Below are 112,940 nucleotides of genomic sequence, written 5' to 3' on the forward strand. Positions count from 1 at the left end.
CTTCCGTGGCGAAGCGTTGTGCGTCCCATCTGTTGTGGGCTTCCAGGAGTTTGCGGCCGATGCGTTTGAGATCGGCGATGTCACGGTCGTTTAGGTGGTCGGAGAACGTGGCGGCCACGGTGTCCCGGTAGACGGCGGCGGTGGTGTTCTCGACCATTCGTCTGCCTTCCTCGGTCAGTACCGCGTGTACCAGCCTGCGGTTGCCCGGTGGCTGTTCGCGGGCCACCCAGCCGCGTTTGACCAGGCGTTCTACCAGGCGGGTCACGCCGCTGGGGCTGACCGCCAGCAGGTCGGACAGGTCGAGCATGCGGAGCCTGCCGCCGTTCATCTTCAGCCGGTAGAGGGCCGAGTGCTCCAGCAGCGAGCAGCCCGCCACGGCTTCCATGCGCTCGCTCATGGCCGCTTGGGACGCCTCGACGCCCTGGTGCGCGTACAGCCAGGCCAGCAGGGCGTCGGTCGGCTCGGTCATGGTGGGCATCCTAGCAATTCGCTTGACTCCGGAATGTTTTCACCGTCAATCTTTCCCCATGAAAACATTGGTCACGGGTGCCACCGGCGCTCAAGGCGGTGCCGTCACCCGCCTGCTCCTCTCCCGAGGTCACGCTGTTCGCGCGCTCACCCGGAACCCGGCGACCGCGACCCACCTGCGTGACGCCGGAGCCGAGGTGGTCGGCGGTGACTTCGACGATCCCGCGTCGCTCGTGTCCGCCCTGAACGGCGTCGACGCCGTGTTCGCGGTGACCACGCCGTTCGGCACCGATCCCGCAACCGAGGCGCGGCAGGGGATCGCGCTGGTGGACGCGGCTGCCGACGTCGGCCACGTCGTGTTCACGTCGGCCGCCAACGCCGATCGGGGCACCGGGGTCCCGCACTTCGACAGCAAGCAGCGGATCGAGGAGCACCTGGCGGGCAGCGGGGTGCCGTGGACCGTGCTCGGGCCTGCCGCGTTCGTGGACGACAAGTTCGGCGACTGGACGTTGAGCGGGTTGCGGAACGGGGTCCTCGGGCTGCCGATGCCGTCGGACGCGCCGCTGCACCTGGTCGCCGTGGCCGACATCGCGGCTGTCGCGGTGCTGGCGCTGGAGCAGCCGTCGCGCTTCGCCGGGGTGCGGCTCGACCTGGCAGGCGAGGTGACGACGCCCGTCGCGATGGCGGAGGCGTTGGAGAAGGCCATCGGGTCGCCGATTCGGCACCACCGGCCGCCGCTCGAGGTGATCGAGCGGCATTCGACGGACCTGGCGTTGATGTTCCGCTACTTCGCCGAGGTGGGGATGGACGTCGACGTGGCCGCCCTGCACGCGTCGCTGCCGGAGATCACCTGGACGCGGTACGCCGACGTCGTGGCGCTGCAACCGTGGAGCACGCTGCTCTGAGACCGGGTGCGGTGGTCGCGGCCACCGCACCCGGATCAGGCTAGGAGGCCTCGGCCCAGGAGGAGATCATCCGGTACGCGATGGACGCGCCGGGGGCCAGCAGGAGGTCTTCCACGCTGCCCGGTTCGGCCAAGGCCTGCCGGACCTGGGCACGGCTGACCCACTTGGCCTGGGCGATCTCGCCGTCCGCCGGTACCAGTTTCTCCGTGCGGTCCGCGGTGGCGGTGAAGCCGACCATCAAGGACCGGGGGAACGGCCACGGTTGGCTGCCGAGGTAGCGGATTGACGTGACGTTCACGCCTACCTCTTCTTCGATTTCCCTGGCTACGCATGCTTCCAGGGATTCGCCTGCTTCTACGAAGCCCGCCAGGACTGAGTAGCGGCCTTCCGGCCAGCCCGCTCCCCTGGCCAGCAGCACGTTCTCGCCGTTGACGCCGACGCCGTCGTGGACCAGGCAGATGACGGCGGCGTCGGTGCGTGGGTACTCCTCGTGCGAGCACTTCGTGCACACGCGGGCCCAGCCGGACTTGACGGAGTCTGTTGGGGAGCCGCAGCGGGCGCAGAATTTTGCGTTGCGGTGCCACGCGAAGGCCGCCACGGCGGAGGTCAGGAGGCCCGCGCCGGTGTCGTCCAGCAGTGCGCCCACGGCCCGCAGGTCGAGCCATTGCGGTTCCTCGGTCAACTCCGGGAACTGCCACGCGCGTGCGGCCGTGACCTGCACGTCCGTCTCGTCGTCCGCGAGCGGAACGCCCCAGTACGCCACGCCGTCCTGCTCACCCAGCAGGACGGCGGTGGCGGGCGGGGCGTCGCCGAAGTCCGGTGCGGGCTGGTCCACCAAGCGGGAGCCCTTGTCCACCACCAGGGTTCGGCCGCGCTTGTCGATCACCAGCACTCTGGACTTCGGCCACAGTGCGGCCAGGCGTTCGGTGTCCGCTCGCAGTGGTTCGCGTCGGTCGACGGTGAACCTGGAGAGTGCGGGCGGGCCGAGCAGTTCGAACGGGCCGGTCACGGCAGCGTCACACCGCCCAGCGCCTTGAGCTGCGGCGCGAGCTTGTCCGCGTCGCCGACCAGGACGCCGGTGAACGCGGTCGGGGCGAAGAACTCCAGTGCCGCTGCGGCGACTTCCTCGACGGTGACCTTGGCGAGTCGCTCCGGGTGGGCCACGAACCAGTCCAGGTCGAGGCCCAGGCCTGCGAGGCTCACCAGGAACGACGCCAGGCCGCCCTGCGACGAGGTGGCGGTCAGGAGGGAGCCGATGGCGTACCGGCGGGCCACGTCCACCTCGTCCGCTGTCGGCGGTACGAGACCGAGGCGGGCCAGTTCGTAGCGGGTCTCCAGCAGGGCGGCCGCCGTCACGTCGCTCGCGGTGTCCGCGTCGATCATCAGGCTGGCGCCGTGCGGGGTGAACTCCGGGTGCGAGCGGGCGCTGTAGGTGTAGCCCTTGTCCTCGCGGATGTTCTCCACCAGGCGGGAGGAGAAGAAGCCGCCGTAGACCAGGTTCGCGATCTGGAGCGCCGGGTACTTCGGGTCGGTCCGCTGGACCGCGCGGGCCGCCAGCCGGATCTGCGACTGCACCGCGCCGGGGCGGTGGATCAGCACGACGTCGCCGGCCGCGACCTGGGGCAGCGGGCTGATCGTGACGGCTGTGCCCTCGCCGGTCCAGCCGGACAGCACGGACTCGACCGTGCCGATGACCGAGTCCGGGTCGATGTCGCCGACCAGCACGAGCACGGAACCCCTGGGCAGCACGGCCTTCGCGTGCAGCGCGACGACGTCCTCGCGGGACACCCGCGCGACCTCCTCGGCCTCCGGCATCTCCTTGGCGAACGGGTGGTCGCCGTAGAGGTGCTTCTGGAGGGCTTCGCGGGCGATCACGTTCGGCTGCGAGCGGGCCAGCGCGATCCGCTCGACGAGGCGGTCGCGTTCGCGGTCCACCTCGTCGGCCGGGTAGGTCGCGCCGGTCAGCACGTCGCGGATCACGTCGAGCACGGTGTCCAGGCCGGTGGCCAGGACGCTGCCGGAGATGCTCAGGCGCTCGGGGTCGACGACCGCGTCCAGCTCCGAGCCGACCAGCGCCAGCTCGGTGTCGATCGCGATGCGGTCGCGGGTCGCGGTGCCGGTGAGGATCGTGTTCGCCAGCACCTCGCCCCCCGCCGCGTGCTGCGAGCCGACGCTGGTGGCCGCCGGGTCGGCGAACGGGATCCGCAGGCGCACCTCGACCATCGGCACGGACGCGCGGCGGACCGCGATCACCCGCAGGCCGTTGGCGATCGTCGTGTCCACGGTGGACAGGTCGGCGGGCGCGCGCTGCTCGCCCAGTTCCGGAAGCGGGCGGGGCCCCTGCTCCGTGCGGCCGATCTCCTCGGCGCTGCGGTGCGAAACGGGGACGCTCACTCGGTACCTCCGGCGGTGGCGGGGTTGACGATCAGGACGGCGCGCGAGTCGGGACGCAGGGCCTTCGCGGCGGCGGAGACCTCGTCCACGGTCACGGCGGCGATGCGGTCCGGCAGCTCGTGGATCAGTTCGGCCCGGCCGAACAGCAGCTCCGCGGACCCGAAGGCCAGCGTGCGGTTCGTGAGCCGGTCGTGCTCGCGGTGCATGGTGGACGCCCAGCGGGCCGTCACCTTGGCCAGCTCCTCGACCGTCGGCGGCTCCTCGGCGAGGAGCTGCAACTCCTCGTCCAGCGCGGCGATGACCCGGTCGACGGGCACGTCCGGCGCGTGGATCGCGGTGATCGTGAAGCTGTCCGGGTCACGGGCCTCGAGCGGTCCGAACAGGCCGCAGCCCGCGTTGATGTCCGTGACGATGGCGTCGCGGTGCACCAGGCGCTGCTGGAGGCGGGAGCCGTCGCCGTCGGTCAGCACGCCCGCCAGCACCAGGTAGGCGAGGTAGGCGTCCAGTTCGGTCACCGGGTCCGGGACGCGGTAGCCGATCGCGACGGCCGGGAACGGCGCGTGCGGGTCGGTCTGCTCGGCGCGGATCTCGCCCTTGGGGGCGTCCTCGGCGAACGACGGGCGCTCCGGCACGGTCCGCGCGGGGACGTCGCCGAAGTGCTTCTCGACCAGTTCGGTCGCGTTCTCGACGGTGAAGTCGCCCGCCACGGTCAGCACGGCGTTGCCCGGCGCGTAGTAGGTGTCGAAGAAGGCCGCGCAGTCCTCGACGGTCGCGTTCTCCAGGTCGGTGAAGTCGCCGTAGCCGTTGTGGGCGTTCGGGAACGTCTTGAACAGCACCGGGGGCAGCAGGATCCAGGGGAAGCCGCCGTACGGCCGGTTCAGCACGTTGAGGCGGATCTCCTCCTTCACCACGTCGATCTGGTTGTTGAGGTTCTCCTGGGTGATCTTCGGGGCGCGCATGCGGTCCGCTTCGAGGAACAGCGCGCGCTCCAGTGCCGCCGACGGCAGCACCTCGTAGTAGTCGGTGTAGTCGGGGTGCGTCGATCCGTTGAACGTGCCGCCAGAGGACTGCACGTGCCGGAAGTGCGCGAGCTTCTCCAGGCTCTCGCTGCCCTGGAACATCAGGTGTTCGAACAGGTGCGCGAAGCCGGTGCGCCCTTCGGGCTCGGACCGGAAGCCGACGTCGTAGTGCACGCTCACGCCGACCACCGGGGCACTCGTATCGGGGGCGAGCACCACCCGCAGTCCGTTGGGAAGCGTGAACCTGTGCAGTTCGGGTAGCGCCATACGAGCAGCCTACGGCTTCTGGCCCCTGAGTGATCGGAGGTGCCCCGCCTGGGCGAGCACACCGTCGAGCGCGCCGAGGAACGCCGGGAAGTGCCGGGCGAACCGGCCGAGATCCGGGCTGCTCTCGGACTCGCCGAACCAGTACAGGCCCGGCGTGCCGCCCGTGCCGGACGCCAGCGGGGCGAACGCGCCGAGCCAGCGGTCCGTCGCCCCGAGCACCACGGCGTAGGGCAGGGAGCGGGAGAAGACCATCTCGCGGTCGGCTTCGGGGATGTCGCCCGGCGAGACCGCGTGGAGGTAGCCGCGCAGGCCGCGGACGTGCTCCAGCAGGGCGCTGCCGCGCTTGGTGCGGGCGGGCATCGAGCGGGCGCCGACCGTGAGGGCCAGGCCCGCGACCACGACGACCAGCCCGAGCAGGGCCGCGCCGCCGCTGAACGCGAGGCCGACGGTGAGCCCGACCCCGGCCACCGCGAGCACCACCCCGTAGAGCGACCACCGGCCGCGGACGGCGTCCGGGCGGCGGGTGAACCAGTTCTTGTCGACGACGTCGGTGTAGAGGCGGTCGCGCACCTCGCCGAGGTCGATCTTGCGGCTGCGCAGCTCGGAGACCAGCACGGAGTCGGTGCCGTCCGGCAGCAACGCCGCGAAGACCGCGCGCTCGTAGCCGGACAGCGAGTCGTCGACCGGGTTGCGCCGGACCAGCGTCCAGTCGAGCACCCCGCCCGCCGACCCGACCTCGGAGATCCACAGGTAGTTGCGGACGGCGAGGTCGATGATCGTCGCGGTCACGTCCACCACGTCGACGTGCTCGTCGACGACCGTGCCGACCTGGCCGGGGAGCACCCCGTCCGGCGAGGCGAACGCGACGCCGCCGCCGGGTCCCGCGACCAGCACGTCGACCGGTCCGACGTCGGCGGCCAGCGCGCGGGCGTCGCGGCCGCGCAGGAACCAGATCAGGGCGAACCCGCCGACCAGCACGACCACCAGCACCAGCAGCGCGACGGCGCCCGCCGGGGTGAGGGCGAACGCGGCGGCCAGGCCACCGCTCTCCACGACCCTGGCGTTCGCGGGCGCGGCCCCGTCCTGGAGGCCGACCGCGATGTCGACCCGGTCGCCGGGCGCCAGGCCGACCTCCTTCGCCCGCACGCCACGGCCGTCACCGAGTTCGGCGGTCGTGCACGGCGACGACGAGCTCGGCGGACCGGCCAGGCACGTCACCGACCTGGGCGCGTCCGGCGCGATGACCGACAGCGAGACCGAGTCGAGGGGGGTGTCCCACCCACTGGCGGGCTGCCAGCGCAACTCCAAGGTGTCACCGATTTGAGCGACTGCGCCGATCAGCACGTAGTGAATAGTGGAGGTGCCGGAGTTCACCGAGACGGTGAACTCCTCGGCGTTCGCGGACGCCGAGCCAGAGCCCTCGACGGAGGCGTCATTGATCTCGAACACCCGGTCGCGGTTCTCGCCGACGGCGATCCGCAGCGGCACCGTGCGCCGCGCGGTCGTGCCCTCGGGCACCGTGACGACCTCGGTGACGGTGACCTTGCCGTCGCGTTCCAGCTTGAGCCGGACATCGGTCCCGAAGGCTCCGGGGAGCGGCTGGCCGCTGGTGGGTTGGGCGGACGCGGGCCCCGCGAGACCGCACAGCGCGACCGCGCCGATCAGCGCCACTCCCCAGTTTTTCAACACGGCCGCGGACAATAGCGGAGTCCGCCTATGCTCTTGTGCTGATTCGGGTAGAAGCGATAATGGGGGAACCTCAACCAATGACGCAACCACCGCCGCCGGGAGGCTGGCCGCCGCCCCGACCGGTAGGGCCGCCTCCGCTGCCCGCGCCATTGCACCCCCAGCAGCAGCCGGGTCAGGGGCCCCCGCAGCAGTCACAGTGGCCCGGCCTGCGCCCCCAGCCGCAGCAGGCCCTCCCGCCGCTGCCGCCGCCGCGCCCGGTCATGCCGCCACCGATGGCCGCGCCGCCGCCCGGCGCGTGGGGCCCGCCGCCGCCCCACCAGACCCAGTTCCAGCAGCGCCCGGTCCCGCCGGGTCCGCCAGGCCCGCCCGGCTGGGGTCCGCCGCCGCAGTACCCGCCCTACCAGCCTAAGAAGAGCAACGGCCCGGTCCTCGCGGGTGTGCTGTTCGCCGTCGCGATCCTCGGCATCGCGGTCATCGGCGTGGTCGCCGCCACCGGCACGGCCAGCCGCGCCAGCGACGCCGGGTACGCCGGGTACTCGACGTACAGCTACACGCCCCCGACGACGACCACGACCACCGCGGCGACGACGAGCGGCGGCCGCGCCAGCACCAGCCGCTCCGCGACCGCGTCGGCCACCTCGTCGAAGCCCGCGGGCCCGAAGGCGGTGATCAAGCTCGGCGACAACCCGATCCACAAGGCCGGGCTCGGCGCGTTCGACATCGACGGCTGCCCGCTGCCCGGCATGGACTACTCCCCCGCCGGTCAGGACAGCTTCCTGCGGGCCGCGCTGCCGTGCATCGAGAACATGTGGAAGCCGTCGTTCACCAAGGCCAACCTGCCGTACCAGCCCGTCGAGCTGGTCATCGTCACGTCCGCCATCACCAACCCGTGCGGCCAGATGGGTCCGGACCGGACCGCGATGTACTGCGACGGGACGATCTACTGGACGGCGAACTACTACGCGAGCGAGCAGGGCTCGAACAACCCGAACCACCCCGGCAAGTACCTGGGGCAGCTCGCGCACGAGTACGGTCACCACATCCAGTGGCTGTCCGGGATCCTGCGGGCCTCGGGCGAGGCGCAGTACGACAAGGGCGGCTGGGACACCCCGGCAGGCCTGGACCTGAACCGCCGCAAGGAGTTGCAGGCGACCTGCTTCGGCGGGATGACCCTCGCACCTCTCTCGCACGGTGCCATCCCGAGGGACGTGATCGACGTGGCGCTGCGCGACGCGAGCACCAGGGGCGACTACCCCGTGTACCCCACCCGCGACCACGGCGCGCCCGAGCGCAACGCCCAGTGGGTCATGGACGGGTTCACCAACAACGAGACGAGCGCCTGCAACACGTGGGTGTCGGACCCGCAGAGCGTTAGCTGACGGGTGGGCTACGGGGGCGTGACACCGCCGCGCGAGTCGGCCGGTGCGCGCGTCGTGGATGATGGTGGCCAGGTCAGCAGCGGTGGCGGGAGCTCATCGACTGGTGGCGCGGGTGGCGGTGGCGTGGTCGAGGGCTTGGTCGAGGGCGACGACGGGGTGGCTGTGCGGTCTGGTTCGGGAGCGGTCGGGGTGCCGGATGACTCGGCGGCGGTTTCGGCCGTCGAGGAGCAGGAGGCCGGGCGCACGCCGGTGGACGCGACCGCCGCGGTCGAGGAGCCCGCACCTGCGGAAGCCGTGACTCCGGTGGCTGTGACCCCGGTGGCCGTGACGCCGGCGGCGGCCGAGGACGATCTGCCCGCGAACGACGAGGCCGTCCCACCTGCGGCGGCCGATGAGCCCGCCGACGGGCTGGCCACGGTCCCGGCCGCAGAGGAGCCGACGCAGGCCCCCGGCGAGCCGGACACCTTCCTGACCGCCGAGGCGATGGAGTTCTTCGCGGTCGCGGGCGCCGGGCCCGATCCCACCGCCGCGTCCGCCCCGGCCGCCGAGACCCCGGTCGCCAAGACGTTCGGCGTGCCGGAGATCTTCCGCGCCTCCGAGCCCACCCAGTTCCTCATGCCCGTCCAGGTCGAGCCCGTCGAGCAGGGCGAGCTGTTCGAACTCCCCAAGGTCGTCCGCGACCCCGACGACGTCGACACCGTGGTGTTCACCGGCGTGCTCGACACCGACGACCTGGACGAACCGCGGCCCACCCCGGCCGAACCCCTGGCAGCCGAACCACTCGCGGCCGAGCCCCTGGCGGCCGAACGCCCGAAGAACAGCCCGGCCGTGCTGGTCAGCGTCTTCACCATGATCATCTGCTCCGTGCTCGGCCTGGGCCTGCTCAGCCGCCTCGACGCCCGCGAACCCGTCGCGGGCCGCCCCGTCGCGGCCCCGTACACGGCGGCCATGGCCCCGACCAGCACCGAGCCCGCACGCCCTCGCGCCGTGCAACGCCTGGAGGACCACCCGCTCCTGGTCAACCCGAAGTCGCTGCCGCAGATCACCTGCGACCTCCCGGTGTTCGGCACCTCGGACCAGCAGTTGGCCGCCTACTACAAGGCGGGCGTGACCTGCCTGGACAACGCGTGGGGCCCGGTGCTGAAGGAGGCGAACCTGCCCTTCGAACCGCCGTCGCTGGACGCCGCCCCGGAGCTGTCCAACGGCCCGTGCGGCGCCGCCCCCGCGTCGGAGGACGCCGTCGCCTACTACTGCGGCCGCAACCGGATGATCTACATGCCCACCGGCAGGCTGCGCGAGAACGGCGGCGGCGACCGCCCGGCGACCCACCTCGCGACGCTGGCGCACGAGTACGGCCACCACGTCCAGGCCATGACCGGCATGCTCCGCGCGGCGGACCTGAAGATCGTCGGCGCGGGCGAGAAGACCCCGGCGGGCCTGGAGATGTCCCGCCGCATCGAGCTACAGGCGAACTGCTTCGCGGGCATGTTCCTCGGCGCCGCGGCGGGCCGGGGCTCCATCAGCGCGGAACTGGCCAACCGCGCCGAGGAGGACTTCCAGTACGCGATGGAGGAAGCCCCCGACAAGAACGCCCACGGCAGCCCGGCCAACCAGGGCGACTGGGCGCTCAGCGGTTTCGAGGCCAACACCACGAACGCCTGCAACACCTACGCGGCTCCGGCGGCCGAGGTCGGCTGACCCCCGGCCCGATCACCCCGCCGAGATCAACCGGGGCACCGGCTTGCTGATCAGGTACACGTAGAACCCGCCCGCCAACCCGCTCAGGCACAGCATCAGCGTCTCCAGGCGCTGCGACAGCGGCGCGGCGTCCGACACCGCCCCCGCCGTCTGCACGGTGAAGTCGCCGGACGTGTCGGCGGGCAGCAGCACGTCCACCGACTCCCGCTCCCGGTGCCCGCACCCGTCGAGCGGGACCGTCCGGACCTTCCCGTCCACGGTCACCTCGACCTGGTCCAACTCCTTCTTCCCGCACGACGCGGGCTTCACCACGGTCGCCGTGACCCGGATCCTTTCGCCCGCGCCGGACAGCGGCCACCACACGGCGACCGCTGTGCCCAGTCCCACCAGTGCGACGACCAGGAGGACCAGCCCCCAGGTCACCGGGCTACGCCTCACCGCCACGCGGAGGATCGTCGCAGACCGCGCGTTCCCCGGTAACCCCGCCCGCGCAGTTGATGATCAACTGAGCGGTACCTGAAGCCGGGCCGCTCCCCGAGCGGGAGTGGGCCGACCGGCAGCAGAATGTGCTGGTGTCTACTGCCGCGCGGGTACTGGTCATCGAGGACGCCGAGGCGATCGGCGCCGCCGTGGGATCGGCGCTGCGCGACGCCGGGTACCAGGTGCAGTTGCGCCCGGACGGGCGGGAGCTGGAGAACGACCTGGCGCGGTTCCGGCCGGACCTGGTGGTGCTGGACGTGATGCTGCCGGGGCGGGACGGGTTCGCGCTGCTGGAGGTGGTGCGGCGGTCCAGCGGAGCGGGCGTGGTGATGCTGACGGCGCGCGACGGGGTGGCGGACCGGCTGCGCGGGCTGGACCGGGGCGCGGACGACTACCTGGTGAAGCCGTTCGTGCTGGCCGAACTCGTGGCCAGGGTGAGCGCCGTGCTGCGTAGGCTGGGTCGCACGCCGTCGACCGTGCAGGTCGGCGACCTGGTGGTGGACGCCGATTCCGGCGTGGTGCTGCGCGGGTCCGAGCCGGTGGAGCTGACGGCGACGGAGTTGCGGCTGCTGCGCTACCTGGCCGCGCAGCGCGGCCGCGTCGTCGGCAAGACCCAGATCCTCACGGCCGTGTGGGGCTACGAGGACTACGACCCGAACCTGGTCGAGGTGCACGTGAGCGCGTTGCGGCGCAAGCTGGAGGAGAACGGCCCCAGGCTGCTGCACACCGTCCGCGGCCTCGGGTACGTGCTGCGGGCCGACGAACCGTGAGCAGGCTGAAGACGGTCTCGCTGCGCCGACGGGTGACCCTGTCGGTGATGATCGTGCTGTTCGCGGTCATGGTCACGCTGGTGTTCACCGTGGACGCGCTGTTCGCGTCCCAGTCGAGCCGCGACGTCGAGACCGTCCTGCTGGACCGGGCGCGCACCGCGCAGCAGTTGGCGAAGACGCAGAAGTACACCGGCAACCAGTTGGTGCACAAGGTCGACGGCATGGGCGTGCAGGTGCTGCTGACGATGCCGAACGGCATGACCTACGGCACCGCGCCGGACAACGACGAGCGGTTCAAGACCGTGCAGCGCGACCTGCCGGACGGGTCGTCGATCACGCTGTACGGCGACACGACCGTGCTGTCCGCCGCGCAGATCAGGCTGCGGAACCTGCTGGCCGCCGTCGGTCTCGGCGCGCTGGCGGTCACGGCGGGCGCGCTGGTCTTCGTCGTGCGGCGGGCGTTGGCGCCGCTGGACACGATGACCACGCTCGCCCGCTCGATCACCGGCGGCCACCGCGGCAGGCGGCTGAACCCGTTGCGCACCAACAACGAGCTGGGTCGCACGGCGGCGGCGTTCGACGACATGCTGGACTCGCTGGAGGGCGCGGAGGCGACGGCGCGGGCGTCGGAGGAGCGGACCAAGCGGTTCGTCGCGGACGCGGCGCACGAGCTGCGCACGCCGATCACGGGCGTGCAGGCCGTGGCCGAGGCGCTGATGCAGACCGGGTTGGACGAGGCGGGCGCCGAGGAGCGCGACCGGATGAACCTGCTGCTGGTCCGGGAGTCCCGCCGGGCGGGCAGGCTGGTGGACGACCTGCTCGCGCTGGCCAGGATCGACGCGGGCCTGGAGTTGCAGTTCGAACGGGTGGACCTGCTCGCGCTGGCCGAGGCCGAGGTCTCCCGCAGCACGCTCCTGGCCCCGGACCTGGACATCGAGGCCGAGGGCGCCCCGGTGGTCGTCGACGGCGATCCGCAGCGGCTCGCGCAGGTGCTGGTCAACCTGTCCGACAACGCCCGGCAGGCCACCGGTCCGCAGGGCAAGGTCCGGTTGACCGTCGGCGTGTTCGCGGGCCGTGCGCTGGTGACCGTGAAGGACAACGGGCCGGGCGTCGCGTTCCGGGACAGGGAACGGATCTTCGACCGCCTGACCCGCCTCGACGAGGCCCGCGACCGCCGCCACGGCGGCTCCGGCCTCGGTCTGGCCATCGCCCGCGGCGTGGCCCGCGCGCACGGCGGCGACCTCACGTGCGCCGTCCCGGACCCCGGCGAGCCGGGCGCGGCGTTCGTCCTGTCGCTGCCGCTCGCGTCGCGTTGACGGGCCACCGCTCACCGGTGGCCCGCTCTCACGACTCGTCCGGCGGGGTCACCTTCTTGATGTACAGCAGCCGGTCCCCGGCCTCGATGGCGTCGGCCGCCGACGCGTCGACGCGGTACAGCTTCCCGTTCCGCACGACCCCCAGCACGATGTCCGGCAGGTGCCGGGGCGAGCCGCCGATCTCGGACGGCTCCACGTCGCGTTCGGCGATGGCCAGCCCGGCGTCGGGCGTGAGCAGGTCCTCGACCATGTCCACCACGGACGGCGTCGCCGTGGCCATGCCCAGCAGTCGGCCCGCGGTCTCGCTCGACACGACCACGGAGTCCGCGCCGGACTGGCGCAGCAGGTGCTCGTTCTCGCGTTCCCGCACCGACGCGACGATCTGGGCCTTGGGCGCCAGTTCCCGCGCGGTCAACGTCACCAGCACCGCCGTGTCGTCCCGGTTCGCGGCCACGACCACGGCCCGCGCGTTCGGCACGCCCGCGACCCGCAGCACGTCGTTGCGCGTGCCGGAGCCGTGCACGGTCACCAGGCCGATCGAGGACGCGGAGTCCAGCGACTCCTGGACGGTGTCCACGACCACGATGTGGCTGGGTGACACGCCGTCGCCGAGCAGGGCGCTGACCGCGGAGCGGCCCTTGGTCCCGTACCCGACCACGACCACGTGGTTGCGCACCTTGGTCCTCCACTTCTGAATGCGGAACGCCTGCCGAGATCGCTCGGTGAGGACTTCGAGGGTCGTGCCGACCAGGACGATCAGGAACAGCACCCGCAGCGGGGTGATGACCAGGACGTTGACCAGGCGCGCGGACGAACTGGCGGGGGCGATGTCGCCGTAGCCGGTGGTGGAGAGGGAGACCGTGGCGTAGTAGACGGCGTCCAGGAAGGACAGGCCGTCGCCGTTCACGTCGCGGTAGCCGTCGCGGTCGAGGTAGACGATGACCACGGCCATGAACAGGGCGGCGGTGGCGCCGACGACCCGTTTGATGATGGCGCGGGCCGGGCTTTCCGGTGCGTCGGGCATCCGGATGACGCCGACCAGCGAGTGGTCGGGCCGGTCGGTCAGCCGATCGGCAGGGTTGAGCCGCCGGATCATGACAGCCTCTCAGGGAGTGATCGCCACAACCGGGCGGCGGCTTCGGCGCCTCGTAGCAGCAGGGGCAGGACTACCCGCTCGTTCGGAGCGTGGATCCGATCATCCGGCAAGGTGGCGCCGAGGTAGACGACGGGCACGCCGAGCGTGGCGTGCAGGACCGCGGCGGGGCCGGAACCGCCGGTGCGGCTGTACCGGACCGGCTGCTCGAAAGCCCCTTCGACGGCGTCGCGCACGGCGACGGCGGCCGGGTGGTCCACGTCGATCGCGTACGGCGGCGTGCCCTCGCCCCGCAGCACCACGGCGGCCGTGACGCCGTGCGGGGTGTGGGCGGCGACGAACTCCCGCAGCGACTCCGCGATGGCCGCGGGTTCCTGGTCCGGCACGAGCCGGAACGACAGCTTCACCGACGCCTCGCGCGGCACGACCGTCTTCAGGCCGGGCCCGGTGTACCCGCCGCTGATGCCGTTGACCTCGGCCGTCGGCCGCACCCACACGCGTTCCAAGGTCGACCACCCCTTCTCCCCCGCCACAGCCTGCGCCCCACCCGCGTTCGCCGCGAGCCAGTCGGCCTCGTCGAACGGCAGGGCGGCGTGGTCGGCGCGCTCGGCGGCGGTCGGCTCGACCACGTCGGCGTAGAAACCGGGCAGCCTGACCCGGCCGTCGTCGTCGTGCAGGGCGGCGACCAGGCGGGCGAGGGCCGTGGCCGGGTTGGGCACACCGCCGCCGACCCGACCGGAGTGGACGTCGGACGTGCCGCCGGTGAACGTGACCTCGGCGCCGAGCACGCCGCGCTGGCCGGTGTTCACCGTGGGCGCGTCGCGCGCGTACAGCGGTGTGTCGGTGAACACCACGAGGTCGCACGCGAGGTCCGCGGTGTGCCGGTCGAGGAGGTCGGCCAGGTGCGGCGACCCGGACTCCTCCTCGCCCTCGACGAAGAACTTGAGCGTCACGGCCGGAGCGGGCGCCCCGGTCGCAGCGAGGTGGGCGCGGACGCCGAGCAACTGCATCGCGACCTGGCCCTTGTCGTCGCTGGAGCCGCGCCCGAACAGCTCCTCGCCGACCACGACCCCGGCGAACGGCGGGTGCTCCCACGCCTCCGGCGGGTCGACGGGCTGCACGTCGTGGTGCCCGTAGACCAGCACGGTCGGGGCGGCCGGGTCCTCGGCGGGCCAGCACGCGTACACGGCGGGCAGCGCGGGCCCGTGGTCCCAGACGGCCACCTCCGGCCACCCGTCGGCGCGCAGCGCGTCGGCGAGCCAGTGCGCCGACCTGGCCACGTCGCCGTGGTGCGCCGGGTCCGTGCTGATCGACGGGATGGTGATCCAGTCCCGCAGGGACGTCAGGAAGTCATCCGCGAGGGCGGCGACGGCCGCGCGCTCGGGCGGTTCGGGATTTACCCGATCAGCGGTCACGACGGGGAAGAGTAAACCGTGAGCCGGGCCGCCGAACGCGAGTCCGCTCCGTTCGGTCCACCGACCCGCGCCTGGGGGACGGTGGTCACACCGGCGTCGCCGACCAGTGGAACAGGTGTTCGACAACGGCGAATTCACACGTCCCCCGAACGGTTCACCGGCCCCGTCCGCGCGGCCGGGCGCGGCTCGTGGCAGTGTTGCGGCATGGAACCTGCCCGTGCCTCTTCGCGGTCGGCGCTCGCGCTGGCCGCACTGCTCGGCGCCGCCGGGGTGACGCACTTCGCCAAGCCCGCGCCGTACGACGCGATCGTGCCGCGCGCGCTGCCCGGCGAGCCCCGGACCTGGACTTACGCGTCCGGTGTCGCGGAGTTGGCGGTGGCCGCCGCGGTGGCCGCGCCGAAGACCCGCAAGCTCGGCGGCTTGGTCGCCGCGGGGTTGTTCGCGGCGGTGTTCCCGGCCAACGTGAAGATGGCGCTGGACTACCGGCACCGGGGCCCGCGGGCCAAGGCGATCGCGTGGGGCAGGCTGCCCCTCCAGGTCCCGCTGATCATTTGGGCGCTGCGGGTACGCCGTTCGGCGGCATGAGACCGCTGCCACTCGGCACCGCCGGAACCCCCGCGGGTGTGATCTGATCACACACGGCTGCCGGTAAGGCACCCAGCGCTGTTGACCACTGTCCTTGACCCGGCAACGACCCATAGGATGCCCGAGTGCAACCGCTCCTCCACCAAGCCGCGTCGGCACTTGGTTGGCGCGGCACCGTCGTACCCGACGTGGCCGTGCTCGGCCACCAGGTGTCGGCTGTCGTGCGGGTGCGCGACGACGTGCACGAGTGGCGCACCGCGAACGGGTGGCCTCCCCAGGCCGACCCGTCCTGGTTCCGCTCCTGGTTCGAGCCCACCGCGCACGACCAGCTCCCGGTCTCGGCCGTCGAACTGGTGGGCGTCCTGGTCGGCGAGTCCACGGTGGACCGCGCGCTCCAGTCGTGCGGGACGCTGATGACGCTCGCCCCGTGCGCGGTCGTCCTGCCCGGACCGCAGGGGCGCGAGTCGTGGCCGCTGATCGAGCTGGACTACTACGGCATCGGTGTCGTGGCCGCCGAGGAGACCGGTTCCGGGGAGTCCGGCTACACCGCCGAGCTGCTCGTGCCGCCGGAGGACCGGTCGACCGAGTTCGGCCCGTCGCTGTTCGGCCGCTGGCTGCTCGAGGTGCTCTACGACCGGGTGCTCAAAGAGGTCCCGGCCTCCTCCCGCGTCAGCTCCTAGACCCGTCCGGCACCGACCGGATCAGGGTCCGCAGGCCCTCCGCGTCGAGCAGGTCCGTCGGCCTCAACGTGTGGTCGTGCCGCACGTAGTGGAACGCCGCCCGCACGCTCTCCACCTCGGCCCCCGCCAGCGCGGCCCACGCGAGCCGGTACGCGGCGAGCTGCACCGACAGCGCGGGCAGCTTGTCGGCGTCCGGCACGGCGCCGGTCTTCCAGTCCACGACGGTCCAGCCGCCGTCCGGGTCCGCGAACACGGCGTCCATCCGGCCGCGCACGGACATCCCGTCGACCTCGGCTTCGAACGGCACCTCCACGTCGTGCGGCGTCCTGTCCGCCCAGTCGCTGGCCAGGAACGCCCGCTGGAGCCGATCCAGCTCGGTGTCCGGGGCCGCGCCGTCGTCCGCCGCGCCGGGCAGCTCGTCGATGTCCAGCAGCCTGCTCGCGCCGAACCGCTTCTCCAGCCACGTGTGGAACGCCGTGCCGCGCCGGGCCATCGGGTTCGGCGGGAACGGCAGCGGACGGCGCAGCCTGCGGGCGAGCTCGTCCGGGTCGGTGGCCAGTTCCACGAGCTGGCTCACCGACAGGTGCTCGGGCATGGTGACCCGCTCCCGCCGGTTCGCCGCAGCGGCCCGTTCGGCGAGCAGCACGTCCACGTCCCGCGACCAGCCCTCCGGGTCCAGTTCCTCCTCCTCGTCGAGGGGAGCGGGCTCGTCGAAGTCGTCCCCGACCGGCGCGCTGAAGACCGGCCCGACATCGACCGCGGCGGCGGCGACCGGCGACGGCTCACGCCCGACCGGCGGTTCTTCGTGGTCGGCTCCGACAGGCTCGTGGTCGGCTGGCGGCTCGTCGTGGTCGGGCTCGCCGTCCTGCGGTAGACCGTCGTCGTAGTCGGCGGGCGGCTCGTCGTAATCGGGTTCGTCCTCCGGCGGCGGGCCGTCGTCGTGGTCGGGCGGCGGCTCGTGGTCGTCCTCGTCCGGTGGCGGCTCGAACTCGGGCGGGGGCTCGGGCAGCGGGGCCTCGTCGTCGGCGGGCGGCACGTAGAGGTCGCGGCGGGCGGCGTCCCGGCGCTGGTCCAGGGCGGCCAGCACCATCGTGGCGCCGTCCGCGACGGCCGTGCGCCGCTTGCCGAGCGGGTCGGCGGGCCACAGCGCCGTCTTCTCCTCGCCGGTCAGCGGGTTCGGCTCGTTCTCGGCGGGCGGGTCGGCCCACGCGACGACGTCACCCGGCGGGTGCTCGGCCGTCTTGAGGACCTCGTGGATCTCCACCAGGAACGGCGACGGCCCCTTCACCTTCTCGCCCGTCTCGCCCCACCAGTGGCCGGACACCAGCAGGCTGTGCTCGGACCGGGTCAGCGCGACGTAGAGGAGGCGGCGCTCCTCCACCAGCCGCCGCTCCTCGAACTCGTCCGCGTGCAGGCTGAGGGCCTCCTCCACCTCCTTGCGGTTGGCGCCGCCGGGGACGCGCAGCTTCGGCAGGTCGGCGGCGTCACCGCGCAGGTCGGCGGGCAGCTCGGCGACGGCCTTGAGCCAGCACGACGTCTTGCGGCGGCCGGGGAAGACGTCCTTCACGACGTGGGGCACGGCGACGATGTGCCACTCCAGGCCCTTGGCGGAGTGCATGGTCAGGATCTGCACCCGGTTCTCGGCGACCTCCACCTCACCGGGTTCCAGGCCGTCCTCGGCGTGCTCGGCGGTGTACAGGTAGTCCAGCAGCGACGGCAGCGTCGCCGAAGGGCTGGCGGCGGCGAAGTCCGAGACCACGTCGGCGAACGCGTCCAGGTGCGCCCGACCGACGCCGCCGGGGCGCGCCATCGCCTCGATGTCCAGCAGCAGCGTGCGCTCCACGTCCGCCACCAGTTCGGACAGCGGCTGGTCGAGCCTGCGCCGCAGGGTCGCCAGCTCGCCGCCGAGCCTGCGGATCCGCCGGTAGCCCTCCGGTGAGTAGGCGGCCGGGTCGCCCGGATCGTCCAGCGCGTCGGCCAGCCCCGCCTGTTCCGCGTGCTCGCCGGGCAGCGCGTCCGCCAGCACCGACAGCGGATCGTCCACAACGGACTGGCGGCTGGGCGCACCGGCCAGCTCGCGCGCCCGCTGCCACAGCGCCGCGAGGTCGAAAGCCGCTACGCGCCACCGGGACCCGGTCAGCAGCCGGGCGGCGGCCGTGCCCGCGAGCGGGTTCACCAGCACCCGCAGCGCGCTCGTCAGGTCGCGCACCTCCGGCTCGTCCAGCAGCCCGCCGAGCCCGACCACCTCGACCGGCAGCCCGCGTTCCCGCAGCGCGGCGGCGATGGCGCCCATGTCCGCCCGCCGCCGCACCAGCACGGCGGCCGTGGGCGGGGTGTCCTCGGCGTCCAGGTACTCCCGCCACTGCGCCGCGACGGTGTCGGCCAGCCAGTCCAGCTCCTGCCGCACGTCCGGCAGGAGCGCCACCCGCACGTCACCCGGCCCGGCCCCGTCGCGAGCGCGCAGCTCGTCGACCTCCAGCCCCGCCGCGCGCAGCGGTTCGGACGCCGCGTTGGCCAGCGCCAGCACCTCGGGTGGGTTGCGGAAGCTGGTCAGTAGCCCGTACCGGGTGGCCGGTTTCCCTTGCGCCGCGGGGAAGTCCGTGGTGAAGCGGGGCAGGTTCGCCGCGCTGGCCCCGCGCCAGCCGTAGATCGCCTGCGCCGGGTCGCCCACCGACGTGACCGGCATCGGCTCGCCCTGCCCGAACAGCGACCGCAGCAGCACCCGCTGCGCGTGCCCGGTGTCCTGGTACTCGTCCAGCAGCACGGCCCCGTACCGCTCGCGCTCGCCCTGCGCGACCTCCGGGTGTTCGCTCGCGAGCCGGGCGGCGAGGCTCATCTGGTCGGCGAAGTCCATCGCCGCCTCCCGCCGCTTGCGCGCCTGGTAGGCCTCCAGCAGCGGCAGCAGGTTCACCCGCAGGCGTTGGGCGGCGATGATGTCCCGCAGCTTCTCCGGCAGCCCGTCCTTCTGCCGCGCGGTCTTCGGCGCGTTCTCGATCACGCCGATCAGCCACTCGGCGTGCGCCCGCAACGCGTCGGGCTCGACCAGGTGCTCCCCCAGCTCACCGGCCAGCGCCAGCAGGTACCCCGTCACGGTCGCCGGGATCTTGTCCGTGTCCAGGTCCTCGGTCCACGTCGACACGACGCGGTGCGCGAGCTGCCACGACGACGTCTCGGTCAGCAGCCGCACACCGGGTTCCACCGGCAGCCGCAGCCCGTGCTCGGTCACCAGCCTGCCCGCGTACGCGTGGTAGGTCAGCACGACCGGCTCGGCCGTCATCACCGCCGCCCGCCGCTCCCCGCTCGGGTCCAGGTCGTCCAGCAGCTCCGACCCGCCGAGCCGCCGCAGCCGCAGCCGGATCCGCTCGGCGAGCTGCCGGGCCGCCTTGCGGGTGAACGTCAGCCCCAGCACCTGGTCCGGCGTCACGATCCCGTTCGCCACCAGCCACACCACGCGGGCGGCCATCGTCTCGGTCTTGCCCGCCCCGGCGCCCGCCACGACCAGCGCGGGTTCGACGGGCGCGGCGACGACGGCCGCCTGCTCGGCGGTCGGTTTGGGCAGCCCGAGAGCGGCGGCGACCTCGAACGGACTGGCGAAGCTCATGCCCTGGTCCGGAGGTCGACGTCCACGGACGTCACTGTCCCACCTGTCTCCCCGACGAGTGCACCGGGCACGCCGTGCGGGCCGGGCAGCGGTCGCAGTCCGCGTTCTCCCTCGCGGTGTAGTCCGGGCCGGTGCTGGAGCCCGCCGCGTCCTGGACGGCTTCGAGCCAGACGCGCACGCCCTGCTCGTCCAGCGGGGCCTGGGAGCGTTCGACGGCGCCGGTCTTCTTGTCCTCCTTGGCCACGTACAGCAGGCGCGCGCCGCCGGGCTCGGTGCCGAGGCCGAGGTGGGTGAACCCGCCGAGCGAGGTGGCGAGCTGGTACACCGCGAGCTGCGGGTGGGCCTGGGCGTCGTCCCGCGACACGGGCTGCTTGCCGGTCTTCAGGTCGACCACGATCGGACGGCCGTCGGCGTCGGTCTCCAGCCGGTCCACCCGGCCGCGGACCTTGAGCCACGGCCCGCCGGGCTGCTTGGGGACGTCGACGAGCATCTCCTCCTCGACGGCGACCTGCGTGAGCTGGGTGCGGCTGCTCGCGAGCCAGTCGAGGAACGTGTCCAGCATCTTCTCGACCCGGATCCGCTCCCGCCGGGAGAACCAGGGTGCTCCCGCGTCCACGGCGGTCCACGCCTCGTCCAGCTTGAGCCGCAGCTCCTTCTCGTCCGCCCCGCTCGCGGCGGCCTGCGCCAGCGCGTGCACCAGGGTGCCGGTGATCGACGCCAGCTCGGCCGGGTCCTGGCCGCCGTGGCGTTCGACGACCCAGCGGACCGGGCACTTGGCGAGCACCTCCAACGTCGACGGGGACACGCTGACCGTGTGGTCCTCCGTCCACAGCGGATCGCCGGTCGACACCTCGGGCAGGCCGTACCAGGAGTCCGGGTGCGCGCCGGGAACCCCGGCCTCGGCAAGCCGGGCGAGCTGCACGGCCGCGCGCTGACGGCGGTCCGGCTCGCTCTCGTCGTCGCACAGCACGCGGCGCAGCTCACCGACCAGCTCGGCCAGCACGAGCCCGCGCTCGGGCGTGAACGTCGGCCGCTCCACGGCGTCCGTCGTCAGGTCGTCCAGCTCGTCCAGGAACCGCGACGGCTGCTCGTCCTCGCCCCGCACCGCGCTCACCATCAACGTCGTGCGCGCCCGGCTGGCGGCGACCAGCAGCAGCCTGCGCTCCTCGGCGAGCAGCGGGGCGACGGCGGAGACCTTGTCCGCCGGGTCCATCCCGTGCACGAGGTCGACCATCCGCTCGACGCCGAGCAGCGACCCGCGCAGCCGCAGGTCGGGCCAACTCCCCTCCTGCACACCGGGGATCGCCACGACCGTCCACTCGCGACCGGCGGCGGAGTGCGCCGTCAGCACCGCCACGGCCTCGCCGACGGGCGCGGACGCGGCCAGCGAGTCGCCCGCGATCCGTTGCGCGGCCAGGTAGTCCGCGAAACCCTCCACGGTGGAGCCGGGCAGCCGGTCCACGTACTTCGCCGCGGCCTCGAACAGGCCCACAATCGCGTCCAGGTCGCGGTCCGCCTGCATGCCCGCCGTCCCCCGCCGCGAGGACTGGTTGACCCAGCGCGACTCCAACCGGCAGTTCTGCCACAGGTTCCACAGCACGACCTCGACGCTGCGGTGCGCGGCGATGTCCTTGCGCGCCTCGGTGATCAGCGCCGCGATCCGCCGCGCGGGCACGGCCTCCGCGTCCTCCAGCGCGGCCAGCCGGTCGTTCGACTCGATCACCTCGACCAGCAGCTCACCACTGGCCCGGTCACCGCCCGCGGCCATCTCCAGCCGCCGCAGACCGCGGCGCAACCGCCGCAGCGCCAACGGGTCCGCACCACCGAGCGCCGACGACAGCAGCATCGCCGCCGTGTCCTCGTCCAACGTGCCCGGCACGGCCGCGCAGCGCAGCACGGCCAGCAGCGGCCGGACGGCGGGCTGCTGGGCCAGCGGCAACTCGTCACCGGGCACCGCCACCGGCACCCCGGCGGCGAGCAGCGCCCGTTGCAGCACCGGCAGCGACCTCGTCGCCGACCGCGCGATCACCGCCATCTCCGACCACGGCACCTCGTCGATCAGGTGCGCGCGACGCAACTGGTCCGCCACCCAGCTAGCCTCCTGGGCCGCGGACGCGAGCAACCGCACCTGCACCGTGCCCTCACCACCGGCGCCCACGACCTCACGGGCGGGCGACCGCCCCGGCAGCCGCGCCGCCAGCCCGTGCACGGCGGCGCGCACCTCCGGCGTCATCCGGTAGCCCTGGCTCAGCACGACCGTGGACCGCTCCTGCGGGTCGGCGGCGGAGAGCAACTCGGGATCGGCACCCCGGAACGAGAAGATCGCCTGGTCCGGATCGCCCGCGAGGAGGAACTCGTGCGCCGTCGAACCGATCTGCTTCACCAGCTCGTACTGCTGCGGGTCGAGGTGCTGCGCGTCGTCGACGAACACGTGCCGCACCCGCCGCCGTTCGGACTCCAACAGCTCGGGATCGGCGTGGAAAGCCAGCAGCGCGCTGTCGACCAACTCCGCGGCGTCCAACGCGGGCGCCAGCGACGGCGACGAATCACCACCCATCAGCAGCAACACCTCTTCGTACTGCTGCCCGAACCGCCCAGCGGCAACCCACTCCTCCCGCCCCTGCGCGTACCCCAACTCGACCAGGTCCTCCGGCCCCAGCCCACGCTCGGTGGCCCGCAACAACAGATCACGCAACTCGGCGGTGAACCCCGGCAACCCGATCGCGGGCCGCAACCGCTCCGGCCACTTCAACGCACCGTCCTCGACATCACCGGCCAACAACTCACGCACCAACGCGTCCTGCTCCGGCCCGGACAACAGCCGAGGCGGCGGCTCACCGGCCAACACCGCCTTCGCCCGCAACACCGCGAACGCGTACGAGTGCACCGTCCTCACCAACGGCTCACGAACCGTCCGCAACACCACTGAGTCAACCTCCGAGGAGGAGGTCAACAACCGGGTGATCCGAGCCCGCATCGCCACAGCGGCCTGCCGATTGGCAGTGAGCACCAGCACACTCTCAGGATCAGCCCCACCACTCAAAACCCGCTCAGCAGCCACCTCAGCCAACAACGTGGTCTTGCCAGTACCAGGCCCCCCCAGAACCCGCAGGAACCCCCCTCCGTGCGCGAACACCCGCCGACCAGCGGAATCCCACTGCGGACGAGGCCGATCCACCGGCGACCGACGCACCAGCAGAGGCGAGGAATTCACAACCACGGGAGTGATGGAACCACGTTGCACCGACAAGACGCCGACCACCCGCCGAGTGGCCCAGCGTGGCAACAAAATCACACCCAGTAGGAACCAGAACACAAACCCCAAAACACCACTTGACCTGCAATTTCACCCACAGCCACCACCACGCGGCCAACTTCCCCCACAGCCACCACCACCCACCCCCGACCACCACCCGGCCTGCGCTCACCCACAAACCGCGCCACAGCCACGGCCCCACCCACCCACCCACCCACCCACCACCCACAAGCTTCCGCCAGAGAACCCCACCACCCGCTCCCCGCACGCCCCCACCCAACCGTGGCCGATTTTACTTGGGGTTTTTGGCGCTAAACTCAGTCGGGCGGCAAGCTCTCCACCTGCCGTTTTGGCCCGACCAGCGCCAAAAAGAGGGGCCCCAAGTCAAATCGGCCACCCCCCGCTGGAACCCGGCCACCCCACCACCTACCCAACTGCCAGAATCACCCCCGTGGACGAAGAACTGCACGAACAAATCCGCGACGTCGTACGCAAGATCCCCTCAGGCCGAGTAGCGACCTACGGCGACGTAGCAGACCTCTCCCGCGCCCCCTCCCCAAGACTCGTAGGCCAAGTCCTCAACCACGACGGCCACGACGTCCCCTGGCACAGAGTCCTCCGCGCCAACGGCACCTGCGCCCCCCACATCGCCGAAGAACAACTCCAACGACTAGCAGCAGAAGGCGTCCTGTCCAACGACGGCAAAATCAACCTCCACACCTACCGCTGGGAAGACGCCGCCAAGGCAAAATCCGAAGACGACCCACCCTCCCTCTTCTAACCCTCTCCCTCCCCTAGTCTTCCCTCTCCCTCCCCCGCCCCCCAAACAGCCAAATGCCCCCTCCGAGAACTTCCCGAAGAGGGCACCCGCCCCACCCGCACCTAACCCCCCAACCGCTCCTAAACCCTCACCCTCACCCTCACCCCAACCCGAGCCTCAACCCGCTCCACCTCAGCCACAACCTCCGGATCCCGACTCAAAGCAGCCGCCAACCGAAGCTCCGGCAACACCTCCCCAGGCCTCCCCTGCCTGCTCAACGTCCTCCCCAACAACAACCGCGCATACCCATCACTAGGGTCAAGACCCACCAAAACCCGCAACACCCGCTCAGCGTTACCCAACGACGCGGACTGAAAATGCGCCAACGCCAACTCAGTCAGCACAGCCCGGTCAGCCGGAACAGCTTCGGCCGCTTCCGCCAGGAAGCGCGCCGCGTTGCTCGGGTCGCCCGCCGCGCGGAATTCGCGGCCGAGACGAACGAGCTCGAACACGTCGGTCATGTCAGGCTCCTCATCAGCCGTAGGGGTCACACCCCGCACAACCAGTTGACCCGTCAACCTATTCCTCAAGCAACCTGGAGGAAGCACCGAGCCTCGTAGTACCGCAGCAGCACCGCGTCCACCACCCGCAGGTGCGCGCCGATCGGCTCAGCCACCACATCAGCCCCGACGTCGGCCAACCGCTGGTGGAACAGTCCGGGCGCCAGCAGCCAGGACGCCACCGCGACCCGCCGCCCCCGCGCCTTCAACGCCGCCACGGCCTCCCCCACGGTCGGGGACGCGGTCGCGATGTACCCGACCTCGGCCCCCAGCACCCCGGCCACGCCGACGACGTCCGCCAACGCCCGCGGGTCCGACGACCCCGCCGCCGCCAGCACCACCGCGTCCCCCGGCCGCGACCCGGCTTCCCGCAACCGTTCCCGGACGACGGGCAGCAGCGCCGACCCGATCGGCTCGGTCACCACCACGTCACCGTGCCCGCTGGCCGCGATCTGCTCCGGCACGTCGACCCGCACGTGGTACCCGGCCGCGAGGAACGCGGGCACCACGACCACCGGCCCGTCCACCCCGCCGACCACCGTCGTCACGTCGGGCTGCCGCACGTCGGCGTAGGCGACCTCCACCCGCACACCGCCGAGCCGGTCCCGCACCAGCGCGGCGACCTCCTCGACCACCACGGCCCCGCGCGGGTCCCGAGTCCCGTGTGCCACCAGAACCAGCGTCACCGCCGTCCACCCCTCACTCAGACCGCCACGCCGGACGGCTCCATGGCCATCCGGTAGCCCCGCTTCACGACCGTGCACACCATCCGCGGTTCGCCCAGCGCCGTCCGCAGCCGTCCGATCGCCGTCTCCACCGCGTGCTCCTCACCACCGCCGGGCAGCGCGGCGAGCAGGTCCTTGCGCGACACCACCCGGCCCCGCGCCTCGACCAGCGCCCGCAGCACGGCCATCGGCGCGGGCGCGACGGGCCGCAACTCCCCGTCCACCACGACGGCCTGGCCGCGCATCTCGACCTCCCGCGACGCGATCCGCAGCCGCACGGCGCGTTCCGGCAGCGCCAGCGTCAGTTCCCGTGCCATGGCCCCGATCCGGGCCCGCGCGGGCTGCACGACGGGGATACCGAGGTCCACCAGCGGTCCCGCGGTGATCGACCCGACGCCGAGCACCAGCACGTCCTTGCGCAGCACGTCCACGAGTGCCGAGAACCGGTCAGTGTCCCGCGCCACCTGGAGCACGCTCGCGGCGGCCGGGGCGCTGGTGAACGTCAGCGCGTCCACCTGCCTGGCCAGCACGGCGTCCAGCAACCGGTGCAGCGGGCCGGGGTCCGCGGGCCCGGTCCACCGGTAGACCGGCACCTCCACGACCTCCGCACCCGCTTCGCGCAGCGTGCGGACGAAGTGCGGCAGCGGTTCCCCGTGCAACTGCACGGCGACTCGCCGACCGTCCACACCGGACCGCAGCAGGTGCTCCAGCAGTTCCGCGTTGCTCTCCGAGTCCGGCGACCACGCCTCGGTCAGCCCGGCGGCGCGCACCGCGCCCTTCGCCTTCGGCCCGCGGGCGAGCAGTTCACTGCTGGCCAAGCGATCCAGCAGCCGCGCCCCGAGACCCCACCCCTCAGCGGCCTCGATCCAGCCGCGGAAGCCGATCCCGGTCGTCGCGACCACGACGTCGACCGGCTCGGTGACCAGCCGCTTGGTCGCGGCCAACAGCTCGGTGTCGTCGGTCAGCGGCACGATCCGGATCGCGGGCCCCTGGATCACCGTGGCGCCCTTGCGCTCCAGCAGCGCGGCCAACTCGTCGGCCCGGCGGGCGGCGGTGACGCCGACCGTGTACCCGGCCAGCGGCGCGACGTCGAGGGAGATCATGGGGACCCCACCTGCACGATGCCGTCGAGCACCCGCACCGGGTGAACCGCGATCGACACGGTCGGGTCGTCCAGGCAGGCACCGGTCCGGAGGTCGAACGCCTGCTTGTAGATCGGCGACGCCACGACGGCCACCCCACCGCGATCACCGACGATCCCGCGCGACAGCACCGAGGCACCGCTGAACGGGTCCACGTTCGCGACGGCGTGCAGCGCCCCGTCGAACGTCCGGAACACCGCCACCTGCGAGGTGTCGGGCAAGAGCACCGCAACCCCGGCCTCCGGCTGGAGCGCGTCCCACGCGCAGACCGATGTCCACGTCAGTTCGACCACTGCGGTCATCGAAACTCCAATCGGTGGATGTCCCGGCCGTCAAGCCGAGGAGGAGCCGATCCGGGAACAATCGAGTCCAAAATAGACAGGTCGCTCCGGTCCCCATCGGTGGACCGGATAGTCTGGGGGACGTGTCGGGGGTGGTGAAGCGCGCGTACCGCTACCGCTTCCACCCCACCGACGAGCAAGCGGTGGAGCTGTCGCGGACCTTCGGCTGCGTCCGCCTGGTCTACAACCGGGCGTTGGAGGCCCGCACCACCGCGTGGCGCCAGGAGCAGCGCAGAGTCGGCTACGGCGACACCTCGGCGCTGCTCACTACGTGGAAGCGGACCGACGAACTCGCCTTCCTCAACGAGGTCTCCTCCGTGCCGTTGCAGCAGTGCCTGCGACACCAGCAGAAGGCGTTCACCAACTTCTTCGACAACCGTGCCGCCTACCCGAGGTTCAAGTCCCGCAAACGGTCGCGAGCATCGGCCGAGTACACCCGGTCCGGGTTCCGATGGCGCGACGACCATCTCACCCTGGCCAAGATGGACCAGCCGTTGGCGATCGTGTGGTCGCGTCCGCTGCCCGAGGGCGCCGAACCCTCCACGGTGACGGTGTCGCGGGACCCGGCCGGTCGATGGCACGTGTCGATCCTGGTCGAGACCACCATCAACCACCTCACACCGCTGACGACCGCGATCGGCATCGACGCCGGGCTCACGTCGTTGCTGACCCTGTCCACCGGGGAGAAGATCGCCAACCCGAGGCACGAGCACCGCGAGCGGGCGGCGCTGACCCGCGCGCAACGCAACCTGGCCCGCAAAACCAAAGGCTCCAACAACCGGGACAAAGCCCGCACCAAAGTCGCCCGCGTGCACGCCCGGATCACCGACCGACGACAGGACCTGCTGCACAAGCTGACCACTCGACTCGTTCGTGAGAACCAAACGATCGTGATCGAGAACCTGGCCGTCCACAACATGGTCCGCAACCACACCCTGGCCCGCGCCATCAGCGACGCCTCCTGGTCGAGGTTCCGCTCCATGCTGACCTACAAAGCCGCCTGGTACGGCCGCACGGTCATCACCGTCGACCGCTGGTACCCCTCCAGCAAAACCTGCTCGTCCTGCGGACACCTGCTCGACACACTCCCGCCGCACCTGCGGGAATGGACCTGCCCCGGCTGCGAGGACATCCACGATCGGGACGTCAACGCCGCACGGAACATCCTGGCCGCCGGACGGGCGGCCGCTGCCTGCGGAGACGGAATCAAACCAAACCGGCGCTAGTCGGCGAGGCATCTGTCGGAACCTCCCTTCCAAGGGGAGAAGAAACAGGAACTGTCCGCCGCGAGGCGAACGGAATCCCCAGTCCTCCGGGACGGGGATGAGGTCAACTGCTTGCCACCTCCGGTATACCCAGCGACACCGGTACCCGCTGCCCGCGCTCCTCACGGAAGGAGATCGTCGGGTCGGGGGTGCCCGGTGCGTTGACGAACGAGCTGAAGCGGGAGAGCTTCTCGGGGTCGTCGAGCACGCCTCGCCACTCGTCGGCGTAGCTCGCGACGTGCACCTCCATCGCGGCTTCGAGGTCCGCGCAGATGCCCAGGCTGTCGTCGACGATGACGGCGCGCAGGTGGTCGAGGCCGCCGTCCATCGCCTCGATCCAGGAAGCGGTGCGCTGCAAGCGGTCCGCGGTGCGGACGTAGAACATCAGGTACCTGTCGATCAGCTTGACCAGGGTCTCGGTGTCCACGTCGGTCGCGAGCAGGTCGGCGTGCCGCGGGGTGAAGCCGCCGTTGCCGCCGACGTAGAGGTTCCAGCCGTTCTCGGTGGCGATGACGCCGAAGTCCTTGCTGCGGGCCTCTGCGCACTCGCGCGCGCAGCCGGAGACCGCGGACTTGATCTTGTGCGGGGCGCGCAGGCCGCGGTAGCGCAGTTCCAGTTCGATGGCGAGTCCGACGGAGTCCTGCACGCCGAAGCGGCACCACGTCGTGCCGACGCACGACTTGATCGTCCGCAGCGCCTTGCCGTACGCGTGCCCGGACTCGAAACCCGCGTCCACCAAGCGCTTCCAGATCTCCGGGAGCTGGTCGACGGTCGCGCCGAACAGGTCGATCCGCTGCCCGCCGGTGATCTTCGTGTACAGGCCGTAGTCCCGCGCGACCTCGCCGATGACGATCAGCTTCTCGGCGGTGATCTCCCCGCCGGGGATGCGCGGGACGACCGAGTACGTGCCGTTGCGCTGGATGTTCGCCAGGAACTTGTCGTTGGTGTCCTGCAACGTCGCCTGCTCGCCGTCGAGCACGTGGCCGCGGTCGAGCGACGCCAGGATCGACGCGATGGCGGGCTTGCAGATGTCGCAGCCCCGGCCGCGGCCGTGCTTGGCGATGAGCGCGCTGAAAGTCGTGATGCCCGCGGCGCGGACGATCTCGAACAGGTCGGCGCGCGAGTGGTCGAAGTGCTCGCAGAGCGCACGGGACTGCTCGACGCCGCACTCCTCCAGGAGCTTCTTCAGCATAGGCACGCACGACCCGCAGCCCGTGCCCGCCTTGGTGCACGCCTTGAGCGCCGGGACGTCCTTGCACTCGCCGGAGTGGATGACGTCGGTGATGTCCTGCTTGGTGACCGCGTGGCACGAACACACCTGGGCATCAGCGGGCAGCGCCAGTTCGACGCCGCCGGACGACGGCGCGATCAGCGTCACCGGGTCGCCGGGGATGTCCCGCCCGACCAGCGGTCGCAGCAGCGGGTACGCGCCCGCGTCGCCGACGAGGACGCCGCCCAGCAGCGTCTTCGCGTCGTCCGAGACGACGACCTTCGCGTACGTGCCCGCGACGGCGTCGTTGACCACGACCTCCAGCGCGCCCTCGGTGGCCGCGTGCGCGTCGCCGAAGCTGGCCACGTCGACGCCCATGAGCTTGAGCTTGGTCGAGGTGTCCGCGCCGGGGAACACCGCGCTGCCACCGAGTAGCCGGTCGGCGACGACGTCGGCCATGGAGTTGCCGGGCGCGATCAGCCCGTAGACCACGCCGCCGATCGACGCGCACTCGCCGATGGCGTAGATGTTCTCGTCGGACGTGCGGCACGTGTCGTCCACCACGACGCCGCCGCGCGCGCCGACCTCCAGGCCGAACTCGCGGGCCAGGTCGTCGCGCGGCCGGATGCCCGCGGAGAACACGACCACGTCCAGGTCGAGTTCGAGTCCGTTGGACAGCTTGGCGAACAGCCGCTCGCCGTCGCGTTCGATGGACGACGCCGAGGTGCCGGTGTGCACGGTCAGGTCGAGCTTCTCGACCAGCCGCTTGAGCAGTCCGGCGCCGCCCTCGTCGACCTGGAGCGGCATCAGGCGCGGGCCGAGTTCCACGACGTGCGGCGACAAACCCATACCGCGCAACGCGTTCGCGGCTTCCAGGCCGAGCAGCCCGCCGCCGAGCACCATGCCCGCGCGGCGACCACCGCCGTGCGCCTTGGCGACGGTGGCGCGGATGTCGTCCAGGTCCTCGATGGTGCGGTAGACGTGGCAGCCGGGCAGGTCGCGGCCGGGGACGGGGGGCACGAAGGGGTACGAGCCCGTCGCGAGCACGAGCGTGTCGTAGGGCTGCACGAGCCCGCTCGCGGTGGTGACGGTCTTGGCCGCGCGGTCGACGTGCCGCACGGGGTCGCCGAGCCGGAGCTGGACCTCGTCGCCGTGCGGTGCCAGCGCCAGGTCACCCGCGTCCCACTTGTCCACGTAGGACGACAGCGCGACGCGGTCGTAGGCGGGGCGGTTCTCCTCGGCGAACACGACGATCCGCCACTGGTCGGTGGCGTCCCGGTCGCGCAGTGCCTGTACCAGGCGGTGTCCGACCATCCCGTGGCCGACCACGACTAGCGTTCGCGTCATGTGAACCAATCCTCCCTCCGCCCGGCCAATGCTCACCGGGAACCGTGTCGTGCCAGGTGCACACGTGTTTCGCGGGTGTTAACGCGAACTCACGCCGCACGTCGGAGCGTTGTGCGTCACACGCCGGCGTGCGCGAGGCTGGGCATCCGCACGAAGACCCGGCTGCGCAGGTAGAACCACCACGTCGTGGTCACGCACAGGCCGTAGAACACCAGGATCGCGATCAGGGCCGGGGTCAGCGTTCCGCTGCCCTCCAGCGAGAACTTGAAGACCAGATTCACCAGCACGCCGCCGAAGGCGCCGATCGCGCCCGCGATGCCGACGACCGCCGCGGCCTGCCGCTTGGCCGACTTCACGTCGTCGGCCTGGGTGGCGAAGATCGCCGGGATCATCCGGTAGGTCGACCCGTTCCCCATGCCCGCCAGCACGAACAGGGCCATGAAGGAGCAGAAGAACAGCGGGAAGCTCGCCGTGTCCACGCTCACCATCACGCCGATCGTGCCCAGTGCCAGGCCGACGAACGTGAAGAGCGTGATCCGGGCGCCGCCGAAGCGGTCCGCCATCCAGCCGCCGAACGGGCGGGCGACCGAGCCGATCAGCGCGCCGAGGAACGCCAGCGCCACGTAGGACTTGAAGTCCACGAAGCTGATCTTGATCAGCGACGGGAAGGCGAAGGAGAAGCCGATGAACGAGCCGAACGTGCCGATGTACAGGAAGGACATGACCCAGGTGTGCTTGTTGGACAGTGCCCGCTGGTAGGAGACGCCGTCCGGCTTGGCCTGCGTGAGGCTGTCCATGAAGAACCAGGCGCAGGCCGTGGCGAGCACGATGAACGGCATCCAGATCAGCGCCGAGTACGCCAGGTTGATGCCGGTGCCGATGGTGATGACCACCGGCACGATGAGCTGCGTGACGGCGACGCCGAGGTTGCCGCCCGCCGCGTTGAGGCCGAGCGCCAGGCCCTTCTTGCCCTCCGGGTAGAAGAACGAGATGTTCGCCATCGACGACGAGAAGTTGCCGCCGCCCAGGCCCATCGCCGCGGCGGTGAGCAGGAAGAACCAGAACGGCGTGCCGTCGTTGACGACGGCGAACGTCAGCATCGCGCACGGGATCAGCAGCAGGCCCGCGCTGATCGTCGTCCACATCCTGCCGCCGAACCTCGGCACCGCGAACGTGTACGGCACGCGCAGCGCGGCGCCGACCAGGTTGGGCACGATCAGCAGCCAGAACGTCTGGCCGACGCTGAACGCGTACCCGACGGACCCCAGGCTCACCACCACGATGCTCATCAGCACCCAGACGCTGAAACCCAGGTTCTCCGCCAGGATCGAGAACCCGAGGTTCTTGCGGGCGATCTTCTTGCCCGTCCGCTCCCAGAACTCCGGGTCCTCCGGCTCCCACCGGTCGATCCACCGCTTGCCGCGAGGCGCGGACGCGGGTTCGGCGACCTGGGTCTCCACGACTGTGCTCATGCGCTGACCTCCTGGAACGGCGTTGGGGAAGACCGTAGGAACGGTCCGTTACCCCGGTGTTCGGACAGGTGTCGACAACGGCAACTCCGCCGCACTCGTGGGATTTCAGGCTGTGAGGTCGCGTCGGTAGGTCGGTCGTCATTTCTCCGGTGTCGGCGACGAAGTCCCCGGCATCGGAGAAATCACGGCCGAACTGCCGACCTCAGGCGGCCGAACCGACGTCTCCGGAGGAGCGTCCATCAGCACGGTTGAGCCAGTCGACCAAGCCGCAGACCGCGTCCTTGCAGCCCCCGCACCCGGTGGTGGCCCTGGTGGCTTCCACCAAGGACGACACGGACGTCGCGCCACCGCGGTAGGCCGTGACCAACTGGCCCTTGCTGACCGTGTTGCACTTACACATCACGGCGGACGCGGGCAGGTCGGCGGGACTGCTGGCGACCTCGGGCGTCAAAGCCCGCCCCAGCAACAACGCCAGCCGGTCCGTCGGCGCGGCCAACCCCCGGTCGTACAACTGCGTGATCGCCGCGGCGGCGTCGGGCGCGCCGATCAGGATCGCGCCCATCACGAAGTCGTCGCGCAGCACCAGTTTCGCGTACCGGCCGCGCGCGGGGTCCTGGAAGCACAGGACCTCGTGGTCCGGGCAGTCCAGGTCCACGTGCACGTCGCCCAGCGCGGCCAGGTCGATGTCGCGGGCCTTCAGCCTGGTCACCACGGACGTGCCGCGGTACCGGGCGGCGGGCGCGACACCGGTCAGCCGGTCGGCGAGCACGGCGGCCTGCTCCCACGCGGGCTGCACGAGACCGGAGACCGTGCCGACGTGCTGGGCGCAGTCGCCGATGGCGTGCACGCGCGGGTCGTCGGTGCGCAGGGCGTCGTCCACCAGGACGCCCTTGTCCACGGCGATCCCGGCGTCGGAGGCGATCTCCGTCGCGGCCCGGACACCGGCCGACACGACGACCAGCTCGGCGGGCACCCGGCTGCCGTCGTCGAGCACGAGCCCGTCGCCCGCCACGTACTCCACCGCCAGCGCGCCCAGCCGGAACTCGATCCCCAGCTCCCCCAACGACCGCGCCAGCACCCGACCGGCCCCCGCGTCGAGCTGCCGCTCCATCAGGTGCCCGACCGGGTGCACGACGGTGACCAGGCACCCGCGCCCCGCGAGCCCCCGCGCCGCTTCCAGTCCGAGCAGCCCCCCGCCCAGCACGGCCACGGGCGTGCCGGGCAGCGCGGCGTCGATGATCTGCTCGCAGTCCTCCATCGACCGGAACGACACCACGCCGGGCGCGAGCGAACCGTCCGGCTTCCGCAGGCCGTCCGTGGGCGGGATCCACGACCGCGCGCCGGTCGCGAGCACCAGCGCGTCGTACGGGACCTCCTCCTCTCCGTCGATCAGCACGACCCGCCTGGCGCGGTCGATCCCGGTGACCGTCACGCCCAGCCGCAGGTCCACGCCGTGGTCGGCCGCCCAGTCCTTCCCGTGCAGCCGCACGGAGTCCGCCGTCATCGATCCGGCGACCACGCTCGACAGCAGCACCCGGTTGTAGGCCGGGTGCCGCTCCTCGCCGAGCACGGTCAGCGCCACCGACGGATCACGGCGCAGCACCTCGTCGGCGAACCTCGCCCCGGCCATGCCGTAGCCGACCACCACGACTCGTCTCACGCTGGCTCCAATCGGACGGCGCACACCTTGAACTCGGGCATCCGGCTGGTCGGGTCCAGCGCCGGGTTGGTCAGCAGGTTCGCCCGGCCGCTGCCCGCGAAGTGGAACGGCAGGAACAGCAGGTCGATCCGCATCGAGGCCACGCACCGGACGCGCGCCTCCATCCGGCCGCGGCGCGAGACGACGGCGGCGAGCGCGCCCTCGGCCAGTCCGGCGCGGGCAGCGGTGTCCGGGTGCACCTCGACGTACGCCTCGGGCACGGCGTCGTTCAGCTCCGGCACGTTCCGGGTCTGCGCGCCGGACTGGTAGTGCTGGAGCACGCGCCCGGTCGTGAGCTGCACCGGGTACTCGGCGTCCGGCGGTTCGGCCGGGCCTCGGTGGTCGACCGGGATGAACCGGGCCAGCCCGTCGGGGTGCGCGAACCGGTCGAGGAACATCCGGGGCGAGCTGCCGGGGCCGAGCACCGGCCAGTACAGGGCCTCGCCGCTCGCCAGCCGGTCGTAGGTGGCCCCGGAGTAGTCGGCCGCGCCTCCCGCCGACGCGCGGCGCAGCTCGGTGAACACGTCCTCCGGCTCGACCGGGAACCGCTCCTCGGGCTGCCCGAGCCGGATCGCCAGGCCCCGCAGCACGTCCAGGTCGCTCCGCACGCCCTCCGGCGGCTCGACGGCCCGCTGCCGCAGCAGGATCCGGCCTTCGAGGTTGGTCATGGTGCCGCTCTCCTCGGCCCACTGCGTGACCGGGAACACCACGTCGGCGAGCGCGGCCGTCTCGGACAGCACGAGGTCGGCCACCACCAGCAGGTCCAGGTCGGCCAGGCGGTCGGCCACGTGGTCGGAGCGCGGGGCGGACACCACGACGTTGCTGCCGAACACCAGCAGCGCCTTCGGGCCCGTCGGCGTGCCGAGCGCGTCGAGCAGCTCGTACGCGGATCGGCCGGGACCGGGCAGGTCGTCCGGGTCGACGCCCCACACGCCGCCGACGTGCGCGCGGGCCGCCGGGTCGTCGATCTTGCGGTAGCCGGGGAGCTGGTCGGCCTTCTGCCCGTGCTCCCGCCCGCCTTGGCCGTTGCCCTGGCCGGTCAGGCAGCCGTAGCCGGAGCCGCGCGTGCCGGGCAGGCCGAGCGAGAGGGCGAGGTTGATCCACGCGGACACGGCGTCCGAGCCGCTGGCGTGCTGCTCGGTGCCGCGCCCGGTGAGGACGTACGCGTTCTCGGCGTCGGCCAGCAGTTGGACGGCCACGCGCTGGTCGGCGACGGACACGCCGGTGACGCGCTCGACCCGTTCCGGCCACCACCCCGCGACGACCTGCCACGCCTCGTCGAACCCGGTCGTGCGCTCGGCCAGGTAGTCCTTGTCCAGGTGGCCGTCCGCGACCACGACGTGCAGCAGTCCCAGCGCCAGCGCCAGGTCGGTGCCGGGGGCGGGCTGGAGGTGCAGCGTCGCCAGCTCGGCGGTGGCCGTGCGGCGGGGGTCGACGACGACCAGGTTCGACCGGCGCAGGTGCTGGACGAACGGCGGCATCGTCTCCGCCGGGTTCGACCCGACCAGCAGGATCGTGTCGGCCTTCCCCAGGTCTTCGACGGGGAACGGCATCCCGCGGTCCAGCCCGAACGCCCGCGTCCCGCCCGCCGCGGCGCTCGACATGCAGAACCGGCCGTTGTAGTCGACCTGCGAGGTGGCCAGCGCGACCCGCGCGAACTTGCCCAGCGCGTACGCCTTCTCGTTCGTCAGCCCTCCGCCGCCGAACACGCCGACCGAGTCCGGCCCGTGCTCGGCCCGCAGCTCACCGAGCGTCGTGGCCACCAGGTCGAGTGCTTCGTCCCAGGTCGCGGGTTCCAGGACGCCGCAGCGGCGGATCAGCGGTGTCGTCAGCCGGGCGGGCGACGTGAGCAGCGCGGCCGACGTCCAGCCCTTCTGGCACAGGCCGCCGCGGTTCGTCGGGAACTCCCGCGGTGACACCTGGCCGTCCGTCAGCGTCATCGCGCACTGCAAGGCGCAGTACGGGCAGTGCGTGGCGATTCCGGGGGAGTCAGTCACCCGCCCGACGCTAGGAAGGAGCTGTTAACGCTGGAAGGCAGCGTGTTTCGCCGAGACGAACTTGCCTGCTCCTACCGGGTCCCGCCGCGGTGAGGTGACGCCTAGAGCAGCTCGGACACCAGGTGCACCGCCCGGTCCAGCCCGCCGAGCGACTGACGGCTCGACCTCGGGTGGAGCGCGTGCACGGCCAGCCGGAACAGGGTCGCCCGCAGCAGCACCTGCGGCCAGTCCGGCAGGTGGCCCCAGCGTTCCACGATGCCCCGGTCCGCCCCGCCCCACGCCAGCGCGTCGACGACGATCACGGCCGCCGCCCACTCCGCCGGACGCCAGTACGCGGTGAAGTCGATGATCGCGGGCGACCCCGAGCCGGAGAACAGCACGTTGCCGAACAGGTCACCGTGCACGACCTGCGGTTTCGTCGCCACCGGCTTGCGCGACACCCCCAGCACCTCGAACATCCGGCCGCCCAGCTCGGGATCGAGGTCGGGCTTCTCCTCGCCCCACGCGCACCGGTCCGCGACCGCGAACAGGTCCGTCCGCGAGCCCAGGAACCGCGGCTTCGGCAGGTCGGCGGTCGCGTGGTGCAGGCGTTCCGCCACGGCGACCACCTCGTCGTGGCGCGGTTCGGCCCGCCCCGACAGGTACTTCGTCGCCGCCCAGCCGCCGACCACGTACCGGCCGTCGGTCGACCGCAGCGGGCGGCCGATCCGCAGGTCCGGAACCGACAGCGCGTCGAGGGTCTTCGCCACCCAGGTGGCTTCGGCCGGGTTGGTCGCGGGGCGGATCGCCGCTTCTCCGCAGCGCCAGACGGGTCCGCCGTCGATCAACTCCGGCTCGGCGTCTCTCGCGCCGAAGGCCGCACGCACGTGCGACGGGGGCGGCTCCGGAGTTGGGGTCACGGACCGGCACGCTACCTGCCTCCACCGTTCAGGTGGTGGAGGCAGGGACCGGCCACGGACCGTGCCACTTCACCAGCGGGTGAACAGCACGGCCATCGCGATGAGCCCGAAGCCGCTCACCGCGCACCACGCCACGAGCGCCACCGGGGACAAGCCGCCGTCCTCGCGGCTGCGGGCCAGGTCGTCCAGGCGGTCGTTGAAGCGTTCGAGGGGGTAGACCGTCCAGCGCGCGAGCCGGTCGAGCAGCCGTTCGTACGTCGAGCGGAGCCGCGCGAGGTTGGGTGCCACGCGGAAACCGTAACCCGCGGAACGCCGAATTCCGACCTCCGTGTCCGAATCCTCCGCATCGGCGATTGTCAATCCGCTGACGCGGTTAGTGATCAACTCACCGATTCCTCCTTTTGACGGGTTGCCGTATCTCCCCGGACCCCTATTTTGGAAATTGAGCCTCGCGGCTTCCCTGCGTTTTCCCTGTTTGCGAGGAGACACCCTGTGTTCAAGAAAGCTTTCGTGACAGTCGCCCTGACAGCGGCGGCCGTCCTCACCCCGTTCAGCGCCGTGCAGGCGTCCGCCCAGCCCGCGCCGATCACCGCGGCCGCGGTCAACGTGTACTACAGCACGGCCAGCGCGCCGACGTTCCGGTCCGTGATCCGCCAGGGCGCGGCCAACTGGAACGCCCGCGTCACCAACGTGAAGCTGGTCGAGAACGCCTCGGCCGCCACCCTGACCTACCGCGAGGGCAACGACTCGCGCGGGTCCTACGCCAGCACCAACGGCCACGGCCGCGGGTACATCTTCATCGACTTCACCCAGGCCAGGCAGTACAACCCGACCCGCATCGCGGCCCACGAGACGGGCCACGCGCTCGGCCTGCCGGACCACTACTCCGGCCCCTGCTCCGAACTGATGTCCGGTGGCGGCCCCGGCACGTCCTGCACGGTCGCCGTGCCGAACGCAGCCGAGGTCTCCAGGGTGAACGCACTGTGGGCCAACGGTCTCGCGTCGACCAAGTCCGACGTCTGGACGACGACGATCTTCGACCCGTCGCTGGCGCTCGCGCTGGCCGGTTGATGACCTGAACCGCGTGGCGGGCGACCACCCTGAGGTCGCCCGCCACGCGGTTCGCTACCCGGCCCGCAGTGCTTCGGCGACCCAGTCGAGCACCGGCCGCGCGCTCTCCGGCGCGGCCCAGCCGTTGACCGCCGCCAGCAGCCGCAGGTAGCGCTCGCGGCGGGGGTCGTTCACGGTCTCCACCAGCGCCGCCAGGTCGCCCGGCCACCGCGCCGACACCTCGGCGACGACGGCCGCGCCCTCCGGTGCGGAGGGAGCGACACCGGCCGCGACCAGTGGCCGGACCCGCTCGTGGAGCACGGCGACGACGCCAGGACGGGGAACGGCACCCGGCACGGCACCGCTCACGTGGTGTTCGGCCAGGCGTCTCATCAGCATGCGGAAATCCGGGTCGCTGATCATTTCCGCCAATTCCACCCAAGCCTCGACTTGTTCCGGTTCGGGGTCGTTCGGCAGTTCCGGTGTCAACGAGCGGGCGATCCCGTCGAATTCACAATTGACACCGTCGAATGCGCTGTCGATGAATTCGACGATCAGTCGCTTTCGCTCGGCCTCGGTCAACGTGGCCAACTCCTTCAAGACCTCGACCTCCTCGGGGTTCGTGCCGCGCCTCGCCACCAGGCCCAGTACCGCCTGGTGCAGCCTGAGGGTGCGGATCCGGGCTTCCAGCGCCTCGACGTGCGCCGCCGCCACGGCGGCCAGCGTGGCCTCCCGGTCGACCACCCGCCGGATCGCGGGCAGGTCGAGCCCCAGGTCCCTCAGCGTCTTCACCAGTGCGAGCCGAGCCGCAGCGGTGGCGTCGTAGACGCGGTGGCCCGCCTGGTTGCGGGCGGTCGGCGGGACCAGGCCGGTGTCCGCGTAGAACCTGATGGCCTTCACCGTCAGGCCGGTCCGGTGGGCCAGGTCGCCGATCGTGTGCACGGCACCAGCCTCACCCCTCCCCCAGGGGGAGGCGCAAGCGCGAAGAGGCCGCCCCCGGTCGGGAGCGGCCTCTTCGTCGAACGGTCGAGCGGTGACCTAGTAGGTCGGCAGGCTGGGGTCGACCTCGCGCGCCCAGGAGAGCACGCCGCCGCCCACGTGCACGGCGTCGGAGAACCCGGCCTTGTGCAGCGCGGCCAACGCCTCGGCGGACCGGGCACCCGACTTGCAGTGCAGCACGATCTGCTTGTCCTGCGGCAGCTCGGCGAACGCCTCGCCGGACAGGATCCGGTCCTTCGGGATCAGGACCGAGCCGGGGATGCGGACGATCTCGAACTCGTGCGGCTCGCGCACGTCCACGAGCAGGAAGTCGTCACCCGCGTCCTGCTTGTGCTTGAGCTCCAGCGGCGTGATGGTGTTGCCCGCCGCCGCTTCCTGCGCGTCCGTCGACACGACGCCGCAGAACGCGTCGTAGTCGATCAGCTCGGTGATCTTCGGGCTCTCCGGGTCCTTCCGGATCTTGATGGTCCGGTAGGTCATGTCGAGCGCGTCGTACACCATGAGCCGCCCGAGCAGCGGGTCGCCGATGCCGGTGAGCAGCTTGATCGCCTCGGTCACCATGATCGACCCGATGGACGCGCACAGCACGCCCAGCACGCCGCCCTCGGCGCACGACGGGACCATGCCCGGCGGTGGCGGCTCGGGGTAGAGGTCGCGGTAGTTCAGGCCCTGACCGCCGGGGGCGTCGTCCCAGAAGACGCTGACCTGGCCCTCGAACCGGAAGATCGAGCCCCACACGTAGGGCTTGCCGAGCAGCACCGCGGCGTCGTTGACCAGGTACCTGGTGGCGAAGTTGTCCGTGCCGTCCAGGATCAGGTCGTAGTCGCGGAAGATGTCGAGCGCGTTCTCCGAGTTCAGGTGCACCTGGTGCAGGTTGACCTTCACGAACGGGTTGATCTCGGCCACGGAGTCGCGCGCGGACTCGGCCTTGGGCTTGCCCACGTCGGACTGACCGTGGATGACCTGGCGCTGCAGGTTCGACTCGTCGACGATGTCGAAGTCGACAACGCCCAACGTGCCCACACCGGCCGCGGCCAGGTAGAGCAGGGCGGGACTGCCAAGGCCACCCGCGCCGACGACCAGCACCTTCGCGTTCTTCAGGCGCTTCTGCCCGTCCACCCCGACATCCGGGATGATCAGGTGCCGGCTGTACCGCGCGACTTCTTCCTTGGTCAGCTCCGCTGCGGGCTCCACGAGCGGCGGAAGCGCCATCTGTCCTCCTCGACGAAACATGTCCTCGTAAATCGGACAACACCAGACTGCCCGTTCGTCTTCCCGGATGGGAAGTCGTCCCAACCGGTGGACGTGGCCGCTCGGCCGGGCTGCTGCTCGGCTACTTGGGCGCAACGGGGAACGCGTTCGTCGTGCACGTCTTGCCGTCGGCGGGGACGACGCCCTTGTTGGTCACGTCGACCTCGTTGAGCTGGGCCACGTAGTCGTTGGACACGCCGAACGTCTGCTGCATCATCACCGGCGCGGGCGCCCCGGCCTCCTGGCACGCCTCGTGGCCGTGGCCGAGCGCGTGGCCGACCTCGTGGTTGATGGCGTACTGGCGGTACGACGAGATGTCGTTGCTGAACGCCTTCGCGCCGCGCAGCCAGCGGGCGGTGTTGATGATGACCCGGTTGATGTTCGGGTCCCAGCACGACGACTCGTACTGGATCTGGAAGCCGCAGATCTGGTGGGTGGTGTTCGTGCTGGTCAGGCTGATGGTGAAGTCGGCCTTCGTGGTGCCGTCGACCCGTTGCACGCTGACCTCGCCGGTGCCGACCCAGCTCCGGTTGTCCCCCAGGAACGACGCGACGGTCCGCGCGAACGCGTCCTTGTCGCCGCCGTAGTCGCCAGGTTGGACACCGTCCTCGATGGCGATGGCGTACTTGTAGAGCTTGCCCTGGCCGACCGGGTCGGTCGTGCCGGGGATGACCTGCCACGTGCCCGCGCCGTTCTCGGAGTACGGGGGGCCGTCGGGCAGCACGGCGGTCGGGATGTTCAGGTCCAGCTTCGGCGGCGGCGTCTCGGACGCGGCGGGCGACTTGACGTTCGCCGACGTCTGCTCGGACCGGGGTTCGGTGCCCCCGCCGGTGCCGCCGCTGGTGCCGTCACCGCCGCCGAGACCCGCGGCGCCGATCTGGAACGAGGCGGGCACCGCGCTGTCCAGCACGACCAGCAGCGTCAGCACGAGCAGCACGGGGATGGCGTAGACCCGCCAGCCGTAGTTCGACACCAGGCCCGCGACACCCGTGCGGCGTCGGCGCGGGCGGTACTCCTCGGCTTCGGCCGGGTCGGGTTCCCAGGACGCGGCCAGCGGTTCCGCACTGGTCCGGCGCGCGCCGCGGCGGTAGCGCTCCTCCGACGGGTGCTGGGCCGACGCCCGAACGTCCGCGGAAGGGTGGCGCCTGCCCGACGGGCCACGGCCTCCCTCTGTCGTCCGGTTCACCGGGTCAGGGTCCCACATCCCCCGTACGGTGGCCGGCACACCATCACCACGTCTGCTCCTCCACCGATTCCCACATGCCGAGCATGGCCCGTGCGACGGAGATGGGCCGCTCCATCTGGGCGACGTGACCGGTTCGGGGGAGCACGAGCAGCCGTCCGCGTGGTAGGAGCCTCGCCGTCCGCGGCGCCCGGCGGACGCTGATCAACCGGTCCTCCGCCCCCCACACGACCAACGACGGCGCCTTCACCCGCGGTGCCAGCCGCCACATCGACCGCTGCCCCGACGTGACCCACATCCGGAACAGCGACAGCGTGCTGCCGTTCAGGGCGGCGTTCACCCACGGCAGCCCACCCATCTCGGCCGCCTCCTCCATGCTCTCCACGATCCGGTGCTCGGGGACGACCCCCGGATCGGCGAAGCACAGCCGCATGACCTGCTCGGTCCGCGCCCGCGGCCCGAGCGCGTCCAGCCTGCGCTGCATGGACGGCCCGATGAACGGCAGCATCGTGAGCGGCAACCTCGGGTCGGACACCCGCCGCAGGCTGGGCCGCAGGTCCGGCATCGCCGGCGACACGAGCGTCAGCGTGCGCACCAGGTCTGGCCTCAGCACGGCCACGATCAGCGCCACCGTGCCCCCCATGGAGTTCCCGGCGAGGTGCACGGCGCCGCGGTCGAGCGACTCGACGTAGTCGATCATCGTCCGCGCGTGCGCCACCATGCTGTAGTCGTAACCCGCCTCCGGCTCCGACCGCCCGAACCCCGGCAGGTCCGGCGAGTACCCATCCGCGTACCCCGCGAGCTGCGTCGACAGGTCCGTCCAGTTGGTCGACGACCCGCCGAGCCCGTGCACGTAGACCGCCGTCGCCGCCGCGTTGCCCGGCGTGTGCCGCACGAACAGCCGGTGTTTGCCTGCCACCACCCGCTCGCCGACGTAGGGGCGGACGCTCGTGTCGAGCGGGGGCAGCGGCGAAGCGGACAGCGGCACACGGGTGAGGGCGGGCCGAGCCGTCTCCAACATGTCGGTCATCACTCCAGGATGCCTGGTCAGCCGCCCGCTGGACGAGAACGGGGGAAGCACCGTTCACGAAAGAGGGCTACCAGCGAGTAAGGTTGCCGTCGGGCGGCGGGGGGCACACTCCTCGCAGGCTCTGCGATGACCTGGCTGGAGGCACGATGACGGAGACGGCCCAGACTGCGGTTGGGCACCAGAGCAGCACCCCGGCCGGACGCGGAGTGCGGCTCCCGCGCACCGCGCGCCGGGCGCAACTGCTCGCCGCGGCGCAGGACGTGTTCGTGAACAACGGCTACCACGCCGCCGCGATGGACGAGATCGCCGAGCGGGCGGGTGTGTCGAAGCCCGTGCTGTACCAGCACTTCCCCGGGAAGCTGGAGCTGTACATGGCGCTCCTGGAGTCCCATGTGGACGAACTGGTCGCTCGGGTGCGCGGGGCGATCGAGTCCAGCACGGACAACAAGCTGAGGGTCCACGCCGCCGTGGCCGCGTTCTACGACTTCGTGGACGGGGAGGGGCAGGCGTTCCGGATGGTCTTCGAGTCGGATCTTCGGGGGGAGCCCGCTGTGGCTCAGGCCGTGGAGAGGGCTACCACCGACAGCGTGGACGCGATCACGGAGACGATCACGGCTGATGCCGGGTTGGATGAGGATCGGGCTCGGTTGTTGGCCACCGGGTTGGTGGGGTTGAGCCAGGTCACGGCTCGGGCGTGGTTGGCGGATGATCGCAAGGTGCCGAAGGAAGAGGCGGTGAACCTGATCTCGAACCTCGCTTGGCGGGGGATCGGTGGCGGGTTCCCTTTGCAGCATTGAGGTTGTGGGGGCGGCTGGTTCCGGGTTCCGCCGGGGTCATGTGGGGGTGGCTGCGGGTTCCAGCAGGGTCGGCGGCTGCGAGTCAAGTCTCAGCGGGGTCACCGGCTGCGGGTCCGGTTCCAGCGTGGTGTGGCCGATTTGACTTGGGGCCCCTAGATTCGACCCTTCGCCGGGCACTAAGGGCGGAGGGTGAAGCTGCCGCCCGGCGAAAGTTTAAGGGTCGAATCCCCCAAGTAAAATCGGCCACGGTTCTAGGGCGGTGGGTGCCGGCCTCGTAGTGGGCCACCAGGTTTGTGTGGTTAGAGGTAGCGCTTGATGCGTGCTGCTACTTCTGTTGCACGTTCCATGGGGAGCATGTGGCCTGCTCCTGGGTAGATCACGAGTTCTGCTTGTGGTAGTTCGGTTGCGATGGCTCTTGCGTGTCGTGGTGGGGTTAGCAGGTCTGAGCTGCCTGCCAGGATTGCTGCTGGTATGGATGTTAGTTCTGCCAGTGCTTTTGCGCGGTCGTGGGTTGCTAGTTCGTAGCGGAAGTCGGTGAAGGCGTTGCCTGTGCACCGGGAGATCATTTTTGAGGTGGCTGCTACGTCTTTCCAGTTTGCTCGTTTGCCGAAGAGCATTGCTCTCAGGCCTAGTGGCATGGTGCGGGCGAAGCCCAGTGCTGTGCGGCGGGCGAGCCAGCGGCCCAGTAGCTGCTCCATCGCTCGCACTGGTGGTAGGGATCCTGGTGATGTGGCTACGAAGACCGCGCCTTGTACGCGTTCGTAGACCTGTGGGTGGCGTTCTGCCAGTGCCATCATCGTCATGCCGCCCATGGAGTGGCCTGCTAGCACCAGGTTTTCGTTTGGTGCGTGGGTTTCCAGGACTTCTGCCAGGTCGTCGGCCAGTTGGTCCAGTGTTCTCACTGTGCCGCCGCCCGAATGTCCGTGGCCTCGGTGGTCGTACCGGAGTACGCGGCCGGGGAGTGACTCGGCCACCTTGTTCCATGATGTGAGGTCCAAGGTCCAGCCGTGTAGCAGGACCACCGTCACGTCGGACGGTGGTCCGCTGATCACGACGTTCAGTTCCGTGCCGTCCTTGACCTTCACGGCAGCAGGAACGAGCGTCGCCATGCTCGTGTTCCCGGTTTTCCCACCAAGCCCACCTCGTCCAGGAATTTCATGATGCGTTCGCCCGACCAGCGGATCGTCTCCTGCCAGGCCGGGTTTCCCAGTGCGGCGCGGTGTGCCTCGGCGGCGTCCAGGCCTACTGCCTTGTAGGCCTTCGGGTTGATGATGCTGCGGGTGATGAACATGGCCACGGTGGCCAGCAGCCAGCGTTGGTAGGGCAGTTCTGCCTTCGACACGGTTGCCATGCCGCGAACCACCTCCTCGCGGGCGAAGCGCACGTGCCTTGCCTCTTCCAGCACGTGGATGCGGTTCACCATCCGGACCAGCGGTTGCACGGTCTCGTCGGCCATCGTTTCCCGCTGCAAGCGGTCCAGCACCTCTTCGGCCACCAGGATCGAGCCGTACAGCGCGGGGCCGTAGCCGATCACCGGTAGCAGGCGTCCCAGGCGGTGTACGTGGGCGGGTGGGCCGTACGGTGGGCAGCCGATCTTGTCGACCATGCGCGCGAACATGGTCGAGTGCCTGCACTCGTCGGCGATCTCGGTCAGCGCGTACTGGACGTGCATGGTCGTCGGGTCGGAGCGGTAGACCTCCTTGAGGAGCATCTGCATCAGCAGGATCTCGAACCAGAGGCCGACGCTCGCGATGCTGGCGATCTCGTGCTTGCTCAGCTCGATCCGCTGGTCCTCGCTCATCCGGTCCCACAGCGGCGTGCCGTAGAGGGAGCAGCGGTGCTCCGGCGTGTACCGCAGGCCGTCGACCAGGGGCGCGGCCCAGTCGATGTCGACCTCGGGGTCGTAGAACTTGTCTGCCGAGGAGTTGAGCAGCCGTTCCGCGGTCTTCTCGCGATCAGCGACCTTCAAGGGCCTCGTCATCAGGTCCTCCGCGTGGATTAAGTGTTACTTGAGGTAACGGTTACTTCTGGTAGCGTGCGTCACATGGCTCGCACTGTCAAGGGTGGTTCGGACGCACGCCGCGAACGGTGGAAGGGGCACCGGGAGGCCAGGCGCGCGGAGTTCGTGGACGCGACGATCAGAGCGGTCGCCAAGCACGGCCCCGACGTCGGCATGGACGAGATCGCCGCCGAAGCGGGCGTCAGCAAGCCCGTCCTCTACCGCCACTTCGCCGACAAGTCGGACCTCTACCTGGCCGTCGGCAGGCGCGGCACCGACATGCTGATGGACCGCCTCGGCCCCGCCATCGAGAAGGACGGCCCGATCCGCGACCGCATCCGCGGCATCGTCGACGCCTACCTCTGCGTCATCGAGGAGAACCCCAACCTCTACCGCTTCGTCGTGCGCGGCAGCTTCACCGACCGCCCGGTCGAACAGGACGTAGTCCACGAGGACAAGGCCCTGATCGCCGCCAACCTGGCCCGCATCCTCGGCGACTACCTGCGGGCGTTCGACATGGACTCGGGCGGCGCGGAACCGTGGGCGCACGCGCTGGTCGGCATGGTGCAGAACGCGGGCGACTGGTGGCTGGACCGCCAGTCCATGAGCAGGCAGAGCCTGAGCGAATACCTGGCGACCATCATCTGGCACGCCATCGACGGCCTGCTGCGCTCAGCGAACATCACCGTCGACCCGGACGTGCCACTGCCCGGCAGCGTCTTCAAGACCGAACCGACCTTGCGCCTGATCAACTCGTCGGAGGAAGCATGAGCGACGAAGAGGGCTACCGGGGCGGTGCGGAACTGCTCTTCGACAGCGAGCAAGCACCCGTGCGAGTGGAGGTCGAACTCCGCGGCTTCTTCCAACCAATCGACGGCCGCTACCACTGGTACGGCCGCGTCACGGCAAACGATCAGGTGTCCACTTTGGTCGAAGCAGGCACCAGAACCGCCCTACTGCGTACCCCAACAGGCGAAGCACAAGGCACCCTGACAGACCCCGACCCCTGGCACCGCTACCGAGTCAGCGGCACCAGCACACCACCGTTCAAGATCGACTGAACACACACCATCAGCAAGTCCGAAATGGACCAGAGGTCACGGGGACGGCCAAACAGCACAGGTGGGCGAATGGGTACGGCGCGAGCGGCTAGGACAGGTAGAGCGGGTGAGGGCAGGCGGGGCGCGAACGGCGACGTACGCCGGGGCTCAGGGCTCAGGGCTCAGGGCTCAGGGCTCAGGGCTCAGGGCTCAGGGCTCAGGGCTCAGGGCTCAGGGCTCAGGGCTCAGGAAATGACAGCCGCCGCATGGCCCCACGGCAAGTCACTCACGCCAACGACCAACCCGCTCTTGCCCTAAATCCCCACCAGCACCCCACCTGACCTGGCCCTACGCAACCGTGGCCGGTTTTACTTGGGGGATTTGCCCCTTAAACTTGCGTCGGACGGCAGCTTCACCTCTGCCCTTTATTGTCCGACGAAGGGGCAAATCTAGGGGCCCCAAGTCAAACCGGCCACCCACGCCGGAACCCGCCACCCACCCCCCACCAAACAGCCAGCCACCCACCCCGAACCCCCAGAACCACCCCGAACCCCAGCACCACCACAAACCAGAGGTCCCCCAACCGCGAGAACCCCCCGACACACACGCTACGACCAGGGTCCGACAAAAACCGCCCCACAAAAACCACAAGGGACCACCCGATCAGGTGGTCCCTTGTGTACAGAAAAGCTCTAGTCCCCCGAAGTGAACCCAACCCGACGCGTGTCGCTGGGCCCGATCTCGACGTAGGAGATGCGCGTCGTGGGCACCACGAACCGGGCGCCCTTCTGGTCCACCAGCACGAGCTGGCCGCTCTGCTCCTTGAACGCGACGGCGACCAGCGACTCAACCTCGTCAGGGGTGAGACCGCTGGACACGACGAGCTCCCGCGGGCTGTCCGCGATGCCGACCCTGACCTCCACGCTGACCTCCGTGCACAAAGATTCGACGCTCAACCGGCGTAACCGGCGACCATGACCGATCTCAACCCTAGCCGAGCCCGAGGTTGCCCATGCGCCGCGTGTGGCTCTGCTGGAGCCGTCGGAACAGGCCGGCGATGCCCGCGAGGTCGCCGGAGCCGCGGATGATCAGTTCGGCGAGCCCGTCGCGTTCGGCCACCACGTACTGGGCCTGCGTCAATGCCTCGCCGAGCAACCTGCGGCCCCACAGGGTCAGCCGGTCCTTCAGTTTCGGGTCGGCCGCGCAGGCGGCTCGGACTTCGCGCTCGGCGAACGCGGAGTGGCCCGTGTCGTCGAGCACGGCGAGCACCAGCGCCTTGGTGCCCTCGTCCAGCCACTCGGCCACCTCGCGGTAGAAGTCGGCCGCCAGGCCGTCGCCGACGTAGGCCTTGACCAGTGACTCGTGCCACGACCGGGGGGCTGTGGACGAGTGGAAGTTGTCGAAGCCCGCGACGAACGGGCGCATCACGTCCTCGATCACCACACCGCGCTCGGCGAGGTAGCGCTCGAGCTGCGCGTAGTGGCCGATCTCGGCCGCGGCCATGGCCGAGAGATCGGCCCGGCCCGCCAGAGTCGGTGCTGTGCGGGCATCTTCCGCCAGTCGGTCGAACGCCGACAGCTCGCCGTACGCGAGCGCGCCGAGCAGGTCGACGACACCTTCCTCAACGCTTCCGCCCTCGACAACGGGGGCCGCCTCCGCCTCGCTCATGGGTCCGAGCCTAGTCGGGCCCGGTGTTGCGCGGCGGTGACCGGCAGGTCTCGGTCCATGGTCGAACTCGGCGAGAAACCCCGAATGGCGTACCTGGCAGGTAGACTCGCTCTTTGACGCCCGGCGGTCGACGCTGCGCGGCCAGGTCGGCATGCCTGCCGACGGGCTCGCGGCAGTGACGGAGCCGCGGTTGCAGATCACGGCGGCATGGTGCCGCCACGTGAGGGTGCGCGCACAAACCTCGCTGGCCCTCCCGCTCCACGCCCGGCCACTCCCGATCCGGCCCGCTGGCAGTGGTGCGGTCGAGAGGCCCGTCCAGGGCCCGTGCGCGCTGGTATGAGAGAGGCGATCACCCTGACCGCTAGCGACGAAGACCTGACCAATCTCGACCCGGTGGCACTGGAGCACAGCGAGGCCGGTGTCCCGGACGAGGACACCTCGCAGCCGCTGATGGCCAACGCACCCGTCGAGAACACCGCCCCGACGTTCGCCGAGCTCGGCGTGCGCGAGGAGATCGTGCGCGCGCTCGGCGAGGCCGGCATCGAACGCACGTTCGCGATCCAGGAGTTGACCCTGCCGCTCGCGCTGGCGGGTGACGACGTCATCGGCCAGGCCCGCACGGGTACCGGCAAGACGCTGGGCTTCGGGATCCCGCTGCTCCAGCGCATCGTCTCCCCCGGCGACGGCACGCCGCAGGCGCTCGTGGTGGTCCCGACCCGCGAGCTGTGCCTCCAGGTCACCCGCGACCTGACCGAGGCGGCGAAGTACCTCGACATCACCGTCCTGGCGATCTACGGCGGCCGTCCGTACGAGCCCCAGATCGCGGCGCTGCGCAAGGGCGTCGACGTGGTCGTCGGGACGCCCGGCCGCCTGCTGGACCTCGCCGAGCAGCGCCACCTGGTGCTGGGCAAGGTCAAGAACCTCGTCCTGGACGAGGCGGACGAGATGCTCGACCTCGGCTTCCTCCCCGACATCGAGCGCGTCCTGCGCATGGTGCCGGACGAACGCCAGACGATGCTGTTCTCGGCGACCATGCCGGGCCCGATCATCACGCTCGCGCGCACGTTCCTCACCCAGCCCACGCACATCCGGGCCGAGGAGAACGACGCCAGCGCGATCCACGAGCGCACGGAGCAGTTCGTCTACCGCGCGCACGCGCTGGACAAGGTGGAGCTGCTGGCCCGCCTGCTCCAGGCGAAGGACCGCGGCCTGTCGATGATCTTCACGCGGACCAAGCGGACCGCGCAGAAGATCTCCGACGACCTCGCCGAGCGCGGTTTCGCCGCGGCGGCGGTGCACGGCGACCTCGGCCAGGGCGCCCGTGAGCAGGCGTTGAGGGCGTTCCGCGCGGGCAAGGTGGACGTGCTGGTCGCGACGGACGTCGCCGCGCGCGGCATCGACGTGGCGGGCGTGACGCACGTCGTCAACTACCAGTGCCCCGAGGACGAGAAGACCTACGTGCACCGCATCGGCCGCACGGGTCGCGCGGGCCGCACGGGTGTCGCCGTCACGTTCGTCGACTGGGACGAGGAGCCGCGCTGGAAGTCGATCAGCGACGCGCTGAACCTCGGCAAGCCGGAGCCAGTGGAGACGTACTCGACGTCGGACCACCTGTTCACGGACCTCGACATCCCCCCGAGCTCCACGGGCAGGTTGCCGCTGGGTCAGCGGACCCGCACCGGTCTGGACTCGGAGCCCGAGGAAGACCTCAAGGGTGACAAGAAGGGCGGCGCGCGCAAGCGGAGCCGCGGTCGCACGACGCGCGCGGGCGGTTCGGCCGCGGGCGCCGAGCAGCAGCCGACCACGCCGAGCACGCCCGCGACGAAGACCCCCGAACCGGGTGAGGAGGACGGCACGCGTCGTCCCCGCAGGCGGCGCAGCCGCGGCGGAGCACCGGTCGCGGGCGAAACCGCAGGTCAGGCTCCTGAGGTGACGGCTGAGGGCGGGTCGAGCGAGAACGGTGAGCGTCCCGCGAGGCGGCGCAGGCGTCGTCGCTCGGGCGGCGAGTCGGGCGGAAACGCGGAGCCGGCTGCGAACGACACCGTCTCCTCGGCAGACTGATACCCGACGCGAGCGGTGCACGAACGAACGATCGGGAGCCAGGCAGTGGGACAGTCGGAGCAGGTCGAGGAATCCGCACTCCTGGCTCCCGAGTCGAACGGGCACACAGATCTGCCGGAGGACGTGCTCGCGCCGCCTTCGGCGGACTCCCCGGAACCCCCTCCGGACCTGCCCGAACGGTCCTTCCGCACGCGCGGCGACTTCATCGCCGTCGCGCTGCTGGTGGTGGCCGTGCTGGTGACGGCGTCGCTCGTGTACGCGTTCAGCGACGCGCGCGCGACGACGTCCCAGACGACCTCCGCGCCCGCCCCCGAGCTGCCGGTGGCCGACAGGCTGCCGCCGTCGCTCGCGGAGATCTGGCGCGCGCCCAGCGGCGGCACCCAGGCGCCGACGTGGATCGGCACGGTCGTCGTGACCGGTGACGGCGGCGACGTCGTCGGCCGCGACCCGCTGACCGGCGACGTCCGCTGGCGCTACAGCCGCGACCTGCCGCTGTGCACGATCACCGCTGCCTGGGACAAGGCGCTGGTGTCGTACAGCAAGGGCGAGGGCTGCTCGGAGATCACCTCGCTCGACCCCGTGAGCGGCGCTCGCGGCCCCCAGCGCAACGGCGACGCCGAACTCGGCTCGCGGCTGCTCACCGAGGGCTCGCACGTCCTCACCACCGGCAAGAAGTACGTCGAGGTCTACCGCAAGGACGACCTGGTGCGCTCCATGGAGTACGGCCAGTTGCGCGCCATCGTGAACCCGAACAAGCAGCCCCGCACCGGCTGCGAGTACGGCTCGTTCGCCGTCACCACCGGCAAGATCGCGCTGATCGAACGCTGCTACGGCAGCGACCCGTCCGACCGGCTCACGGTGCTGAAGCCCAACCCGGAGAAGTCGGACACGCCCGAGGTCTTCAGCAGCATCGTCCTCGCCGCCAAGGGCGCGCGGGTGGTCGCCGTGACCAACAACCGCGTGGCCGTCGTCACGCCCGGCAGCCCGGCGCGGCTGACCGTGTTCGACGCCGACACCGGCGGCCTGATCAACGAGCACCCGCTGGACCTCCCCGAGTCGGACCTCGCGGGCGACGTGCCGAACGGAATCGTCCCGATCACCGTCAGCACGGCGAACATCTACTGGTACACGGGCTCGCGCACGATCGCCCTGTCGCTGGAGGACCTCAGTCCCAAGTGGACCGTGCAGGGCGCGATCGGATCCGGCAGCACCCTCGCGGGGCAGGCCCTGATCCCGGTCAAGGACGGCATCAAGGTGCTCGACCAGATGACCGGCACCGAGATCGGCACGGTCCCGGTGAACCGCAAGGGCTACGAGGGCTCCATCCAGTCCAGCACGATCGGCCCAGTGGTCCTGGAGCAGCGCGGCGACACCCTCGTGGCCCTGCGTTAGCGGTCACACTCCAGCACACCGAAACGCCTGCGTTGCGGCAGACTGAAGCCGTGTACTCGCAGATCAGCCCCCACCGCGCCACCAGAATCGACCTACCGGGCCGCTACGGTCCGGTGGCAGCCCTGCGCGCCACCCCGGTAGGCACCGACCTGGGCGCCACGGCCCTGCTGGTACCCGGCTTCACCGGCTCCAAAGAGGACTTTGCGCCGCTGGTGAACCCGCTGTCGGACTCCGGCCTCGAGGTCGTCGCGATCGACCTGCCGGGCCAGTACGAGTCGGCCGGGCCGGTCGCGGAATCGGACTACCGGCCGTCGGTGCTCGGGGAGGCGTTGGCCGAGTTGGTCGCGAAGCTCGCGGCCGAGGGGCGTCGGGTGCTGCTGCTCGGGCATTCGTTCGGCGGGTTGGTGGCGAGGGGGGCGGTGTTCGCCGGGGCGCCCATCGCCGGGTTGACGTTGATGTCGTCCGGGCCAGGGGAGTTGCCGGTGGGGGAACGCCGGATTGCCCTGGACCACGCTGAGGTGATCATGCGCGAGCAGGGGGTGGAGGCCGCGCAGCGGTTGGCCGAGCAGCGATCGATGCTGAGCCCGAACTGGCAGGCGTTGCCGGAGAGGTTGAGGGTTTTGTTGCGGGAACGGTTCCTGCACTCGGCGCCGCAGAGCCTGCTGGGGATGGGGGCGGCGATTCGGTTGGAGCCGGATTTGGTGGCTAAGCTCGCCAGGACGTTGAGGACCGCGCAGGTGCCTTGTTTGGTGGTGTGCGGGGAAGCGGATGACGCTTGGTCGCCAGCGGGGCAGAGGGATATGGCGGAGCGGTTGGACGCGGATTTCGCGGTGTTGGCGGGGGCTGCGCATTCGCCCAATACGGAGACGCCGGAGGCTTTGCTCACGACGTTGCTGCCTACCTGGAGGGCTTGGTTGACTTCTTGAATCTTGTTTGATTACCCACTACGAGGCCGGACGCCGTCTACGCAGCGTGGCCGATTTTACTTGGGGGATTTGCCCCTTAAACTTGCGTCGGACGGCGGCTTCACCTTCCCGCCGTTTTGGTCCGACGAAGGGGCAAATCTAGGGGACCCAAGTCAAATCGGCCACATCCCCGCTGGGAGTTCGGTACGGGGGTCCAGCGGGGGGGAAACCCAGCTTAAAGCCGCATGAGCACACGGGTACGCCTGAGGTGGTCCTCCCCCAGCCACCCCGCTTGCGCAATTATCTCGATGTCGCGTTTTCTTTGTCAAGGCGGGAAAGATGCCTTGACAAAGAAAACGCGACACGACGTGCGCTAAAAAGCGGGGCGGCCGGGGGAGGTGGGTTTAGATTAGTTGCAGGCGTCGGCTCTCGGGGCGATGGGTGCGGGTCGCATTGCCGCGTCTGCCGTGCGGAGGGATGCTGTGGGGCGTGGCTCGTTGGTGAGGGGGCCGGGTCGCATTGCCGCGTTTGCGTACGGAGAGATGCTGCGAGGGCGTGGCTTGTTCGCAGGGGGGGTGGGTCGCATTGCTTTGTTTCCTAAGCCCACCAATAGATCCAGAGGCCGGTGAATCCTACTGTTAGTGCGCCTAGTGAGAAGAGTGCTGCTTTCCAGCCTCTGCGGCGGTCTGCGAATATCTGGCAGACCACTGCCAGTGCGGCCATGATCCAGTGGCCTGTTACCACGTCCCAGCCCAGGCCTGGTAGGTCTCGGCCTCCTGCGTACCACTGGACTGCCACTGTGGCGATGGCCAGCAGTACCAGGCCTACTGTGAACGCCCCGCTGATGCCGCGCCAGGTGCGGGCTGCTAGCTGTTCGCGTTGAGGTCTCGTCTCAGGCGTGTGGAGTTCAACCGTGATCGGTTCGCTCATGAAGCCTCCTCAGGGTGCGAGCATGGCCCACGGGTCCAGCGGGGGTGCGGCCTGTTGGCCTTCCGGGCAGCTTCGGCGGAAGTCGCACCAGGTGCACTGTCTGCCTGTTCTTGGTGGGAACAGGATTTCCGGGTTGCCGCCGGCGGACAAGGTATCGGTTGCCAGGCTCAGTTCGTCCGCGGCTTCCTCTGCCCGCGAGACGTGCCTGTCCAGGCTTTCGTCCGTGTGGTCCCAAGCCGACACCGTTCTGGTCGGTAGGTGGTGCAGTTCCACTCGGTGGCACGGTTTGCGGAGGGTTCGTCTTGCGGCCAGCGCGTAGAGCGCCAGTGCCAACGAACCACGTGCGTCGTCGACCGTCAACGCGTGGCGGCCGGTCTTGTAGTCGACGATGACCAGTTCGCCGTCGCGGAGGTCGATGCGGTCGACCCGGCCCTCGGCGACGATCTTCGAGGTGGGGGTGGAGACCCAGCGTTCCACGCCTACCGGGTCGATGGAGGTGTCGAGTTCGCTGACGTAGTCGTGCACCCAGCCGTCCGCGCGCTCGCGGTAGACCGATGCCTGTTCCGCGTCGCGGAAGCCGTCGTTCTTCCACTGGCGGTGGACCAGCGCGACGGCCTGGTCGGGGGTGCGCTTGTTCGCGGGCAGGTCGAACAGGGCCTTCAACGCGTTGTGCACCACGGCACCCAGCGTGTTGTGGGCCCACGCGCCGCCGCGCGGCGGGCTGGGCCTGTCCAGGTACGCCATGCGGTACCGGCGTGGGCAGTCCGCCCAGGTGGCCAGTTTCGACGGCGTCACCCGAACGAGCTTGCGCGGCAAGCTTCCGAAATCGAACCCGAGCTGCTCCTGCACCCGTCCAAGGCTACGCAAGACCACCGACAGTGCCGTCACGAGCACCCACCGGCAGGATGTCGACATGGAGATCTGGCACAACCCGCGCTGTTCGAAGTCGCGCGCCGCGAAGCAGGCGCTCGACACCGCAGGGGTCGAGTACGTGGAACGCCGTTACCTGGACGACGCCCCGACGGTCGCCGAGCTGGCGGCCGTGCTGGACAAAATGGGCGCTGAGCCGTGGGACATCACGCGGTTGGGCGAGGCGCGGGCGAAGGAGTTGGGGTTGGCCGCGTTGCCCCGTGACCGGGAGGTGTGGCTGGAGGTGCTGGCCGCCAACCCGGTGCTCGTCGAGCGGCCGATCATCGTGACGGGCACGACGGCGTTCGTGGCCAGGACCGAGGAGGCGGTCAGGTCGTTGGGGTGACCCGAGCGCCCGGATGGCGACGTTGGCCCAGTCGTCGTTCGCCGTGGGTGACAGCGGGGCGGGTGGGTGCGTCCGTGCGTGGCGTCCAGGTGATCGCGGCGACGTCGGCCTGCCGGGGCACGGTGGGGAGCCGTGTCGGGGTGGTGGTGATGGGCCATGTGGCGTGCCGGCGGTTCGCTTGCGCGGCCGTGGTGACGCACGGTGGTTGACGGGTCGACCGCGGTGCGTTCGGCCTAGCCGACGAGGATCTTGCTGCCCGTCGCGCGGTCGGCCAGGGCGTCCAGCATCTCCGGCGCGGTGGTCTCCGCGCCGAGCTTCACGGTCTTGTTGGTGCCGTGGTAGTCGCTGGAGCCGGTCACGACCAGGCCCAGGTCGCCCGCGAGGGAGCGCAGCCGGTCGCGGGTCGACCGGTCGTGGTCCGGGTGGTCCACCTCGACACCGGTCAGGCCCTTGGCGGCCAGGTCCGCGACGACCTGGTCGGTCACGATCGGTCCGCGCGACACCGCGAACGGGTGGGCCAGCACCGTGACGCCGCCCGCGTCGGTGATCATCTCGATGGCCGTCTCGACCGGTGTGTCGGTCTTCGGCACGTAGTAGCGGCCGCCGGTCAGGTACTTGGCGAACGCCTCGTTCACGCTCTCCACGACGCCCGCCCGCATCAACGCCATCGCGAGGTGCGGCCTGCCCGCCGGGGCGTCCTCCGGCAACGCCGCCATCAGCTCGGCGGGGTCGATCGGGAAGCCGTCCTCGACCATGCGGGCCGCCATCACGCGGACGCGGTGTCTGCGTTCGGACCGCAGTCTCAACTGCTCCTCGACGATCGCCACCGACGTGGGGTCGTAGAGGTAGGCCAGCAGGTGGACGGTGATCAGCCTGCCCAAGCCGTCCGTCGAGGCGCACGACAGCTCGGCGCCGCGGACCAACCGCAGACCGGGCGGCAGCGCGGCGGCTGCTTCCTGCCACCCCGCTGACGTGTCGTGGTCGGTGATCGCGACCGCGTGGAGGCCGGTGGCCGCCGCGGCGGCCACCAGTTCCGCGGGCGTGTCGGTGCCGTCGGACTGGCTTGAGTGGGCGTGCAGGTCGATGCGCACCCGTGCAGTGTGGCCGACGGCCTCGACCACCTTTCCTACGGCACCATCTTCTTGCCCCGCGCGACCCGTTGAGCCTTGATCATCGAGAAGCGGTCGGCCTGCGCCTTCTTGTCGCCGAAGGTCAGTTCCGAGATGGCGTCGTACACCTGCTCGGGGTTCGGCAGGAACTCGATCCGGTTCAGCGCCTGGATCTGCCCCGCCGACTCCACGACCAGGGTGCCGTAGCCGAACATCCGGCCCAGCACCGTCCGCTCGTAGGTGAGGTCGGTGACCTTCGTGATCGGCATCATCGCCACCTTGGTCTCGAAGACCCCGGAGGAGATCATGAACCGCTTGTCGGTCACCACGATCCGCTCGACCCACCACTCCATCACGAAGTAGGCCAGCCTGAGCAGCACGAACAGCGCGGCGTACCAGAGGATGTTCTGGACGATCCCCGCGTTGTCGGGCAGCAGGTACGAGATCATCATCGCGCCGGCCAGCAGAGCGGCCGCCTCGAGGATGTCCCAGAGGAGGCTGCTCCAGTGCCTGCGCACCCTGATGACCCGACGCTCTGTACCCAGCAGGTACTCATCGGGGTCTCTCGGAGCGAACACGGCCTACCGCCTCTCGCCGTCGGAGGGAGCCGGGCGACTCAGAACAATTGTTTCACGAAGGTGATGAGCGCCTCAGCTGCTCCTCGGAGCGTGGCCAGGATGTTCTGCACCAGCTGAGCCGCTTGCTGTGGCTCGGCGATGAGGAAGAACAACACCAAGCCGACCCCTGCGAAGGTGAGAATCTTCTTCAGATTCACGGTGATCAACCCCATCCGCTACCCGCACCCTGTTGGCGCCAGTGAAAACCGTTGTACCGCACTCGGCGACACGTTGGCTGATTTGTACCGCACATGGGTCAGCGCGGTGCACCACCGATCCGGTACGGCTACTTTGTGTCATCGTGACGCGGAGCGTTCAGCCAAGGATCCGGTGCGTTGGCGGGATCGTGTTTGACACCAACGGGCGACTACTACTCGTGCGACGACTGAATCCCCCAGGTGAGGGACTGTGGTCGGTCCCAGGTGGCCGCGTCGAGCCCGGCGAGGCCGATGACGAGGCGGTCCGGCGCGAACTGGCCGAGGAGACGGGACTCTCCGTCACCGTCGACCGGTGGGTCGGCACCGTCACCCGTCCGGCTACCAGCGGCGTCTACGAGATCCACGACTACCTCTGCCAGGTCGAATCCGGTGTGCTCCGAGCGGGGGACGACGCATCGGATGCACGGTGGTGCTCGACTGCGATCTTGACCACACTTCGGGAGGCCGGTCAGCTCACCGAGGGGCTCTACACCGCCCTTGACGAGTGGGGACAGCTCCCGCGGAGCTGATCGACTTCGCCCGATCGGGTTCGGGTTCCTCCCAGCATGTGGGAGCGCATCACGCCAGCCAGACGAGCCGCTGGCCGTGCAGCCCGGTCTTCGCCAGCACGGACACGGCGGGCGGGGCTCCGGTGCCGTCCCAGTGCGCCGTGCCGAGCACGCCGAACGCCGGTTCGCCCTCCCCCGGCACCAGGTCGTCGCGCCCCGGCAGCACGTGCGCGAGCCCGGCGGCGTACGCCTCGTGGCTGACCCACCACACCGGGCGGCCGAGCGCGCCGAGCGCGGCCACGAACTCCTCGCGCCTGGCCTCCGGCAGGTACGGCATGAGGGTGCTGGTGATCACCACGAGCGGCAGCTCCGCGGGCACGAGCGCGGCGGCCTTGGCGAGGTCGTCCACGGCGTCGCCCTCGACGAACACCGGCGGCGACTTGCGCTGGACGGTGGCGGCGACGCCGAAGTACCGCAGCCGCTCGGGCTGGTCGGCCCAGACGCAGGCCTCCAGCCACGCGTAGGCGTCCTCGTCGGTCAGGTCGACGGGCGCGCGGTCCAGACCGACCTTCGCGGCCACCTTGACCGTCTTGGGCAGCTTCGGCAGCTCCACGCCGGGAGCGGCCTCCAGCGCGCAGTGCAGCCCGAGCAGCGCCTTGGGCGGTCCGCTCACGAGCTGCCCGGCCTGCTGGGTCTGGTAGCGGTAGCCGTACTGGTCGAGCCCGAGCAGCAGCCCGGCGCTCGTGCCGACCTCCAGCAGGCCCAGCGGCGACCCGGCCCGCTTCGCCACGGCGGCCACCGCCGGGAACAGCAGCGCCGCCCGGCGGACCTCGTTGGTCTGGGTGGTGCGGGTCGTGACGATCGCGCGCACCTTGTCCGCGCGCTGGAGCACGAAGTCGCGGAACAGCGGCCACGTGCGCTCGTCCGCGCCGTACGTGCCGCCCAGCGACGGGTAGTAGTTCGACAGCTCGTGGAACGGTTCGGCCTGCAACAGCCGGTGGGCCGCCGCGAGGAGGAGCGTCGGGTGCCCGAACTCCTCCGGCGCGGCGGCCAGGAGTCCGGCGACCTCCGGATCATCGGCGGCCTTGAGCGCCAAGTGCTCGTAGAGGGGGGAGACGCCCGCGGCCTCCACCTCCGCGAACCGCAGCAGGCTGCTCCGCACCAGTTCCAGAGAGGTCACGTCACTCCTTCGGTTCAGGCCTACCGGGCTGCTCGCCGCCGCGGCTCACGCCGTAGGACTCCTTCGGCACCATGACCTTGCGCCGGAACACGCAGACGACCGTGCCGTCCTGCTTGTACCCGCGGGTCTCCACGTGCACGATGCCCCGGTCGTCCTTCGACTTCGACGGAGTCTTGTCGAGCACCTCGGTCTCACCGTAGATGGTGTCGCCGTGGAAGGTCGGCTTGATGTGCTTGAGCGACTCGACCTCCAGGTTCGCGATGGCCTTGCCCGAAACGTCCGGTACGGACATGCCGAGCAGCAGCGAGTACACGTAGTTGCCGACCACGACGTTCTTGCCGAAGTCGGTCGTCTCCGCCGCGTAGTGCGCGTCCATGTGCAGCGGGTGGTGGTTCATCGTGAGCAGGCAGAACAGGTGGTCGTCGTACTCCGTCACCGTCTTGCCAGGCCAGTGCTTGTAGACCGCGCCGACCTCGAACTCCTCGTAGTAACGACCGAACTGCACCGCACGCCTCCGTTGGTGTGTGATCCGAGAACCAGATGACCGGGGGGACAGTAGAAACACCAAGGGAGTACCCTCGGCAACTGGTCTGTGAGCGAATCCACCGCTCGTGGCCGCCGACCCGAGGAGGTGAGTACGCGCTCATGAGCAAAGACCCCCATCCTGCGAGTACCACCCGCGTCCTCATCGGTTGGGTCCACCCCTAGCGGTCGGCCCTGCGGTACCGATCGGGACGCTCCGGTGTCGGAGCCCCCTTTCCCGGCAAGTCAGCGAGGCTCCGGCGCGTCGTCAGCTCGTTCACGACGTGTGCCTGGAGGACCAATGCGCAACCTGCCCTCGTTGGGTGGCCTGAGAGGCCGCGCGCCCCGGCGTGCCCCCGCTCCCCTGATCCCGATCCCCGTCCCGCTGTCGGCGTACGTCGTGGACTGCGCGGTCTACGTCGACGGCAAGCGCTTGCCGGGGCGCTGGACGCACACCGCCGCCGTCGAGGAGGTCCGCGCGCGCGGTGACGGCTTCGTGTGGATCGGCCTGCACGAGCCGGACGAGGAGCAGATCCAGGGCGTCGCCGAGACCTTCGGGCTGCACGAGCTGGCAGTGGAGGACGCGGTGCACGCGCACCAGCGGCCGAAGCTGGAGCGGTACGACAACACGCTGTTCATGGTGCTCAAGACCGTGAAGTACGTGCAGAACGCGTCGCCGGACACCGCGAACGAGATCGTCGAGAGCGGCGAGATCATGGTGTTCCTCGGGCGCGACTTCGTCGTGACGGTGCGGCACGGCAACCACTCGGGCCTCAGCGTCGTCCGGCAGGACCTGGAGAACGACGCCGAGAAGCTCAGGGTCGGCCCGGCCGCGGTGCTGTACTCGATCTCGGACCACGTCGTGGACAACTACCTCGACGTGACGTCCCGGATCGAGGACGACATCGACCAGATGGAGGCGATGGTGTTCGCGCCGCGCAGCCGGGTCAGCGCGGACCAGATCTACCTGATGAAGCGCGAGGTGCTCGAACTGCGGCGCGCGGTCATGCCGCTCGCGATCCCGTTGCGGCGCTTGGCGGAGGGCTACACGCCGCTGATCCCGGAGCAGGTGCGGTCGTACTTCCGCGACGTGGACGACCACCTCATCGAGGTGTCCGAGCGGGTCACCAACTTCGACGAGCTGCTCACCACGCTCGTCGACGCGACGCTGGCGAAGATCACCCTCCAGCAGAACTCGGACATGCGGAAGATCTCCGCGTGGGTCGCGATCATCTCGGTGCCGACCATGGTGGTCGGCGTCTACGGGATGAACTTCGAGAACATGCCCGAGCTCAAGTGGAAGTACGGCTACCCGCTGGTGATCTCCGCGGTCATCGTGGCGTGCCTCATCCTCTACCGAATATTTCGTCGGAACCGCTGGCTCTAGTCCCCCAGTCCGCTCCCGACCCGACGGGATGTCCCACCATGACCAGGATCCTCTCGAACCCCCGCTTCTGGGTGCTCGCCTTCCTCATGGCCTGGCTGACGATGATCACCACGATCATCGCGCAGCAGCCCTGATCTCTTCTACAACCACTCCTGCTGTTCCCAGGTGAACGGGATGCCGTGCCCGCTGCCACTGCCCAGGCGCAGTGACACCCCGGCGGGCCAGGTCTTCAGCAGCAGGTGGAACTCGTAGCCGGTGTGCGTGCGTCGGGGCTCGTACACCAGCAGCGCCAGCGGGGCTCCGGGGGTCGCGCGCGCGACGGCGTCAGCCAGGATCGCGCGGCCCTCGGCCCGGTCGGCGGGCGAGACGTACTGCCACACCACGGAGTGCCAGACCACGGTCAGCACGTCCGGCGCGCGGTCGGCCAACCGCTCCGCGAGCCAGTGCGGCCCGGTCGTGCGCCGCACCGGTGCCGGGTGCAGCGCGGCCAGTTCCAGCGCGGACCGCAGGCGCTCCCAGCGGTCGAGCTGATCGGCCCACACGAACGACGACAGCGCCAGCCGTCCGTCCTCCGTGGACACGTCGACCGGGTTGAGGTCGCAGCCCTCGCGCTCGACGATCCGCAGCGGCCGGGTCAGGTCAGCGGAGGGCCGCCCGGTCCACCGGGGGTCGAGACCGAACGGGCTGGCCGGGTCGCCGACGACCTCGTCGGCGCCGAGCCGGTACGCGATGCGGTCCGGGTGCAGGTTCAGGCCCGCGCTGGCGCCGATCTCCAGCAGCCGCACGGGGAACGGCGTCGACCGGCCCGCGGCCTCCGCGGCGGCGTGCGCGGCGACCTGGAGGCCGCCGAACAGCGGCGCGCTGCGGCCCGGCTCGTTGGTCTGCACGACCGACGCGCCGATCCGCGCCCGCAGCTCGTCGGCGTGCTCGTGCAGCACCGGGAGCACGGCGTCCCACAGCGTCGGCAGGTGCGGGCTGCCGCCGACCGTCGGGTAGTGCTTGGCCAGGCCGGGAGCCCGACCCTCCAGCACCAGCCGGTGCAGCGCGCTGGCGAACCGCAGTGCGGGCATCGTGCCCTTGCGGTCGCGCTCGTGGCCCGCCATCACGCGGGTGGTCACGCCACCGGCCCTCAGGTCGGCCGCGGCTTCCAGGAGCAGGGCTTCGGTGAGGGGGCTTGACCCCTCGCAGCTCTTGGCCGCGTCGATGAACAACTGGGCGAGCACCAGCAGACGCTAACCCCGTTCGCCCCGCTCCGAACGCCGGGAGCCGCTATTTCACCCTTCTCGGCGCAACGGGGCCAGCAGTCGTCGCACGGCGTTGCGGACGTCCTCGCGGGCCAACGGGTTCGCGCTGACCCACTCGCCGTCCTGCGACACCTTGTAGCGCCCGCGCGGGGTGTCCAGCCAGGACAGCTCGGCGCCGAAGCGCACGTCCTCGCGGTCCTCGCCGTGCAGCCCGTTCGGCTTGCTCGCGCCGAGCTGGCCCTGGCCGAGCACGGGTTGCAGGTGCGCGATCATCCGGCGCAGCACGCGCTCGTCAACGCCGTTGTGCTCCAGCAGGTCCGGCAGTTCGGCCTCGCGGAACGCCTCGCCGTCCTCGATCCGCCTCGCCATCTCGGCCTCGGCGGCCCGCAACGCCCGCAGGGGCACGCTGATCGGGCTCGACCCGGCCTGCTCCACGTCCGGGACGAGCCGGACGAGCGCGTCCACCGCGCGGTCGATCGGCATCGACCGCAGCCGGACGACCTCGTCCTCCTCATCGGAGCGCTGGACGGCCAGCAGCGCCGTGTGCCCGTCGACCATGGCGACGGCACGGGTGGTCGACTTCTCGTCCACGACGACGACGTCCAGTGCGCCGCCCCGGTCGCGCAGCAGCCGCACGAACTCCTCGGCCAGCCCGAGCGGGCCGCCCTCGTTCGCCAGGCCGCGGGCTTCGAGGGTCTGCAAAGCCGCCTGGAACACCACCGACCGCTCCACGTCGGTCGTGCCGCTGGACGGGACCTCCAGCGGGAACGGCGGTTCGACCTCCGCGTACGTGCAGAGGAGGTCGACCTCGTAGGGGTGCAGCTCGCTCACGTCGTGCGCAGCGAGTGAGCGGCGTTGGCGTCGTCGGCGCGGTAGCGGGCGACGGTCTGCTCGGCGCTGTCCACGAACTCGTCCATCCGCTTGAGCGCCACGCCGAGCTGGTCGAGCAGGCCGTCCGACCCGGCGAGCCGGTCGGTGAACTTGTCCGACAGCGCGCTGCCGACCGGGCTGGTGCCCATGTGCGGGCTGTTGGCCGGGTGCATCAGCTCCTCGGCGTCGCGGCGCATCGCCTCGAAGTGGGCGCGCACCTCCGCGACGGCGAGGGCGAACTCCTTGACCTGCTCCGGTTCGACCTGCCAGCCGCCCGCGGAACTCGACTCCTGGGTGTACACGATCGTTGCTCCTCTACCGGACTACAGGCCGATGACCGGCGGTGCGGCCTTCTCGTCGCTGCTGAACAGGTCTTCCTCCAACGGGAAGCGCCGGTCGTACTCGACGTCCTCGTCGCCCTGGCCGCGGCCCGCCATCGGACCACCGGCCATGCCCGCGCCGCCGGCACCGAACCGACCGCCCGCGCCGAACCGGTTGCCGCCGCGCAGCATGTCCCGCGCGCCCGCGCCGACCCCGGCACCGCCGCGACCGGGCGGCAACGCGCCCAGCAGGCCGCCGGGACCGCCGAACGGGCCGCCGAGGCCGAACTTGCCCGCGCCACCGAGACCACCCGCGCCACCGCCGCGCCCGAGGGCGTCAGCACCGAGCGCGTTCGGACCACCGGTCAACACGGACCAGCGCGGGTCGTGCCCGCCGCCCGCGAAGCTGGGGATCGTGGTGCCGCGACCGCCGGACGTGTCGGTGTCACCGCCGGGCACCCCGCCGCTGCCGGGGAGCTGCGGCCGGTCACCGGGGAGCGTGCCCACACCACCGCCGCCACCGCCGGGCGGGAGCCCGCCGCCACCACCGCCGGTGCCGTCCGCGGGGCCCATGAACGACGGCGTGGTGCCGTCGACCTCCATCGCCGCGTTCTCGAACCTCTGCATCGTCTGCACGGCCCGCCGCTTGAGCTTCTTCTTCTTGCTGGACCCGCCGAAGACCGAGCCGATGCCGCCGATCATCGCGCCGATGCCCGCGCCGATCGGACCGCCGATCGCGAACCCGGCCGCCGCGCCGCCGCCGAGCGACGACCAGCTAAAACCTCCGGGAGGGGCGGGCATCTGCTGCTGCGCCGAGCGCAGCGCGCCCGCCGCGCTGTCGATGGGGATCGACATCTTCGCCGCGGTGTCGCCGAGGTCCGAGAGCCAGTTCACGTTGCTCTTGACGGTCGCGCTCGCCTGGTCGGCGGCGCTGCCTCCCCAGAACTGCATGAGCTTGTCGAGGGACCGCTGGAGCTCGTCCGAGCGGTTCGCGATGCTCTCGCCCTGGCGGCTCCACGTGTCGGCCAGCCGTTCGACGTTGACCGGGTCGGCGTTCTCCCACACCATCTTGAACAGGCTCTTGTGGCTGAACCCGTCCCAGTGCGTTCCGCCGACCACGTACCTGTCGTCCTCACGGCCCTGCGCCCGCGACTCGGAGAACTCCCGCGCCGCCTGCGTCACGAAGGTGAACAGGCCCTGGAACAGTCCACCGCTTTGCACCACGTCCGTCTCCCCCGGCATAGATGTCCAGCTTGCAAGCTAGCGGATCGGACGCGGCGCACGACAGGTCAGTTCCGCCGAATCCGAACTACCCTCGGTGGAATGCCGAAGGTTCTCGCCGTGGCCGATGAAGTGGTCGAACAGCTCTGGACCGACCAGGTCCGCACGCACGACGTCGACCTCATCGTCGCGGCGGGGGACCTGCCGTTCGACTACCTGGAGTACCTGTCGTCCGCGCTGGACAAGCCGTGCGTGTTCGTGCCCGGCAACCACGACGCTGACCTGACCGGCTACGCGAACGTGCGCGGCCTCTGGACCAGGGCCGGGATCCCCTCCCGCTGGCCGGGCCCGGACGGCGGGATGAACGCCGACCAGCGCGTCGTCGACGTCGCGGGCCTGCGGATCGCCGGGCTCGGCGGGTCGATCCGGTACAACGAGGGCCCCAACCAGTGGACCGAGCGCCAGCAGGCCAGGCGGTCGCGCCGGGTGGTCCGCCAGGCGGGCTGGCGGAAGCTGCGCGACGGCCGCGGCGTCGACGTGCTGCTCACCCACTCCCCGCCGCGCGACTGCGGCGACGAGCAGGACGCCCCGCACCGCGGGTTCGCGTGCCTGCACTCCGCCGTGCGCAGGCTCCGGCCGCCGCTCATGCTGCACGGGCACATCCACCCCCACGGCGAGCGGAAACCGGACCGCCACCTCGGTGGCACGCGCGTGGTGAACGTCGTGGGCTACAAGGTGCTGGACATCCCCTCGACGACTTCGGAGGCCCGCGATGCGCGGTGACACCGGGTTCCCGGTAGCCGACGCGGAGAACGACTTCACCAGGATGCGGCGGCAGCAGGTGCTGTCGCGGCTCTCGACCTGGCTGCGCCGCGAACCGGACGACGTGAACATCATGCTGCCGTTCGACGAGGTCGTGGACGCGCTGGGCTGGGTCACCGAGCGGCGCGTCGGCCTGCACACGGTCCGGCTGGACTCGATCGTCGGCAGCGTCGACCGCACCCGCGACTTCGACCGCCGCTTCCGCCCGACATCCGCGCGGGTGCGGGAGCGCTGGCAGCGCTTGGCGCTGGCGGCGCGGCGGGGCGAGTCCGTGCCGCCCATCGACGTGTACCGCGTCGGCGACCTCCACTTCATCGTCGACGGCCACCACCGGGTGTCCGTCGCGCACGCGCTGGGCCTGGACGTCATCGACGCCTACGTCACGGAGGTCGTCACGCGGATCGACGCGCACGGCATCCGCCACCGCGGCGACCTCATCGTCAAGGACTACCGGCGGCTGTTCCTGGAGCGCGTCCCCCTCACCGGCGAGGCCCGCGCCTCGGTCGTGCTCGCCGAACCGTGGGACTACGCGAAGCTCGGCGAGCACGTCGAGGCCTGGGGTTTCCGCCTCATGCAGGACGAGGGCGCGTTCCTGGACCGCGCGACCGTCGCGCGGCGCTGGTACTCCGAGGAGTACCAGCCCGTCGTCGAGCTGCTGCGGCAGGCCGACATGGTCGGCGCCCGACCGGAGACGGAGGCCTACATGTGGGTCGCGGGCGAGCGCTACCGGCTGATCCGCAACCACCGGTGGGACCACGACGTCATCGACGCCCTGCGCGCGACTACCGAGGTGCCTCGGTAGCGGGCAGCGGTCTCGCCTGGTCCATGACCTTGTCCGCGTAGCTGTCCAGCAGCCGCGTCGCCAGTTGCTGCGAGTACCCGAGGATGACCGCCCACAGCAGCAGGGCGGCCTGCGACGCGATGCCGATCAGCCCCGTCGTCACCCCCGCGCCGAGGCCCAGCACGCCCACCACCGCGAGCGCGGAGCCGAGCATGATCTTGATGGCGGCCTGGTAGCCGATCATCACGTACGGCGAGAGGCTCGGTCTGCGCCGCAGCAGCAGCACGACGGCGGCCAGGACGGCCCCGAACGCGCCCAGGAGCTGGATCAGCCACACGTCCGCCGCCGACGAGGCCTTGCCGCCGGGGCACACCACGGGGAGCCGTTCGGAGCTGACGCACATCGGCAGCAGCCCCGGCTGCGCCAACCCCACGACGCCCAGCACCGTGTTGATCAGGAACAGCACCGCCGACGCCGCGATCAGCTTGTTCCGCAACGCCCGCGACCCGGCGTGCGCGAAGTCCGAGTTGTCGAACGCGGCCCTGAGGGCGTCCACCACGATCGCCCGCTCGATCGACGGCGTGAACTCACCGGGCCGCAACTCCTCCAGCGCCTTGCGCCGCGGGTCCTCGTCCGGCAGGTTCGCCGCCACCCGCGCCTTCAAGCCGGGAATCCGCCCCAGGAACCCCTTCTCCGCCGCGACGGTCGCGATCTCCGCCTCGTGCAACGACCTCCAGGCCCGCTCGATGTGCCAGCCGGACCACCAGGACGCCACGGCCTTCCACCGCGACTCCTTGCGCGTCAACATGTCGTCGACGACGGCCGCCTCGCGCTCGGCCGTCTCCCGCCACACCGTCCCCTCCGGGTCGACCGGATCAGGAGGACCGAGCGCCGCCAGGTCCGCCCGCACGCGATCCAGCCGCGACTGCACCACCAGCCGCCAGTCCGACACCTTCGGGGTGCGCTCCGCCATGCAGTGATGGTCGCACCGGGCACCGACAAAAAAGCGATCACCCGAACGTGTGGTCGGATGAGATTCTCACCGGATTCATCCCACTGCCAAGGTTTCCGGGTGGAGTACAGCATCCCGGCGATCCGCAGGCTGCAACTGGGACGAACGCTGAGGAACCTGCGCAAGGCGGCAGGCTTGACGGTCGACCAGGTGGGCCCGGACCTCGACATGTCCGCGAGCACCCTCAACCGGATGGAGAACGGCCGAGGCCGCGTCCACCCCTTGGTGGTCAGAGGCGCACTCGACCTCTTCGAAACACCGTTCGACCAGGTGGAAGAGGTGATGGCACTCGCTCGCGAGGCTTACCGCAACACGTGGTGGATGCTCCAGGGCATCAAGGCGAACAGCTATCCGGCGCTGGAATCGGAGGCGGCCTCTGTCCGGAACTTCGAGCTGGCCCTGATACCCGGCATCTTCCAGATCGAGGACTACGCCACCGCGTTGTTCACACTCGACACGGAGCGAGACCGCAACCGAAACCTGGTCATCCGGATGAACCGGATGGCACGGCTGACCGACGAACGACCGCTCATCGTGCACGCAGTCATCGACGAGACCGCGCTCCACCGCTCAATTGGTGGACCAGCGGTCCAGAAAGCCCAACTCCGCCACCTGATCGCACTGTCGGAACTGCCGAACGTGACTATCCAGGTGCTGCCGTGCACCGTGGGCTCGAACCGAGGATTGCGCGGTGCTTTCAGTGTCCTGGCCTTCCCACCGAACACGATCGACGAACTCGGCTACCTCGACCACGCAGCCGGGAACCTGCAACTCGCCAGCGCACCCAAGGTGAAAGAGCTACGCCTCCGGTTCGACTCCATCGCTAGTCTTGCTTTGAACGAAGGCGACTCGGTGGCGCTGCTCACCCGTTTCGCCAACGGCTGACAGGGCGAGGTGGACATGATGGACCTGAACTGGCGCAAGAGCACCTACAGCGCTGAGGGCGGCGGCAACTGCGTCGAGATCGCCCCCGTCCCACATGGCACGGCGGTTCGCGATTCCAAGAACCCCACCGGTCCACGGCTGGACTTCCCCGCCACCGCGTGGCGGGTGTTCCTCACCGACCTGCCGGGCTGATCGGGTTGGTGCGCCGAACGGTCCGGCGCACCACCGTTCGGCTCACGCCGTCTGCGACGGCTCCACGATCTCGCGCAGCCTCGGCGGCATCCGCTTCTCCAGGCCGAACGGCTCCAGGTGGGCCTGGAGGACGCCGGTGAACGCGCGCTCGACGCTCGCGGTGTCCCAGGTGTCGCTCTCCAGGATCGGCTGCTTGAAGTACGGGTGGCCGACCAGGTGCAACTGGCGGCCGTTGCAGCGGATGATCTGGCCGGTGATGCCGACCGACGCCCCGGACAGCAGGAACATCACCAGCGGGGCGACCTTGCCGGGGGTGCGGTCGGCGGGGATGGCCCGCAGGGACCGCTCGGACTTCCAGACCATCCTCGTGTGGGCGACGGGGCAGACCGCGTTGACGCGGATGCCCTCGCCCTCCAGGTCCAGGGCCCACGAGGAGCTGAGGGACGCCACCGCGCCCTTGGTCGCGGAATAGGTGGCGAGTTTCCGCTGGCCGAGGAATGCGCCGGAGGAGATGTTCACGATCGACCCGCCGCCACCGTGTTCGCGCATGGCGCGCATTGCGGCCATACCCGTGTAGATGACGCCGAGGAGGTTCACCTCGACGACCTGCCGGATCGTGTCGGGGTCGTCGTCCCACGGCAGCGTCTCGTAGTTCAGCCCCGCGTTGTTCACCAGGCCGTCGAGCCTGCCGAATTCGGAAACGGCCAAGCCGACGATCTTCTCGGCCTCGCTCGGGTCGGCGACGGTGTGCGTGCTGGCGACCGCCGTGCCGCCATAGCCCCTGATGTGGGTGGCAACCTGTTCGGCCAGGTCACCGTCGCTGTCGTTCACCACCACGGAGGCGCCCGCCAGTGCCGCGTGCATCGCGTAGGCCTCACCCAGACCTCGACCGGCACCCGTGATGACCACTACTTTTCCGTCAAGAATCCCCATTGCGCGCCCAACTCTCATGCCGGTTCCCCGACGAAAACCCAGCCGGGATGTTTCCGCCTTCGACCAGCGTGGGCCGGTTCCGAAGGCGCCCAGTTGAGGTTTCGGCGAGAAGTCGTCGAGCTGCGCTGAATGGCCGCACGGACTTCGTCCGGACTAGTGGACTTGGCTAGTCAGTAACCGACCGTGACGTCGAGTTCACCAAAGAGAAAGCGGGCCACTCAAGAGTGACCCGCTTTCCTTGTTATTGCAACTATTCCTCGGAGTAGGTGAGGTTCCGCCCGGTGGCCGGGTCGAAGAGCTGCACCTTGTCCGCGTTGAACCAGATCTCGGCCTGCTCGCCCTCCCTGGCACCGGAAGCGGCGGAGATGCGGGTGACGATCGGGACGCCGCCCCCGCTGCCCGCTTCGGCCGTGCCCGAGTCGGCGGCCAGTTCGGCCAGCTCGGCCGACGTCGCCTGCTCGCCCGAAAGGGTGAAGTAGGCGAACTTGTCCGAGCCCATGGACTCCAGCACGTCGACGTTGCTGGTGAACGTGTGCCCGCCGCCGCGCTGGTGCTCCTCGACGAGCTTGGAGTCCTCGAAGTGCTCGGGGCGGATGCCCACGATCACCTCGCGGGGCGCGTCGGCCGCCTCGACCATGCGGCGGATGCGGTCGGTGAGCGGCACGTCGCCCAGCGGGGAGCGCAGCACACCGTCCTCCAACCCGGCCGGCACGAAGTTCATTGACGGCGAACCGATGAACCCGGCGACGAACAGGTTGGCCGGGTGGTCGTACAGGTACTGCGGGGCGCCGATCTGCTGCACCGCGCCGCCCCGCATGACCACCACGCGGTCGCCGAGGGTCATGGCCTCGGTCTGGTCGTGCGTCACGTAGACCATGGTCGTGCCGAGCTGCTTCTGGAGCCGCGACACCGAGGTCCGCATCTGGACGCGCAGCTTCGCGTCCAGGTTGGACAGCGGCTCGTCCATGAGGAACGCCTTGGGGCTGCGGACGATCGCCCGGCCCATCGCGACGCGCTGCCGCTGACCACCGGAGAGGTTGGACGGCTTGCGGTCGAGGTGCTGCCCGAGGTCGAGGATGTCCGCGGCGTCGTTGACCTTCTTCTCGACGGTCGCGTTGTCCACCTTGGCCAGTCGCAGCGGGAACGCCATGTTCTCCCGCACGGTCATGTGCGGGTACAGGGCGTAGGACTGGAACACCATCGCGATGTCCCGGTCCTTCGGCGCGCGCTCGTTGACGCGCTCGCCGCCGATGCGCAGCTCGCCGGTGGTGATGTCCTCCAACCCGGCGATCATGTTGAGGGTGGTGGACTTCCCGCAGCCGGACGGGCCGACGAGGATGATGAACTCGCCGTCGGCGATCTCGATGTCCACTTCCTGGACGGCCAGGGCGCCGTCCGGGTACTTCTTGGTCACCTTGTCCAGAACGATTTCGGCCATGTGCAACTCACCCCTTGACGGCGCCGGAGGTCAGCCCCGCGACGATTCGGCGCTGGAAGAACAGAACGAACAGGATGATCGGGATCGTGATCACCACGGCGGCCGCGGCGATCGACCCGGTCGGGTCCTCGAACTGCGAGCTGCCGGTGAAGAACGACAGCGCGACCGGCACGGTCCTCGACTTCTCCGTCGAGGTCAGCGAGATCGCGAACAGGAAGTCGTTCCAGCAGAAGATGAACACCAGGATGGCGGTGGTGAACACACCGGGCGCGGCCAGCGGGGCGATGACCCTGCGGAAGGCCTGACCGGGCGTGGCGCCGTCCATCTTGGCGGCCTTCTCCAGCTCCCACGGGATTTCCCGGAAGAACGCCGACAGCGTGTAGATCGCCAGCGGCAGCGCGAACGTGATGTACGGCAGGATCAGGCCGGGCCACGTGTCGAAGAGGCCGAGCGAGCGCTCGATCTCGAACAGCGGGGACACCAGCGACACCTGCGGGAACATCGCGATCAGCAGGGAAACCCCGACGAGCAGCGACTTGCCGGGGAAGTCGAGCCTGGCGATGGCGTACGCCGCCATCGTGCCGAACACGACGGCGACGGCGGTCGCGATCAGCGCGATGCCGATCGAGTTCGCCAGCGCCCGCACGAACTCCGTGGTGGCGAAGATGTTCGAGTAGTTGTCGAACGTCCAGTCCCGCGGGATGAAGTTGCCGTCCGCCAGCGTTTCCTTGGACTTGAACGAGAGGGACACGATCCACAGCACCGGGAACAGCGCGTAGATCACCACGACCGCGTTGAGGATGCCCCACCGGGTCTTCTTGGCCGTCGTCTCGGCTCCACCGATGCCCGCCATCAGCGCTTCCCCCCGTCGTCGCTACCAGGGGCAGCCGTGCCGAACAGCTTGATGAAGATGAACGCGATGATCGCGACGGCGATGAAGATGAGCACCGACATCGTCGAGCCGATGCCGAGGTTCAGCCCCTTGATGAGGTTGTTGTACGTCAACATCGACACCGACGACGTCCCCTGTGACCCGCCGGTGAGCACGAACAGGTTGTCGAAGATGCGGAACGCGTCGAGCGTGCGGAACAGCAGCGCGACGAGGATCGCGGGCTTCATCAGCGGCAGGATCACCTTGGTGAACCGCTGCCACCCGCTGGCGCCGTCGAGGGCCGCGGCCTTGAGCAGGTCGTCCGGCACGAGCGCCAGACCCGCCATCAGCAGCAGCGCCATGAACGGCGTCGTCTTCCACACCTCGGCCAGGATGACCACGGCCAGCGCCGGGATCTTCTCCGTCAGCACGGGGTCGCCGCCCATCAGCTCGGCCAGGTAGCCGGTGCCGGGCGTCCAGGCGTACCGCCACGAGAAGGCGGCCACGACCGTGACGATGCCGTACGGGATCAACGTCGACGTGCGGACGATGCCGCGGCCGACCAGCGTGCGGTGCATGATCAGCGCCAGCGCCATGCCCAGCACCAGTTCGATGACGACGGACACGACCGTCATCACGACCGTCACCCACACCGCGTTCCACCAGTACGGGCTGGAGAGGACGGTGACGTAGTTGTCCAGCCCGACGAACTCCTGCCGGTCGGGGAACTTCAGGTCGTAGCGCTGGAGCGACAGGTAGACGGAGTAGATGATCGGCCACGCGGTGACCGCGAGCATGATGAACGCGGCGGGCGCGCAGAGCAGCCAGCCGAGCTTCCGCTCCGCTCTCTTGCCCTCGCTCAGCACGACCTTCTTCTTGGGCTCAACGGCTTTCACCGCCGCGCCGGACTTCTCGGTCGTCGTCTGGCTCACGGCAGCACCCCCTTGGAGTCGAGCGCGTCTTGCAGTTCCGAGCGCAGGCGGTCGGCCGTCGCCTGCGGATCGATGCTCGCGGGCGGCGAGAGGATGGTCGAGATGACCGTGGAGACGTTCTGGTACGCGGGGGTCCGCGGGCGCACGCTCGCGGTCTTCAACGTCTCCAGGATCGCGTCCTTCATCGGGTACGGCTTCGCCATCTCGGGGTCGTCGTAGACGGACTCGATGGTCGGCGGGACACCGTCGTTGATGGCCGCGTACTTCTGGCTCTCCGCGCTGCGCAAGCACATCACGGCGTCGAACGACTCGTCCGAGTGCTCCGTGAAGCTGCTCACCGCGTAGTTGATGCCGCCGACGGTGACCTTGGAGCCACCGCTGCCGACCGACGGGTACGGCGCCCACTTCAGGTTCTTGATGTAGTCGGCGTTCTTCGCGCCCGCGGCGTAGACGTACGGCCAGTTCAGCATGAAGGCGGCCTTGCCCGCCTCCATCGCGAGCCGCGCGTCGTCCTCGGCCGCGTTGGAGAAGGACGGGTCGACCACATCGGACGTGGCGAACTTCTTCAGCGTCTCCAACGCCTTCACGGCGCCGTCGTCGACGATGGCCTTGGTGCCGTTCTCGTCGAGGATCTTGCCGCCCGCGGAGTTGACGAGGGTGTTGTAGAGGACGACGAGGCCCTCGTACTGCTTGCCCTGGCCCTCGATCAGCCCCGGTTTGCCGTCCTTCTTCAGGGTCTCCGCCATCTGGATCATCTCGTCCCAGGTCTTCGGCGGGGTGGGCACCAGGTCGCCCCGGTACCAGAGGAGCTGGACGTTCGTGTTGTCCGGCGCACCGTACAGCTTGCCCTCGTAGCTCGCGGTGTCCAATGGGGTCTGGAGCGTCCCGTCCTCCACCTCGGACTTCGCCGAGCCGGTGAACTCCTTGATCCAGCCCGCCTTGGCCAGCTCAGCGGTCCACGTGACGTCGAGCGCCAGCACATCCATGCTGGTGTCCTCGGCGGCCAGCCGCCGGACCATCTGCTCGCGCTGGCCGTCGGCCTCGCGCGGGAGCTTGTGGTAGACGATGTCGTAGCGACCGCCGGCCTTGGAGTTGCACTGGTCGACGATCTTCTGGAAGCTCTCCTGCGGGTACTTGTACACGTTGATCGTGATCGCGCCATCGCTGGACCCGCACGCCACGAGCACCGGAGCCGCGACGATCGCGGCCCCCAGAGCCGCGGCGATCCGATGGCGTGGTTTTCGGCTACGACCTGACCGGTCGACGTCCCTCATCGGCCTTGCCTCCTTCCGACAAACCACGGAGGAGCCAGACGAGCTGAGTCCGGCACCCCGTCGTGCCTGTCCGACCCCGGACTGCTGTCGCAGCCCGTGGACCGGTGGAAGAAACGTAGGCCTGGTGATCACGTGCCGCAACCAGTGCGGGCAACGATTGAGTCGCGGGCCGAAGCTACCCGATCAAGAGTGCCGCTAAACCCCCGAACTTTCGAGTCTTTCGGCCCTACGGGCGCATCGCCAACTTGGCCAGCAGGTCGCGCCCCTGTTCGGCCGAGCGCGGCTGGCACAGGACGTCGTAACGGCCTGCGACCAACTGGCTCGCCGACTGGAAGTCGCGCTTGCCGCGCGTCGAGCCGTAGCCGACGGCGGCGAACACGAGCCCGAAGACCACACCGATGGTGAGTCCCACCAGGATCGGGCCCGCGCTGGCGCCGGGGCTGCTGTTGAACAGGCTCAGCAGGACGCCGACGAACAGGCCGAACCACGCGCCGGAAGCGGCGCCCGTGCCGAGCACGCGCCCCCACGAGAGCCTGCCCGTCACCCGTTCGACCAGCATGAGGTCGACTCCCACGATCGTGACGTCCTGCACGGTGAAATCACCGTCGGCCAGGAAGTCGACCGCGCGCTGGGCCTCCTCGTAGGTGGCGTAGGACCCGATCGGCCAGCCGGTTGGCGGCGTGGGCAACCGGGGCGGGACCCCAGGTCGGTTCTGACCGGAGAACTGACTCGTCAAGGTGACCACCTCTTCGCGGTGCTGATCACCCCATCCTGCCAACACCGGGCAAACAGTGCGAAGCGGGTTCGCCGAACAAGACGAGATCGTGACCGGTCAGCCGCGCGAGCGGTAGTCCCGGAGCAGCCCGCGGCTGATGATCGTCTTCTGGATCTCGCTCGTGCCCTCGCCGATCAGCAGGAACGGCGCCTCGCGCATCAGCCGCTCGATCTCGTACTCCTTCGAATACCCGTAGCCGCCGTGGATGCGGAACGCCTCCTGCGTCACCTCGGCGCAGAACTCGGAGGCGATCAGCTTCGCCATGCCCGCTTCCACGTCGTTGCGCGCGCCGGAGTCCTTCAGCCGGGCCGCGTTCACCATCATCAGGTGGGCGGCCTCCACCTTCGTGGCCATCTCGGCGAGCTTGAAGGCGATGGCCTGGTGCTCGATGATCGGCTTGCCGAAGGTCTTGCGCTGCTGCGCGTACTCGATCGCCAGTTCGAACGACCGGATCGCGATCCCGCACGCGCGCGCGGCCACGTTGACCCGGCCGACCTCGACGCCGTCCATCATCTGGGCGAAGCCCTGACCGGTCTGCCCGCCGAGCACCTGCTCCGGGCTGATCCGGTAGCCGTCGAACACCATCTCGGTGGTGTCGACGCCCTTGTAGCCCATCTTGTCGATCTTGCCGGGGATCGTCAGCCCCTTCGACACCTCGCCGAAGCCCTCCGGCTTCTCGACCAGGAACGCGGTCAGGTTCTTGTGCGCCTTGTCCGCGCCCTCGTCCGTCTTCACCAGGACGGCCGTCAGGTTCGAGCTGCCGCCGTTGGTCAGCCACATCTTCTGGCCGTTGATCACGTAGTCGTCGCCGTCGCGGGTGGCGCGGGTGCGGATCGCGGCGACGTCGGACCCGAGTTCGGGCTCGGACATGGAGAACGACCCGCGCACCTCACCCGTCGCCATGCGCGGCAGGTACTTCCGCTTCTGCTCGTCCGTGCCGTGCTGCTTCAGCATGTGCGCCACGATGAAGTGCGTGTTGATCACCCCGGACACGCTCATCCAGCCGCGGGCGATCTGCTCGACGACGAGCGCGTAGGTGAGCAGCGACTCGCCGAGCCCGCCGAACTCCTCGGGGATCGTGAGCCCGAACAGGCCCATCTCCTTCATGCCCTCGACGATGTCCGCCGGGTAGGTGTCGCCGTGCTCCAGGGCCTGGGCGTGGGGGATGATCTCCTTGTCCACGAAGGTGCGGACCGTCGACAGGATCTCGTCCTGGATGTCCGTGAGTCCAGCGGTCTGGGCCAGGCGCGCCATCGCACTTTCCCTTCGTAGCCTTGGGTTACCGGTGAGTATGGCCCGGTTAACGCCCGTTCGCGCCGCGAAGGTGGTCCACCACACCCCCTGAATCGGTCAGGCGGCGAAGATCTCCAACTCGCCGCCGCAGTGGCGGCAGACGTCGGCGAAGACGTGGACGTCGGCGTCGCAGCCGGGACAGGTTCGGATGCTGCGCTCCAGCAGGTCGTCCTTGCGCTTGCGGAACAGGCGCAGACCCCGCCGGGCTTCGTTGTGACGTGCTCGTGACATACCGGCAGCATGCCCAGCCCGCCCCCCGAGATCGCCAATCCACGGGCCGTTTTGTGCGCCTACTCACCGGTGCCACACGCAACCCGTGACGGGTCGGTGCTCGCGCGTAGTCGCCGGGATGACCTGCGCCACAACGGCTAACACCCGTTCCGGGCTCGGATCGCAAGCCCGGAACGGGGAGTCCTCACGCCTCCGGCGGCGTCCACGGGGACTCGCGCTTCATGCCCGCGGCGCGGCCCTTGGAGGAGATCACCAGCGCCATCTTGCGGGAGGCCTCGTCGATCATCTCGTCGCCGAGCATCACCGCGCCGCGCCTGCCGCCCGCCTCCGAGGTGAAGTACTCGTACGCGTCGAGGATGTTCTCCGCGTGCTCGTAGTCCTCCTGGAGCGGGCTGTACGTCTCGTTCGCCGCGTCGATCTGGCCGGGGTGCAGCACCCACTTGCCGTCGAAGCCCAGCGCGGCCGACCGGCCCGCCACCCTCTTGAACCCGTCGACGTCGCGGATCTGGAGGTACGGGCCGTCGATCGCCTGGAGGTCGTTGGCGCGGGCGGCCATCAGGATCTGCATGAGGATGTAGTGGTAGGCGTCGCCGACGTCGTAGCCGGGCGGCTGCTCCCCCACCACGAGCGACTTCATGTTGATGCTCGCCATGAAGTCGGCGGGCCCGAAGATGATCGTCTCGACGCGCGGGGAGGCGGTGGCGATGGCGTTGACGTTGACCAGGCCCTGGGCGTTCTCGATCTGCGCCTCGATGCCGATCTTCCCGACCTCGTAGCCCATGGTCTTCTCGATCTGCGTCAGCAGCAGGTCGAGGGCGTGCACCTGCTCCGCCGTCTGGACCTTCGGCAGCATGAGGCAGTCGAGGTTGGCGCCCGCGCCCTCGACGACCTCGGTCACGTCCCGGTAGGTCCACTCCGTGGTCCAGTCGTTGACCCGCACGACACGGGCCTTGTCGCCCCACCCGCCCTCGTTGAGGGAGGCCACGATCGTCTTGCGGGCGTCCGGCTTGGCCAGCGGCGCGCAGGCGTCCTCCAGGTCGAGGAAGACCTGGTCCGCGGGCAACGTCCTGGCCTTGTCGATCATCTTCTGGCTCGACCCCGGAACCGCGAGGCACGAACGACGGGGACGCTGCTGGTCGACCACTGGGGTACCTCCTCGTACCAGCCGGTAACAAACTGTTGGCGACCACCGTGGCACGGTCGAACCGCCGCCGCTCACCACTGAGTCACGATTCACAGGTCCGTGGGACGCTTGATCGGTGGAGACGGCACAGGTGATGGACGCGGCCCTGCGCAAGGCCGCCGCGCTGTGGGTCGCGGTGCCCGGTCGACGGGGCAGGCTCGTGTGGGCGCTGTGGCGCGACGGCTCGGTGTGGGTGGCCGTCGGCGGTGACCAGGAGGTGCCCGGCCTGACCGACGACCAGGCCGTCACGATCACCGTGCGCTCCCCCACGACGCACTCGTTCCTGCTGGAGACCCCGGCCACCGCGCACCTCGTGGAACCGGACGAGGACACGGCGGCGGCGCTGCGGGCGGCCCGGCTCAACGGACCGGCGGCGTGGACCGAGGTCTACCGGCTGGACCTGCCGTGATCACCGTGCCGAAGGGCTTCGGCGAGGGCCTGGGCAAGGACGCGCCCGAGTGGGTCGACAGCCTCCCGAAGTTGGCCGCGGAGTTCTGCGCCCGCTGGCGCCTCACCCCGGACGGCGACCTCCTCAACGGCTACGTGGCGGTCGTGCTCCCGGTGCGCCGGGCCGACGGCACGCCCGCGGCGTTGAAGCTGACCTGGCAGGACACCGAGACCGAGCACGAGGCCCTGGCGCTGAAGCTCTGGGACGGCCGGGGCGTGGTCCGCCTGCTGGACCACGACGACGAGCACGGCGCCCTGCTGCTGGAACGCCTCGACCACACCCGCACGCTGATGACCGCGCCCATCGAGGTCGCCGTCCAGGTCACCGGGGAACTGCTGCGCGACCTGCGCGTCCCGGCCCCGCCGGAGGTCGACCAGGTCGGCTTCCGCGACTTCGCGGCCGACAACGCCGCGCACGGCCACCCCGTCCCGAAACCGCTGCTGGACCAGGCCGTCTCGCTGGTCGCGGAGCTGACGGCCGACGCGGGGCGCACGCTGGTCAACGGCGACCTGCACTACGGCAACGTCCTCGGTGGCGACCGGGCGCCGTGGCTGATGATCGACCCGAAGCCGCTCGCGGGCGACCCCGAGTTCTGCGCGCTCCCGTTGCTGTGGAACAGGTTCACCGAGATGGACGGCCGTCGCGGGACGCGGGACCGGCTCCGGGCGCTGGCCGACATCGGCGAGCTGGACTTCGACCGGGCCAGGGCCTGGGGCGTCGTGCGGGCGGTCGAGGGCGAGCTGTGGGCGCTGCGGGTCGGCGACACGGACTTCGCCGACGTGGCCGAGGCGCTGGCGGAACGGCTCGGCTAGCCACCGGCCACTGTGGATGGTCGCCCCGATGTTCATCCGCGCCGCCTCCGCTCTGCGACTAGCCTGACGACGTGGTTGCCGTGAACAGGGTTTTCGCCGCTCAACTCGCCGGTCTGCCGGTCTTCGGACCCGACGGCGAGTCCATCGGCAAGGCCCGCGACATCGTCATCGGACTGCGCATCGACCGGCAGCCTCCCCGAGTGCTGGGCATGGTCGTCGAACTGGCGACCCGCCAGCGGATCTTCGTCCCCATGCTGCGGGTCAACTCGATCGAGCCGAACGCCGTGACGCTCGCGACCGGGTCGGTGAACCTGCGCCGGTTCCACCAGCGCGCCAACGAGGTGCTGGTCGTCGGGCAGCTCCTGGACGCGCGGGTCGCGCTCGACTCGGGCAGCCCGGCCGTCCTCGTCGACGCCGCGATGGAGCCGACGCGCACCAGGGACTGGCGGGTCGTCAAGGTCGCCGTGCGGGAGCGCACCGGGCGGCTGGCGCGCCGCGGTCCACTCCAGGTCCTGCGGTGGGAGGAGATCAGCGGCGTCAGCGTGTCCGAACTGGCCGGGCAGCCGCAGGGCGCGCAGCAGCTCCTGGCGGTCTTCGAGACCATGCGGGCGGCCGACGTGGCGACGACGATGCACGACCTGCCCGTCAAGCGCCGGTACGAGGTCGCGGACGCGATGGACGACGAGCGGCTCGCCGACGTCATCGAGGAACTGCCCGAGGAGGACCAGAAGGACCTCCTCGCGTACCTGGACGACGAGCGCGCCGCCGACATCCTGGAGGCGATGGACCCGGACGACGCGGCCGACCTGCTGGCCGAGCTGTCCGAGTTCGACAAGGACCGGCTGCTCGGGCTGATGGAGCCGGAGGAGTCCGAGCCGGTGAAGCGGTTGCTGGAGTACAACTTCGACACCGCGGGCGGTCTGATGACGCCGGAACCGGTGGTGCTCGCCCCGGACGCGACGGTCGCCGAGGCGCTGGCCCGCGTCCGCAACCCCGACCTGACGCCCGCGCTGGCGAGCATGGTGTTCGTCTGCCGCGCGCCCACCGCGACCCCGACCGGCCGCTACCTCGGCTGCGTGCACATCCAGCGGCTGCTGCGCGAACCGCCGTTCGACCTGGTCGCGGGGGTGCTCGACACCGATCTGGCCCGGCTGTCGCCGACCGCGTCGCTGGGCGAGGTCACCCGCTACTTCGCCGCGTACAACCTGGTCTGCGCGCCCGTCGTGGACGACGCCGACCACCTGCTGGGCGCCGTCACCGTCGACGACGTGCTCGACCACCTGCTGCCGAACAACTGGCGCGAAACGGGGCTCTCCCATGCCTGAACTGCCACCGGGCCGCCGACTCGACCAGCCCAAGCGGGCGGGCAGGTTCCGGTTCGCCATCGACCCGGAGGCGTTCGGCCGCGTCTCCGAACGCCTCGCGCGCTTCCTCGGGACGGGCAAGTTCCTGTTCTGGCAGTCGGTCCTGGTGATCGCGTGGATCGCGCTGAACCTGTTCGCGGTGTCGCTGCGCTGGGACCCGTACCCGTTCATCCTGCTCAACCTGGCGTTCTCCACGCAGGCCGCCTACGCCGCCCCGCTGATCCTGCTGGCGCAGAACCGCCAGGACGACCGCGACCGCGTCTCGCTGGAGGAGGACCGGGCGAGGTCCGCGCAGACGAAGGCGGACACCGAGTTCCTGGCGCGAGAGCTGGCCGCGGTCCGGTTGGCGCTCGGCGAGGTCGCCACCCGCGACTTCCTGCGCGGCGAACTGGACCGGGTCTTCCGCGAGAGCGGCAAGCAGCGCCGCAAGAACCCGGCGCCGGACCTGATCAGGGACGACCCGCGCTGGGACGACGTCCCGTCATAGCACCAGGTCGGCGGCCGCGAGATCGGCCAGCAGCCGCACGATCGCGGGCGCCGTCTCGGGGTGGCCCGCGTACTCGGCCGTCGTGACGTGCCGCAGCTCGGCGATCTCCCCGCTGGGCACCGGCGGCCCGTCCAGGCCACCCGTGAAGCACGCCATGTCCACCAGCGTGTCCGGCCCCTCTCCGTACGCGGGCTCCAGGTACCTCTTGTGCGAGGCCACGTCGACCAGCCCCACACCCAGTTCCTCCAGCACTTCCCGGTGCAGCGCCTGCTCGGGCGTCTCCCCCGGTTCGAGCTTGCCGCCGGGCAGGTAGAACGCGCCCTTGCCCCGCGACCGCACCACCAGCAGCCGCCCGTCCCGCACGTGCACGAGCCCCACCACGGAGATGACCGGCGCGCTCACGCGTTCTCGTCCGACAGCCGCTGGCACGTGACGCCGAACGCCTCCAGCTCAGCGGCCCCGAACCCCTCGGCGAAGTGCCGCGACACCCCCGCCAGGTGCGTACCGGACGCCACCCGGAGCCGCTCGACCCCCGCGGGCGTCAGGACGGCGACGATCCCCCGCCCGTCCCCGTCGGCCCGCTCCCGCTCGACCAGACCAGCCCGCTCCAACCGGTCCACGAGCCGTGTCACCCCCGAACGCGACAGCAGGACGGCGTCGGCCAACTCGGTCATGCGCAGCCGGTGGAGCGGCGCTTCGGCGAGTTGGACCAGCACGTCGTAGGCGGCGAGCGATAAGCGCTGCTCAGCGATCAGCTCGGCCTCGAGGGTCCGAGTGATGCGGGCATGAGCGCGGAGGAACGATTGCCACACCACGAGCTCGACGCGGTTGGGCAACCGGGCACTACCCGATTCCGGCACGGAGCCGGATGTTACGGAAAGCACTGGACCACCTCACCGCTGCCCCCGCGCTGGTAGGTGACCGACCGGTAGCTTGGAGGTGTCGGCGGCCGCCGTAGCATGGCTGTCCAGACGTCCACGGATGTTTCCCCGCAAGACCACACCAGTCCACGAAGGTCGGTGCTCGATCCCGTGACCACCACGCACACCATCCCCACGATCGACGACGTCCAGAAAGCGCTGGCCGGTGTCCAGGACCCGGAGATCAGGCGCCCCATCACCGAGCTCGGAATGGTGAAGGACGTCACCGTGTCACCGGATGGCGAGGTGGCCGTGGGCATCTACCTGACCGTCGCGGGCTGCCCCATGCGCGACAAGATCACCAAGGACGTCACCGCGGCCGTGACCGCCCTACCAGGCGTGACGAAGGTAGCGGTCGACCTCGACGTCATGAGCGACCAGCAACGCACCGACCTCAGGAAGAACCTGCGCGGCGGCACCGAGGAACCGGTCATCCCCTTCGCCCAGCCGGGCTCCCTCACCAGGGTCTACTGCGTGGCCTCCGGCAAGGGCGGCGTGGGCAAGTCCAGCGTCACCGTCAACCTGGCGGTCGCAATGGCAGCCCGAGGTCTCTCGGTAGGCGTGGTGGACGCCGACATCTACGGCCACTCGATCCCCAGAATGCTGGGAACGGACGCCAAGCCCACCCAGGTAGAGAAAATGATCATGCCGCCCCAGTCGCACGGGGTGAAGCTGATCTCGATCGGCATGTTCACCCCCGGCAACGCCCCGGTCGTCTGGCGCGGTCCGATGCTCCACCGCGCACTACAGCAATTCCTCGCGGACGTCTTCTGGGGCGACCTGGACGTACTACTACTGGACCTCCCCCCAGGCACCGGCGACGTGGCCATCTCAGTGGCACAGCTAGTACCCAACGGCGAAATCCTGGTAGTCACCACCCCACAACAAGCAGCAGCGGAAGTAGCAGAACGCGCAGGCTCAATCGCCCTGCAAACCCGCCAACGCATCGCAGGCGTAGTAGAGAACATGTCCTGGCTAGAAATGCCAGATGGCACAAAAATGGACGTCTTCGGCACAGGCGGCGGCCAAGCAGTAGCAGACTCACTAACAAAAGCAGTAGGCGCAAACGTCCCACTACTGGGCCAGGTCCCACTAGACCCCCGCCTACGCGAACAGGGCGACGAGGGCACCCCAATCGTCCTGGCCCACCCAGACTCAACAGCAGCACAGGTACTAACAGACGTAGCAACAAAACTCTCAGTACGCTCACGCGGCCTAGCAGGCAGACTACTAAACGTCACCCCCGCAGGCCGTTAAAAAAGCAACCCACCCCAAAAGCAACGCGCCCCACCAAACTGTGGCCGATTTTACTTGGGGGATTTGCCCCTTAAACTTGCGTCGGACGGCAGCTTCACCTCTGCCCTTTATTGTCCGACGAAGGGGCAAATCTAGGGGCCCCAAGTCAAATCGGCCACCCCACCAGCAAACCCGCGCCCTACCCAACCACGCCGAAAACCCCAACCCTCACGTAGCATCCGGATCGTACGGAGCCCTCTCCCCAGGACTCAACGGCCTCTCCACAGGCGCCGGAGCCGGAGAAGCAACCGGATACCCATTAGGCTTCTCCACAGGCGCCGGATCATCAAACAAATGCTTGGTCACAGCCTTCTTAGGATCAAAGTTCCGCAATTCCCGCAAATCCTCCAAGGGCTTGCGCAACTGCTCGAACTCCGGCCCCATCTCCTGCTTCAACTGCTCCCGAGCCCCGGTCGCGTAGTCCCGCACCTGCCGGATCGTCCGCCCCACCCACCCCGCGGCCTCGGGCAACCTCTCCGGCCCCAGGATGAACAGCCCAGCGACGACGATGATGAGGACTTCCACCCACCCGATGCTGTCGAACACGTCGGCGCCTCCACCGTTTAGCCCTGAAGCCGGTACCCCTGAAACCAGACTAGCCGCAGCTCAGTCCGACTTGAGCGTGACCTGCAACGTCAATTCACGCCCCTGCCGGGCCAGCACCACGGGCACCGTCTCCCCGATCTCGTGCTCCCGGACGGCCACCGTCAGCTCGGCGGCGTTCCGCACCATCCGGTCACCGACCCGCGTGATCACGTCGCCCTCGACGATCCCGGCGGCAGCGGCGGCCCCACCTGCGGGCACGTTCTGCACCTGCGCGCCCTCGGCCGTCTCGGCCGACGCGGACCGCGCGTTCACGTTCATGTCGGCGTGCTTGACCTCGCCGGTCCGGATCAGCGCTTCGGAGATCTTCCGCGCGTAGTTCCCGGAGATGGCGAACCCGAGCCCCACCGAGTTGCCGGTCTGCGTCTGGATGGACGAGTTGATCCCCACCAGTGCCCCGGACGAGTCGACCAGCGCCCCGCCCGAGTTGCCGGGGTTGATCGCCGCGTCCGTCTGGATCGCGTCGTACGTCACCTGGGGCCCACCGTTCTCCCCAGCCGCCGTGACGGGCCGGTTCAACGCGCTCACGATCCCCTGCGTCACGGTGTTCGACAGCGACAGCGGCGACCCGATCGCGATGACCGAGTCCCCCACCTCGAGGTCGTCGGAGTTCCCGAACTGGATCACCGTCGGGTTCGTCACCTCGACCTTGATCACCGCCAGGTCGGTCTTCGAGTCGCGCCCGACGATCCGGGCGATGGCCCGCTTCCCGTCGGTGAACACCACGGTCAGCTTCGCCGACGCGTCCTGCACCGCGGGAGCCACCACGTGGTCGTTGGTGAGCACGTACCCGTCACCGTCGATGACCACCCCGGACCCGACCCCGGCGACGTTCGCGCCCTTGAACTCGATCGACACCACACCGGGCGTCGTCCGGTTCGCGATGTCCGACACCGACCCGGCGGGACGCTCCTTGGCGGGCTTCACCTCCGCCAGCGTCACCCCGCCGTCGGTCAGCGGGTTCCCGGCACGGCCGAAGAACCACCCGACCAGACCACCGGCCGTGCCCACCAGCAGCGCCGCCACCAGCAGCAGGACCAGGCCGATCGGCTTGACCCGACGGCCGAACAACAACTCCGGAACGCTCAACTGCGGGCCGTGGACGGCCTTGGCGGTGGCGGGACCGGACGACTTCTCCCCGACGGCGGGCGGTCCGATGACCGCGCCGGAACTCGGGTCGCGCCACGGGTCGCCCGCGGGCTTCCCGTCCCAGAACACCGGATCGATGTCCGGGTCCACGCCGTGGTCCGCGCCGGGAGGCCTCTGGAGCTGGAGATCAGCCCCGCCGACCGGGCGGCCGAACGCGGTGGACAACGCCTCGGGCGGGGGCGGGGCGGCCATCGGCACGTGCCCGTTGACCGCGGCGGGCCGCTGCACGTCGAAAGCGCTGTCGACACCCTGGGGCCGACCGAACACGGCGGTGAGCGACGGATCGACGGACGGCCGGTCCAGCGGTCGCGGCGCAAGCCTGCGGTGCTCCCCGTCGTCGACTCCCGACACCGGGGTCGCGGGCGGCTGACCGTTGCCCTGCTCTGGCTGGCTCATCGCTCCCCGAATGGTTCGCCTGAAACATCAAGAATGGGGGCAAGCCTGCCTGGTACCCGGTGAAGTCCGCGTACGCGGGTCCTCAACGCCCGTTGGCGACCGATCGGAGCAGGTCAAGGCGGTCGTTCTCGTCGTGCTGGAGCGGCCCGACGGCACTCGCGGGCTGCACGGCCACGGCGGGCGCGGCCGGGTCGCCGATGGGCGTCGGCCTGGCCTGCGGTGACGGCTCGCCGACCGGCGTGACCAGCACCAGCGCGCCGAGCATCAGCCCGGACACCACGGCACCGGCGCTGTTGCGGGCCCGACGGGCACCGAAGCGCCCGAGCACCGAGGAACCGGCGCCGAGTGGACGGGACGTGCCCAGCACCGGGCCCGAACCGAAACCGGCGGGCACGCGGTCGGGGCGGAGCACCGTCACGAGCTGCCCGTCCTCCGTCACGGCGAGGCCGTCCGGGGCGCTGGGCAGGTCGACCTCCTGCGGGATGGCCCGCAGCCGGTCGAGGAATCCCGATGCGCAGTTGGGCATCCCGGCGGCGCGGACCGCGAGGCGGACCTGCTGCTGGTAGGCGGCTTCAGCCGAGCAGAGCGGACACCGCGCCAGGTGCGCCGTGGCCCGGCCGTGCGCCGTCGACGACAACTCGCCGTCGACGAAGGCCACCACCACGTCGGGCAGCAGGTGTTGCTCCGACAATCCCCAACCTCGCAGGTCGGTCATGCAGAGTCCTCCAGCACCTGTTCCCGACGGCGTTCGAGCGCGGCCCGCAGGGCCTGGCGGCCCCGGTGGATCCGGCTCCTGACGGTACCCAGCTTCACCCCGAGGGTCGCACCGATCTCCTCGTACGACAGCCCTTCGACGTCGCAGAGGACCACGGCGGCGCGGAACTCCGGCGGCAGCTCGTCGAGAGCGGCCTGGAGGTCCGGGTCGAGGTGCGTGTCGGAGTAGACCTGCTCGGGGCTCGGGTCGTCGCCCGCGAGCCTGTCCGTGTCCTCGGGCAGCCCCTCCATGCGCAGCCGCGAGCGGCGGCGGGCCATGTCGAGGAAGAGGTTGGTGGTGATGCGGTGCAGCCAACCCTCGAAGGTGCCCGGCTTGTAGGAGGCGAGCGAGCGGAACACCCGGATGAACGTCTCCTGGGTGAGGTCCTCGGCGTCGTGCTGGTTACCGGTCAACCGGTAGGCCAGCCGGTACACCCGGTCGGCGTGCTCACGCACGACCTCGTCCCACGAGGGCGGCGTCCAGTCCGCCGACTCGATGGTGGCTACGGTCGGCGTGGGGGCGGCGGGGGACAACGCCACCGGCGAAGTCGGCTGCGTGCGCATCGGGCGGTGAAGCACCTCCAGTGGGCTGGCTAGCCCTGTGCACAGGTCAACGTGGGATCGGTCCCCGGTGTTCCCGTGTTCTGAACTCTGACCGCAAGCCTGCCGGTCTTGCTTATAACCATCGTGAGAGTCGGCTGAGAGCAGGCTGAGAATCCCGGTTTACCCGTCCGGGTACCCGGTGACACCCGAAAGGCGCGCAACGGGGGCCCACTTCACGGCGGGTTCACCCGATTTCACCCCTTGCGGCGCTAACCTCCTGGCTTGTGACACCGGATTCGCCGCTTCGGGACTACGTGGAGCACTTCCTCCCCGAGGACGACGTGCTGACGGCCGCCCGGAGCAGGGGTGTCGAACTGGGCTGCGTGCCGATCGGCAGCGGCGGCGGCGCGGCCCTGCGGTTCCTGGCCGCCGCGCTCCAGGCCAAGGCCGTCGTCGAGGTCGGGACGGGCGCGGGCGTCAGCGGCCTCTACCTGCTCGGCGGCATGCCCGTGGCGGGCGTCCTGACGTCCATCGACGTCGACCCGGAGCACCAGCGGGCCGCGCGCAAGGCGTTCACCGAGGCGAAGATCCAGGTCAGCCGCACGCGCCTGATCATGGGCCACGCGCTGGACGTGCTGCCGCGGCTGACCGACGGCGCCTACGACCTGGTGTTCGTCGACGGCGCGAAGGCCGAGTACCCCCGCTACCTGGACGAGGGCGTCCGCCTGCTCCGCCCCGGCGGCGTGATCGCGTTCGACAACGTCCTGTGGAACGGCCGCGTCGTGGACCCGGCGAACCGGGACCAGGACACGACGGCCATGCGGGAGGTGGCGCGGTCGGTCCGGGAGGACGACCGGCTCGTCCCCGTGCTCCTACCCCTCAGCGACGGCTTGCTGGTCGCCGCCAAGAAGCAGCAGTAGGGGTTATTCAGCCCGGACGTTCTTCCCGAGCACCGTCACGCCGCCGGCGCTGATCGTGTACCGCTGGCGGTCCATGGCCTGGTCGACGCCGATCAACGCCCCGTCCGGGACCACGACATTCTTGTCCAGGATCGCCCGCCGGACGACCGCGCCCTTGCCGATCCGCACGCCGGGCAGCAGCACGCTGCCCTGCACGACGGACCCGACCTCGACGACGACGTCCGAGCTGATCACGGACCCGTGGATGGTGCCGGAGATGATCGAGCCCGGCCCGACCATGGAGTCCTCGGCGCTCCCGCCCGCGATGAACTTGGCCGGGGGCAGCGGCGGGGTGGCGGTGCGGATGGGCCACGCCTGGTTGTAGAGGTTGAACACCGGCCGGACGGACACGAGGTCCATGTGCGCCTCGTAGTAGGCGTCGATGGTCCCCACGTCGCGCCAGTAGCCGCGGTCGCGCTCGCTCTCGCCGGGCACGACGTTGTCCGCGAAGTCGTAGACGTGCGCCTTCCCCGCGTCGACCAGCATGGGGATGATGTCGCCGCCCATGTCGTGGTCGGAGTCCGGGTTGGCCGCGTCCGACCGCAGCGCGTCGAGCAGCGCCTCGGTCGTGAAGATGTAGTTGCCCATCGAGGCGAACGTGACCTCGGGGTCGTCCGGCACGTGCGGCGGGTCGGACGGCTTCTCCAGGAACTGGGTGATCAGGCCCGTGGAGTCCGAGTCGATGCAGCCGAACGCCTTGGCCTCGGCCCGCGGCACGCGCATCCCGGCCACGGTGACGCCCGCGCCGCTGTCGACGTGCTGCTCCAGCATCTGGCCGGGGTCCATCCGGTACACGTTGTCCGCGCCGAAGACCGCGATGTGGTCCGGCTTCTCGTCCTGGACGAGGTTCAACGACTGGAAGATCGCGTCGGCCGAGCCCGTGTACCACCGCGGGCCGAGGCGCTGCTGCGCGGGCACCGGCGTCACGTACTGGCCCAGCACGTTCGAGAGCCGCCACGTCGTGGAGATGTGCTTGTCGAGCGAGTGCGACTTGTACTGCGTCAACACGCAGAGCTTGACCATGCCCGCGTTGACGAGGTTGGACAGCACGAAGTCGACCAAGCGGTAGTTGCCCGCGAACGGCACCGCGGGTTTGGCCCGGTCGGCGGTCAGCGGCCAGAGCCGCTTCCCTTCCCCACCCGCCAGGACAATTCCGAGTACGTGCGGCTGCCCTTTCACTCCCTGACCCTAACGGTGCGGAAGCGGCGCCACCAACGGTGCGGCAGGGCGGATCTCACGTTTTCCGGGTTCGTTCACCCGGCTGCCCCACTTCCGGGGTTACGGTGAGGCCCGTGCGAGTAGGACTGCTGACACGGGAGTACCCCCCGGAGGTGTACGGCGGAGCCGGAGTCCACGTCGGATTCCTGGTTCCCCGCCTCCGCGAGCTGATCGACGTCGACGTGCACTGCTTCGGCGGTCCACGGCCCGACGCCCAGGCCCACGAGACCGCGCCGGGGTTGGACAACGCGAACGCGGCGTTGCGGACGCTGTCGGTCGACCTGGAGATGGCCGCGGCGGTGGCGGGCGCCGAGCTGGTGCACTCGCACACCTGGTACGCGAACATGGCCGGGCACCTGGCGAAGCTGCTGCACGGCGTGCCGCACGTCGTGACGGCGCACTCGCTGGAGCCGCGCAGGCCGTGGAAGGCCGAGCAGTTGGGCGGCGGCTACCGCGTCTCGTCGTGGGTGGAGAAGACCGCGTACGAGGCCGCGGACGCGATCATCGCGGTCAGCGAGGGCATGAAGCTGGACGTGCTGGCCTGCTACCCGGACCTCGACCCGGCGCGGGTGCACGTCGTGCGCAACGGCATCGACACCGAGGCGTACCACCCGGTGACCGAGACGGACGCGCTCGTGCACCACGGGATCGACCCGGAGCGGCCGATCGTGGCGTTCGTCGGCCGGATCACCCGGCAGAAGGGCGTCGGCCACCTGGTCGCGGCGGCCCACCACATCTCACCGGACGCCCAGGTCGTGCTGTGCGCGGGCGCGCCGGACACCCCCGAGATCGCCGAGGAGACGCGGCTGGCGGTCGCCGAGCTGGCGGCGGTCCGGTCGGGCGTGTTCTGGATCCAGCAAATGCTCCAGCCCGCCGAGGTGCGGCAGATCCTCAGCCACGCGGCGGTGTTCGTGTGCCCCTCGGTGTACGAGCCGCTCGGGATCGTGAACCTGGAGGCCATGGCGTGCGGCACGGCGGTCGTCGCGTCGGACGTCGGCGGCATCCCCGAGGTCGTCGACCACGGCAAGACGGGCCTTCTCGTGCACTACGACGAGGCGGACACGTCGAAGTACCGGGCCGAGCTGGCGGACGCGATCAACGAGGTGCTGGCCGACCCGGCGAAGGCCGCGGCGTTCGGCGCGGCGGGCAGGCAGCGGGCCGTGGACGAGTTCTCGTGGTCGACCGTCGCGGAGCAGACGGTCGACGTCTACCGAGGCGCTGTTCACAGTTAGACCTCTCACCAGCGGGTATCAAACCTGTGACATGAGTCACAGTTAAAAAGGTGCAACGTCGACGGCCAGTAACCGCCTTAAACCCGGTAGTAGCACTTTCACCCATCTACCGGGGGTACCCGCTGTGCGTTTCGGACGCGTCTCCTTGGGCTTGACGGCCTTGGCCGTCGCCGTGGCCGGCTGCGCCACCCCGCCCGCGCAGAGCGCACCGGAACCGGAGAAGCTGACCATCGGCGGCAAGACGGTGCTGGACGGTCAGCTCCTCCAGGCGCAGGCCGAGGAGGAGCTGACCTTCACGCTCAACTTCGGCTTCGTGGCCCGCACCGGCAGCAAACCGGTCGACTGCTGGTTCGCCAGGACCAACGGCGAGACCGAGGTCGACAGCAGGCTCTGGTGCGGGCCGGTGCAGGTGCCGGGGACCGGGGCCACGGCGGACTGGGTGCCCGTGCCGCTCAAGGAGACCAAGCAGGAGGACGGCGGGGCGCGGTTCGAGGTCCTGCCGCCGCAGATCCCCGAGCAGGGCACGCGCAGCTCACCGGTCGGCTCGCTCGTGCGGTCGGACGGCAAGGAGGCCGACCCGAACAAGGAGGAGGCCGCCAGCACCGAGGCGGGTCCGGACTTCCTGGCCGTGCTGCCCGACGACAAGGGCAAGTCCAACGAGGAACTGGGCCTGACCGCCGCGAACGACCTGAAGGTGCGCGACGACCTGCTCAGCGCCACCGCGACCGGCTGGGGCACGCCGGACAGCTTCCCCGACGGCAAGACCGTCCTCAAGCCCGGTCCCGGCCTCCAGCTCCGGGTGCTGCGGCTCAAGGTCGAGCGGCTGCTCTCGACCGATCCGGCGTTCGACCAGCTCCCGTGGCAGGGCTACACGCCGCAGCCGTCCGAACTGGCGCTCGAACTGCCGGGCAGGCGGCAGCAGCTCCCCGCCGACCGGCTGCCGGAGAACGACACCGTGTTCGTGGTCTACACCGCCGCGACCGGCTCGCAGGGCGAGGCGCTGGCGTTGAACACGATCGGCACGAAGTCGCTCGAACAGCGGGTGGAGCTGCCCACCGGCAAGCCCGTCACCGACATCCCCGGCTCGCTGCGCCGGGCCGCGAGCCCGGCGAAGGGCGTCGACGCCAAGCAGAAGATCGAGGTCGAGGGCAAGGCGGGCGAGCTGAAGGTGCTCGGCGTGCGGCTCGGCCGCCAGCGCCCGGTGAAGGTCAACGGCGACTACCAGGTCGCCACCGCGTCCGCGCCGGACAAGGCCCTGCTGGAGCTGCGGATCAGCGCCAAGGGCGACGGCTTCCCCGAGGCGGTCGGCGGCGACCTGACGAAGGACCTGTTCAAGGTCAAGCTGCCGGACGGCTCCGAGGCGCCCCAGGTCGGCATCCGCTACGACGGAGGCATGTTCCCGGTCGCCTTGGTCGTCGAGGTGCCCGCAGACGTCAAGTCCGTCACCCTCGAACTGACCGAGGGCAGCGCGAGGTTGCCGATCGTGGGCTCGACGTCCATCAAGCCGGTCGACGGACCGGTGGCCGTTCCGCTGGACTTCTGAGCGACCAGCACGGCGACCCCGGCCAGCGCGAGCCAGCCGGTGACGACGGCGACCAGCGCGCCCCAGCCCCACGCGCCGAACGCGGCGCTGCCCGCCGTGCCGCCCGCGCTGCTGCCGACGTAGAAGGCGAACAGGTACGCGCCGGACGCCTGGCCCTTCGCGTTGGACGGCGCCCGCGCCCCGACCCAGCCGCTCGCGACCGAGTGCGCGGCGAAGAAACCGCCGGTGAACAGGCCCAGTCCCACGCCGACGGAGATCAGCGAGTCGGGCAGCGTCAGCAGCGCGCCGACCGCTGCGGCGCCCAACGCGGCCAGCGCCACCGGGCCCCGGCCCAGCCGGTCGGCCAGGCGTCCGGCGACGGCGGAGCAGACGCCACCCGCGGCGTAGGCGAGGAAGACCAGGGCCGCCAACCGGGCCGGGAGTTCCAGCGGCGGCGCGGCCAGGCGGAAGCCGATCGCGTTGTAGAGGGAGATGAAGGCGCCCACGGCGAGCGTCGCGATGGCGTACAGGCAGAGCAGGACGGGGTCGTGGAGCGCCGCCTTGAGGCCGCGGGGCGCGCGGGTGGGTTTCCTGCTGTCCGGCGGCAGCGTCGCCGCGACGACCGCCGCGCAGAGCGCGCCCAGCGCGCCGACGGCCGCCAGCGCGCCCCGCCAGTCCAGCCAGTCGACACCGATCCCGGCGATCAGCCTGCCGATCATGCCGCCCGCGCTGTTGCCCGCGATGAGGGCTCCGATGGCGGCTCCCACGCCCGCCGGTCCGACCTCGTCGGCCAGGTACGCCATGGCCACGGCCGGGACGCCCGCCACGGCGACGCCCTGGAGGATCCGCAGGGCGATCAGGGCGGGGAAGGTCGGGGCGAACGGGAGGAGCAGCGCGGTCACGGCCGCCGCGGCCACGGCGGCCACGATGACCCGCCTGCGGCCGATCCGCTCGGAGAGCATCGCGATGGGGATGACGACGACGGCCAGCGCGCCGGTGGCGGCGCTGATGGCCAGCGAGGCGCTGCCGGGGGTCAGGTGGAACTCGGCCGCCAGGTGCGGGAGCAGCGGTTGAGGTGCGTAGAGGAGAGCGAAGGAGCCCAGGCCCGCTGCGGTCGCGGCGATCGTGATTCGCCTTCTGCGTGTCACGTCCTCGACGTTAACCCATGCGTCCAATACGGATTTTTGGTTTTATTCATACGGTGATGGATGAGATGGGATTGGCTCCCCGGTTGGCCGTGCTGCGGGCGTTGGCGCAGGAGGAGCACGTGACGCGGGTGGCCGAGGTCGTCGGGCTGCCGCAGCCGACGGTGTCGCGGTGGCTGGCGGCGATCGGCGACGAGTTGGGGGCGCCGATCGTGGAGAAGGTGGGGCGCGGGGTCCGGCTGACCCGAGCCGGACGGCTGCTGGCCGAGGCGGCCGAGCGGTCCATGGCGGTGATGGAGGCCGGGTGGCGGGCCGCCGCCGAGGAGGTGGACCCGGAGCGGGGGCAGGTGGTGCTGGGGTTCCTGCACATGCTGGGGCGGTCGCTGGTGCCCGGCCTGGTGCGCGGGTTCCGGGACGCGCACCCGCTGGTGCGGTTCCGGCTGGTGCAGAACTCACGGCAGGTGGTGCTTGACCTGCTCAGCCGGGGGGAGATCGACCTGGCGCTGGTGGCGCCGCCGCCGGCGGTGGGTGAGTTCGAGGTGGCGTTGCTGCACGAGCAGGAGTTGGTGCTGGTGGTGCCCACCGGGCATCGGTTGGCCGGGCGGGGGGAGGTGGGGTTGGCGGAGTTGGTGGATGAGGACTTCGTGGTGCTGGAGCACGGGTACGGGTTGCGGCAGATCACGGATGATCTTTGTGCGGAGGCTGGGTTCGCGCCTCGGGTGATGTTTGAGGGGCAAGAGATCGAGACGTTGAGGGGGTTGGTGGCGGCTGGGTTGGGGGTGGCTTTGTTGACCCACGGGGAGGGTGGGGTGGGGGTGGTGGAGTTGTCGATCACGCCTCGGGCTGCGCGGACCTTCGCGTTGGTGTGGAGGGGTGGGGTGGGGTTGCCTGGGGCTGTGGTGGCGTTTCGGGAGCATGCGTTGGGTGGGTCTGGTCAGGGCGGGCTTGGCGCGGGTTCCAGCGGGGGGCCGATTTGACTTGGGGACCCCTCTTTTGCCCCTTTGATCGGGCTAAAAGGGCAGGCTGAAGACCTGCCCGATCGTCAATTTTAAGGGGCAAAACCCCAAGTAAAATCGGCCGGCTTTTGGGGGGCGTGTTGCGTGGGTGGGGGGTTGGGTTGGGTGAAGGCCCAGGTCAGAGCCGGTTCTGGGGTCAGTCGGCCTGGGTGGGGACGGGTTGGTGGGTGGGTGGCGCCCTCGGCTTAGCGGGTGTAGTTCTCCACTAGTTGGGCCAAGGTTCGGGCTGCGAAGCCGGTGCCGCCTGGGACTACCTCGTTGTAGTTGGTTTCCGACCTGGCTGGGCCTGCGATGTCCAGGTGGGCCCAGGGGAGGCCTGCTGTGAAGGTGCGCAGGAAGAGGGCCGCGGTGATGCCGCCTGGGCCTGGGGGGCATTGGCGTACGTCTGCGATGTCGCTCTTGACGGCGTCGGCGTGTTCTTCGAGTAGTGGCATGCGCCACCACGCTTCGTGCACCTGTTGGCCTGCTGTGGTGATGCGGGTTGCCAGGTCGTCGTCTGTTGCGAAGAGGCCGCCTGTGCGGAGGCCCAGGGTGACCTTCATGGCTCCCGTGAGGGTTGCCACGTCCACCAGGAGGTCTGGGTTGAGGGTGTTCACGGCGTACGCGAGGGCGTCTGCCAGGACGATCCTGCCCTCGGCGTCGGTGTTCGTCACTTCCGTGGTGGTGCCGCCGTGGTGGCGGATGATGTCGCCAGGGCGGTAGGCGGAGCCGGAGACGTGGTTCTCGGCGCACGGGACCAGGGCCGTGACGTGGATCGGGAGGTTCCTGCGGGCGATGGTGAGCATGGCGGCGATGACCGCGGCGCCGCCGGACATGTCCGTGCGCATCAGGTGCATGCCGTCCGCGGGCTTGATGGAGATGCCGCCGGTGTCGAACGTGATGCCCTTGCCCACCAGCACGACGTGCGGGGTGCCGCCGGTGGCCGTCGGGGGCTGCCAGGACATCTCCAGGAGCCTCGGCGGGCGGACCGAGCCGCCGCCGACGGCCAGCACGCCGCCGAAGCCGTGGGCGGTCAGCCACTTCTCGTCGTGGACCGCCGCCTTGAGGCCGGGGAGCTTCTTGGCCTGCTTGGCCGCGGTGCTCGCGAGCCACTGGGGGTCCTTGGTGTTGGACGGCGTGTTCGCCAGGTCGCGGCTGAAGGCCGTGGCGAGGGCCAGGTCGTAGGCGTGGGCGGCTTCGGCCGCGAGCACGTCGGCGTAGCCGGGGTCCTGGACGACCAGGCGGAGCGACTTGATCCTGGGCGGCGGGGCCTCGGCGGTGACCTTGAAGCGGTAGCCGCCGAGGGTCGCGCCGAGCACGAACGCGCGGACCCGTTCCGCCTCGGTGTCGGCGGGCAGGAGGACGTCGTAGGAGTCGGCGGCGTCGGCCTCGGCCAGTTCGCGCACGAGGGTCGCGGCCGCGGCGCGCCACGTGCCCGGCTCGCCCTCGCCGACGCCGAGCACCCAGCCGTCACCGTCCCGGTCGGTCTTGCCGACCTCCGCCGTGGTGAGCACGACGCTCGGCACGCCACGTCGTGGCGCGTCAGCGACCTCGACCTCCACTAGGGCGGTGGGCAAGGGGGTGCGCACGGCGTTCTCCTCAGTCAACTGTGTATGCGGTATCACAACGAAGTGAGGCCCCGGTTCCACAGTGGAAACCGGGGCTTCGAGGCTTCTGGAGGCTGGGATCAGCCAACGGCCGCCTTCAAGGCATCGCCCAGGGCGCTGGCCTCCTCCGCCGACATCTCGACGACGAGGCGCCCACCACCCTCAAGCGGAACGCGCATCACGATGCCGCGCCCCTCCTTGGTGACCTCAAGGGGACCGTCGCCGGTCCGGGGCTTCATGGCCGCCATAGCGTGCTCCCTCCGTCAAAACCCTTCCCCGTCCGACCTGGTTCGCGAAACCCGGCCGGATCCGCGTCCATTCTCCCCTATCCGGACTCAGCCGCGAAACCGAACCGATCTTTCGGCGGTTCCCGAAGCCATTTGTCGATCTTGACTTGTCCCTGTTCAGGGGCTGGATCGCCGTACTGCAAAGGGATTCCGCGAAGACGATCACCGTCACCGGTTCGTGATCCATCCCCCGTGCGCGGGTCACCTGTTCCGGCGCGTCCCGGCCCGACGGCCCGCCCTGGTCGCGCGGGGCCGGGCCTGCCAGACTCGACCGTCGTGCGAGCCAGATCCGCGTTGTTCGACGTGTACGGCGGCCACCTGCGTGAACGCGGTGGCGCCGCGACCATCGCCGCCCTGGTGAGGTTGATGGAACCGCTGGACTTCGCCGCGCCCGCCGTGCGCACGGCGGTGTCCCGCACCGTCCGACAGGGATGGCTGCACCCGGTCCGGCTGGCAGATGGCCCCGGCTACGCCATGACCCCCAGGGCCGAACGGCGGCTTGACGAAGCGGCCGCGAGGATCTACCGCACCCGGCCGTCCACCTGGGACGGTCGGTGGCACGTGCTGGTGCTGGAGGAACTCCCCGGCCGCGAATCGCGCGAACGGCTGGCCTCCTCGCTGCAACTGCTCGGCTACGGCGCGTTGGGCCCCGTGACGTGGATCGCACCCCGCCCCTCCCCCGAGCTGGCGGACGTGCTGGCGGCCGAGGGTGTGGCGGCGAGCACGTTCCACGGCGGACACGAGGGTGACGACGGCGGTCTGGCCGCGCGGGCGTGGGACCTCGCCGCGCTCGGTCGGGACTACGCGGCGTTCGTCGCGGAGTGGTCGCCGGTGATGTCCGGTGTGGACGGTTCGGCCCCTCCCGTGTCGTTCGCCGCGTCGCAGCGGCTGCTGCACGCGTGGCGGAAGTTCCTGTTCCGGGATCCGGGCCTGCCCCTGGAACTGCTGCCCGCCGACTGGCCGGGCACCGGCGCGGCCGAGTTCTTCGACCGGCACACGGCCCGGCTGGCGCCCGCCGTGGAGCGGTTCGTGGACGACTGCCTGGACAAGTCGGCGCGGAACGAGTCCACTGCTTAGGTAGTCACCGAACTGGAGGTCCCCGCCGTGTCCGAACTCCTCGTCGACGACGCCGACGGTGTGCGCACGTTCACGCTGAACCGCCCGGAGGCGTTCAACTCGTTCTCGGTGTCGTTGAAGGAGGCGTTCCTGGAGGCCGTCCTGGAGACGGCGAAGGACGAGTCGGTGCGCGCCGTGGTCATCACCGGTGCGGGTCGGGCGTTCTGCGCGGGCCAGGACCTCAAGGAGCACATCGCGCTGCTGGAGGCCGGTGACCCGGCGCCGCTGAACACCGTGGAGCTGCACTACAACCCGCTGATCAAGGCCATCATCGGGATGCCGAAGCCGGTGATCGCCGCGGTCAACGGCACGGCGGCGGGCGCGGGCGCGTCGATCGCGTACGCGTGCGACCTGCGGGTCGCGTCGGCGTCGGCGAAGTTCCTGATGGCGTTCGCGAACGTCGGCCTCACGTCGGACTCGGGCGCGGCGTGGACGCTGCCGAGGCTGATCGGGCACGGCAGGGCGATGGAGATGATGCTGCTCGCGCAGCCGGTGGACGCGCAGGACGCGCTGCGGATCGGGATGGTCGGCCAGGTCGTGCCGGACGGCGAGGCGCTGAGCACCGCGCAGGCGCTGGCCAGGCGGCTCGCGGCAGGCCCGACGACGGCCTACGCGATGATCAAGAAGGCGTTGGCCGTCGGGTCCGGCGGGACGCTGAACGACGCGCTGGAGATCGAGGCCAGCACCCAGGCGCTGGCGGGCGCCACCGACGACCACCGCGAGGCCGTGGCCGCGTTCGTGGCGAAGCGCACGCCGAAGTTCACCGGGAAGTAGCGGGCCGCCTGCGCCGGTCGGCGGCGACCGCCCGGAAGCAGGTCGCGACGTGGTCGTCGACCATGCCGGTGGCCTGCATCAGCGCGTACGCCGTGGTCGGGCCGAAGAAGACGAAGCCGCGGCGCTTGAGCTCCTTGGCGAGGGCCTTGGACTCGGGCGTCACGGCGGGCACGTCGGCCATCGTCGCGGGCCGCACGCGCCCCTCCTTCGACGGCGCGAACGACCACAGGAGGTCGTCGAACGGCACGTCCAGGTCCGCGAGGACACCCGCGTTGCGCACGCAGGCGTTGATCTTGGCCCGGTTGCGCACGATGGACGCGTCGGCCATCAGCCGCTCGACGTCGGCGTCGTCGTAGGCCGCGACGGTGGCCGGGTCGAAGCCCCCGAACGCGCGGCGGAACGACTCGCGCTTGCGCAGGATCGTGATCCACGACAGGCCGGACTGGAAGGCCTCCAGGCACAGCCGTTCGAACAGCTCGGTCTCGCCGTGCAGCTCCACGCCCCACTCGGTGTCGTGGTACTCGGCGTAGTCCGGGGTGCTGTCGCCCCAGGCGCAGCGGACGATCACCGACCGTACCCCTCCGCGAACCGGGCGAACTTCGCCAGCGACCGCCGCACGCCCCAGGTGAACGCGGGGCGCGCCAGCGGCCAGCCGAGCCTGCCGACGGCGCCGAGCGGCAGGTCGAGGTGTTCGACCCAGACGAACTCCGACGACCGGTCGGTGACCGGGTTGACGATGAACTCGCCGGTGCCGCGGACGACCTTGCCGGTGTGCAGGACGACGCAGCGCGTCGGCGGCTCCCACTCGGTGATCCGCATGGTGTCGGTGAAGCCCAGCGGCCCGACCCCGGTGAACGCGGCCAGCGTGGAGCCGACGCCCCTGCCGTCGCCCGAGGTCACCCGCACCGACGTGCCGAGGATCCACTCGCCCTGCCGGGCCCAGTCCGTCATCGCGGCCCACGTCGTCTCGACGGGCGCGGCCACCGGGACCCGGAGTTCGACCTCCGTCACGTGGACCGCCCGTTCTCGGCGGCGTGCTGCGGGACGTGCTCGGGCTCCGGTTCGAGTTCGGGCAGGGGGCCGCCGTTCTCCAGCTCGGCGATCCGGGCGCGCAGCTCGTCGACCTCGGTCGCGAGCCGTTCGAGCACCCAGTCGACCTCGGTCATCTTGTAGCCGCGCACCACCTGTTGGAAGCGCAGGCTGCGGACGTCGTTCGAGGTCACGTCCTCGGGTGGGAGCCTGGTCGGCGACGCGCCGGGCGGCAGGGGAGCCAACTCCTCGCCGCGGCCGAACACGAGCGCGGACAACAGGAACACCACGGCAGCCACGAGAACCATGACGACGAGGTAGATGAGCGCGGTGGTCACGACGACGATCGTGGCACATCGCGGGCGATCAGACTGCGGACAGCACCAGACAGCGCCTCGCCAGCACCCCGACGCGGATGAAGACGACGTAGAACCAGACCCCGGCCAGCAGCACCGGCGCGGGCATCAGCAGCCGCGGCGCGTCCAGTGCCGCGGTGCCGATGACGACCGACAGGTTGAACGCGATCCCGAGCCCGACGCAGCCCGCGGCGACCAGTCCCCCGAGCCTGCTGAGAGTGCTTCCGCTGACGCCGCGCCGGGACAGCAGCCGCCCGGCGGCCAGCGAGGCGCCCGCGATCCCGGTGATGATCCACGGGACGTAGCCGTTGCCCTGGGAGACGAACACGTACCAGCTCGGCGTGGGTCCCTGGTCGAACGCGGTCCAGGGGCCGATCCAGAACATCCGGTTCAGCTCCCACAGCACGTACGTCAGCGGGATCAGCAGCATCACGGTCCGCAGCATCGTCGCGGCGTGCGCGGCGGCCAGTTCGGCCTGGTAGCCGGGCGCGACGACGGCGAGCGGGCCGAACTCCCCGACCGCGCGGCGCTCGGCGTCCTCCGTGGACAGCCCGGTGTCGCGGTAGGAGTCCGCCGCGTCGTCGAGGCTGTCGCGGGCTTCGGCGAGGAGGTCGGCCTTGACGTGGGCCGGGCCGCGCAGCCGCCGGGCCAGGTCGCCGACGTACTCGTCGATCACGCCTGCTCCGGCCACGGGCCACCTCCGAGGACGCCTTCGATGGCGGTGGTGAACTCGCGCCAGGCGGCGCGTTCGTCCGACAGGGCCCGTCGGCCGGCGCCGGTGAGCCGGTACGTGCGGCGCTTGCGGCCCGCGACGGTGCTCCACTCGCTGGCGACGTGCCCGGCCCGTTCCAGCCTGCGCAGCGCCGGGTAGACGGTGCCGGTCGGCAGGTCGAGCGCGCCTCCGCTGCGCCGCTGGAGCGCCTCGATGATCGCGTACCCGTGCAGCTCGCCGTCGTCCAAGGTGGCCAGCAGCAGTGCGTCCAGGTGGCCGCGCAGCGCGTCGGACTTCATGAGTAGCGAGTCTACGGGTCCGTTCCAGGGACGACATCGGGGAAGTCCCCGATGTTAGGTAGACAGACTACATATAGCGTGGCCACCCATGGACCCCCTCGACCTGGCGCGGGCGCAGTTCGCCACCACCACCTCGTTCCACTTCCTCTTCGTGCTGCTGACGCTCGGGCTGGTGACCCTCGTCGCCGTCGTGCAGACCGGGTTCGCGCTGACCGGACGACCGGTGCTGGAGCGGATGGCCCGGTTCTGGGGCCGGATCTACGTCGTCAACTACGCACTCGGCATCGCGACCGGGATCGTCATGGAGTTCCAGTTCGGGCTGAACTGGTCCGGGCTCTCCACCTACGCGGGCGACGTGTTCGGCGCGCCGCTGGCGATCGAGACCCTGGTGGCGTTCTTCCTGGAGTCGACGTTCCTCGGCCTGTGGATCTTCGGCTGGGGACGGCTGAACCGGTGGGCGCACCTCGCGCTGATCTGGCTCGTGACGGCCACCGCGTACGCCTCGGCGTTCTGGATCATGGTCGCCAACGGGTTCCTCCAGCACCCGGTCGGCCACGAGGAGCAAGGTGGGGTGCTGCGGCTCGTCGACTTCGGCGCGCTGCTGGTGAACCCGACGTTCACCGCCGCGTTCCTGCACGTCGTCGGGGCCGCGCTGACCGTCGGCGGGGTGTTCGTGGTCGGCGTCAGCGCGTACCACTTCATCCGGCGCACGGCGGAGGTCGACTTCTTCCGCCGGTCGCTGCGACTCGGCGTCGTGACCACGGCGATCTCCGCGCCGTTCCTCGTCGGCGCGGGCATCGCCCAGTTCCCGGTGATCAACGAGCTCCAGCCGGACAAGTTCGCGGGCAGGCCCGGCCTGGGGATCCCGCTGTCGGTGATGATGCTGATCGGCGTGGCGCTGGTGCTGGCGAGCTGGACCGCGGTGCCGCTGCTCGCCCGCGACCTGGTGATCCGCCTGCGCTTCCCGCTGTACCTCATGGTGCTGGGGATCCCGCTGCCCTTCGTCGCCGCCATCGGCGGCTGGGTGGTGCGCGAGGTCGGCAGGCAGCCCTGGCTCGTCCACGGCCTGCTGCGCACGGAGGACGCCCTGTCCCCGGTCAGCGCGACGGCCGTCCTCACGTCCTTCATCGCCTTCACCGGCGTCTTCACCGCGCTCGCCATCACCGACTGGGTGCTGATCTCCCGCATCGCCCGGCGCGGCCCCGAGGTCACGCCGGTCCCGCGGCCCGTGTCCGCGCTGGTCCTGTGAAAGGGGAACGACCGTGGAAGCGCTCTGGATCGTCCTGCTCGGATCCCTCACCGCGGGCTACTTCGCGTTGGCGGGCTTCGACTACGGCACCGCGCTGCTGTTCCGGTTCGTCGGCCGCGACGAACCGGAGCGGACCCGCGTGCTCGGCGCGATGACGCCGTTCGCGCTGGGCAACGAGGTGTGGCTGGTCGCCGCCGTCGGCGTCCTGTTCGGCGCCTTCCCCCGACTGGAAGGGGAACTGCTGTCCGGCCACCACGGGGTCTTCACCGCGATCGTCACCGGGCTGGTGGTGTTCACCGCGTCCGTCCAACTGCGGGGGAACTCCCGTGCCTGGGACGTCCCGCTCATCGCGGGCGCGCTGGCGGTCGCGGTCGGCTGGGGCTGGCTGGCGGCCGACCTGACCGGTGCCCCCGCGCCGCTGTGGGGTGCGGGCGTGGTGGCGCTGTTCGCCGTGCACGGCGGCACCTTCCTGGCGTGGCGGCTGCCCGGCCGGTCCGGCGAACGGGCCGGAGCCCTGGCCCGGTCGCTGGTGCTGCCGTGCGCGGCGTTCGTGCCCGCCGTGGTCCTGCTGTCCGGATCAGCGCGGCACCCCGAACTCGCGGTCGTCGGCGCGGTCGCGGTCGTGGTGCTGCTGCTCGGCTCGCGGCTCGCGTCCGGGCGGACCGCGTTCGCCTGCACGGCGCTCGCGTGCGCGCTGCCGGTGCCGGTCGTGTTCGCCGCGGCGGACGTCGTGCACGTCGAGACCATGGCGCACACCGCCACGTTGACCGTGCTGACCCCGGTCGCGCTCGTGGTGCTGCCGCTGGTGCTGCTGTTCCAGTGGGCGACCTGGTGGATGCACCGTGCGTGACCGCCGCTACGCGACCCTGCTGGGGGTGTTCGCGGTCGCGACCGCCGTGCTCGTGCTGGCCCAAGCCGACCTGCTGGCGCGCGTGCTCAGCGGCGGCGACGGGATCGGTCCGCTGGCCGCAGTCGTGGTGGTGCGAGCGGTGCTCGTCGGCGCGCGGCGGGTGTACGCCCAACGCACCGCGACGACCGTGAAGGCCGAGCTGCGCAAGCAGGTCCTGGCCGACGCGGCGACCCGGCGCGGCGACCGGGCGGGTGAGGTCAGCACCCTCGTGACCAGGGGCCTGGACGCGATCGAGCCCTACCTGGCCGGGTACCTGCCGCAGCTCGCGGTCGCGGCGGTCGTGCCGCTCGCGGTGCTGCTGCGGCTGGCGTTCGCCGACCTCACCGCCGCCGTGACCATCCTGGTGACGCTGCCGCTGGTGCCGGTGTTCGCCGCGCTGGTCGGCGCGCACACCAGGGACAGCACCGAGCGGCAGTGGGCGGAGCTGTCCGCGGTGGGCGGACACTTCCTCGACGTCGTGGCGGGGCTGAGCACGTTGCGGCTGTTCGGCCGCGCGAGCGCGCAGGCGGTGACCGTGCGGGCGATGGCGACCGCGCACGCCGACTCGACCATGCGGACGCTGCGGGTCGCGTTCCTCTCCGCGCTGGTGCTGGAACTCGTGGCCACGCTGTCCGTCGCGCTGGTCGCCGTGCCGGTCGGGCTGCGGCTGCTCAGCGGCGGCGTGACCCTGGAGGTCGCGCTCCTGGTGCTGCTGCTCGCCCCCGAGGCGTACCTGCCGCTGCGCGCGGCCGGGGCCCAGTTCCACGCCGCGGCGGAAGGCCTGGCCGTGCTGGAGCAGGTCGCCGCCACCGCCCCACCGCCCGCCACGGCCAACCGCCGCCCGCCGGACCTGAGCCGCGCGGAGATCGTGCTGGAGGACGTGGGCGTCCGGTCGTTGCGGGGCTTCAGCCTGCGGATCGCGCCGGGTGAGCGGATCGCGCTGGTCGGTCCGAGCGGTGCGGGCAAGACCACTCTCCTCTCGTTGCTGCTGGGCGAGATCACGCCCACGTCGGGCCGGGTGCTGGTGGGCGGCGTCGACCTGCGGGAGATCGACCGGGTGGCGTGGCTGCGTCGGGTCGCGTGGGTGCCGCAGACGCCGACCGTGTTCGAGGGGACGGTGGCCGACAACATCGCCGTCGGCGGTCCCGGCGCCGTCGCCGCGGCGCACGCCGTCGGCCTGGGCGCGCTGGTGGACGCCCGGCACGCCCTGTCCTCCGGTGAACGCCAGCGGGTCGCCGTCGCCCGCGCGCTCGTCCGCCCCGACGCCCGGTTGCTGCTGCTCGACGAACCGACCGCCCGGCTGGACAGCGGCACCGAGGCGACCGTGCTGCGGGTGACCCGCACGTTGTCCCGCGGCCGGACCACCGTGCTGGTGGCCCACCGGCCCGCCCTGCTCGACGAGGTCGACCGCGTGGTGGAGGTCCGGTGAAGCGCTTGGCACTGGCCGCTTTCGCCGCCACCCTGGCCGAACTGTCCGGTGTGGCCCTGACGGCCACCGCGGTGTGGCTGGTCGTCCGCGCGGCCGACCAGCCGCCGATGGCCGCGCTCACCGTGGCGGTCGTGGCCGTCCGCGCGCTGGCGCTGTCCCGTGGCGCACTCCGGTACGCGGAACGGCTGGCGGGCCACGACGCCGTGCTGCGCCACCTCGCCGACCTGCGCGGCCGGGTGTACGAATCGCTGCTGCGCCAACCCGTTCAGCGGCGCGGCGGCGACCTGGTCACCCGCCTGGTGTCCGATGTGGACGCCGTGCAGGACGTGGTGCTGCGCTGCCTGCTCCCGGCGTGCGCGGCGGGTCTGGTCGGCGCGGTCGCGGTCCTGGTCGTGCCCGCGCTCGTGCTTCCGGTGCTGCTGCTGGGCGTTGTGCTGCCGTTGGCCGCTTTCTCGTTGGCCGACAGCCATCTCCGCGCACTGGCGCCGTTGCGCTCGCGTCTCGCGGAACGCACGGTGGCGCTGGTGCACGGAGCCGCCGAACTGACCGCGTTCGGCGTCCTGGACGACGAACTCGCCAGGTCCGGCCGGGTGATCACCGACATCGCGACCCGCGAGCACCGCGCCACGACCCGCACCGGAGCGCTGACGGCCGTCGCCGTGCTGATCCAGTTCGGCACCGCGCTGGCACTCCTGTCGACCGGCGCGCCCGCCCCCGTGGTCCTGGGCGCGGTGGCGGTCCTGGAGGTGTTCCTCCCCCTCACCACCGCCGCCCAACGCTGGGCCGAGACCCGCGGCTCCCTGACCAGGGTCCGCGAACTCCTCACCGCCCGCCGCCCGGTCCCGGCCCTGACCGAGGACCTCCCACCGGGCACCAGGCTCGCCGTGGTCGGCCCCAGCGGCGCCGGCAAGACCACCCTCCTGTCCCGCTTCGCGGTACCCGACGCCCGCGGCGCCCTGGCCGACGCCCACGTCTTCCACACCACCGTGCGAGCCAACGTCCTGCTGGCCAAACCCGACGCCACCCAGGAAGAACTGGACTTCGCCGCCCACACCACCGACCTGGACCTCCCGTGGGACCTGGTGGTAGGCGAACACGGCACCGCCCTCTCCGGCGGCCAACGCCAACGCCTGATCCTGACCAGAGCCGTCCTCTCCACACCCCCGGTCCTGCTGCTGGACGAACCCGTGGAAGGCCTACCCCCAACCCAGGCCGACCAGGTCCTGCACCGCGTCCTGTCCACCGCACCCAGCACGGTCGTCCTGATCACCCACCGCCTGACCCCGTTGGCGCACGAGCACTTCGACGAGATCCTCGTGCTGGACAACGGCGTGATCACCCAACGCGGCACGCACGCGACCCTCGTCACGACACCGGGCTACTACCGCGACCGCTGGAAGGACGAGACCTCGAAGTCCGAGTACCGCAACTCGTACCGATGACCACCTTTGACCAACACCGACACCTCGACCGGGCGAAGACCGTCCGAGTGGACCACCCGGAACTGGCAGATCACCGGCACGTCGTCCGGCAGGTCGAGCGCCTCCACCTCCTCGGTGGTCGGCATCCGCGCGGACAGGCGATCGGTGCAGCCGCGCTGCGGAAAACCGAGGTCGGCGAGAACCCGTGGCGCACCACCGCGAATCCTCGCCCGACCGGCCAACTCGGTTCCGGCGGCGATGTCCACCGGGTAGTAGGACCACGACAGCTCGACCGGTTCGCCGTCGTGCGAGAGCACGCGGTGCCGGAGGACCACCGTCCCGTCCTCGGGGAGTTCGAGGACCCGCGCGACGTCGGCGGGTGGACGCACCTCGGCCACCTCCAACAACCGGTAGGAGTAGGCGTTGTCCGCCGGGGCCAGGTAGGGCTGCGCGTCGATGGTCAGGGGTGGCCGCTCGCGGACGTAGACGCCCTTTCCCGCCCGGCTGCGCAGGAAACCTTCGTCCTTGAGCGCGCCCAACGCGCGCTGGACGGTCGCGTTCGCCGCACCGTACCGGTCGACGAGCTGCTGGGTCGACGGGAGCTGGGCTCCGGCAGCGAGGTCGCCCGACATGATCAGCGACCTCAGGTGAGCAGCGATCTGCTGGTGCCGCGGACGACCGTCCGACCTGGCGCTCATGGTCACAGATCCCTTTCGTAGCCGAGGCGGGTGCCGCGGGCGATCATCGTCATCGCGCTGGCTTCGACCGGGGTCCCGTCGGCCGTCGACACGAGTCTGAAGAGGACCATCACCCAGTCGTCCTGGCCCAGGTCCAGCAACTCCCGTTCCTCCGCCGTGGCGGGCCGGGCGGAAACCTCTTCCCGGACGTGCGCGGGCGCGTGCCCGAGTTCGGCGAGCAACGTGATCGCGCCACCGGGGATCTTGCGCGCCTCCGCCAGCCGCGTACCCCGCGCGATGGAGACCGGGTAGTAGGAGTCCGTCAGCTCCACCGGCCTGCCGTCGAGGGACATCACCCGACGCCGCACCACGACCGGCTGTCCCTCCGCCACCGCGAGGGCTTCGGCGACCAACCGAGACGGCTCGACCTCACCGACCTCCCGCAACCGCTGACCGGCCTTCGCCCCGCGCGACTCCGCTTCCGCCGCCCAAGCATCACCCACACCCGGCGTCACGTACGCGGTCGACCTGCTGACCCACCGGTCCTGGCTGGTCATGGTGGTCCTCCCAAGCTCGAACGTCCCCCGCTAAGCCAACGCGCGCAAAACCCGCGTAGGCGTTCGGGTTCCGGCGATCGACGCGACCATCTCCACGGTTCGCCTGGTCTGCCGCACCTCGTGCGCGCGGAACACCCGTGCGCCCGTCCACGCCGCCACGGCGGTGGCGGCGAGGGTGCCGTCGACGCGGTCGCCGACGTCCGCCCCGAGGGTCTCGCCGATGAAGTCCTTGTTGGACAGCGCCATCAGCACCGGCCACCCCGTGCCGACCAGTTCGTCCAAGCGCCGCAACAACTCCAGCCCGTGCCAGGTGTTCTTGCCGAAGTCGTGCGTCGGGTCGATCAGCACGCCTTCGCGCGGCACACCGAGGGCCACCACGCGCTCGGCGCGCTCGACCAGTTCGGCGACGACGGACGCGACCACGTCGGTGTAGCGGGGCCGGTGGGGGTCGGTGCGCGGGGGGAGGCCGCCGGTGTGGGAGCAGACGATGCCCACGCCGAACTCGGCCGCGACCTCGGCGAGCTTGGGGTCGGCGCCCGCCCACGTGTCGTTGAGCAGGTCGGCGCCCGCGCGGCACACCTCGCGGCCCACCTCGTGGCGCCAGGTGTCGACGCTGATCACCAGGTCGGGGTACCGCGACCGGACCTGGGCGACGAACGGGACGACGCGGCGCGCCTCCTCGGCGGCGTCGACGACCTCGCCCTTCGACCCCGCCCGGACACCGCCGATGTCGATGACGTCCGCGCCGTCCGCGACCGCCCGGTCCACGGCCGCCAGCGCGGCGTCGTCGGTGAACGTGGCGCCGCCGTCGTAGAAGGAATCCCTGGTCCGGTTGACGATCGCCATGACCAGCGCGCGGTCGTCCGGGGTTTCGCGTGTACCGAATCGCACTGGCTTCACAAGGCCCGATGGTGCCACGCCTGGTTAACAGTGAACTGGATCACAGCTATTGCTACTTGGCAGTAGGAACTGTTTACTCACCAGTAACTCACACGTGATCCAGGTCACGGTTCAACGGGAGGATCTCGTGCGCCGATCACTCGTCCTGCTCCTGACGACGCTCCTCGCCATAGGCCTGCTCACCCCTGTCGCGCAGGCCGCCGGCTTCAGCACCGCGTACCGGACCATCCCCGGCGCGGGCGGCACGCCCATCCGCGCCTTCGTGATCGAGCCGACCGGCCGCGGCAGCGGCCCGTTCCCCCTGCTGGTACTGCCGTCGAGCTGGGGCATCAACAACGTCGAGTACGTCGGCGCCGCCGCCAAGTTCGCGTACGAGTCCGGGTACGTCGTGGTCAGCTACACCAGCCGCGGCTTCTACGACTCCGGCGGCGAGATCGACGTCTCCGGTCCGGACACCGTCGCGGACGTGAGCAAGGTGATCGACTGGGCCGTCGGCAACGCCAAGGGCGACGCGGGCAAGGTCGGCGTCGCGGGCATCTCCTACGGCGCCGGGCAGGCACTGCTGGCCGCCGCCGTCGACCCGCGGATCAAGGCCGTCGCGTCGCTCAGCACGTGGACCGACCTGGCCCGTTCGCTCTACCCGAACGAGACCGTGAACAGCCAGGCCGTCGAGGTCCTGCTGGCCGCGGGCAACCTCGTCGGACGTCCCGGCCCGGTGCTGCGGCAGGCGGAGACCGCCTACCGCGAGGGCCGGTTCGAGGAGGTCGTGCCGATCTCGGAGTCGCGGTCGGCGGCGAACAAGATCGCCGCGATCAACGCGAACGGCGCCGCCGTGATGATCGGCAACGCCTGGAACGACGGCATCTTCGCACCGGGCCAGGTCACCGACCTGTTCACGAAGCTCACCGGCCCGAAGCGGCTGATGCTCTCGCCCGGCGACCACGCGACCGCCGAGCTGTTCGGCGCGGCGGGCCTGCCGAACGAGATCTGGGCGTCCGTCGGCCGCTGGTTCGACAAGCACGTGCGCGGCGTCGACAACGGCATCGACCGGGAGGCCCCGGTCAACCTGAAGCCGAACAACGGGGGTGGCTGGCGCACGTTCCCCAGTTGGTCGGCGGCGACGGCCGCGCAGGACACCCTGTACCTGACCGGCCCGTCCTGGGGCACCGGCTCGCTGGCCACGACGGCCGCGACCGGCTGGCAGAACCGCATCGCCGCGGGCTGGCCGACCGTCGCCGACAGCGGGACGATCCTGCTCAGCGGCGCCCTCCAGGGCTTCTTCAACATCCCGACCGGGGTGTCGATGCCGCTGGTGGACCGCAACGCCGCCGCCGTCTGGTGGGGCCCGACCTACTCGCGGGCCACCACCGTCAGCGGAGCGCCGAGGCTGCACGCCACGGTCACCCCGAGCGCGCCGACCACGACGCTGTACGCCTACCTGTACGACATCGGCTCACTCGGCCTGGGCTCGCTCGTCACGCACAAGCCGATCACCGTGCGGGACGCGACGCCCGGCGTGGCGAGGACGCTCGACTTCGCCCTGGAACCGGTGGTGTGGGACGTCCCGGCGGGCCACCGCTTGGTGCTGGTCGTCGACACCGTCGACCCGCGCTACCTGAGCGAGAGCACGCTCGGCTCGACGGTCACCTTCAGCTCCCCGGCGGCGGACCCGTCCTGGCTGCGGGTCCCTCGCGGATGAGCCTCTCGTCGGACGGCAGGGCCACCGATCCCCTGCCGTCCGGCGGGCTCGTCCGCGCCAGCTCCAACGCCACGTCCACCTGGTCGGAGTGGTGCAACCCGGCAACCGCGTCCAGGTCGAACCACTCGGCCCGATCAGACGACCCACCAACCTCGAACCTCAGCTCACCACCCGTGACCCGAGCCTCGTAGATGATCCGCAACCCGTGGAAGTCAACCTCCCCACCGGGCCGCTCGAACAACCGCCGAACCGTGTGCACCCCCAACAACCGCTGCACCTCGATCGAATACCCGGTCTCCTCGTCGACCTCACGGATCACCGCCTCGTACGGATCCTCCCCGTGATCGATCCCCCCACCGGGCAACGTCCACCGCTTACCACTGGGCCCCACCCACCGGGAGAGCAGAACCTGCCCGTCCCGAACGCACAGCGCGTACGCGGCGACCCTGAGCTGTTTGGTGATCTCCACGAACACCATCCTGACAGCAGGTGGCAGGAATCGGTGCTTGGATCCGAAACATGACCACCCAGGTGAAGGCCACTTTCACGATCACCCGCTGGGACGAGGCGGCCTACGAGACCGGCGAACCAAAACTCGCACGCGTAGACGTGGGAAAAACGTTCACCGGCCCCTTGCAGGGAACCAGCACCGCCCAGCTACTCACCTGCGCCTCATCAGACGGCTCAGCGGGCTACGTCGCGTCCGAGCAGGTAACCGGCACCCTGGACGGCCACACAGGCACCTTCGTACTCCAACACGGCGCCACCATGTCCCCCACCGGCCCAAACTTCTTCGGCCACGTAGTCCCAGGCTCAGGCACCGGCGACCTGACAGGCCTGACCGGCACAGCACGGGTGGAACACGAACTAATCACCCTGGACTACGACCTTGCCTGACCACGTAGACCGCGCCCAGGTACTCGCCTACCGCGTGGCAACCCACCAATTCGACCGGAAATCAACGAACCTGACGGTCTTCGACCTAGGCGTACAAGACTCAGAACGCTCAGCCGCCGCAGCCCTGGCAGCACGCACAACAACAAACCCAAACCTAACCGACTACACCACAACGTGGACCGTACGAGGCGCCCCACACCTACACCGCCCAACAGACATGCCCACCCTAGCCACACGCCTATGGCCCCTGAGCGACGCAGACGCCCTAACAAGAATGTCCCGCCCACGCGGCATAACAAACGGACGAGCGGCGCTCACAGCAGTAGCAACAGCACTGCGCAAGGTAGTAACAAAACCCATGACCAAGGGCGAGGCAAGCAACAAAATCACCAGCATGATCCCAACAGAACTAACAGCCTGGTGCCGAGGCTGCAACACCACCCACGTCCAAGACCCAATCTTCCGCCTGGCAGCACTACCAGCAGGCCTGATCTTCGACACCACACAAAAAACCGTCACCTTCACACCACTACCAAAAAGACCAGCAGTCCCCACAGAAACGAAGGGCTTCACCGACCTACTACTCGCCTACCTCACCCTGCACGGCCCAGCAGGCCCAACAGAAGTGGCGAACTACTTCGGCTCAACGACCACAGAGATCAAAAAACGATGGCCCCAAGACCTGGCCGAAGTCAAGGTAGACGGCAAACAAGCATGGCTACCACCAACCAGACTGAACACCCTCAACAACCCACCAGACCCCAACGCAGTCCGCCTACTACCCCCACTGGACCCATACCTACAAGCACGAGACCGCGACCTACTGGTACCGGACAAGGACCACCAAAAAGAGGTCTGGCGAATCCTGGGCAGACGAGGCGCAATCATGGTAGACGGCGAAATAACCGGCACCTGGCAAGCAAAAGCCACCGCCAAACACCTAGAAATCACCCTAAACCCATTCGCAGAACCCCCACCACCCAGCATCGAAGCAGAGGCCCACCACCTAGCCACCACCCGCAACCTAGACTCAGCCCGCCTGAAATAACCACCAGCACAACGCACCACAACACTGGTGGCCCACTACGAAACCGGCACACGCCGCCCTAAAACCGTGGCCGATTTTACTTGGGGGATTCGACCCTTAAACTTGCGCCGGGCGGCAGCTTCACCCTCTGCCCTTTTTGCCCCGGCGAAGGGTCGAATCTAGGGGCCCCAAGTCAAATCGGCCACACCACGCTGGAACGCGACCCTCAGCCGGTGACCACGCCGGAACCCGCAGCCGCCCTCAAACCCCCACCGGTGCCGGCCCCAACGACCGGCACCCCACACCCCCACACCAACTCAGCTATCCACAATCCCCACAGCCCCAAGCACAGCCTGCAACCCATCCTCAGCAATATCGTGATCCGTCTCCAGCACAGCCGTAACCGACGCCACATCCGCCGACAACCCAGCCGCCTTGGCCCACTCCACCACCGCAACAGCCAAAGCCGCCGCCCTCTCCGGCAACGTCTCCGCCAACTCCTCAGGATCAGGCGCAGGCAACCCCTCAGCCGCAGCCGCCTCCGCGTACGCGACCTCCCCGAACACCCACTCCCACTGCTCCTGCCCCCCATCCCACCCGGTCACAACACACATGTCGCTATCAGCGACAGTCGCCGAGATAGCAGCCCCGGTCCCGACGAGCTGGATCAACGGCTCCTCGTCAAGCACCGGGAACTCCCACCACTGCCACCCCTCGACGGCGTCCAACCGGTAGCCGTCGTCCAGTTCCTCGTCATCCCCGCGCCGCACGACGTAGGACGCCCACTTGCCCATCGGTATGAATCTCCTCAGCTCGCGCAGGCGTCCAACGCCGTCGCCACGTCTCCGGTGATCGTCAACGAATCCATCGCGGCCTGCGACACGAACCCGCGGCCGCTCAACTCGCGGACCCAGTCGAACAGACCCCGGTAGTGGTTGTCGACATCGAGCACCACGACCGGTTTGGTGTGCATGGACAGCACCCGTGATGTCCACATCTCGAAAAGCTCCTCGCACGTCCCGATCCCGCCGGGCAGTGCGAGGAACGCGTCCCCGTGCGCCTCCATCAGCGCCTTGCGTTCGCGCATGGTGTCGACCACGACCAGCTCGTCCGCGTGGTCGTCGGCCAGTTCGGTCCCGACGAGCCCCTTCGGGATCACGCCCAGCGTCCGGGCCCCGCCCGCGCGGGCGGCGCGGGCGACCTCGCCCATCATCGACACGCTGCTGCCGCCCCACGTCAGCGACCAGCCGCGCGCCGCGATGGAGGTGCCCACCTCGGCCGCCAGCTCCAGGTAGCTCGCCGGGACGGCGACCCGCGATCCGCAGTAGACGGTGACCCTGGTGGGCATCAGTGCGCCTCGTCCCAGGCCTTGTGGGCTTCCTGCACGACCCGCACCGCGTCGTCGATGTCGTCGGTGAGGTGCAGCAGCGCCAGGTCCTTGTCGCCGACCTTGCCGCTCGCCAGCACCGAGTTCTGGATCCAGTCGTACAGGCCCTGCCAGTACGACCGTCCGAAGAGGACGACCGGGAACTTGGTGACCTTCTTGGTCTGCACCAGGGTCAGCGCCTCGAACAGCTCGTCCAGCGTCCCGAAACCGCCGGGGAGGCAGATGAACGCCTGCGAGTACTTGATGAACATCGTCTTGCGGACGAAGAAGTACCGGAAGTTCACCCCGAGGTCGACCCACGGGTTGAGGCCCTGCTCGAACGGCAGCTCGATGCCGAGCCCGACGGAGAACCCGCCCGCCTCGGAGCACCCGCGGTTGACCGCCTCCATCACGCCGGGCCCGCCGCCGGTGATCGCCGCGAACCCGGCGTTCGCCAGCGCGCCACCGAGGTCGCGGCCGATCTGGTACTCGGGGTGGTCGCGCGGGGTGCGCGCGGACCCGAACACCGTCACGGCGCTGGGCACCTCGGCGAGCGCGCCGAAGCCCTCGACGAACTCGGCCTGGATGCGCAGCACCCGCCACGGGTCGGTGTGCACCCAGTCCGACGGCCCGCGCGAGTCGAGCAGCCGCTGGTCGGTGGTGGTCAGCTCGACGCGCTGGGAGCGGCGCAGCGTCACGGGACCCCGCTGCCGTTCCTGGGGGTGCTCGTCGACACCGTTGTTGTCAGTCATCGGCGGGATTCTAGGTCAGGAACACCACCGGGTGACCTACTCAGGTGAGGAACCGGCGCAGCACTTCGGCACAGCCGGTGATCTGCCCGACCGGCACGTTCTCCTGCTGCGTGTGGGCCAGCGTCGGGTCACCCGGCCCGAAGTTGACCGCGGGCAGGCCGAGCGCCGCGAACCGCGCCACGTCCGTCCACCCGAGCTTCGCCACGGGCGTGCCGCCGGTCGCCGCCACCAGCTCCTGGGCGACGGGCGCGGACAGACCGGGCAGTGCGCCCGCGGCGACGTCCGTGACGACGACGTCGAACCCGTCGAACACCTCGCGCAGGTGGGCTTCCGCGTCGGCGGGCGTGCGGTCCGGCGCGAACCGGTGGTTCACCGTCAGCACGCACGCGTCCGGCACGACGTTGCCCGCGACTCCACCGGCGATCTTCACCGCCTGGAGCCCTTCGCGGTAGGTGCAGCCGTCGATGTCGACGACGCGGGACTCGTAGGACTCCAGCCGCCGCAACGCCTCCCCGACCGCGTGGATCGCGTTGACGCCCATCCACCCGCGGGCGGTGTGCGCGCGGGCGCCGGTCGTGCGGACCTCGATCCGCATCGTCCCCTGGCACCCGGCCTCGACCACGCCGTTGGACGGCTCGCACACGATCGCGAGGTCACCGGTCAGCCACTCGGGCATCTCGCGCTCGATGCGCCCGAGCGCGTTGCGGTCGGCCTCGACCTCTTCGCAGTCGTAGAACACGAACGTCAGGTCGTAGCGCGGTTCGACGGCGGTGACGGCGAGGTTCAGCATCACCGCGTCGCCGCTCTTCATGTCGACGGTGCCGCACCCGTGCAGGACGTCGCCTTCGCGGCGGCTGGGCAGGTTGTCGTTGATCGGCACGGTGTCGAGGTGCCCCGCGAGCACGACCCGGCCCGGCCGCCCGAGGTTCGTGCGCGCCAGCACGGAGTTGCCCGTGCGCACCACCTCCAGGTGCGGCGCCTGTGCTCGCAGCGAGCGTTCGACGAGGTCGGCCAGCTCGACCTCGTCCCCGGACACGCTGGGGATGTCGACCAGCCACGCGGTCAGGTCAACGGGATCGGCGGAGAGGTGCAGGGTGTCGGCCACGGCGAGCACGTTACCGTTGGCGTCCGTGAGCACCGCAAACACGACCGGCGCGTACGGCGTCGGACTGGCAACTGTCACGCCCGAGGGCACCGTCCTGGACACCTGGTTCCCGGCGCCGCAGCTCGGGGACCCGCCGTCGGTCGGCACGCAGCTCCTGTCGTCCGTCGACGTCGCGGGCGCGCTCGGCGAGGAAGCCGCGCACCTGCTCGGCGAGGACAAGGAGCGCGGCGTCGAGGTCATCGGCGTCCAGGTCTCCATCGCCTCGCTGGCCGACGCGCCCACCGACACCTACGACGTCTACCTCCGCCTGCACCTGCTGTCGACGCGGCTCGTGCGGCCGCACGGCCTCAGCCTCGACGGCCAGTTCGGCCTGCTGAACAACGTCGTGTGGACCAACTTCGGCCCGTGCGCCGTGGAGGGCTTCGAGCAGACCCGCCTCCGCCTGCGCACCCGCGGCGCGGTCACGGTCTACGGCGTCGACAAGTTCCCCCGGCTCGTCGACTACGTCGTCCCGTCCGGCGTCCGCATCGCCGACGCGGACCGCGTCCGCCTCGGCGCGCACCTCGCGTCCGGCACGACCGTGATGCACGAGGGCTTCGTGAACTTCAACGCGGGCACGCTCGGCGCGTCCATGGTCGAGGGCCGCATCTCGGCCGGTGTCGTCGTGGGCGACGGCTCCGACGTCGGCGGCGGCGCGTCGATCATGGGCACGCTGTCCGGTGGCGGCAAGGAGGTCATCTCCATCGGCGAGCGCTGCCTGATCGGCGCCAACGGCGGCATCGGCATCTCGCTCGGCGACGACTGCGTCGTCGAGGCGGGCCTGTACATCACCGCGGGCACCAAGGTGTCGACCGCCGACGGCGAGGTCGTGAAGGCCGGTCAGCTCTCGGGCGTCTCCGGCCTGCTGTTCATCCGCGACTCGGTCAGCGGAGCGGTGAAGGTGCTGCCGCGCAAGGGCAACGGCGTCGAGCTGAACGCCGCGCTGCACGCGAACGACTGACCCGGCTGGGTTTCCACGCCGCGGACGCGCTCCGCGGCGTGGAACTCACGCCAGGCGTTCGACGGCCGCCGCGATCCGCTCGTCCGAGGCCGTCAGCGCGATCCGCACGTGCCGTTCCCCGCGCGGCCCGTAGAACGTGCCCGCGGCGGCCAGGACGCCG

At 70.4% G+C, this 112,940-nt stretch carries 114 protein-coding genes (1 of these 114 running past the window's edge); 41 read left to right on the plus strand and 73 right to left on the minus strand.

The window, feature by feature from the left end; genetic code table 11:
• A partial coding sequence (locus NZH93_RS22675; RefSeq protein WP_259625181.1) for a MarR family winged helix-turn-helix transcriptional regulator occupies positions 1 to 469 on the minus strand: 469 nt, incomplete at its 3' end.
• Positions 470 to 527: 58 nt separating this feature from the next.
• Here NZH93_RS22675 and NZH93_RS22680 point away from each other — a divergent pair.
• Positions 528 to 1,373: an NmrA/HSCARG family protein gene (locus NZH93_RS22680; protein WP_259625182.1), complete on the plus strand. Its 846-nt coding sequence runs from the start codon at positions 528 to 530 to the stop codon at positions 1,371 to 1,373.
• A 40-nt stretch (positions 1,374 to 1,413) separates the two neighbouring features.
• On the opposite strand, the gene nudC is transcribed toward NZH93_RS22680, so the two are convergent.
• Genes nudC through NZH93_RS22700 form a run of 4 tightly spaced genes read right to left on the minus strand, consistent with a single transcriptional unit; the run spans position 1,414 to position 6,742 of the window.
• Positions 1,414 to 2,382, minus strand: coding sequence for an NAD(+) diphosphatase (gene nudC, locus NZH93_RS22685; RefSeq protein ID WP_259625183.1), 969 nt, complete (start codon positions 2,380 to 2,382; stop codon positions 1,414 to 1,416).
• Complete coding sequence (locus NZH93_RS22690) at positions 2,379 to 3,767, minus strand: M16 family metallopeptidase (RefSeq protein WP_259625184.1); 1,389 nt, start codon at positions 3,765 to 3,767, stop codon at positions 2,379 to 2,381. The genes nudC and NZH93_RS22690 overlap by 4 nt, the downstream gene beginning before the upstream one ends.
• Positions 3,764 to 5,053: a M16 family metallopeptidase gene (locus NZH93_RS22695; protein ID WP_259625185.1), complete on the minus strand. Its 1,290-nt coding sequence runs from the start codon at positions 5,051 to 5,053 to the stop codon at positions 3,764 to 3,766. Before NZH93_RS22695 ends, NZH93_RS22690 begins: the two co-directional genes overlap by 4 nt.
• Positions 5,054 to 5,062: 9 nt before the next feature.
• A complete protein-coding gene (locus NZH93_RS22700; protein ID WP_259625186.1) occupies positions 5,063 to 6,742 on the minus strand; it encodes a DUF2207 domain-containing protein in 1,680 nt (559 codons plus the stop codon).
• Between the two features lie 77 nt (positions 6,743 to 6,819).
• Between NZH93_RS22700 and NZH93_RS22705 the strand changes: the two genes are divergently transcribed.
• Entirely contained in the window at positions 6,820 to 8,121 is a 1,302-nt protein-coding gene (locus NZH93_RS22705; protein ID WP_259625187.1) for a neutral zinc metallopeptidase, read from the plus strand.
• Positions 8,122 to 8,310: 189 nt separating this feature from the next.
• Positions 8,311 to 9,819: a neutral zinc metallopeptidase gene (locus NZH93_RS50765; protein ID WP_259625188.1), complete on the plus strand. Its 1,509-nt coding sequence runs from the start codon at positions 8,311 to 8,313 to the stop codon at positions 9,817 to 9,819.
• A 12-nt stretch (positions 9,820 to 9,831) separates the two neighbouring features.
• Here the strand turns inward: NZH93_RS50765 and NZH93_RS22715 are convergent, their stop codons facing one another.
• On the minus strand, positions 9,832 to 10,263 hold the full coding sequence (locus NZH93_RS22715) for a hypothetical protein (protein ID WP_259625189.1): 432 nt from the start codon (positions 10,261 to 10,263) through the stop codon (positions 9,832 to 9,834).
• A gap of 128 nt (positions 10,264 to 10,391) precedes the next feature.
• Between NZH93_RS22715 and NZH93_RS22720 the strand changes: the two genes are divergently transcribed.
• Positions 10,392 to 11,069 (plus strand): response regulator transcription factor, encoded by a 678-nt coding sequence (locus tag NZH93_RS22720; RefSeq protein ID WP_259625190.1) that lies wholly within the window; start codon positions 10,392 to 10,394, stop codon positions 11,067 to 11,069.
• On the plus strand, positions 11,066 to 12,385 hold the full coding sequence (locus NZH93_RS22725) for a sensor histidine kinase (protein WP_259625191.1): 1,320 nt from the start codon (positions 11,066 to 11,068) through the stop codon (positions 12,383 to 12,385). Before NZH93_RS22720 ends, NZH93_RS22725 begins: the two co-directional genes overlap by 4 nt.
• A gap of 28 nt (positions 12,386 to 12,413) precedes the next feature.
• Here the strand turns inward: NZH93_RS22725 and NZH93_RS22730 are convergent, their stop codons facing one another.
• Together NZH93_RS22730 and NZH93_RS22735 are read right to left on the minus strand one after the other, a co-directional pair.
• Positions 12,414 to 13,481, minus strand: coding sequence for a potassium channel family protein (locus tag NZH93_RS22730; protein WP_259625192.1), 1,068 nt, complete (start codon positions 13,479 to 13,481; stop codon positions 12,414 to 12,416).
• Positions 13,478 to 14,893, minus strand: a complete 1,416-nt coding sequence (locus NZH93_RS22735; RefSeq protein WP_259625193.1) for a M20/M25/M40 family metallo-hydrolase — start codon at positions 14,891 to 14,893, stop codon at positions 13,478 to 13,480. The genes NZH93_RS22730 and NZH93_RS22735 overlap by 4 nt, the downstream gene beginning before the upstream one ends.
• 204 nt (positions 14,894 to 15,097) lie before the next feature.
• On the opposite strand from NZH93_RS22735, the gene NZH93_RS22740 reads away from it, so the two are divergent.
• Together NZH93_RS22740 and NZH93_RS22745 are read left to right on the plus strand one after the other, a co-directional pair.
• The gene (locus tag NZH93_RS22740) at positions 15,098 to 15,478 is read left to right on the plus strand and encodes a DoxX family protein (protein ID WP_259625194.1); all 381 of its coding nucleotides are present in this window, start codon (positions 15,098 to 15,100) and stop codon (positions 15,476 to 15,478) included.
• Between the two features lie 125 nt (positions 15,479 to 15,603).
• The gene (locus NZH93_RS22745) at positions 15,604 to 16,158 is read left to right on the plus strand and encodes a hypothetical protein (protein WP_259625195.1); all 555 of its coding nucleotides are present in this window, start codon (positions 15,604 to 15,606) and stop codon (positions 16,156 to 16,158) included.
• Here the strand turns inward: NZH93_RS22745 and NZH93_RS22750 are convergent.
• On the minus strand, positions 16,148 to 19,759 hold the full coding sequence (locus tag NZH93_RS22750) for an ATP-dependent helicase (protein WP_259625196.1): 3,612 nt from the start codon (positions 19,757 to 19,759) through the stop codon (positions 16,148 to 16,150). The genes NZH93_RS22745 and NZH93_RS22750 overlap by 11 nt on opposite strands.
• Before the next feature lie 31 nt (positions 19,760 to 19,790).
• Positions 19,791 to 22,973 (minus strand): ATP-dependent helicase, encoded by a 3,183-nt coding sequence (locus NZH93_RS22755; RefSeq protein ID WP_372506769.1) that lies wholly within the window; start codon positions 22,971 to 22,973, stop codon positions 19,791 to 19,793.
• Between the two features lie 493 nt (positions 22,974 to 23,466).
• On the opposite strand from NZH93_RS22755, the gene NZH93_RS22760 reads away from it, so the two are divergent.
• Complete coding sequence (locus NZH93_RS22760; RefSeq protein ID WP_259625198.1) at positions 23,467 to 23,796, plus strand: MGMT family protein; 330 nt, start codon at positions 23,467 to 23,469, stop codon at positions 23,794 to 23,796.
• A 119-nt stretch (positions 23,797 to 23,915) separates the two neighbouring features.
• Here NZH93_RS22760 and NZH93_RS22765 read toward each other — a convergent pair whose 3' ends face one another.
• The 4 genes from NZH93_RS22765 to nirD form a co-directional block, all read right to left on the minus strand.
• Entirely contained in the window at positions 23,916 to 24,296 is a 381-nt protein-coding gene (locus NZH93_RS22765) for a hypothetical protein (protein WP_259625199.1), read from the minus strand.
• 65 nt (positions 24,297 to 24,361) lie between these two features.
• Positions 24,362 to 25,006, minus strand: coding sequence for a sirohydrochlorin chelatase (locus tag NZH93_RS22770; RefSeq protein ID WP_259625200.1), 645 nt, complete (start codon positions 25,004 to 25,006; stop codon positions 24,362 to 24,364).
• 32 nt (positions 25,007 to 25,038) lie between these two features.
• Positions 25,039 to 26,163: a uroporphyrinogen-III synthase gene (locus NZH93_RS22775; RefSeq protein WP_259625201.1), complete on the minus strand. Its 1,125-nt coding sequence runs from the start codon at positions 26,161 to 26,163 to the stop codon at positions 25,039 to 25,041.
• Positions 26,160 to 26,504 carry a nitrite reductase small subunit NirD gene (gene nirD / locus NZH93_RS22780; RefSeq protein ID WP_259625202.1) on the minus strand — a complete coding sequence of 115 codons (345 nt, stop codon included), beginning with the start codon at positions 26,502 to 26,504 and terminating at the stop codon, positions 26,160 to 26,162. The genes NZH93_RS22775 and nirD overlap by 4 nt, the downstream gene beginning before the upstream one ends.
• A gap of 122 nt (positions 26,505 to 26,626) precedes the next feature.
• Here nirD and NZH93_RS22785 point away from each other — a divergent pair, with 122 nt between their 5' ends.
• Positions 26,627 to 27,769, plus strand: coding sequence for an RNA-guided endonuclease InsQ/TnpB family protein (locus NZH93_RS22785; protein ID WP_259625203.1), 1,143 nt, complete (start codon positions 26,627 to 26,629; stop codon positions 27,767 to 27,769).
• A 103-nt stretch (positions 27,770 to 27,872) separates the two neighbouring features.
• On the opposite strand, the gene nirB is transcribed toward NZH93_RS22785, so the two are convergent.
• From nirB to NZH93_RS22815, 6 genes are all read right to left on the minus strand, one after another.
• Positions 27,873 to 30,365, minus strand: coding sequence for a nitrite reductase large subunit NirB (gene nirB / locus NZH93_RS22790; RefSeq protein ID WP_259625204.1), 2,493 nt, complete (start codon positions 30,363 to 30,365; stop codon positions 27,873 to 27,875).
• A 116-nt stretch (positions 30,366 to 30,481) separates the two neighbouring features.
• Positions 30,482 to 31,837 carry an MFS transporter gene (locus NZH93_RS22795; protein WP_259625205.1) on the minus strand — a complete coding sequence of 452 codons (1,356 nt, stop codon included), beginning with the start codon at positions 31,835 to 31,837 and terminating at the stop codon, positions 30,482 to 30,484.
• 202 nt (positions 31,838 to 32,039) lie between these two features.
• Positions 32,040 to 33,497: an FAD-dependent oxidoreductase gene (locus NZH93_RS22800; RefSeq protein WP_259625206.1), complete on the minus strand. Its 1,458-nt coding sequence runs from the start codon at positions 33,495 to 33,497 to the stop codon at positions 32,040 to 32,042.
• Positions 33,494 to 35,476 carry a molybdopterin oxidoreductase family protein gene (locus NZH93_RS22805; RefSeq protein ID WP_259625452.1) on the minus strand — a complete coding sequence of 661 codons (1,983 nt, stop codon included), beginning with the start codon at positions 35,474 to 35,476 and terminating at the stop codon, positions 33,494 to 33,496. The genes NZH93_RS22800 and NZH93_RS22805 overlap by 4 nt, the downstream gene beginning before the upstream one ends.
• 158 nt (positions 35,477 to 35,634) lie before the next feature.
• Positions 35,635 to 36,432: a TIGR02569 family protein gene (locus NZH93_RS22810; RefSeq protein ID WP_259625207.1), complete on the minus strand. Its 798-nt coding sequence runs from the start codon at positions 36,430 to 36,432 to the stop codon at positions 35,635 to 35,637.
• A gap of 69 nt (positions 36,433 to 36,501) precedes the next feature.
• Positions 36,502 to 36,720 carry a hypothetical protein gene (locus NZH93_RS22815; protein ID WP_259625208.1) on the minus strand — a complete coding sequence of 73 codons (219 nt, stop codon included), beginning with the start codon at positions 36,718 to 36,720 and terminating at the stop codon, positions 36,502 to 36,504.
• A 204-nt stretch (positions 36,721 to 36,924) separates the two neighbouring features.
• Between NZH93_RS22815 and NZH93_RS22820 the strand changes: the two genes are divergently transcribed.
• Positions 36,925 to 37,503 carry a snapalysin family zinc-dependent metalloprotease gene (locus NZH93_RS22820; protein WP_259625209.1) on the plus strand — a complete coding sequence of 193 codons (579 nt, stop codon included), beginning with the start codon at positions 36,925 to 36,927 and terminating at the stop codon, positions 37,501 to 37,503.
• Between the two features lie 54 nt (positions 37,504 to 37,557).
• Here NZH93_RS22820 and NZH93_RS22825 read toward each other — a convergent pair whose 3' ends face one another.
• The 4 genes from NZH93_RS22825 to NZH93_RS22840 all read right to left on the minus strand — a co-directional run bounded on the left by NZH93_RS22825 (position 37,558) and on the right by NZH93_RS22840 (position 41,945).
• Positions 37,558 to 38,424 (minus strand): MerR family transcriptional regulator, encoded by an 867-nt coding sequence (locus NZH93_RS22825; protein WP_259625210.1) that lies wholly within the window; start codon positions 38,422 to 38,424, stop codon positions 37,558 to 37,560.
• Between the two features lie 96 nt (positions 38,425 to 38,520).
• Positions 38,521 to 39,693, minus strand: coding sequence for an adenylyltransferase/sulfurtransferase MoeZ (gene moeZ / locus NZH93_RS22830; RefSeq protein ID WP_259625211.1), 1,173 nt, complete (start codon positions 39,691 to 39,693; stop codon positions 38,521 to 38,523).
• Between the two features lie 121 nt (positions 39,694 to 39,814).
• Entirely contained in the window at positions 39,815 to 40,918 is a 1,104-nt protein-coding gene (locus NZH93_RS22835) for a DUF3152 domain-containing protein (RefSeq protein ID WP_259625212.1), read from the minus strand.
• A 43-nt stretch (positions 40,919 to 40,961) separates the two neighbouring features.
• Positions 40,962 to 41,945 (minus strand): alpha/beta fold hydrolase, encoded by a 984-nt coding sequence (locus tag NZH93_RS22840; protein ID WP_259625213.1) that lies wholly within the window; start codon positions 41,943 to 41,945, stop codon positions 40,962 to 40,964.
• A 146-nt stretch (positions 41,946 to 42,091) separates the two neighbouring features.
• Between NZH93_RS22840 and NZH93_RS22845 the strand changes: the two genes are divergently transcribed.
• A complete protein-coding gene (locus NZH93_RS22845; protein WP_259625214.1) occupies positions 42,092 to 42,742 on the plus strand; it encodes a TetR/AcrR family transcriptional regulator in 651 nt (216 codons plus the stop codon).
• Positions 42,743 to 43,041: 299 nt separating this feature from the next.
• Here the strand turns inward: NZH93_RS22845 and NZH93_RS22850 are convergent, their stop codons facing one another.
• Both NZH93_RS22850 and NZH93_RS22855 read right to left on the minus strand, forming a co-directional pair.
• Entirely contained in the window at positions 43,042 to 43,851 is an 810-nt protein-coding gene (locus NZH93_RS22850) for an alpha/beta fold hydrolase (protein ID WP_259625215.1), read from the minus strand.
• Positions 43,824 to 44,723 carry an AurF N-oxygenase family protein gene (locus NZH93_RS22855; protein WP_259625216.1) on the minus strand — a complete coding sequence of 300 codons (900 nt, stop codon included), beginning with the start codon at positions 44,721 to 44,723 and terminating at the stop codon, positions 43,824 to 43,826. The genes NZH93_RS22850 and NZH93_RS22855 overlap by 28 nt, the downstream gene beginning before the upstream one ends.
• A gap of 63 nt (positions 44,724 to 44,786) precedes the next feature.
• Between NZH93_RS22855 and NZH93_RS22860 the strand changes: the two genes are divergently transcribed.
• Both NZH93_RS22860 and NZH93_RS22865 read left to right on the plus strand, forming a co-directional pair.
• On the plus strand, positions 44,787 to 45,512 hold the full coding sequence (locus tag NZH93_RS22860; RefSeq protein WP_259625217.1) for a TetR/AcrR family transcriptional regulator: 726 nt from the start codon (positions 44,787 to 44,789) through the stop codon (positions 45,510 to 45,512).
• The gene (locus NZH93_RS22865; RefSeq protein WP_259625218.1) at positions 45,509 to 45,802 is read left to right on the plus strand and encodes a DUF4873 domain-containing protein; all 294 of its coding nucleotides are present in this window, start codon (positions 45,509 to 45,511) and stop codon (positions 45,800 to 45,802) included. Before NZH93_RS22860 ends, NZH93_RS22865 begins: the two co-directional genes overlap by 4 nt.
• A 671-nt stretch (positions 45,803 to 46,473) precedes the next feature.
• Here the strand turns inward: NZH93_RS22865 and NZH93_RS22870 are convergent.
• Both NZH93_RS22870 and NZH93_RS22875 read right to left on the minus strand, forming a co-directional pair.
• A complete protein-coding gene (locus tag NZH93_RS22870; RefSeq protein ID WP_259625219.1) occupies positions 46,474 to 46,704 on the minus strand; it encodes a DUF3107 domain-containing protein in 231 nt (76 codons plus the stop codon).
• Positions 46,705 to 46,771: 67 nt separating this feature from the next.
• Positions 46,772 to 47,449: a ferritin-like fold-containing protein gene (locus NZH93_RS22875; protein WP_259625220.1), complete on the minus strand. Its 678-nt coding sequence runs from the start codon at positions 47,447 to 47,449 to the stop codon at positions 46,772 to 46,774.
• 336 nt (positions 47,450 to 47,785) lie between these two features.
• Between NZH93_RS22875 and NZH93_RS22880 the strand changes: the two genes are divergently transcribed.
• The 3 genes from NZH93_RS22880 to NZH93_RS22890 are packed head-to-tail and all read left to right on the plus strand — an operon-like array spanning position 47,786 to position 51,828.
• Positions 47,786 to 49,510 (plus strand): DEAD/DEAH box helicase, encoded by a 1,725-nt coding sequence (locus tag NZH93_RS22880; RefSeq protein WP_259625221.1) that lies wholly within the window; start codon positions 47,786 to 47,788, stop codon positions 49,508 to 49,510.
• Between the two features lie 45 nt (positions 49,511 to 49,555).
• Positions 49,556 to 50,902, plus strand: coding sequence for an Rv3212 family protein (locus NZH93_RS22885; protein ID WP_259625222.1), 1,347 nt, complete (start codon positions 49,556 to 49,558; stop codon positions 50,900 to 50,902).
• 50 nt (positions 50,903 to 50,952) lie between these two features.
• Positions 50,953 to 51,828, plus strand: a complete 876-nt coding sequence (locus tag NZH93_RS22890) for an alpha/beta fold hydrolase (RefSeq protein ID WP_259625223.1) — start codon at positions 50,953 to 50,955, stop codon at positions 51,826 to 51,828.
• A 576-nt stretch (positions 51,829 to 52,404) separates the two neighbouring features.
• Here the strand turns inward: NZH93_RS22890 and NZH93_RS22895 are convergent.
• Complete coding sequence (locus NZH93_RS22895; RefSeq protein WP_259625224.1) at positions 52,405 to 52,737, minus strand: hypothetical protein; 333 nt, start codon at positions 52,735 to 52,737, stop codon at positions 52,405 to 52,407.
• 9 nt (positions 52,738 to 52,746) lie between these two features.
• Positions 52,747 to 53,586 (minus strand): RecB family exonuclease, encoded by an 840-nt coding sequence (locus NZH93_RS22900; RefSeq protein ID WP_259625225.1) that lies wholly within the window; start codon positions 53,584 to 53,586, stop codon positions 52,747 to 52,749.
• A gap of 64 nt (positions 53,587 to 53,650) precedes the next feature.
• On the opposite strand from NZH93_RS22900, the gene NZH93_RS22905 reads away from it, so the two are divergent.
• Positions 53,651 to 53,992, plus strand: a complete 342-nt coding sequence (locus NZH93_RS22905) for an arsenate reductase family protein (protein ID WP_259625226.1) — start codon at positions 53,651 to 53,653, stop codon at positions 53,990 to 53,992.
• 233 nt (positions 53,993 to 54,225) lie between these two features.
• Here the strand turns inward: NZH93_RS22905 and NZH93_RS22910 are convergent, their stop codons facing one another.
• From NZH93_RS22910 to NZH93_RS22920, 3 genes are read right to left on the minus strand one after another with little or no spacing between them, the layout of a single operon-like run.
• Positions 54,226 to 55,083, minus strand: a complete 858-nt coding sequence (locus tag NZH93_RS22910) for a PHP domain-containing protein (RefSeq protein WP_259625227.1) — start codon at positions 55,081 to 55,083, stop codon at positions 54,226 to 54,228.
• A gap of 35 nt (positions 55,084 to 55,118) precedes the next feature.
• Entirely contained in the window at positions 55,119 to 55,679 is a 561-nt protein-coding gene (locus NZH93_RS22915; protein ID WP_259625228.1) for a PH domain-containing protein, read from the minus strand.
• Between the two features lie 38 nt (positions 55,680 to 55,717).
• Positions 55,718 to 55,876, minus strand: coding sequence for a hypothetical protein (locus NZH93_RS22920; RefSeq protein WP_259625229.1), 159 nt, complete (start codon positions 55,874 to 55,876; stop codon positions 55,718 to 55,720).
• 143 nt (positions 55,877 to 56,019) lie between these two features.
• Here NZH93_RS22920 and NZH93_RS22925 point away from each other — a divergent pair, with 143 nt between their 5' ends.
• Positions 56,020 to 56,445, plus strand: coding sequence for an NUDIX hydrolase (locus tag NZH93_RS22925; protein ID WP_259625230.1), 426 nt, complete (start codon positions 56,020 to 56,022; stop codon positions 56,443 to 56,445).
• A 49-nt stretch (positions 56,446 to 56,494) separates the two neighbouring features.
• On the opposite strand, the gene NZH93_RS22930 is transcribed toward NZH93_RS22925, so the two are convergent.
• Complete coding sequence (locus NZH93_RS22930; protein WP_259625231.1) at positions 56,495 to 57,604, minus strand: DUF2332 domain-containing protein; 1,110 nt, start codon at positions 57,602 to 57,604, stop codon at positions 56,495 to 56,497.
• A gap of 1 nt (position 57,605) precedes the next feature.
• Positions 57,606 to 58,109, minus strand: a complete 504-nt coding sequence (locus NZH93_RS22935; protein ID WP_259625232.1) for a MaoC family dehydratase — start codon at positions 58,107 to 58,109, stop codon at positions 57,606 to 57,608.
• Between the two features lie 318 nt (positions 58,110 to 58,427).
• Here NZH93_RS22935 and corA point away from each other — a divergent pair, with 318 nt between their 5' ends.
• Positions 58,428 to 59,513, plus strand: coding sequence for a magnesium/cobalt transporter CorA (corA, locus tag NZH93_RS22940; RefSeq protein ID WP_259625233.1), 1,086 nt, complete (start codon positions 58,428 to 58,430; stop codon positions 59,511 to 59,513).
• A gap of 140 nt (positions 59,514 to 59,653) precedes the next feature.
• Here corA and NZH93_RS22945 read toward each other — a convergent pair whose 3' ends face one another.
• Genes NZH93_RS22945 through NZH93_RS49955 form a run of 4 tightly spaced genes read right to left on the minus strand, consistent with a single transcriptional unit; the run spans position 59,654 to position 63,171 of the window.
• Positions 59,654 to 60,736, minus strand: coding sequence for a DUF2332 domain-containing protein (locus NZH93_RS22945; protein WP_259625234.1), 1,083 nt, complete (start codon positions 60,734 to 60,736; stop codon positions 59,654 to 59,656).
• A gap of 51 nt (positions 60,737 to 60,787) precedes the next feature.
• Positions 60,788 to 61,588 (minus strand): ESX secretion-associated protein EspG, encoded by an 801-nt coding sequence (locus NZH93_RS22950; protein WP_259625235.1) that lies wholly within the window; start codon positions 61,586 to 61,588, stop codon positions 60,788 to 60,790.
• Positions 61,585 to 61,929 (minus strand): hypothetical protein, encoded by a 345-nt coding sequence (locus tag NZH93_RS22955; RefSeq protein WP_259625236.1) that lies wholly within the window; start codon positions 61,927 to 61,929, stop codon positions 61,585 to 61,587. Before NZH93_RS22955 ends, NZH93_RS22950 begins: the two co-directional genes overlap by 4 nt.
• Before the next feature lie 21 nt (positions 61,930 to 61,950).
• Entirely contained in the window at positions 61,951 to 63,171 is a 1,221-nt protein-coding gene (locus NZH93_RS49955) for a WXG100 family type VII secretion target (RefSeq protein ID WP_308214227.1), read from the minus strand.
• 99 nt (positions 63,172 to 63,270) lie between these two features.
• Between NZH93_RS49955 and NZH93_RS22965 the strand changes: the two genes are divergently transcribed.
• Both NZH93_RS22965 and NZH93_RS22970 read left to right on the plus strand, forming a co-directional pair.
• Complete coding sequence (locus NZH93_RS22965; protein WP_259625237.1) at positions 63,271 to 63,951, plus strand: metallophosphoesterase family protein; 681 nt, start codon at positions 63,271 to 63,273, stop codon at positions 63,949 to 63,951.
• Entirely contained in the window at positions 63,941 to 64,792 is an 852-nt protein-coding gene (locus NZH93_RS22970) for a chromosome partitioning protein ParB (protein WP_259625238.1), read from the plus strand. Before NZH93_RS22965 ends, NZH93_RS22970 begins: the two co-directional genes overlap by 11 nt.
• Here NZH93_RS22970 and NZH93_RS22975 read toward each other — a convergent pair.
• Positions 64,773 to 65,744: a hypothetical protein gene (locus NZH93_RS22975; RefSeq protein WP_259625239.1), complete on the minus strand. Its 972-nt coding sequence runs from the start codon at positions 65,742 to 65,744 to the stop codon at positions 64,773 to 64,775. The two genes, NZH93_RS22970 and NZH93_RS22975, sit on opposite strands and share 20 nt — an antisense overlap.
• Before the next feature lie 99 nt (positions 65,745 to 65,843).
• Between NZH93_RS22975 and NZH93_RS22980 the strand changes: the two genes are divergently transcribed.
• Positions 65,844 to 66,668, plus strand: a complete 825-nt coding sequence (locus NZH93_RS22980) for a helix-turn-helix domain-containing protein (RefSeq protein ID WP_259625240.1) — start codon at positions 65,844 to 65,846, stop codon at positions 66,666 to 66,668.
• 18 nt (positions 66,669 to 66,686) lie between these two features.
• A complete protein-coding gene (locus tag NZH93_RS22985; RefSeq protein WP_259625241.1) occupies positions 66,687 to 66,860 on the plus strand; it encodes a DUF397 domain-containing protein in 174 nt (57 codons plus the stop codon).
• A 42-nt stretch (positions 66,861 to 66,902) separates the two neighbouring features.
• Here NZH93_RS22985 and NZH93_RS22990 read toward each other — a convergent pair whose 3' ends face one another.
• The 9 genes from NZH93_RS22990 to NZH93_RS23030 all read right to left on the minus strand — a co-directional run bounded on the left by NZH93_RS22990 (position 66,903) and on the right by NZH93_RS23030 (position 75,751).
• Complete coding sequence (locus NZH93_RS22990; RefSeq protein ID WP_259625242.1) at positions 66,903 to 67,793, minus strand: SDR family NAD(P)-dependent oxidoreductase; 891 nt, start codon at positions 67,791 to 67,793, stop codon at positions 66,903 to 66,905.
• Between the two features lie 250 nt (positions 67,794 to 68,043).
• Positions 68,044 to 69,231, minus strand: a complete 1,188-nt coding sequence (locus NZH93_RS22995; protein ID WP_259625243.1) for an ABC transporter ATP-binding protein — start codon at positions 69,229 to 69,231, stop codon at positions 68,044 to 68,046.
• A 7-nt stretch (positions 69,232 to 69,238) separates the two neighbouring features.
• On the minus strand, positions 69,239 to 70,084 hold the full coding sequence (locus NZH93_RS23000; protein WP_259625244.1) for a carbohydrate ABC transporter permease: 846 nt from the start codon (positions 70,082 to 70,084) through the stop codon (positions 69,239 to 69,241).
• A complete protein-coding gene (locus tag NZH93_RS23005) occupies positions 70,084 to 71,034 on the minus strand; it encodes a carbohydrate ABC transporter permease (RefSeq protein WP_372506755.1) in 951 nt (316 codons plus the stop codon). Before NZH93_RS23005 ends, NZH93_RS23000 begins: the two co-directional genes overlap by 1 nt.
• A complete protein-coding gene (locus NZH93_RS23010) occupies positions 71,031 to 72,308 on the minus strand; it encodes an ABC transporter substrate-binding protein (RefSeq protein WP_259625245.1) in 1,278 nt (425 codons plus the stop codon). Before NZH93_RS23010 ends, NZH93_RS23005 begins: the two co-directional genes overlap by 4 nt.
• A 226-nt stretch (positions 72,309 to 72,534) precedes the next feature.
• On the minus strand, positions 72,535 to 73,044 hold the full coding sequence (locus NZH93_RS23015) for a YflT domain-containing protein (RefSeq protein WP_259625246.1): 510 nt from the start codon (positions 73,042 to 73,044) through the stop codon (positions 72,535 to 72,537).
• Between the two features lie 96 nt (positions 73,045 to 73,140).
• Positions 73,141 to 74,337, minus strand: a complete 1,197-nt coding sequence (locus NZH93_RS23020) for an acyl-CoA dehydrogenase family protein (RefSeq protein WP_259625247.1) — start codon at positions 74,335 to 74,337, stop codon at positions 73,141 to 73,143.
• 96 nt (positions 74,338 to 74,433) lie between these two features.
• A complete protein-coding gene (locus NZH93_RS23025) occupies positions 74,434 to 74,607 on the minus strand; it encodes a hypothetical protein (protein WP_259625248.1) in 174 nt (57 codons plus the stop codon).
• 184 nt (positions 74,608 to 74,791) lie between these two features.
• On the minus strand, positions 74,792 to 75,751 hold the full coding sequence (locus NZH93_RS23030; protein WP_259625249.1) for an HpcH/HpaI aldolase/citrate lyase family protein: 960 nt from the start codon (positions 75,749 to 75,751) through the stop codon (positions 74,792 to 74,794).
• Between the two features lie 115 nt (positions 75,752 to 75,866).
• On the opposite strand from NZH93_RS23030, the gene NZH93_RS23035 reads away from it, so the two are divergent.
• The 4 genes from NZH93_RS23035 to NZH93_RS23050 all read left to right on the plus strand — a co-directional run bounded on the left by NZH93_RS23035 (position 75,867) and on the right by NZH93_RS23050 (position 78,901).
• The gene (locus NZH93_RS23035) at positions 75,867 to 76,199 is read left to right on the plus strand and encodes a hypothetical protein (RefSeq protein WP_259625250.1); all 333 of its coding nucleotides are present in this window, start codon (positions 75,867 to 75,869) and stop codon (positions 76,197 to 76,199) included.
• Positions 76,196 to 77,050: an aminoglycoside phosphotransferase family protein gene (locus NZH93_RS23040; protein ID WP_259625251.1), complete on the plus strand. Its 855-nt coding sequence runs from the start codon at positions 76,196 to 76,198 to the stop codon at positions 77,048 to 77,050. The genes NZH93_RS23035 and NZH93_RS23040 overlap by 4 nt, the downstream gene beginning before the upstream one ends.
• A gap of 71 nt (positions 77,051 to 77,121) precedes the next feature.
• Entirely contained in the window at positions 77,122 to 78,375 is a 1,254-nt protein-coding gene (locus NZH93_RS23045; RefSeq protein ID WP_259625252.1) for a magnesium transporter MgtE N-terminal domain-containing protein, read from the plus strand.
• Positions 78,368 to 78,901 carry a DUF1003 domain-containing protein gene (locus NZH93_RS23050; RefSeq protein ID WP_259625253.1) on the plus strand — a complete coding sequence of 178 codons (534 nt, stop codon included), beginning with the start codon at positions 78,368 to 78,370 and terminating at the stop codon, positions 78,899 to 78,901. The genes NZH93_RS23045 and NZH93_RS23050 overlap by 8 nt, the downstream gene beginning before the upstream one ends.
• Here NZH93_RS23050 and NZH93_RS23055 read toward each other — a convergent pair.
• On the minus strand, positions 78,896 to 79,303 hold the full coding sequence (locus NZH93_RS23055; protein WP_259625254.1) for an NUDIX hydrolase: 408 nt from the start codon (positions 79,301 to 79,303) through the stop codon (positions 78,896 to 78,898). The two genes, NZH93_RS23050 and NZH93_RS23055, sit on opposite strands and share 6 nt — an antisense overlap.
• Complete coding sequence (locus tag NZH93_RS23060) at positions 79,300 to 79,761, minus strand: MarR family winged helix-turn-helix transcriptional regulator (RefSeq protein WP_259625255.1); 462 nt, start codon at positions 79,759 to 79,761, stop codon at positions 79,300 to 79,302. The genes NZH93_RS23055 and NZH93_RS23060 overlap by 4 nt, the downstream gene beginning before the upstream one ends.
• Positions 79,762 to 79,932: 171 nt before the next feature.
• Between NZH93_RS23060 and NZH93_RS23065 the strand changes: the two genes are divergently transcribed.
• Complete coding sequence (locus tag NZH93_RS23065; protein ID WP_259625256.1) at positions 79,933 to 81,078, plus strand: Mrp/NBP35 family ATP-binding protein; 1,146 nt, start codon at positions 79,933 to 79,935, stop codon at positions 81,076 to 81,078.
• A 207-nt stretch (positions 81,079 to 81,285) separates the two neighbouring features.
• On the opposite strand, the gene tatB is transcribed toward NZH93_RS23065, so the two are convergent.
• The 4 genes from tatB to sigE form a co-directional block, all read right to left on the minus strand.
• Positions 81,286 to 81,663, minus strand: coding sequence for a Sec-independent protein translocase protein TatB (tatB, locus tag NZH93_RS23070; RefSeq protein ID WP_259625257.1), 378 nt, complete (start codon positions 81,661 to 81,663; stop codon positions 81,286 to 81,288).
• 60 nt (positions 81,664 to 81,723) lie between these two features.
• Complete coding sequence (locus NZH93_RS23075; RefSeq protein ID WP_259625258.1) at positions 81,724 to 83,265, minus strand: S1C family serine protease; 1,542 nt, start codon at positions 83,263 to 83,265, stop codon at positions 81,724 to 81,726.
• Between the two features lie 82 nt (positions 83,266 to 83,347).
• Positions 83,348 to 83,980: an anti-sigma factor family protein gene (locus NZH93_RS23080; protein WP_259625259.1), complete on the minus strand. Its 633-nt coding sequence runs from the start codon at positions 83,978 to 83,980 to the stop codon at positions 83,348 to 83,350.
• On the minus strand, positions 83,977 to 84,582 hold the full coding sequence (sigE, locus tag NZH93_RS23085) for an RNA polymerase sigma factor SigE (RefSeq protein ID WP_259625260.1): 606 nt from the start codon (positions 84,580 to 84,582) through the stop codon (positions 83,977 to 83,979). The genes NZH93_RS23080 and sigE overlap by 4 nt, the downstream gene beginning before the upstream one ends.
• A 263-nt stretch (positions 84,583 to 84,845) precedes the next feature.
• On the opposite strand from sigE, the gene NZH93_RS23090 reads away from it, so the two are divergent.
• Positions 84,846 to 85,481 (plus strand): O-methyltransferase, encoded by a 636-nt coding sequence (locus tag NZH93_RS23090; RefSeq protein WP_259625261.1) that lies wholly within the window; start codon positions 84,846 to 84,848, stop codon positions 85,479 to 85,481.
• A 3-nt stretch (positions 85,482 to 85,484) separates the two neighbouring features.
• Here NZH93_RS23090 and glgC read toward each other — a convergent pair whose 3' ends face one another.
• Positions 85,485 to 86,699, minus strand: coding sequence for a glucose-1-phosphate adenylyltransferase (glgC, locus tag NZH93_RS23095; protein WP_259625262.1), 1,215 nt, complete (start codon positions 86,697 to 86,699; stop codon positions 85,485 to 85,487).
• 113 nt (positions 86,700 to 86,812) lie between these two features.
• Between glgC and glgA the strand changes: the two genes are divergently transcribed.
• A complete protein-coding gene (gene glgA, locus NZH93_RS23100; protein WP_259625263.1) occupies positions 86,813 to 87,970 on the plus strand; it encodes a glycogen synthase in 1,158 nt (385 codons plus the stop codon).
• A gap of 1,380 nt (positions 87,971 to 89,350) precedes the next feature.
• Here the strand turns inward: glgA and NZH93_RS23105 are convergent.
• A complete protein-coding gene (locus tag NZH93_RS23105; RefSeq protein WP_259625264.1) occupies positions 89,351 to 90,640 on the minus strand; it encodes an MFS transporter in 1,290 nt (429 codons plus the stop codon).
• Positions 90,641 to 90,696: 56 nt separating this feature from the next.
• Between NZH93_RS23105 and NZH93_RS23110 the strand changes: the two genes are divergently transcribed.
• Positions 90,697 to 91,614, plus strand: coding sequence for a LysR family transcriptional regulator (locus NZH93_RS23110; protein WP_259625265.1), 918 nt, complete (start codon positions 90,697 to 90,699; stop codon positions 91,612 to 91,614).
• 224 nt (positions 91,615 to 91,838) lie between these two features.
• On the opposite strand, the gene NZH93_RS23115 is transcribed toward NZH93_RS23110, so the two are convergent.
• Together NZH93_RS23115 and NZH93_RS23120 are read right to left on the minus strand one after the other, a co-directional pair.
• On the minus strand, positions 91,839 to 93,221 hold the full coding sequence (locus tag NZH93_RS23115; RefSeq protein ID WP_259625266.1) for a leucyl aminopeptidase family protein: 1,383 nt from the start codon (positions 93,219 to 93,221) through the stop codon (positions 91,839 to 91,841).
• A 98-nt stretch (positions 93,222 to 93,319) separates the two neighbouring features.
• Positions 93,320 to 93,487, minus strand: a complete 168-nt coding sequence (locus NZH93_RS23120; protein WP_106185758.1) for a DUF3117 domain-containing protein — start codon at positions 93,485 to 93,487, stop codon at positions 93,320 to 93,322.
• Positions 93,488 to 93,802: 315 nt separating this feature from the next.
• Between NZH93_RS23120 and NZH93_RS23125 the strand changes: the two genes are divergently transcribed.
• Positions 93,803 to 94,603 carry a PaaX family transcriptional regulator gene (locus NZH93_RS23125; protein WP_259625267.1) on the plus strand — a complete coding sequence of 267 codons (801 nt, stop codon included), beginning with the start codon at positions 93,803 to 93,805 and terminating at the stop codon, positions 94,601 to 94,603.
• 27 nt (positions 94,604 to 94,630) lie between these two features.
• Complete coding sequence (locus NZH93_RS23130; RefSeq protein ID WP_259625268.1) at positions 94,631 to 95,416, plus strand: enoyl-CoA hydratase-related protein; 786 nt, start codon at positions 94,631 to 94,633, stop codon at positions 95,414 to 95,416.
• Here NZH93_RS23130 and NZH93_RS23135 read toward each other — a convergent pair.
• The 5 genes from NZH93_RS23135 to NZH93_RS23155 are packed head-to-tail and all read right to left on the minus strand — an operon-like array spanning position 95,403 to position 97,812.
• A complete protein-coding gene (locus NZH93_RS23135) occupies positions 95,403 to 95,984 on the minus strand; it encodes a DNA-3-methyladenine glycosylase I (protein WP_259625269.1) in 582 nt (193 codons plus the stop codon). The genes NZH93_RS23130 and NZH93_RS23135 overlap by 14 nt on opposite strands.
• Positions 95,981 to 96,427 (minus strand): SRPBCC family protein, encoded by a 447-nt coding sequence (locus tag NZH93_RS23140; RefSeq protein ID WP_259625270.1) that lies wholly within the window; start codon positions 96,425 to 96,427, stop codon positions 95,981 to 95,983. Before NZH93_RS23140 ends, NZH93_RS23135 begins: the two co-directional genes overlap by 4 nt.
• Positions 96,424 to 96,783 carry a DivIVA domain-containing protein gene (locus tag NZH93_RS23145; RefSeq protein ID WP_259625271.1) on the minus strand — a complete coding sequence of 120 codons (360 nt, stop codon included), beginning with the start codon at positions 96,781 to 96,783 and terminating at the stop codon, positions 96,424 to 96,426. The genes NZH93_RS23140 and NZH93_RS23145 overlap by 4 nt, the downstream gene beginning before the upstream one ends.
• Before the next feature lie 28 nt (positions 96,784 to 96,811).
• Entirely contained in the window at positions 96,812 to 97,492 is a 681-nt protein-coding gene (locus NZH93_RS23150) for a permease prefix domain 1-containing protein (protein ID WP_259625272.1), read from the minus strand.
• Positions 97,474 to 97,812 carry a PadR family transcriptional regulator gene (locus NZH93_RS23155; protein WP_259625273.1) on the minus strand — a complete coding sequence of 113 codons (339 nt, stop codon included), beginning with the start codon at positions 97,810 to 97,812 and terminating at the stop codon, positions 97,474 to 97,476. The genes NZH93_RS23150 and NZH93_RS23155 overlap by 19 nt, the downstream gene beginning before the upstream one ends.
• Before the next feature lie 88 nt (positions 97,813 to 97,900).
• On the opposite strand from NZH93_RS23155, the gene NZH93_RS23160 reads away from it, so the two are divergent.
• From NZH93_RS23160 to NZH93_RS23175, 4 genes are read left to right on the plus strand one after another with little or no spacing between them, the layout of a single operon-like run.
• Positions 97,901 to 99,061, plus strand: coding sequence for a cytochrome ubiquinol oxidase subunit I (locus tag NZH93_RS23160; protein ID WP_259625274.1), 1,161 nt, complete (start codon positions 97,901 to 97,903; stop codon positions 99,059 to 99,061).
• Positions 99,062 to 99,074: 13 nt separating this feature from the next.
• Positions 99,075 to 99,911 carry a cytochrome d ubiquinol oxidase subunit II gene (locus NZH93_RS23165; RefSeq protein ID WP_259625275.1) on the plus strand — a complete coding sequence of 279 codons (837 nt, stop codon included), beginning with the start codon at positions 99,075 to 99,077 and terminating at the stop codon, positions 99,909 to 99,911.
• Positions 99,904 to 101,379 carry a thiol reductant ABC exporter subunit CydD gene (gene cydD / locus NZH93_RS23170; protein ID WP_259625276.1) on the plus strand — a complete coding sequence of 492 codons (1,476 nt, stop codon included), beginning with the start codon at positions 99,904 to 99,906 and terminating at the stop codon, positions 101,377 to 101,379. Before NZH93_RS23165 ends, cydD begins: the two co-directional genes overlap by 8 nt.
• Complete coding sequence (locus NZH93_RS23175) at positions 101,376 to 102,821, plus strand: amino acid ABC transporter ATP-binding/permease protein (protein WP_259625277.1); 1,446 nt, start codon at positions 101,376 to 101,378, stop codon at positions 102,819 to 102,821. Before cydD ends, NZH93_RS23175 begins: the two co-directional genes overlap by 4 nt.
• Here the strand turns inward: NZH93_RS23175 and NZH93_RS23180 are convergent.
• From NZH93_RS23180 to folP, 3 genes are read right to left on the minus strand one after another with little or no spacing between them, the layout of a single operon-like run.
• Positions 102,761 to 103,498, minus strand: coding sequence for a GntR family transcriptional regulator (locus tag NZH93_RS23180; protein ID WP_259625278.1), 738 nt, complete (start codon positions 103,496 to 103,498; stop codon positions 102,761 to 102,763). The genes NZH93_RS23175 and NZH93_RS23180 overlap by 61 nt on opposite strands.
• A gap of 2 nt (positions 103,499 to 103,500) precedes the next feature.
• Positions 103,501 to 104,034 (minus strand): GntR family transcriptional regulator, encoded by a 534-nt coding sequence (locus tag NZH93_RS23185; protein ID WP_259625279.1) that lies wholly within the window; start codon positions 104,032 to 104,034, stop codon positions 103,501 to 103,503.
• 30 nt (positions 104,035 to 104,064) lie between these two features.
• On the minus strand, positions 104,065 to 104,880 hold the full coding sequence (gene folP / locus NZH93_RS23190; protein ID WP_276024007.1) for a dihydropteroate synthase: 816 nt from the start codon (positions 104,878 to 104,880) through the stop codon (positions 104,065 to 104,067).
• Between the two features lie 181 nt (positions 104,881 to 105,061).
• On the opposite strand from folP, the gene NZH93_RS23195 reads away from it, so the two are divergent.
• Positions 105,062 to 106,633, plus strand: a complete 1,572-nt coding sequence (locus tag NZH93_RS23195) for a CocE/NonD family hydrolase (protein ID WP_259625281.1) — start codon at positions 105,062 to 105,064, stop codon at positions 106,631 to 106,633.
• On the opposite strand, the gene NZH93_RS23200 is transcribed toward NZH93_RS23195, so the two are convergent.
• On the minus strand, positions 106,584 to 107,102 hold the full coding sequence (locus NZH93_RS23200; RefSeq protein ID WP_259625282.1) for an NUDIX hydrolase: 519 nt from the start codon (positions 107,100 to 107,102) through the stop codon (positions 106,584 to 106,586). The two genes, NZH93_RS23195 and NZH93_RS23200, sit on opposite strands and share 50 nt — an antisense overlap.
• A 50-nt stretch (positions 107,103 to 107,152) precedes the next feature.
• Here NZH93_RS23200 and NZH93_RS23205 point away from each other — a divergent pair, with 50 nt between their 5' ends.
• Together NZH93_RS23205 and NZH93_RS23210 are read left to right on the plus strand one after the other, a co-directional pair.
• Complete coding sequence (locus NZH93_RS23205; protein ID WP_259625283.1) at positions 107,153 to 107,530, plus strand: DUF3224 domain-containing protein; 378 nt, start codon at positions 107,153 to 107,155, stop codon at positions 107,528 to 107,530.
• A 34-nt stretch (positions 107,531 to 107,564) separates the two neighbouring features.
• Complete coding sequence (locus NZH93_RS23210) at positions 107,565 to 108,578, plus strand: winged helix DNA-binding domain-containing protein (RefSeq protein ID WP_259625454.1); 1,014 nt, start codon at positions 107,565 to 107,567, stop codon at positions 108,576 to 108,578.
• A gap of 296 nt (positions 108,579 to 108,874) precedes the next feature.
• Here the strand turns inward: NZH93_RS23210 and NZH93_RS23215 are convergent, their stop codons facing one another.
• From NZH93_RS23215 to dapE, 4 genes are read right to left on the minus strand one after another with little or no spacing between them, the layout of a single operon-like run.
• Positions 108,875 to 109,351 carry a hypothetical protein gene (locus tag NZH93_RS23215; protein WP_259625284.1) on the minus strand — a complete coding sequence of 159 codons (477 nt, stop codon included), beginning with the start codon at positions 109,349 to 109,351 and terminating at the stop codon, positions 108,875 to 108,877.
• A gap of 14 nt (positions 109,352 to 109,365) precedes the next feature.
• Positions 109,366 to 109,905: an LOG family protein gene (locus NZH93_RS23220; protein ID WP_259625285.1), complete on the minus strand. Its 540-nt coding sequence runs from the start codon at positions 109,903 to 109,905 to the stop codon at positions 109,366 to 109,368.
• Positions 109,905 to 110,675 (minus strand): LOG family protein, encoded by a 771-nt coding sequence (locus NZH93_RS23225; RefSeq protein ID WP_259625286.1) that lies wholly within the window; start codon positions 110,673 to 110,675, stop codon positions 109,905 to 109,907. The genes NZH93_RS23220 and NZH93_RS23225 overlap by 1 nt, the downstream gene beginning before the upstream one ends.
• Positions 110,676 to 110,715: 40 nt before the next feature.
• Positions 110,716 to 111,780: a succinyl-diaminopimelate desuccinylase gene (dapE, locus tag NZH93_RS23230; protein ID WP_259625287.1), complete on the minus strand. Its 1,065-nt coding sequence runs from the start codon at positions 111,778 to 111,780 to the stop codon at positions 110,716 to 110,718.
• Between the two features lie 16 nt (positions 111,781 to 111,796).
• Here dapE and dapD point away from each other — a divergent pair, with 16 nt between their 5' ends.
• Positions 111,797 to 112,780 (plus strand): 2,3,4,5-tetrahydropyridine-2,6-dicarboxylate N-succinyltransferase, encoded by a 984-nt coding sequence (dapD, locus tag NZH93_RS23235; RefSeq protein ID WP_259625455.1) that lies wholly within the window; start codon positions 111,797 to 111,799, stop codon positions 112,778 to 112,780.
• A 45-nt stretch (positions 112,781 to 112,825) separates the two neighbouring features.
• On the opposite strand, the gene dapC is transcribed toward dapD, so the two are convergent.
• A protein-coding gene (dapC, locus tag NZH93_RS23240) for a succinyldiaminopimelate transaminase (RefSeq protein ID WP_259625288.1) crosses the window boundary here: on the minus strand, positions 112,826 to 112,940 show its 3' end. The gene runs 986 nt beyond the window's last position; only the last 115 of its 1,101 coding nucleotides appear in the window; its start codon lies off the right edge, out of view — the gene reads right to left on this strand; it ends in the stop codon at positions 112,826 to 112,828.

The organism is Umezawaea endophytica (assembly GCF_025061645.1).
Classification (GTDB): Bacteria; Actinomycetota; Actinomycetes; order Mycobacteriales; family Pseudonocardiaceae; genus Umezawaea; species Umezawaea endophytica.

Coding starts and splice junctions, on each gene's coding strand:
- NZH93_RS22680 (WP_259625182.1), top strand. CDS start 528: ATGAAAACATTGGTCACGGGTGCCACCGGCGCTCAAGGCGGTGCCGTC.
- NZH93_RS22695 (WP_259625185.1), bottom strand. CDS start 5,053: ATGGCGCTACCCGAACTGCACAGGTTCACGCTTCCCAACGGACTGCGG.
- NZH93_RS22705 (WP_259625187.1), top strand. CDS start 6,820: ATGACGCAACCACCGCCGCCGGGAGGCTGGCCGCCGCCCCGACCGGTA.
- NZH93_RS22730 (WP_259625192.1), bottom strand. CDS start 13,481: ATGATCCGGCGGCTCAACCCTGCCGATCGGCTGACCGACCGGCCCGAC.
- NZH93_RS22740 (WP_259625194.1), top strand. CDS start 15,098: ATGGAACCTGCCCGTGCCTCTTCGCGGTCGGCGCTCGCGCTGGCCGCA.
- NZH93_RS22750 (WP_259625196.1), bottom strand. CDS start 19,759: ATGAGCTTCGCCAGTCCGTTCGAGGTCGCCGCCGCTCTCGGGCTGCCC.
- NZH93_RS22765 (WP_259625199.1), bottom strand. CDS start 24,296: ATGACCGACGTGTTCGAGCTCGTTCGTCTCGGCCGCGAATTCCGCGCG.
- NZH93_RS22775 (WP_259625201.1), bottom strand. CDS start 26,163: ATGATCTCCCTCGACGTCGCGCCGCTGGCCGGGTACACGGTCGGCGTC.
- nirD (WP_259625202.1), bottom strand. CDS start 26,504: ATGACCGCAGTGGTCGAACTGACGTGGACATCGGTCTGCGCGTGGGAC.
- nirB (WP_259625204.1), bottom strand. CDS start 30,365: ATGACGCGAACGCTAGTCGTGGTCGGCCACGGGATGGTCGGACACCGC.
- NZH93_RS22795 (WP_259625205.1), bottom strand. CDS start 31,837: ATGAGCACAGTCGTGGAGACCCAGGTCGCCGAACCCGCGTCCGCGCCT.
- NZH93_RS22805 (WP_259625452.1), bottom strand. CDS start 35,476: ATGACGCTGACGGACGGCCAGGTGTCACCGCGGGAGTTCCCGACGAAC.
- moeZ (WP_259625211.1), bottom strand. CDS start 39,693: ATGGCGCTTCCGCCGCTCGTGGAGCCCGCAGCGGAGCTGACCAAGGAA.
- NZH93_RS22840 (WP_259625213.1), bottom strand. CDS start 41,945: ATGACCGACATGTTGGAGACGGCTCGGCCCGCCCTCACCCGTGTGCCG.
- NZH93_RS22845 (WP_259625214.1), top strand. CDS start 42,092: ATGACGGAGACGGCCCAGACTGCGGTTGGGCACCAGAGCAGCACCCCG.
- NZH93_RS22850 (WP_259625215.1), bottom strand. CDS start 43,851: ATGGCGACGCTCGTTCCTGCTGCCGTGAAGGTCAAGGACGGCACGGAA.
- NZH93_RS22855 (WP_259625216.1), bottom strand. CDS start 44,723: ATGACGAGGCCCTTGAAGGTCGCTGATCGCGAGAAGACCGCGGAACGG.
- NZH93_RS22860 (WP_259625217.1), top strand. CDS start 44,787: ATGGCTCGCACTGTCAAGGGTGGTTCGGACGCACGCCGCGAACGGTGG.
- NZH93_RS22865 (WP_259625218.1), top strand. CDS start 45,509: ATGAGCGACGAAGAGGGCTACCGGGGCGGTGCGGAACTGCTCTTCGAC.
- NZH93_RS22875 (WP_259625220.1), bottom strand. CDS start 47,449: ATGAGCGAGGCGGAGGCGGCCCCCGTTGTCGAGGGCGGAAGCGTTGAG.
- NZH93_RS22880 (WP_259625221.1), top strand. CDS start 47,786: ATGAGAGAGGCGATCACCCTGACCGCTAGCGACGAAGACCTGACCAAT.
- NZH93_RS22895 (WP_259625224.1), bottom strand. CDS start 52,737: ATGAGCGAACCGATCACGGTTGAACTCCACACGCCTGAGACGAGACCT.
- NZH93_RS22905 (WP_259625226.1), top strand. CDS start 53,651: ATGGAGATCTGGCACAACCCGCGCTGTTCGAAGTCGCGCGCCGCGAAG.
- corA (WP_259625233.1), top strand. CDS start 58,428: ATGCGCAACCTGCCCTCGTTGGGTGGCCTGAGAGGCCGCGCGCCCCGG.
- NZH93_RS22965 (WP_259625237.1), top strand. CDS start 63,271: ATGCCGAAGGTTCTCGCCGTGGCCGATGAAGTGGTCGAACAGCTCTGG.
- NZH93_RS22970 (WP_259625238.1), top strand. CDS start 63,941: ATGCGCGGTGACACCGGGTTCCCGGTAGCCGACGCGGAGAACGACTTC.
- NZH93_RS22975 (WP_259625239.1), bottom strand. CDS start 65,744: ATGGCGGAGCGCACCCCGAAGGTGTCGGACTGGCGGCTGGTGGTGCAG.
- NZH93_RS22985 (WP_259625241.1), top strand. CDS start 66,687: ATGGACCTGAACTGGCGCAAGAGCACCTACAGCGCTGAGGGCGGCGGC.
- NZH93_RS22990 (WP_259625242.1), bottom strand. CDS start 67,793: ATGGGGATTCTTGACGGAAAAGTAGTGGTCATCACGGGTGCCGGTCGA.
- NZH93_RS22995 (WP_259625243.1), bottom strand. CDS start 69,231: ATGGCCGAAATCGTTCTGGACAAGGTGACCAAGAAGTACCCGGACGGC.
- NZH93_RS23000 (WP_259625244.1), bottom strand. CDS start 70,084: ATGGCGGGCATCGGTGGAGCCGAGACGACGGCCAAGAAGACCCGGTGG.
- NZH93_RS23010 (WP_259625245.1), bottom strand. CDS start 72,308: ATGAGGGACGTCGACCGGTCAGGTCGTAGCCGAAAACCACGCCATCGG.
- NZH93_RS23020 (WP_259625247.1), bottom strand. CDS start 74,337: ATGGCGCGCCTGGCCCAGACCGCTGGACTCACGGACATCCAGGACGAG.
- NZH93_RS23025 (WP_259625248.1), bottom strand. CDS start 74,607: ATGTCACGAGCACGTCACAACGAAGCCCGGCGGGGTCTGCGCCTGTTC.
- NZH93_RS23050 (WP_259625253.1), top strand. CDS start 78,368: ATGCCTGAACTGCCACCGGGCCGCCGACTCGACCAGCCCAAGCGGGCG.
- NZH93_RS23075 (WP_259625258.1), bottom strand. CDS start 83,265: ATGAGCCAGCCAGAGCAGGGCAACGGTCAGCCGCCCGCGACCCCGGTG.
- NZH93_RS23080 (WP_259625259.1), bottom strand. CDS start 83,980: ATGACCGACCTGCGAGGTTGGGGATTGTCGGAGCAACACCTGCTGCCC.
- sigE (WP_259625260.1), bottom strand. CDS start 84,582: ATGCGCACGCAGCCGACTTCGCCGGTGGCGTTGTCCCCCGCCGCCCCC.
- NZH93_RS23110 (WP_259625265.1), top strand. CDS start 90,697: ATGGATGAGATGGGATTGGCTCCCCGGTTGGCCGTGCTGCGGGCGTTG.
- NZH93_RS23120 (WP_106185758.1), bottom strand. CDS start 93,487: ATGGCGGCCATGAAGCCCCGGACCGGCGACGGTCCCCTTGAGGTCACC.
- NZH93_RS23155 (WP_259625273.1), bottom strand. CDS start 97,812: ATGAAGTCCGACGCGCTGCGCGGCCACCTGGACGCACTGCTGCTGGCC.
- NZH93_RS23160 (WP_259625274.1), top strand. CDS start 97,901: ATGGACCCCCTCGACCTGGCGCGGGCGCAGTTCGCCACCACCACCTCG.
- NZH93_RS23180 (WP_259625278.1), bottom strand. CDS start 103,498: ATGAGCGCCAGGTCGGACGGTCGTCCGCGGCACCAGCAGATCGCTGCT.
- NZH93_RS23185 (WP_259625279.1), bottom strand. CDS start 104,034: ATGACCAGCCAGGACCGGTGGGTCAGCAGGTCGACCGCGTACGTGACG.
- folP (WP_276024007.1), bottom strand. CDS start 104,880: ATGGCGATCGTCAACCGGACCAGGGATTCCTTCTACGACGGCGGCGCC.
- NZH93_RS23205 (WP_259625283.1), top strand. CDS start 107,153: ATGACCACCCAGGTGAAGGCCACTTTCACGATCACCCGCTGGGACGAG.
- NZH93_RS23215 (WP_259625284.1), bottom strand. CDS start 109,351: ATGGGCAAGTGGGCGTCCTACGTCGTGCGGCGCGGGGATGACGAGGAA.
- NZH93_RS23220 (WP_259625285.1), bottom strand. CDS start 109,905: ATGCCCACCAGGGTCACCGTCTACTGCGGATCGCGGGTCGCCGTCCCG.
- NZH93_RS23225 (WP_259625286.1), bottom strand. CDS start 110,675: ATGACTGACAACAACGGTGTCGACGAGCACCCCCAGGAACGGCAGCGG.